The organism is Colwellia sp. 1_MG-2023 (genome assembly GCF_030546755.1).
GTDB lineage: Bacteria > Pseudomonadota > Gammaproteobacteria > Enterobacterales > Alteromonadaceae > Thalassotalea_H.
In genome coordinates this window covers 57,672-173,014 of record NZ_JAUOPE010000006.1, presented here as the reverse complement: position 1 = coordinate 173,014, position 115,343 = coordinate 57,672, and the positions used below count along the sequence as shown (strand labels likewise).

Genomic DNA, 115,343 nt, shown 5'->3' with positions numbered 1-115,343 from the left:
GAAACGTTACAAACCATGGTAAACATTTCAAATAAAGAAACAAATCAAGTAGCAAGCGGAAAGAATAAATAATGGCAAATGTATTAGAAAAAATAGTTGCTGATAAACGCATTGAAATAGCGCAATTAAAAATTGATAAACCTTTAGCGAGCTTTATTGATGAGTTAAAGCCAACCACAAAAGACATGTATGCGGCGCTTGATCGTAAACAAGGAAAAAGTCAGGCTGGTTTTATTCTAGAATGCAAAAAAGCCTCACCGTCAAAAGGTTTGATCAGAGCTGACTTTGATCCAAAAGCCATTTGTCAAATTTACGATAAATACGCGGCAGCCATTTCAGTGTTGACTGATGAAAAATATTTTCAAGGTAAATTTGAGTATTTAAAAATAGTCACCGATACCGTCAGCTGCCCAGTATTAAATAAAGATTTTTTTATTGAACCTTATCAAGTTCATCTTGCACGTTATTATGGCGCTGATGCAATATTACTTATGTTAAGTGTGCTTTCAGATGAGGAATATAGAACTCTAGCTGAAGTTGCCGAACACTATAATTTAGCGATTTTAACGGAAATATCTAACGATGAAGAACGCGATCGCGCCGTGCAATTAGGGGCAAAGTTAATCGGTATCAATAATCGCAATTTACGTGATCTTTCTACCGATATAGCCCGTACGTTTGATTATGCACCAAGCTTACCTGCCGATAGAATCGTTATTTCTGAGTCAGGTATTTATACTAACGCACAGGTACGAGAACTAGCTCCTGCTGTGGACGGGTTTTTAGTAGGCAGTTCGGTTATGGCGCAACAAGATATTGATCTTGCATGCCGCACGTTAATATACGGCAACAATAAAGTGTGCGGTTTAACAACGCCTGAACAAGCACAAATGGCCATTGAAGCTGGCGCGCAATATGGCGGGTTAATTTTTGCCGAAAAATCGCCACGCTGCATTACACCAGAACAAGCATTAACCATTACCCAAAAAGTTCCATCACTTAATTATGTCGGGGTTTTTGTCAACCATAAACGCCAAGACATTGCTGCATTAGCGCAACAATTAAACCTTTTTGCCGTACAATTACATGGCGATGAAGACCAAGAATACATTGACAAGTTACAACAGCAATTGCCTGAAAATTGTCAAATTTGGAAAGCAATCGCGGTTCAGCAGCATGTGCCAGCGTTTACTGTTAATGCGCAACAATATGTTTTAGATGGAAAAAATGCTGGCAGTGGTCAAGCATTTAACTGGCAAGCGTTAGCCGATAGTGAGCAAGACTTATCAAGCTGCTTTTTAGCTGGCGGCTTAAATAGCGATAATATTGACAACGCGCTTGAACAGCTAACCACACAAGAATTATTTGGTTTGGATATCAACTCAGGTGTTGAGCAAAGTCCAGGCATAAAGTGTCGTGAAAAACTTCAACAAGTATTCACGCAAATACGGAATTACTAACATGACAAACAAAACAATAGAAAATTCGTCAGCCAAGAAACAAACATTGCCCGCTTATTTTGGAGAGTTTGGTGGCATGTTCGTTGGTGAATTATTAGTACCAGCGCTTGAACAACTTGAACAGGCCTATATTGAATCACAGCAAGACCAAAGCTTTCTCGATGAATTTAATGATTTATTAACTAACTATGCGGGTCGTCCAACGCCCTTAACGTTAACAAGAAATTTATCCAAAAATCCGTTAGCAAAAATCTATTTAAAACGTGAAGATTTATTACATGGTGGCGCCCATAAAACCAACCAAGTGTTGGGACAAGCCTTGTTAGCAAAACGCATGGGGAAAACAGAAATCATCGCTGAAACAGGCGCTGGTCAACATGGTGTGGCAACCGCCATTGCCTGTTCACTTTTAGGGTTACAATGTAAGGTTTATATGGGCGCCGTTGATTGTCAGCGTCAACAACCAAATGTTTTTCGCATGAAGCTGATGGGCGCAACGGTCATCCCTGTAACCGCAGGCTCAGGCACATTAAAAGATGCCGTTAATGAAGCGCTGCGTGACTGGTCAGCAAACTATGACAATGCCCATTATTTATTAGGTACGGCGGCCGGCCCTCACCCATTCCCGACTATCGTTCGTGATTTTCAAAAAATGATAGGAGAAGAAGCCAAACAGCAAATTTTAACCCAAGAAGGTAAATTGCCTGACTACGTGATTGCTTGTGTCGGTGGTGGTTCAAATGCTATTGGCATGTTCAATGATTTTATCCATGAAGAATCAGTGAAATTAATTGGTGTAGAAGCGGGTGGTAAAGGTATTGATACCGACAAACACGGAGCAACCCTTGCTGCTGGCACTAAAGGGATGTTGCATGGTAATTACACTTATATTATGCAAGATCAATACGGCCAAATAGAAGAGTCATACTCGGTTTCTGCCGGCCTTGATTACCCCGCTGTTGGTCCACAACATGCCTTTTTAAAAGAAACTGGTCGTGCGCAATATGTGCCGATTAACGATGACGAAGCTTTAGCGGCGTTTCAAACCTTAGCAAGTACCGAAGGGATAATTCCGGCTTTAGAGTCTTCGCATGCTCTTGCACAAGCCTTAAAAATGGCAGAAGCCGCGACTGAAGAAACGGTAATTTTAGTCAACTTATCAGGTCGTGGTGATAAAGATTTAGCTCATGTTCATACGGTGTTGCATCCTGAAGAAACGTCAGCTGACAAGGAGAATAAATAATGACGCAACTACAAGCACAAAACCAAAAAGCAGGTCAGCGTTATATCGATTGTTTTCACGAACTCTCCGCGAAAAATGAAGGCGCTTTTATTCCTTTTGTCGCAATTGGTGATCCTAACCCTGAGCAATCTCTGGCAATCATCAAAACGTTAATTGATGCTGGCGCTGATGCGTTAGAATTAGGGATCCCTTTTTCAGATCCCAGTGCTGACGGCATTATCATTCAAGAAGCAGGAAAACGCGCCATAGCAACTGGCACAAACACTGACGTTTGTCTTGATATATTAAAGCAGATCAGAGAATACGCCCCGCAAATTCCTATCGGTTTATTACTTTACGGTAACTTAGTTTTTGCCAGAGGCATCAATAAGTTTTATCAAGATATGGCCAATGCTGGCGTCGATTCTATATTGATCGCAGACTTACCTATTCGGGAAAGCGAGCAATTTAGAAATGCAGCACTGGGAGCAAACATAGCGCCCATTTTTATTGCGCCTCCTAACGCCAGCGAAGAAACATTACAAAAAGTAGCGGCGTATAGTCATGGCTATACATACGTATTAAGCCGTGCAGGTGTTACCGGGGTTGATGCTATTGAAAATGAAACAAGTAAGCCAACCGCAAATGTTGCCGCGCATGAATTAATTGCTTCATTAAAAAATCATCAAGCAGCGCCCGCGGTAATAGGTTTTGGTATTTCGCAGCCACAACAAGTTAAAGATGCATTAAATGCTGGTGCTGCCGGCGCAATTAGTGGATCAGCGGTGGTAAAAATTATTGAAAATCACTTATCAGATAATACAGCCATGCTAAGTGCGTTACATGAGTTTGTCAGTTCTATGAAAGCAGCCACAAAACAATAAAGCTTGCTGCGCAACTATTTCAGGACGAAATAAGTAAAAAAAAGCCTGTTGACTTACAACAGGCTTTTTACCTTTTTGTGATAAATACGTTTATATACAGCTAAAGCTCTCAAGCTCTGATTACTTTACTAATTCTGCCGCTTTTAATAATAAATCAGAATGTAAACGAACTTTAAAATTTGGATTAACATAATTAAATTGTATTAATCCTTTACTATCAATCACGTAAATAGCTGGCACAGGTAAAACTAAGCGTTCATCGCCTGCTTGATTCTTTTGCAAAGGATTTTTTAAATTCATTTTAGCCACATAACGACTGGTAGTTTGCTCAGAGGTGAAAAATGATAAACCAAATGCTGAGCTAACTTTCGATTGATAGTCAGATAGTAGGTCATAAGACAGCTCACGTTTATCAATACTTTTCTTTAAATCATCAGGAGCATCGGTAGAAATACCAACCAGCTTAAAGCCTAAGTTTTTCAACTCACCTTCTATTGCTTGTAATTGTCCCATTTGAGTATTACAAAATGGACACCAACCACCGCGGTAAAAAAATAGGATGGTTTTTTGCCCGTTTAAATAATCTGCTAATTGAACACTTTTTCCTTCAACTGTGGTCACTGCGATTTCAGGGAGCATTTGACCATTTAATAAAGGCGATACTAGATCAGCCGTTTCAGCAATATCGCTTTTAACGACTTGCTCCATTTTTTGTGTTTTTGCATCTAATACAGATGATTGAAAAAATGACAATAAAATTAAGGCACTAGCAAAGATAGTTTTATTCATAAATCTCTTCTTTTGTTTATTTACGTTTAATGACAATAAAATGATAATTCATATGAATACCAATAGACCCGAACAAGTAAAATTTTCATTCAAATAAAATAAATTATTCGCCTTTAAATTTTTACAATATTTTGCTTTGGCTTATTCACCACATAAACACTGATAGCACATAATACCATGCCTAATACACTAGAAAGTGCCAATTGCTCATCAAACAATAGCCAGGCTTCAAGCGCAGTAGCAGGTGGTACTAAATAAAAATAAGCAGTAACCTTTGATGAATCTCCTTGTTCCACCATATACATCAGTAACAAAATAGCAGTAACAGAAAGCGCTAAAACAAGCCAAGTTAAACAAAGAATAAACTCAATATTCCAAGTAATAGGTTGAGAGTCACTAACAAAAACAATCGGCAGAAAAATAAGTAAACTAGCAATATATTGCCAGCAAACCGAAGGTAATAAAGGCTGCTTTTGACAAAATCTTTTTTGGTATAAGGTGCCGAAGGTAATGCCTATTAACGCAATAAAAGCTAGCAACAAAGCATTCATCGACACATGAGTGAACGCTAAACTCGCTGATACCACTAACATTAAACCACTTAATCCTAAAACTAAGGCCAACCATTGCCAGCGATTCACTTTTTCTTTAAAAATAAAGACCGCTAACATAGCCGTAAACAAAGGTTGTAATCCGACAATAATTGCCGTTAATCCGGCAGGAATACCGTATTCAATCGCGCCAAATACGCCACCTAAATAAGCACCATGAATAAGTAAACCTGTCACCATGGCGTGACCAATTTGTTTAGCGGTAAGTTTTGGCTGCTTTAATATCACAATCAATAAAACAAACACGACAATATTGGCCAAGGTTCTAATTGATAAAAAATCTCCGGTAGACGCGTAAGGTAATCCATATTTAGCACCAATAAAACCAGTGCTCCATAATAAAACGAAAAGAAAAGGGATCAGTTTTTTCAGCATAATTAAAGGTTTTAAAAAATTTTCATCGAGTGTAGAAAGATTTGCTCAATAAAAACAGCTACACATTTACACTAACTGATACTACACAGTTAGTTTATTTAGGGTTATTAGTGTTTGGAAAATGCTGAATTTAAGTCAGTTATTGGTTAGTTGCGATACCGTTTGGCATAATGCTCATTAACCACATCATGTTTTCTTTCATAAAAGCGATGTCTTCGTTGCTAGCACTTTTTGCCAATGTTGCCATACTGTCGATATTAGCTTTTTGCGCCGCCATTTCTTTTTCCATTTTGCTGATCATCTCAGCCGGCATACCACTTTTTTTCATACGCTCAACGGTACTGTTCAACATTTCACTCATCGACTCTACGCTATCAGGCATCTGTTGCATTTGCACTGCAAACATACTCGACATAATACGAAAAGATTGCTGATAAAACTGTTCAAAACTATCATAACCGGCAGCTTTCACTATCTTTTCTATGTCGCCATACGCTTGCATTCCTTTAATTTTATTAATCGCTGCATCTGGAGTCATCTGCAACAAATTTTCTAACTCAGCGTCCATTGCAGGGTATTTATCTTCAAGCCCTTGAAATTTTTCAATCGTTGAAACATATTTCTCTAATAATGCTTTTGATAACGATTGCTCTGCGAAACTTTGCCATGAAAGTATCAATAACCCGACGCCTAAAATAATATGTTTCATGTACTTCTCCTTAAGATGTTAAAAGTTTTTCTTCAAATGTTTGCTAAAAAATAGTGATAAAAAAGGTGTAAACTAATCACTGTTAGCTTACACCTTTATCAACAATTTGTTTAAAATTTTCTTTTATAAAACTGATAATTTAAACAATATTAACCGGATATTTTCGCCCAAGTATCACGCAAACCAACAGTACGATTAAACACTAATTTATCGGCTGTAGCATCTTTGTTATCTAAACAAAAATACCCTTGGCGTTCAAACTGAAATGCTTGTTCAGCTTTCGCATTTTTTAAAGACGGCTCAACTTTCGCATGTGCAATCGTAATCAAAGAGTCAGGATTAATCACTGATTGAAAATCGCTTTCAGCCGCAGGGTTTGCCACGGTAAATAAACGATCATATAAACGAATTTCCGCATCGACACTTTGTTCAGCAGCGACCCAATGAATAACCCCTTTTGGTTTCGTACCATCTTCAGGATTTTTACCTAGTGTATCTTCATTGTAAGTACAGTAAACGGTGGTGACTTTACCGTCAGCGTCTTTGTCACAACGAACAGCTGTGATCACGTAAGCACCGCGTAAACGAACCGCTTTATCAAGGACTAAACGTTTGTACTTTTTGTTCGCTTCTTCACGAAAATCTTCCGCTTCAATATAAAGTTCACGAGCAAAAGGGACAATACGCGTGCCTTGTGATTCATCGCTTGGATGATTTTTTACCGTTAACTCTTCCACTTGATCTTGTGGATAATTTTCAATCACTAATTTAATCGGATCAAGCACCGCCATAGCGCGTGGCGCATGATCATTTAAATCTTCACGAATACAGGCTTCTAATACGCCCATTTCAATGGTGTTATCCATTTTAGTAACGCCAATACGTTTACAAAATTCACGAATTGAATTTGGCGTATAACCACGACGACGAAACGCAGCAATGGTTGGCATACGTGGGTCGTCCCAACCACTTACTAAGTTTTCTTCTACTAAGGTATTAAGTTTACGTTTACTCATCACGGTATATTCAAGATTTAAACGTGAAGATTCATACTGATGAGGAGTAGTATCAATAGAAACATGTTCAAGTACCCAATCATATAAACGACGATTATCTTGAAATTCTAACGTACACAATGAATGTGTTATCCCTTCAATGGCATCTGATAAACAATGTGTAAAATCGTACATCGGATAAATACACCACTTATCACCTGTTTGATGATGATGAGCGAACCTGACACGATAAATGATTGGGTCACGCATACACATAAAGCTTGATGACATATCTATTTTTGCACGCAGTGAACATTCGCCTTCTTTAAATTCGCCATTTTTCATTTTTTCAAATAGGGCTAGGTTTTCTTCAACGGCGGTATCTCTGTATGGGCTATTTTTTCCTGGCGCTTTTAATGTTCCACGGTATTCTTTCGCTTCTTCACCATTAAGAAAACAAACATACGCTAAGCCTTTTTCAATTAATTCAACAGCAAAAGCATGCAAGCGATCAAAATAATCAGATGAATAATGAATATCGCCCGCCCATTGAAAGCCTAGCCACTTCACGTCTTCTTGAATAGACTTTACGTAATTGATGTCTTCTTTTTCAGGGTTAGTGTCGTCAAAACGTAAATTACACAAGCCGTTATAATCTTCGGCAATACCGAAATTTAAACAGATTGCTTTCGCATGACCAATATGCAGAAAACCATTAGGCTCAGGCGGAAAACGCGTCTGCACACTGGTGTGCTTACCACTTGCTAGATCAGCATCAATTATTTGGCGTATAAAATTAGTTGGACGGTTTTCAACTTCCGACATCCACAGAACCTCGATAAAATAGAATATTAATGGCCGGCATTATATCAAGTGTTTTTCACAGAGAATAGCTAGGATAAGCTTTATTGTTGAATATTATTTAATTAAGTGACAATGAGCCATTGTCACTTAATATTTACAGTTAAGTATTTAGTTAACTACATGAAAAAATTAATGAAAACTTAATAAAATTTAGAGGCTAGAATGCTTTAATAGCTTACCCGTATTTACTAACTTTGGCTTAGACCGAGCGATTTAAAAACCTCTTGGTTAGGAAATCCATCGGCGATCAGATTTTTTTCCAGCTGAAACGCTCGAATGGCTTTACGACTATTAGGCCCCCAAATACCATCAGGTTTGCCCGTTTCAAAACCTAATTCATTAAGTTTTGCTTGCAATTGCTGCATTTGAATACGACTAAATAGTAAAGGTTTAGCTGCTTTTACCGAACTAACCCCTTTGCCACCAACTAGCTTATCGGCAAGTATGCCAACCGATAGCGCATAGTTTTTTGATAAGTTCCAATTCATAATGACATCAAAATTTCGATAAACTAAAAACGCATGACCTTGATGGCCGTTTGGTAAGACTAATTCAGCATCAATATCATAATCAGGTAACGCCTTTCCGTTAGTTTGTTTAACGCCTAATGTCTTAAAAACCGATAACGGATAACGTTTATCATAAGCAATGGCACTAAAGTCAAAATCCGTTGGTAATTTTACTTCTCTTCCCCAGCGCTCTTGTTTAACCCAGCCAATTTTATTTAAGTAATTAGCTGCTGTAGTAATCGCATCTGCTTCACTTTGCCAAACATCAACTTTATCATCACCGTCGCCATCAATGGCATATTTGCGATAAGCAGAAGGCATAAACTGCATGTGCCCCATAGCGCCAGCCCATGAGCCTTGAAGTTGTGCTACAGAAACACGTTGTTCATCAATCATATTAAACAAATCAAAAAGCTCAGAGGTAAAATAATCACTGCGACGGTTATCACAGGCTAACGTCGCGATAGAGTTTAAAACCGACATTTTACCTTTGTGTTTGCCAAATACCGTTTCTAGCCCCCAAAAAGAGACAAGGTATTGCGGTGGAATACCATATTTTTCGTGTAGTTGATTAAATAATCCTGCATGTTTTTTTAGCAGTTTTTTCCCGTTGTTAATATGATAACTCGACACCCGCTTATTGACATATTGTGCAAAACTTTCGGCAAATTCTGGCTGATTTTTATCAAGTGTTAACACTCGTTTAATCGGGGTTAGCTGATGAATAATGCCATGAATATTTTCACTTAACCCTTGTTGCTTGGCTTGATGTAAAAAGCGAGCTTGGCATTGCTCAAATGTTGGCGTTTCTGTTAAGTCTGAAATTAACATTGGAGCTACAGCTTGCTCCTCAGCATACGTACAAGAGAGAAAGAAGGTACTAAACATACCTGCGAAGAAAACTTTATTTATGGCTGAAACCGACTTCATCATAGCTTTTATCCTAAAGAATACTATCGTGAGAAAAATGACTGCTAATTCTGACAAAAACTATAATAAACTGCGAACTAGATTTAAATTAATTTATGATAAATATTATAAACTATGCCATAGATATTGTTACATTTGTAAATTTCAAAAATGCGGTAAAACCTAATTATTCTAATTCAAAAGCACAAATGCTTTAAAAATACATTGATTATAATTTATTACTCGATTTAGCCAAGTTAACTAGCTTCATCAATTTATGTTCTCTTGGTAACTCAAGATCAGTAAATCCACTTTTGCCATAAAATCTGATAGTAACTTTTTCATAGTTCGCTTTTGCTATTGTAAAAGCAGTATCAATATCAATTACACCAGTGAGAGTTTCGATTTTTTCGTGTTCATTTACCGAATCATCAAAATATCCGAGAACTTGATCTGCTCGGCCTGAAACCTTAGCAACCATGTTTTTATCAATGAAAACTTCTGCATATTCAACATACGACCAATTACCATAAAGCGTAGTTAAAAAAACATCAATGGATATTTGATTGCTACCACTTATCCAAGTATATTGAATTGTTCTGGTTTCACTATCAGAAAATGATAAAAAAACACTCATATCATTCGCAATCACTTGGATTCGATCTTTTAAATTATCGTATCTACAAATTATGTCTTTACAGTTTTCAACTAATAGAGCTTCTGAAATACCACTTCCACGGCTCATTTTTCCATAATCATTCGCTGAACACCCAATTAATGTTCCAGCGATTAATATAAAAGTAACCAAATACTTACGTTTCATCTTAATTATCCTTTTGATCTTATTAGCTATTATCACGAAGGTATATTAGTTATATTTTTCGAACTAGCTAATAACCTATCTTGTGTTTAATTGATGAGGTTGAACTAATTTCAGAAAGGACATATCCAACAGGATTGTTCAAAATGGTATTTGAACAATCCACATAAAGTGTTCTATTCTGGGTTATAGAACAATTAATATCCGTCTTTGATACCAACAAAGTTTCTGTTTACAATATAAGCAGACTCACCGCCATCATGATGAGGTAAAAAGGTAACCATATCGACTCCATCATTAATCACAAAATAGAACGATTTGTCAGCTAGGGGTACAAGCTTAGGCTCATAAGGAACATTTTCAGCATCAAATTCAGGGATAGTAATGTATAATTCATTATCTTCTTCAGAAACAGAAACTATTAACTCACCTGTACTGTATGTACCTTCATGTTTATAGTACTCGTTAGGCTCTGTTGGAATAACGGGTGTTTCTTGTGGCGAAACTAACTCAGTAACAGACTCAAGAGCAGCTATCATGCTTGAACTGAAATCATCAAAACCGCCGCTGCTCATAATTGAAATAGCTATTTTCTTTTCAGGTAATATCCAGAGTAAATTTGTATAAGCGGTTGTATTTCCACCATGTTGCCAAATTTTTTCTTGATACCATTCCTCATTGTGCTCAAATCCCTCTTCAACAAACATACCATATCCGTAATATTTAGGTAGCCCTAAAAATTCTTGACTAATTTGAGCGGAAGTTATTTCTTTTCTCCAATCATCTGACAATATATCAGTATTACCTTCAAGTAAAAATTCAGCCATTTTTAACTGTTGTTTAGGGGTTGACCAGGTTTCAGCTCCCGCAGGAGAAGTGGCCGGCAACAAAGGAATTTGGTTTATATCAGTCATGAATATTCCGCCTTCATCACCCTCTTGATACCCAAGTGCATAATCACCGTCAGCAATAACCATGCTACGGTCGAGCCACGTACGTGACATACCTAAGGGCTCAAAAACACTCTGCTGCATATGCTCAACATAAGGAGTTTGTGTAAGATGTTCGACTATTGCTCCTAAGTACGAAAAGTTAGGATTACTATAATTGTAAAATATTCCAGGGGGGTTCATTTGACGATTATATTGAGGGTAACCTGTGGTCATATAATCAACTAATGAACTATTAGAGTCACTATCAATATAGCTATCAGAAAGACCACTTTGATTAGATAATAAATGATGGATACTAATATCCTGCCAAGTTTGCGCTTGTACACTTGGGTATTGAATGTTTGGAAGAGTATTTACAAGTTTATCATCTTTACTTAACACGCCTTGCTGTATTAATTGTAATGTTGCTAAACCTGTAAACATTTTAGTAGTTGAACCTAATTGAAAAAGGGTATCAGGTGTTATTGCCACGCCACTATCTTTTATTTTTTCGCCAAATGCTTCAGCAAATATAATTTCGCCTTCCTTATATATGGCAACAGAAGCGGCTACAGCATTATTTTGTTCAAGGTCATCTTCAATAGTTTCTCGAAGTGTTAAAAATTGATTGGGATCAGAAACTGTTGGGGTTTCACTTTTAGAGTCTGAATTACCACATGCTGACAGTCCGCCAATAAGCAAACCAATGATTAGTAAATTTTTCATCTTTTTTCTCGTCTTAAAAACAGATGATAATTATAAATAATCCCTCGAAACAAACTGTTTCAAAAAAGTTCTAAAGTGTATAAGAAGTGTAATCACTACTAAATATTCATTAAACGGTCATACATAGCTTTCACCTGTAGATCACCAAAACTATATATTGCCATTTGTTGATGAAATACACGAAACACTGTTTTAAAACTCGGCTGTTCTTGTGCGTTAATAATTTCAAGCAGCACGCGTTCTGGATAACCTAAACCACTTTCATCTGGCGTTCTCGCTATATGCGCATTTACCGCTGGTAATAAAAAAGGGAATTCACCTTTTAATGATTCAGCAATCTGGCTAAGTTTACTATGATTATTTTTTTGATAGTTAGGCCAAAGCTGCCCTAGCACTGCGAGATGCTCTGGCAGTATAAGCCTTCTATTTTGAAAGGCTGCTGTTAATTCTGGCAAAGACATATGCCCAAAGCTGTATTCATTACCTTTGTTAGGTCTTACTAAATATATACCCCGTTCACACTCATTACTTTGCTGCGATACTAAAAATAGTACATACCAGAAGTTAACCTGACAAAATAAATCATCTTCAAACCAACAGTTAATATGGCAATTGTGATTTAAAGCAATAATTTTCTTGAATTCAGTTACTGTTTTTACATAATAATCTTCAGCTGTACATTCAGGATACTGACCAATAAATTTCGATCTATTATTCATCAGGGACTCGAAATCATTTCCTTGCACATTGCCGTCAACCAAACATTCTCGGGCAACGATAATTTCTCCGTCGATAGATTGAGGAAATTGCTGCTTTAACGCATCACCATTTAAAATGTGATATTGAGGTTTATCATAAGAGTGGTGGTATTGAGAATCTGACATAGAAATTTAAAGGAAAAATAAAATGAGAATAATATTAAGATTAGCATGATTATTAACTAACTTCATAATCATGCTATCACGCTCATTTAAACGCTCAAATCAACATTTTTACCGCGCCTTGCATCGTCATTTCGCTTATTTTCTTCTAGTTGCTGTTGTTTTTGAGCATCTTGCTGCTCTTCAATCTTTCTTGATTGCGCTTGCTGGTTTTTCACTTGTTCTGAAAGCAATTTTTGCTGTTCAACGCTTTCCTGTTGCACCTTTAACTGCTGGCTAACCGATGAACTTGTACTGACTGACGTAACCATTATCATCTCCTTTACTTGGCATGAGACCAGATCAATAAGTTAAATATACACCTTGAGTATAGCACCAGTGGTTGTTTTTTATACAGGTGGTTTTTCATAACCATAAGTGTTTAATTTTTGTGAAAGGTGTAAAGCGATAACCGTTAACGTTACTGGAAAGCTTAGTAAAAACACATAATGAAAATATAATAACGACAATACCGTAGTTAAAGCGATCAACAGTGCTGACAAAAATACGGTTAATTTAAAACGTTTAAAAAAACTAAAGCTTGCGACAAAGTTTTTAACGACGCCTTGATTATCTATACGAGCAATTAAACAGGGAATAACGCCAATAATTAATGACAACCAAGCAAATAACCAAGCTAAAAAAATATTCATCCAATAAAAATGCGCAGATAGATCACTTTGGTTTTCACTTTTTATATTAAATGCTTTAGCGAGAAAAGAGTTTTGATCAACGTAAATACTGTAAAGCGCAACGGCATCTGTCATCCAGATCAAAAAGAACAGTATCTGAATCACTAAAACTAAACCGGCATTTGCAAATAGTACCGATAAGGAAGAGTTTTCATGATCATTCTCCCCGTTATAAATAACAGGGTGTAAAATTAAACTGACTAACGGTATGAATAAAATAAACCCTGCACAAAATGAAATGTACATAGCGCTTAATTCATATTGATTTAAATAGAAGTTTATCGATTGAGCGATGACAAAGATAATCAATGTTGCAAAAGCTAACAAACTAAAGCAGGTCAACTTAACTTTCAATGAAAGCGAATTGGGAGCATTTAACACTAAGTTTGGCCTAAAAAGAGCATTTATGACGTCAATGTAGCATTAAAAATCCCAACGTTTTTTGATTTAAATTAAGGGAGGCTTAAACAAACATCCCTTATAACAAAACGACTAACGAATAGGTTTATCATGAGAGGCTGTTGAACTTTCGCGGTTAAATTTTGTTCGAGATAACATTTTTTAACTCAAACAGCCGCTTGGCTATTGAACCTTTTTAATTGCATCCTCTAGGGCTGGTACCATCTGAGATAATCGCTCATTTTTGCTATTTTTTATTAATGCATAAAAAGCGAATAAAAAGTGTTGAGTGTTATGTAGCTTGCTTAATCCTTGTTGGCTTGAATATGCTTCACCCCATGATTTTAAAGGAGTAGGAAGGGTCAATTCATTTAGCCAAGTTTGCCAATTTTCTATCGTGAATTGATCATTTAGAAAAATATAAATAACCGGCATTACCAAACGTTTTGATTCGCCATAAATATAAAAGTGATTATTTTTTGCCACCACTTGGCTCGAAATGGCCGACAACATGTTATCTAAATGCTGCTTTGTTATTGCCGGGTTTAGTGACAATTGCAGCATTAAATCTGCTGTATGCGCAACACTATGTCGCCAACCTATCTTCGAATCATACCCTCGATAATCTTCTATAAATGTTAGAAAATCAGTTCCAACATCCACTAAATAATCACGTTGAACATCATTTAAAAAAGGCGATTTTCGATCAACTCTTGCCACTTCAGCCAGCATTAACATGGCAAAGGGTTGATATACACCATAATCATCAGTCACGTCAGCGCTAATAACCTCGGTTAAGGTTGTGAACATAGCAAGGTAAAAGTCGGCATTAAAGTCATTTGCTCTCAACCATTGACTTAAACCTGTATAAGCAACCTCATCTCTAAGCACAGGATCAGGGCTTGCTAAACAATGAATAAGTTGCCGAGCAACAGCGTTTTTTTCTTCTTTATTTTCAATTAAAAACTTTTGCTCTTTTAAGATTAACAGTTTTGACTTGCTCCAATTAGGAGATTCACAGTTACTGACAATAGTATCAGCATTTATGACGTTTTGACTCTTTGCACCTAAAGGAAAACTGACTAAAGCTACATTTATTAACAGACCAATCAACGTTGTTTTTAGCATCATAAAACCACTTTTAATAACTACATCCGCCAAATATTAACACTTTATTTACGAGCGGCAATCTAATTCCTCTAAAGTGGAAAATATTAGCCAATAAATAAAACTACTTAATCGAATTAAACCCTGAAAGCTTATAGAGCTGGTTAATAACATGCTTTAAGTTTGGTATGAAGTATGCTTTATCATTAATATTTAACTAAAACTCATCTAGTCAAAGGAATATCACTATGATGATAAATACAAATTATGCTGAAATTGTTGCTAACGCTAAAGCTCGAAACGCAACTTATGTAAGTTTTGATAAAGCCGTCGCACCAATAAATGCTATTACTGCAGAGAAAGACACGTTTACTTTATCAGATAGAGCAATTGCTAAAATGAATGGTTCAGACTTTGGAGAACCAGCTCCTACCTATATAAATCCTAAAACAGCTCGGGAATTTCTTACAGAAAACACTGCATCAACAAGAAATGATGAAGAGTCAACACAGAGCTCAAAATTTAATACTATGATGTTATCAATACTAGATAAAAGACTAGGAATTGATCGTGAAAAGCTTGAAGAATTAGATGCCATGATAAAAGCGATTGCAGATGATGAAAATATGAGTCCAGAAGAAAAACAAAAAACAATCGAGAAATTAGAAGAATTAAGAGAAAAGATAATTGAAGAAAGTATGGATATCCAAAAAGAAGCAACACAAACTTTTCATGACGAAGAGTAAAATATACGCTATTTATCATTGAATTAACTATGGAGTGTTGTTCTATATAATCACCCGTTATAAATGATTTTAACGGGTTCAATGAAAATATTAATAAACCTACCTTTGAATGATTATTTAGCGATCAAAGCGTTTCTTTCAAACGTAATGCCCGCCCAACCACTTTTCATAAAGTTTCGAATGTTGCCATGATCATTCCCTGTGGGATTTTTTAACACGTCATCACGATAATATTGCCCAAAGCAATATAACGTAGCTTGTTCAGATAGTTTATTTAATTGCGCGTAAGCAAATATTTTACAAGAACCTTCGTTTGTCCCGGCTTGATTGACCAATTCTCCATTATTAAACCTACTAGGTTGATATTGGTAATTTGCTGCAATGACAGCCATCACGTCTTCAAAGTTAATTTGTGCTGTTACCGCGGGATCTGTAGAGGTTAATGTAGAATTTAATGCTTCGATAGTTAAAGTCATGATATTACTTAAAGGTAAAATGATAGATATATTTTCTCGCAGTTAAAAATTTTCGTCCATTAACTGTTTTTACCTCAATATACTTTTTAGATCTATAACCACCAAAGCCGTTTACAAATGATTTATGCTGGATATGCTGCAAGCTTTCTATTCTTTCTATTATGCAGAAGACTAAAACCGGTATAACAGTTTTAAAATGACGTGGTATGATACTGTTTTACCATAATATTCACGATTTGAAGTAAACTTTTATGATCATTAATTTTGCAGATCACAGTGCAACTCAACGTTATCATTTGATGACACAAACTATTATTCCACGCCCTATCGCCTGGGCACTGACTAGTTCAGACCATTCAGGTTTACCAGAAAGTTTAAATTTAGCGCCATTTTCCTATTTTACCGCAATATCAAGTGACCCAGCTGTGTTAATGATTTCAGTGGGTAAAAAGCCGACTGGCGAGCCCAAAGATACTTTAACCAATATCTTAAAAACCAAAAAAATGGTGATACATATTGCCAGCGAAAATCAAGCAGACATAGTAACGCAAACAGCGGCAACCTTAGCTTATGGCGAATCTGAACTAGCATTAGTTGATAATGAAATACTGACAACGGTACCATTTGACAATTTTGATCTGCCTCGCCTAGCGCAATGTGATATTGCTTATGGCTGCGAACTTTATGAAATTAAAGAGCTTGGCGATATTCCACAAACACTTATTTTTGTTGAAGTTAAACAATTATATATCAGCTCAAATGTTTCCACAGAAACGGATGGTCGGGTAAAAATAAATGCCGATGTTGTAAAACCTTTAGCCAGATTAGGTGCAAACGAATATTCAGGGATCACAACGCCTTTTAAAAAAGCACGACCGAAATAAAGAAATAAAAAAATAAAGAAATAAAAATCACCTAAAAGCGGCTGAAAGTTATTTCATTTCAGCCGCTTTTCAATACGGAAATTTAAAAAAGAGTAAACTTTAAGAATAATATCTTAAAGTGGATACTAAAAACGATACGTTGCATATAAACCAGCACTACGTTCAAAGTTATTCTTTAATTTGTAACCATTTTCTTGAGCTTCAAAATCTGAATAACTGGCATACAAACCAACATCAATATCTTTACTAAAAGTATAATTTAGCCCAGAAGTAACACTATGAGAGTCTTCTTGAGAAAAGCCTTTCAAATCACGATAGGTGTAGTTATTAAAAGCCGTCCAATTTTTAGTAACTTTGCTTTGAACACCTATTGAAAATCGATTTTCACTTTTATTTGCTAAGTGTTCTTCATCCCAAATTACGTAACCTAGTGAAAAAGTCATGGCAATATCTTGATTAAAAACATATTTACCATTTAAATCAGCGCCATAACCAATAGCGTCACCATTACTCGTTGAATCTTGAAAACCTCTAATACCTGCGCCAACAGCTAGTTCGAGTCCTGTTTGATTATTATCTCGAGCCAGTATACGATAATTAAGTCCGCCGAAACCTATCGTTAAATTATCAGTTAAACCGTAAGCGACATTTAAGTTAAGCTCGCCTCTGCTTTTATTTTTTTCTTCCCCCCAAGAGACAGCACCGCTGACAGCAATGGTGCCATCACTTAATGTTAATGGTCTTAAAATGGGGTTTTTAGGGTAGCTAGTATTATCCGATTGATTGCCAGCGAAAACCGCAGTAGAAGCTAAAAGTAATGCCATGCTAATAAGTGATTTTTTCATAAGAGTATTCCCTGTGTTTGTTGTGTTAATCATTTATGTAGCTATGGTAAAGATAAGTCGTGTTCGATTCCTGCCGAACTTTGTCGATGAAATGTATGATGAATGTCAGATTTTGTAAGATTGTATTTTCCAATCCATTGTATTTAGCAATCAACCTCTGTGTTACCCACGCTTTAAGTATAAATATCTATCAACTTATCAAATCAAAAGAGGCAGTAAACACTGCCTCTTTATATATTTAAGATTATTTATTCCAAGCGAATTGTTCAAATAAGGGGTCTACACTTGTTTCAGCCACATGGTTTACATAATTACTGATCACTTTTTGAGACAAGCCTAAAATGACTTCCAACACTTGCTTTTGCGCATAACCAGCAGCAAAAAAATCGGCTAATTGTTCTTTAGTAACAAAACCACGTTGACGAACCACAGCCAAAGTAAATTCATGTAAAGCTTGTAACTTTTGAGTAGGCAATGCAGTGTTATTTCTTAATGCCTCAGTAATCTTAGGGTCAACTTGCATCATGTTGGCGATCGCTGTATGTGCTGGTACGCAATATTGGCATTCATGTTCAACATTAATCGTTTGCCAAACCACAGTTAATTCTTCTTTATTAAAAGAGGTCGCTGTAAATTGTTGATGCAATTGTTTATAGGCCGTTAATATTTCAGGCGATTCAGCCATTACTGCATATAACACCGGCACGCTTCCCATTTCTTTTTGAGACGCTTCTAAAAACCCTTTACTTTCTTGTGGGGCACTTTCTAATGTGTGTCGTGTAAATTCGTTCATGTACTTCTCCAATATAAAAATTCGTCAATAATTGATAAATTTCTTTATCAATGTGCTTTGATGGACATAATCATAAAGCAACATGAACGATCGTTCAAGATTAATTTGAACGATCGTTCATTTATTGAGTGGATTTATTAGGAGGATTTGTTTAGGAATTGACTCAATAGAGCTGAAATTGACTAGTGAACTCTCCCCCCTATTTCATAAAATAAAGTGGTGCGAAGTTATAAGTAACCGTTTTCTTTACCTTAGTAGCAATCCCTTTTATAATTGAACGATTGTTCAATCGCCTAGTTAGGTGTTTAAATTATCATGGCTAAAACAGCAAAATTTGATCGACAAGAAGTTGTCGACTTAGCGACTAACCTTTATTGGAAAAAAGGTTTTCATGCTACCTCAATGCGTAACTTGCAAGATGAAATTGATATGCGACCAGGAAGCATTTACGCTGCGTTCGGCAATAAAGATGGATTATTTAAAGAAACCCTTAGAAACTACACCAATTCAGGGATCGCTAAATTACATCAATTTCAACAAGAAAATGTCTCGCCTATTGAAGCATTGAAAGCTTTTGTGAAGTATCAAGTCATTGTCAGCAAAGACGACGCCCCTAACGGCATGTGCATGCTCACAAAAACCATGAATGAATTAACAAGTGAAAATCAAGATTTGATTGATCTTACCAAAGCACACATTGAAGAAGTGGGATGTGCACTCGCTAAGCTTATTGAAGAATCAAAAGCCTTAGGCGAAATAAACAGTGAGAAAAGCGCGTTAGCACTTGCTAAATATCTACAGATACAAATTGCAGGACTGAGAACATTTGCCAAAATTGACGGTGTTGAAAATAATTTAGAAGAGATGATCAATGAATTATTTGTTCACTATCCATTTAACCTTTAGCAAACAATTTCAGTAAAGATAAATATCCAAAGAAAATTAAATATTTATTGTAAGCAATTTAAAAGATAACAGACCATTCAAACCAAGGTAATCAACAATTATAAATTTAAACGTTATTAGTAGATACCTGACTGACTATCTACATGCGTTTCATTAATTATTAAGTTTCATCTTAGCCGTAAATCTTTTTAAAGTTTTTTACATTCCAGCCAATCATGATTTCATTGCCTATTTTAAGCACAGGTACAGTGCGAGCTCCAATAGCGTCTAATTCTTTTCGGCCTCGTTGCATTTTGGCATTGGTTAACCGGTATTTAATACCATTATCATCTAAGTATTTTTGAGCTTCGCGGCAGTGTGGACATTTATCTGAAATATATAAAACAACGCGTTTCATTATTAACCAACCAAGTATTATTAAGGTTGATTATTTTACCGAAATAGTAGGGTTAAAAAAAGTGAACGGGGGAGATTCTTTTGACTCTGGTTATTATTTCTAGACCAATGCGGTGGTGACCGCAGCAGCTTCCTTTGAGTGTAGTCGCCACCGCGACAAGCAAACTTTATAAGTTAGCAACAATAAAAAGGATTTTTTAAGCTTGGTTAACAGCTCTATTAAAATACTTTCTAGATTCGTTAATCATTCAAATTATATTGTCGGTGTGCCGACAGCACGCAAAGGGGAAAGAACACCCATTTCCCCCTTGCATCCCCCTCGGTGCCCGACTCAGTGAATGACTGAAGCATTAATTTTTCGTCATAATCGTAAACTGTCAAATGCTCGTTCCTGCGCTGGCTCCAGTTTAAAAACACGATTAATGACGGTAAAAATGAATCCTTCATCACTGAGATGGGAACAGGTTTCAACTGCACAGCTCGTTTCCATAGCTAATCAATCATTTACAATGAACCTGTAACGAGAACCAAACTTAGAGAAAAGAGAAACTTGAACGAAGAATAAACTCTGCTTGAACAAACGCTGAAATGAAAACCAAATAGTCACGTATTGTCATCAGGGATGATGACAAAGGCAAAGCCGCACATGGATGTGTGATCTTTGTCGTTACGTCGAACTATTGGTTTGAATGAAAGATCACGTTTGTTAGCAGCGCCGAGGGAGTCCAGAGGGAGGTCGGCGTCAGCCTCCCTTTGGGTGTAGTCGCCACCGCGACAATATAACCATCGGAGAAAACTAAACCCAATAGTATTTACGGCTTATTAAAGTGAGCAGGTAAAATTCTTTTGACTCTGGTTATTCTTTCTAGACCATTGCGGTGGTGATCGCAGCAGCTTCCTTTGGGTGGAGTCGCCACCGCGACAAGCAAACTTTATAAGTTAGCAACAATAAAAAGGATTTTTAAAGCTTGGTTAACAGCTCTATTAAAATACTTTCTAGATTCGTTAATTATTCAAATTATATTGTCGGTGTGCCGACAGCACGCAAAGGGGAAAGAACACCCATTTCCCCCTTGCATCCCCCTCGGTGCCCGACTCAGTGAACGACTGAAGCATTAATTTTTCGTCATAATCGTAAACTGTCAAATGCTCGTTCCTGCGCTGGCTCCAGTTTAAAAACACGATTAATGACGGTAAAAATGAATCCTTCATCACTGAGATGGGAACGGGTATCAACTGCACAGCTCGTTTCTATAGCGTCAATAGAACAAACTAAAACTCAACACTACATACAACGAAAGTAATCACAAAAATATAACGAAGTATAAAATTCTGCTTCTTCAAACGCCGTAATGAAAACCAATATTCACGTATTGTCATCATGGATGATGGCTAAGGCAAAGCCGCACATGGATGTGCGATCTTTGCCGTTACGTCGAGAATATTGATTTGAATGTAGGATCACGTTTGATGCAGCAGCGCCGAGGGTGTCCAGAGGGAGGTCGGCGTCAGCCTCCCTTTGGGTGGTGTCGCCACCGCGACAATATAACCATCGGAGAAAACTAACCCCATAAGTATTTACGGCTTATTAAAGTGAGCAAGGTAAAATTCTTTTGACTCTGGTTATTCTTTCCAGACCATTGCGGTGGTGACCGCAGCAGCTTCCTTTGGGTGTAGTCGCCACCGCAACAATATAACCATCGGAGAAAACTAAACCCAAAAGTATTTATGGCTTATTAAAGTGAGCAGGTAAAATTCTTTTGACTCTGGTTATTCTTTCCAGATCATTGCGGTGGTGAACGCAGCACGCAAAGGGGAAAGAACACCCATTTCCCCCTTGCATCCCCTTCGGTGCCCGACTCAGTGAACGACTGAAGCATTTATTTTTCGTCATAATCGTAAACTGTCAAATGCTCGTTCCTGCGCTGGCTCCAGTTTAAAAACACGATTAATGACGGTAAAAATGAATCCTTCATCACTGAGATGGGAACACGTATCAACTGCACGGCTCGCTTCTATAGCTCATCAATAATTAACTATGAACCTGTAACAGAGAACCAAACTTAGAGAAAAGAGAAACTTGAACGAAGAATAAACTCTGCTTGAACAAACGCTGAAATGAAAACCAAATAGTCACGTATTGTCATCAGGGATGATGACAAAGGCAAAGCCGCACATGGATGTGCGATCTTTGTCGTTACGTCGAACTATTGGTTTGAATGAAAGATCACGTTTGTTAGCAGCGCCGAGGGAGTCCAAAGGGAGGTCGGCGTCAGCCTCCCTTTGGGTGCCGTCGCCACCGCGACAATATAGCCAGAGAATAAAATGAAACCATAAAGTAATTAACTTTATTGTGCACCTGATCCCATTTACAATTACTCCACTTATCTAAAATAATTTTTATAAAACTTACTAATGGAATTAGCATGGAAAGCGATACAAATAAATTGGATATAGAGGGTTTACTTAATCTAAAAAAGAAAGAAATGAAAACGACAGACTCTGATGAGATTCACCGCCTTCATTTAGCTTTACAATCTATACAAAAAAGACTCGATTATTGTGAATACCATTTTTATGAATTTAAAGATTATTCTACAAAAGAATATTTACTAAAAGATATAATATCTAAGCCTGAACCCAACTGTATTAGCGCAAGAGTTATATTTGAGGCAAGTACTTATGCTTTTATACAAAATCTGCACGCAGTAATTGATTCATTGCCGTACGCATTGAATATAATTTTTACTGTTGAACCTGAGTTTGATGAACAATATATTGGTTGGAATAAAAGATTTATAAAAAAATATAAAGGCTACTCTTTCTACTGCCCATTAGATCAAATGTTTAAAAATGACTTATTATCTAAATTGAAAAGGTTATCTAATAATATAAAACATAAGCACCTTATTCGAATCAAAAATGGTGGCGATACTCTTTGCTTTGATGACTTTACATACAAGCATCAGAGTAATGACGTAGTAATAACAAATCAGAATGTTGAAAAATTTTTGGTTGAAAGTCATGATAAATTAATTCCACAACTACTAGGTTTATATACTCAAATCAAAAATGCAAAGAAGAAAGAATTATCGGCTCTATAATAAAAAAACCCGCTAGTTAGCGGGTTTTTATTAGAACAACAAATTATGAAGCGTTAGCTTACCAACCCGTTTTCTCTTTAAGTGCTACACCGATATCCGCTCAAGAACGAACCGTTTGAACACCAGCCGCTACTAAAGCCGAAAATTGACCATTAACACTACTTGTGAGTTATAAAAGTGACTCTCTTTTGTTTTCCATATCAACCAAATAGATGTCAGTTTATTTTACACTTCTTAGAAAAGTCGCAAGCACAAAATAATTAACCTGCTGATATACAATTAAATTAACGTAATGGAATGATTCGTGCTGTATGTTTCATGTACATAAATACAAGTTACTACACTAATTTAATAAGTAAAAATAATAAATAAGGAGATTACTTTGTTTAGTTTCAAAAAAACACTTATGACAACATTGGTATTTTGTTTCATTCAATCAGCTCAAGCCTCATTAGTTACTGTTTCAGAGTTATCAGCTTTTCAACCAACACTTATGGATACATGGCTATATGGCGATATGAGAGATGGTGGAACAGCTGATATAGTAAGTTTAAACGGATTAGGTGGCGATTTAGAAAATAATTCACCGCTAGGCAACGATGCGTTAAAACTCACAACGGGTTTAGCAAATAACGATAAAGCTGAAATAGTCATACAAAATGACTTTGGTATGGTTTCTGATATTCTTAATAGTACACTTTCTTTTTCATATGATTATTATCGAACAAATATCGACAACGGGAATGCTTTTGCAGCCCCGTCATTAAAGCTTGGCTTTTATAATTCAAACTGCCTACAAGGCGAAGACTGTTACTTTCAGTTGATCTACGAGCCATATTTTAACGCTATGTTAGCTGACTCACAATGGACCAATATCTCAATAAATTTAAATCTTGGAGATTTTTGGAATACTGGTGGCTTTGGCTTAGCTAGTGGCGGTGGTGGTTGTGGTGTAGTTGGTTGTATTACGTTAGATGAAACTAAAAATGTTGCAAATGCGAACTTTAGTTCTTCACATTTAGTCAATGTGGCATTAGGTATAGGCTCATACAACCAAGGCGTAGTTGGCTATGTTGACAATGTAAATATTAATGTTGGACAGTTTAGTCAAACATATGATTTTGAAAATGTAGAAGTACCAGAGCCTTCATCAATTGTTCTATTCGGGTTGAGTATTATCGGTTTAGTTGGTCGGAAATTTAGGAAGTAATATTGATAAAGTTTTATTATTAAACTAACAAAAAAACCCGCACTGTCTATTAGAAAATGCGGGTTTTTAAAAGAATCACAAGCTGTAAGCTACTCGCTTACCAACCCGTTTTCTCTTTAAGTGCTACACCGATATCCGCTAAAGAACGAACCGTTTTAACACCAGCCGCTTCTAAAGCAGCAAATTTCTCATCAGCTGTACCTTTACCACCGGCGATAATCGCACCAGCGTGACCCATACGCTTACCAGCAGGTGCAGTAACACCAGCAATGTAAGAAACAACAGGCTTAGTCACGTTAGCTTTGATGTATTCAGCAGCTTCTTCTTCAGCTGTTCCACCAATTTCACCAATCATTACGATTGCTTCTGTTTGTGGATCGTTTTGGAACATTTCTAAAACGTCGATGAAGTTAGTACCTGGAATTGGATCACCACCAATACCTACACAAGTAGATTGGCCGAAACCTGCATCAGTAGTTTGCTTAACCGCTTCATAAGTTAAAGTACCTGAACGAGATACGATACCTACTTTACCTGGTAAATGGATGTGACCTGGCATGATACCGATCTTAGTTTCGCCTGGAGTGATAACACCTGGACAGTTAGGACCAATCATGCGAACGCCAGTTTGCTCAAGCTTAACTTTAACGTCAACCATGTCTAAAGTTGGAATACCTTCAGTGATAGTAACGATAAGTTCGATGCCAGCATCGATAGCTTCTAAAATAGCATCTTTACAGAACGGAGCAGGAACGTAAATTACTGTAGCTGTTGCGCCAGTTGCTTCTACTGCTTCACGTACTGTGTTAAATACTGGAAGGCCTAAATGCGTTTGACCGCCTTTACCTGGGCTTACGCCACCAACCATTTGCGTACCGTACTCAAGTGCTTGCTCTGAGTGGAATGTACCTTGACCACCAGTGAAACCTTGACAGATTACTTTAGTATCTTTGTTAATTAATACAGACATTATTTGCCCTCCGCAGCTGCAACAACTTTTTGTGCTGCGTCAGTTAATGATTCAGCAGCAATGATGTTTACATCAGAGCTTGCTAATACTGCACGACCTGCTTCAGCGTTTGTACCTTCTAAACGTACAACTACTGGTACTTCAACGCCTACTTCTTTAACAGCAGCGATGATACCTTCAGCGATCATGTCACAACGAACAATACCACCAAAGATGTTTACTAGAACCGCGCTTACATTGTCATCAGAAAGGATGATTTTAAATGCTTCAGCAACACGTTCTTTAGTCGCTCCGCCACCAACATCTAAGAAGTTAGCTGGCTTACCACCGTGTAAGTTTACGATATCCATTGTACCCATTGCTAGGCCGGCACCGTTAACCATACAACCAACGTTTCCGTCTAAAGCAACGTAGTTTAATTCCCACTGTGCAGCATGTGCTTCACGCTCATCTTCTTGAGATGGATCGTGCATAGTGCGGATTTTAGGTTGACGGTATAAAGCATTACCATCGATACCAATCTTACCGTCTAAACAGTGAAGGTTACCTTCGTCAGTAATAACTAACGGGTTGATTTCTAATAATGCGAAATCAAAGTCGTTGAACATGTTTGCAAGACCCATAAAGATCTTAACAAATTGCTTCATTTGAGTAGGGTTTAAACCTAATTTGAAACCTAATTCACGTGCTTGGTAAGCTTGAGGACCCACTAATGGATCGATTTCAGCTTTGTGAATTAACTCAGGCGTTTCTTCAGCAACAGTTTCAATTTCAACACCACCTTCAGTAGATGCCATAAATACAACTTTACGCGTACCACGGTCTACAACAGCACCTAGGTATAATTCGTTAGCGATATCTGTACAGCTTTCTACTAAAATTTTAGAAACTGGTTGTCCGTTCTCATCTGTTTGATAAGTCACTAAGTTCTTACCTAACCAGTTTTGAGCGAAATCTTTAATTTCTTGTTTAGTTTTTACTAGCTTAACACCGCCAGCCTTACCGCGGCCACCAGCGTGAACTTGAGTTTTAACAACCCACATATCGCCGCCAATTTTATCAGCAGCTTCAGCAGCTTCTTGAGGAGTGTCGCAAGCGAACCCTTCAGAAACTGGTAAACCATATTCAGCGAATAATTGTTTCGCTTGGTACTCATGCAAATTCATGGTGTTTTATCCATTTATCTGTAGATGAAAATGGCAGACTTTTGCAAAAATTCATTTACAAAGAGACCACCATCGAAAAAAGTCGACCGATTATAGTACAAAAGCTCTAGAGAACAAAGCCCTTAGAGCTAATACTATAGTCTAGTTCGTGGTTTTTTTTATTTAATCTAGTAATAAAAGTTATAAGCGGTGAAATTATCAATTGTCTCGATACAAAAATGAGACTATTTAGTATCAAAATACTGTTCGTTAAGATTAGATTATTAAGTGAAATGATGCAGTTTTTCAAATATTTCAAAGCTTACTGGTTTAACTTAAACGTGAAAATTTTAAACGCTAAAATCTGATATGCTGTTTTATTTAAAGCATGCATACAAAAAAACCGCGCTAAATTAGCACGGTTTTTAATAAGATTACGTTATGTAAAAACGTTATTTCGACAACTTCGAAACTTAGATATCAAGTAATAAACGTGTTGGATCTTCAAGTAATTCTTTAATTGTTACTAAGAAACCAACCGATTCTTTACCATCAATTAAACGATGATCATAAGAAAGTGCTAAATACATCATAGGTAAAATTTCAACTTTTCCGTCAACAGCCATTGGTCTGTCTTGGATTTTGTGCATACCTAAAATACCCGCTTGCGGTAAGTTTAAGATAGGTGTTGAAATCAAAGAACCAAAAACACCACCGTTAGTGATAGTGAAGTTACCGCCTTGCATTTCGTCCATGGTTAATTTGCCATCACGACCTTTAATTGCCAAGTCACGAATACCATTTTCGATACCAGCCATGCTTAATTGATCCGCATCACGAAGTACCGGAGTAACTAAACCACGTGGCGTTGAAACCGCAATAGAAACATCAAAAAAGTTATGATAAACAATATCATCACCGTCAATTGACGCATTAACTGCTGGGTAACGTTTTAAAGCTTCAGTAACCGCTTTAACGTAGAAAGACATAAAGCCTAAACGAGTATCATGCGTTTTCTCAAAAACGTCTTTATATTGCTTACGTAAATCCATGATTGGCTTCATATTAACTTCGTTAAACGTGGTTAACATAGCCGTAGAATTTTTCGCTTCAAGTAAACGAGTGGCAATCGTTTTACGCAAACGCGTCATAGGTACACGTTTTTGTGTACGTTCACCTAAGTCTTGAGCAACTGGAGCTTTAGCCGCAGGCGCTTTTGCAGCAGGTGTAGAAGGTTTGTTAGCAGCAGCTTCAACGTCTTCTTTAGAAATACGTCCGCCTTTGCCTGTACCAATCACATCACTTGCCGATAAGCCTTTTTCTGTCATCAAACGACGTACAGATGGGCTTGCTAATTCGTCACTACTGATCGCTTCTTCTTTCGATTGAGTTGGAGCAGCTGCGGTTGCACCCGCGTTAAGTTCACCAATTTTTTGGTTACCTAAAACAGTGTCGCCTTCAGCATGGATAATTTTACCAATAACACCATTATCTTGTGCTACCACTTCTAACACAACTTTATCAGTTTCAATATCTACTAAATTTTGATCAACAGATACTGTATCACCTTCTGCAACATGCCATGCAGCAACCGTTGCATCAGCAACTGATTCAGGTAAAACAGGAACGACGATATCAATTACTTTGCCTGAAGAAGCAGGCGCTTCAGCAGCCGCTTCTTTTTTAGCAGGAGCAGCACTGTCAGTAGACGATGCGTCAGCTTCACCAAGGATAGCAATAACTTGCTCGCCTAAGACTGTTGCACCTTCTTCTTGAGTAATTTCAGTAATAACACCATCTGAAGTTGCTGGTACTTCTAATACTACTTTATCGGTTTCGATATCTACTAATACTTGATCACGAGATACTTTATCGCCTACTTGTACATGCCAAGTAGCTACTGTTGCATCAGCAACTGATTCAGGTAAAACGGGAACCTTAATTTCGGTTGTCATTTAATTTATTCCTTCACTTACAAAACTAGTCTATTCAACATTGAGCGCGTCATTGACTAGCGCTTGTTGCTCTTTAACATGAACTGACATATAACCAACAGCAGGTGCTGCAGAAGCCTTACGGCCAGCATATGTCAAATAAGTACCTTCTGGGATTGCCGCTCTAAAGTGATGCTGTGAACAATACCACGCACCTTGGTTTTGCGGTTCTTCCTGACACCAGACAAATTGCTTCACATGTTGATATTTAGCTAATTCAACTTGCAGCTCTTCTTCTGGGAATGGGTATAATTGTTCGATACGAATGATGGCAATATTATTTTGCTCATTCTTACGACGTTGCTCTAATAATTCGTAGTACACTTTACCACTACAAAATATCACGCGATCAACATTTTTCGGATCAATCTCATCAACTTCACCAATCACATTATGGAAAACGCCAGTTGATAGTTCTTCAAGTGAAGAAACTGCAAGCGGATGACGTAATAATGATTTAGGTGACATAACCACAAGCGGACGACGCATTGGACGAATCACTTGTCGACGCAACATATTAAATACTTGCGCAGGCGTTGAAGGCACACAAACTTGCATGTTGTGATCAGCACACAATTGTAAAAAGCGTTCCAGACGAGCTGATGAATGCTCAGGCCCTTGACCTTCGTAACCATGTGGCAACAACATAGTTAAGCCACATAAACGGCCCCACTTTTGTTCACCTGAGCTCACGAATTGATCAAATACCACTTGTGCACAGTTAGCAAAGTCACCAAATTGTGCTTCCCAAATTGTTAAGCCCGCAGGTTCAGCTGTTGTATAACCATATTCAAATGCCATCACTGAAACTTCAGATAATACTGAATCATGAACGTCAAATGGTCCTTGACCTTCACGAACATTTTTCAATGGCATATATTGCGTAGCATCTTCTTGGTTATGTAATACCGCATGACGATGGAAGAAAGTACCTCGTCCTGCATCTTGACCGGTAATACGTACGCGTTGACCTGAGTCAACCACTGACGCATACGCTAAATTTTCAGCCATACCCCAATCAAGTAATTTCTCACCAGATGCCATTTTCACACGGTCGTCATATATTTTCTTAACGCGTCCATGAACAGGATGTGATTCAGGATAAGTAGAAATACTTGCAGCAAGTTCTTTTAACTTATCGACAGAGATTTCTTTATCGTAGTCATCATCCCAGTTGTGTCCAATATAAGGTGTCCAATCAACAGAATGCTCTGTCATTGGGCGCCATTGTTCAACGGTACATTGGCCTTCATCAAGCAATTTACGATAATAAGCGGTTAATTCATTCGACTTATCCGTCTTAATTGAACCTTCCGAATTCAACTTATCCGCATATAATTGACGAGGGGTTGGGTGTTTTTTAACTTTTTTATACATTAACGGTTGAGTTGCACTAGGCTCATCAGCTTCGTTATGTCCGTGACGACGGTAACAAACTAAGTCGATAACAACATCACGTTTAAATTCATTTCGGTAATCAAGCGCAATTTGAGTTGCTAAAATAACCGCTTCAGGATCATCACCATTCACATGAAGAATAGGCGCAGATACCATTTTGGCAATTTCAGTACAGTATTCACCACTGCGAGTATCTTCTGAATTTGACGTAGTAAAACCAACTTGGTTATTTACTACTACTCGAATAGTACCGCCTACTTTAAATGCTCGCGCTTGCGACATATTAAAGGTTTCTTGCACTACGCCTTGACCTGCAATAGCTGAGTCACCGTGAATGGTTATAGGTAAAACAATATCACCTTGCTCACAACCACGTCTGTCTTGACGTGCTCGAACAGAACCAATAACAACAGGATTTACAATTTCAAGATGCGAAGGGTTAAACGCTAACGCTAAATGAACATTGCCGCCTGGCGTGACGAAATCTGAAGAGTAACCTTGATGATATTTAACATCACCTGATGATAAAATTTCATCATGCTTGCCGCCAAACTCATCAAATAGTTTTGATGGATTCTTACCCATAACGTTAACAAGTACGTTAAGACGGCCACGGTGAGCCATACCGATAACGACTTCTTTAGTGCCATGAGAACCAGCGCGCGTGATTAGCTCCTTCAACATAGGAATAAGCGAGTCACCACCTTCTAACGAGAAGCGTTTGGCACCTGGAAATTTAGCACCGAGGTATTTTTCAAGACCGTCTGCAGCAATTAAGCCTTTTAAGATTTCTTCTTTTTCAGCCGTACTGAGTTGAGCTTGAGACTGAACAGATTCTAGACGATTTTGTAACCAACGCTTTTCTTCGGTAGAAGTGATATGCATGTATTCTGCACCAATGGCACCACAATACGTAGCTTTAAGTGATTTATATAAATCACCTAATTTCATGGTCTCTTCTGCTACAGCAAAAGAACCTACGTTGAATTCTTTATCGAAATCATTTTCTGATAACTCATGATGCGATAATTGTAAATCGCGTACTTTATCACGTTGCCATAACCCTAATGGGTCAAGGTTAGCGTTTTGATGTCCGCGAAAACGAAAAGCATTTATTAATTGAAGTACTTTAACTTGTTTGGCATCTCCTCCTGCTGAAACGACAACCGTTTTTTGGTTTTGTTTAGCAAGCTCTTTAAATTCTTCACGAATTTCAGAGTGGCGATACTCTACGTCAGCACCTTCAATTTTAGGAAGTTGTTGAAATACTTCTCGCCATTCTGCAGATACAGATTGCGAGTTATCTAGATATGATTCGTACAATTCTTCAATATAAGTAGCGTTAGCGCCACTTAAATGGGAAGACTCTATCCAAGCCTTCATTACACCTTCTGGCATTGCCTGTTCCTTTGTGGGATAAAAGCAACAAAAAGTTTAATAATTATTATTAGTTTTTCAATTAGACTATAGGCTAACTTATTCAATTAACGATAATTATTCCGGTTATAAAACAGCAAAGTAAACAAGTACTTTGCTGTTAGAGTTTTTATACTGCGCGTGAAAGTAACATCGACTTAATATGGCCGATAGCTTTCGTTGGGTTTAATCCTTTTGGACAAACATCTACACAGTTCATAATGCTGTGACAACGAAATACGCTGTAGGCATCTTGTAAATCATCAAGTCTTTCTTCGGTAGCGGTATCACGGCTATCAATTAAGAAACGATAAGCATGTAATAGGCCTGCTGGCCCAACAAATTTATCAGGATTCCACCAGAAAGAAGGACAAGACGTTGAACAACACGCACATAAAATACATTCGTATAAACCGTCTAATTTTTCACGATCTTCAATCGACTGTAAATGTTCACGAGCGGGTACATCTTTACCATCGTTAATCAAGTACGGTTTGATTTTTTCATATTGATTATAGAACTGAGTCATATCAATAATTAAATCACGTACTACAGGTAAGCCTGGTAATGGGCGTAACACAATTGTTTTCGCTTTAAGCTCTGACAAAGGTGTAATACACGCTAAGCCATTTTTACCATTCATGTTTAAACCATCTGAACCACACACCCCTTCACGACATGAACGACGGAAAGATAACGTTGAATCTTGTTCTTTTAACAAAATTAACGCATCTAACACCATCATGTCAGAGCCTTCAGGAATTTCTAACTCATATTCCTTCATGTAAGGTTTATCGTCTACATCAGGATTATATCGGTAAATTGAAAATATCTGTTTCATCATTTATTCCTACAATAAATCCTTAGTAAACACGAGCTTTCGGAGGGAAAGCATCACGGTGAATAGGTTCCATATTCACACCACGTTTTGTCATATCTTCAGTATCTGGAGAATAGATTGAGTGGCATAACCAATTTTCATCATCACGTTCTGTGAAATCTTGACGAGCATGTGCGCCTCGAGATTCAGTACGGAAGTTAGCCGCTTTAGCAGAACAGAATGCTGTTTCCATTAAATTGTCTAATTCTAAACACTCAATACGTTGGGTGTTAAATTCAGAAGACTTATCATCTAACTTAGCATTTTGTAGACGTTCACGAATTTCAGTTAATTCTTTCATGCCTTGTGCCATTGCTTCACCTTCACGGAATACCGAGAAGTTAAGCTGCATACATTGCTGTAAGTCTTTACGAATTTGTACTGGATCTTCACCCGTTGTTGAAGACTCCCAACGATTCGTACGAGCAAGTGAAGCTTCTAAATCAGATGCTGACGCTTCTTTACCAAACTCAGTATCATTTAAGTAAGTGCCTAAGAAGTTACCAGCTGCACGGCCAAATACCACTAAATCAAGTAATGAGTTACCACCTAAACGGTTAGCACCATGTACAGATACACAAGCGATTTCACCAACCGCAAATAAACCTTCAACAATTGTCTCAGTACCATCAGCAGCTACATTGATTGCTTGACCATTAACATTACAAGGCACACCACCCATTTGGTAATGACAAGTAGGTATAACTGGAATTGGCTCTTCTGCAGGATCAACGTGAGCAAACGTTTTAGATAAGTCACAAACACCTGGTAAACGTTTTTCTAACGTTTCACGGCCTAAATGATCTAATTTAAGCTTAATGTGTGGACCCCAAGGACCATCACAACCACGACCTTCACGAATTTCTGTCATCATTGAACGAGCAACAACGTCACGACCCGCTAAGTCTTTGGCGTTAGGCGCATAACGTTCCATAAAACGTTCGCCATCTTTATTTAATAAGTAACCGCCCTCACCACGACAACCTTCAGTAACTAGTACACCTGCACCCGCAATACCTGTTGGATGGAACTGCCACATTTCCATGTCTTGCATTTGTACGCCAGCACGAAGTGACATACCAACACCGTCACCAGTGTTGATGTGAGCATTAGTAGTAGAAGCAAAGATACGCCCTGCACCACCGGTAGCTAATACCGTAGCACGAGCTTTAAAATAAACGATTTCACCCGTTTCAATACAAATAGCGGTTGTTCCAACTATTGCACCGTCACTGTTTTTAACTAAATCTAAGGCATACCATTCCGAATAAACGTTAGTTTTGTTTTTAACATTTTGTTGGTATAAACAATGAAGTAAAGCATGACCAGTACGGTCAGCCGCAGCTGCTGTACGAGCGGCTTGCTCACCACCAAAGTTTTTAGACTGACCACCAAATGGACGTTGGTAAACCTTACCGTTTTCAAATCGAGAAAATGGTAAACCCATTTTTTCTAATTCGATAATTGATTCTGGACCAGTTTTACACATGTACTCGATAGCGTCTTGGTCACCGATATAATCAGAACCTTTAACGGTATCGTACATATGTTGCTCCCAATGATCTTCATGTGCATTACCTAAAGCAACGGTAATACCACCTTGAGCAGATACTGTATGAGAACGAGTAGGGAAAACTTTAGAAATCAAAGCACAAGATTTGCCTGATTCTGAAATTGCTAATGCGGCGCGCATACCTGCACCACCTGCGCCAATTACGATGGCGTCAAATTCACGAACTGGAACGCTCACTTACACACCCCACACTGTTAATAGGCCCATTACTAAATAACCAAGTAATGTAACGGCAAAAATAAATTGTAAAGCACCACGTAAAAACGCAGGTTTAATATAATCAGACAATACTTGCCAAATACCAATCCACGCGTGAACGAGTAATGAAAAAAGCGCTAATATTGTGAAAACTTTGGTACAAAGACCAGAAAAGAATCCTTGCCAAACGTCATATGTAACTTCGTTTGTTGTGACAAAGAAACCTAGAATATAAAACGTATACAAAGCAAGAATGATTGCACTCGTTCTAATAAGAATAAAGTCATGTACGCCGCTACGGCCTACTGTTGCTGCATTGTTTACCATAAGTTAACTCCTACAACGATGGTTAAAATTAACCATAAGGCAATAACTAACTTGGCACTGGCGTTACCAGAAGCAAGTTCCTCAAAATGCCCTAAATCCATCAACAAATGACGGATACCGCCAAGAACATGATAAATTAGTGCTGAGATAATACCGATGATAATCAAAGTAAAGAACCAACCATCAAGTAATGATTTTACTTGAGCGAAGCCTTCAGCTGATGATAAAGATAAAGAAAGTGTCCACAACAAAATACCAATAGCAAATACCATTATCACACCAGAAATACGGTGCAAAATAGAAACGTTTGCTGCTGGATGCATTTTTATTGTAGTCAGGTCTAGGTTTACAGGACGTTGTTTTTTCACGATTGTGCCTAAGAGCTCTAAGAGCCTTCAACTTTTTTTTATTGTTACTCAATTAATCGTTTATATTAATTCGAGTAACCCCCCAACGATCTTAGTCAATATTTTCAAACTTACATAAAATTTGAATAAATGAAGTTAGATCATCTAGATTATATAGCCGATGATTTTTAATTACAATTTACTTAACCGACAAATTTACCGTTATTTATAAGGGGTTATGACTATTTTTTGACCTATAACAAATAAACTTATGACTTTAGTCTAATCTTATAAGAATTGGTTTGACTTTAGGGGGGGATCTTGACGTAGAATACTGCGCAGTTTTATATTCATAAAAACTGATTAACTTTTCATTTTTAAAAAACGTAAAGATTTTTCAGAAAACGAATTTGATAGAATTTGATAGGGGTAAAACATATGGCTGATTCAAAAGCCTCTCTTAGTATTGATGGAAAAGTAATTGCCGAGTTGCCGATTCTTTCTGGTACAGCGGGTAATGACGTAATAGATATTCGTACATTAGGTGGTGCAGGCTATTTCACATATGATCCGGGCTTTTTAGCTACGGCTTCTTGTGAATCAGCAATTACATTTATTGATGGTGGTAAAGGTGTTTTACAACATCGTGGTTACCCAATCGACAGCTTAGCAAAACAAGCTGACTATTTAGAAGTTTGTTACATCCTTCTAAATGGCGAAGCGCCAAGTAAATCGCAGTATGACGAGTTTTCAAAAATCATCACGAATCACACAATGGTTCATGAAAAACTAGCACATTTCTTCCATGGTTTCTTACCTGACGCTCACCCAATGGCAATGCTTTGTGGTGTCGTTGGTGCAATGTCTTCATTTTACCATAGTGATTTAGATATTAATGCTGCAGACCAACGTATGCGTAGTGCACATCGTTTAATTGCGAAAATGCCAACAATTGCGGCTATGGCCTATAAATACAGTATAGGTCAACCGTTTGTATATCCGCGTAATGACTTAACCTACGCTGAAAACTTCTTACATATGATGTTCTCAGTGCCGGCTGAAGAGTATAAGGTCAGCCCTACGGTTGCTCGCGCAATGGATAGAATTTTTACGCTTCATGCTGATCATGAACAAAATGCTTCAACGTCAACGGTACGTTTGGCCGGTTCTTCAGGTGCTAATCCGTACGCATGTATTGCTGCTGGTGTCGCATCATTATGGGGTCCTGCGCACGGTGGTGCTAACGAAGCTTGTTTAACAATGCTTGAAGAAATTGGTTCGTTAGATCGCGTTGATGAATTCGTTGCTAAAGCGAAAGATAAAGCGGATCCGTTCCGTTTAATGGGCTTTGGTCATCGTGTTTATAAAAACTTCGATCCACGTGCTACAGTGATGCGTGAAACATGTCATGAGGTTTTACAAGAGTTAGGTATTGAAGATCCGTTACTAGACGTAGCAATGGCTCTTGAAAAAGTAGCGCTTGAAGACCCTTACTTCATTGAGAAAAAACTTTATCCTAACGTAGATTTCTACTCAGGAATTATCTTGAAAGCGATTGGTATTCCTACCAATATGTTTACGGTAATTTTTGCGATGTCTCGTACCGTTGGTTGGATTTCTCATTGGGATGAAATGTTAGGTCAACCAGGTCAAAAGATTGGTCGTCCTCGTCAAAACTACGTAGGTGAAGTAAATCGCGAATTTACACCGCTTAAAGACAGAAAATAGGCAATATTTGCTATTTTAAAAGGCAGCTTTTAGCTGCCTTTTTTTATGACTAAAATGCCATTAACTCTATAAAATTCAGCATAATATAGAGACACTTTCAAACAAGCGATTGAACTAATTACTCAAATAATTATTCACTTTGTATACAGAATACAACTAGGTTTTATTGATAAAAATAAGGCTAAATTACGTAAAATTTACCTCAAGCATTATCACGAAAATTTACCCGCTAATTCGTCTAAAATTAATTTAAAATCTTCGAGTATAATAATTTAAAAGTGATTCTCGTAAAACACACGTTTCCCCAGTAAAATGACATACTTTTGCAGAAAAATTCTCACTTAAACTAAACGTTAACCTCTGCATTCTTTATAACGCAATAATGTGTAAGCTAATGCACATTAGCGAAAACAAGCCATTCAAGCCTACACTACTCATCCAATATATATAAATTAACGTGAATGATAGAGCAATAGCCAAATGAACGTACAATGTGGACGATAATTCCCTTTTGAAAGGGTATTCAAAACCGCCAGAAAGTCTGATGATTAATAATTAACGCCTAGTTCGACGATTAATATATGAATAGTTGTCCTAATCCATGTATTTACAATGAAATTTATGATTAAAAAAAGCACTATTATTATAGTACTTTAGTATTTCTTAGCTTTATTGGTAATAAAAGCCAGTTGCTTTGGTTGACAATCACAACCGATTTAATAACCAAATAGTAAAATACAGCATTACCAATCTAGATATATTGGTAATGAATAGTAATAAATTATAGTGAATAGGTCTTAAAATATGGTAAAAATCGCTCAAAAGTTAGTATATTTTTGCCAAAAAAACTTAGTTAAATGCTGTTTCTCTCTAAAAAATCTACATCTGCGCATCATAATTAACAAAGTTTTTGTAAAAAAGTGCGATTAATTACATAGATTATCAAAAAAACAGGCTTTATAATGCGCCATCGAAAACTTCCAACATATGTTTATGTCTGAATATCAATTAAGATTTGGCGGTATATCCCGCCTTTACGGTCAAACGGGTGCTAACATTATTCAACAGTCGCACTTTTGTGTCATTGGTATTGGCGGTGTGGGGTCATGGGCTGCTGAAGCATTAGCTCGTAGCGGTGTCGGTGAAATCACTTTAATAGATCTTGATGATATTTGCACTACGAATATTAACCGTCAAATTCATGCACTTACAGATACCGTTGGTGAAAGTAAAGTTGACGTTATGGCAGCTCGTATCAAACAAATTAACCCTGAATGCAAAATACACGTCATTGAGGATTTTGTTACTGCTGAAAACTTAAATGAATTAATGGCAAAAGGTTTTGATTATGTCATTGATGCAATCGATTCTGTGAAAATTAAAACCACTTTAATTGCTCATTGTAAACGAAATAAAATCCCCTTGATCACCATAGGTGGTGCTGGCGGACAAACAGATCCCAGCCAAATACAACTCACCGACTTAAGTCAAACGTATCAAGATCCGTTACTTTCAAAAGTAAGAAATCAATTACGAAAAGACTATAACTTTTCTAGAAATACCAAACGAAAATTTGGCATTGATGCAGTATTTTCATCTGAACAGCTAATGTATCCAGATAAAGCGGGTGAAGTTTGTCATGCTAAACAATCACAAGAAGGCGCGATGCGTTTAGATTGTAGTGGCGGTTTTGGTGCTGCAACGCATGTGACGGCGACTTTTGCTTTTTTTGCCGTTAGTAAAGCTATCCGTAAATTAATCCAAAAGAAAAGTAAAAGCTCTCATTAGTTCATTTTCAATTTATTACGTGATTAGTCTTAAAGACTAGCGTTATAAAGCTATGACACCGCTTGCTTAATTTTATTAACGATCGCCAGTAAACCATTCCCTCGGGAAGGACTTAAATGTTGAATAAGTCCTAATTCTTTAAAATATTGGTCAATATCAAAGGCGAATATTTGTTCTGCGGTTTTCTGGTTAAATACCGCTAATACGATCACTAATAAGCCACGAATTACTTTTGCATCACTGTCGGCAGAAAACGCAAAAACACCGGATGATGACCTATTAACCGATAACCATGCAGCACTTTCACAGCCATTGATTAATGACTCCTCTGATCTCAAATCTTTTGGCATTCGCGGTAACGTTTTACCGAGCAACATAATTTCCCGGTGTTTGCCATCCCAACTTTTTACTTTCGCAAATTTATCTAATAAGAATTGGCATTCACTCACCGAAGTCTCAAGCGGTTTAACTTCATTTACAGTGTCTAAATTTGACTCTATTCCAATAAAACGTTTTAACGATGCAATAAAGTAGTCTATTTCAGCCAAAGAATTATAAGGCGCTAATGATACGCGAACACATCCTGATATAGACAAATACTCCATTAATGGCATTGCACAATGGTGCCCTACTCGTACGGCAATACCTTCAGCATCTAAATAACTTCCAATGTCTTTTTGATGATGTCCGTCAATGATAAAAGAAAACAATGGTATATCGGGTTGCCCTTCCGCCAAAAACTGTAGTTCTTTGAGTAACGAAAGCTGTTTATAACAATAATTAGTGAGAGATTTTTTATGCTCATCAGCCTGGTTTAGTGTAAATTGATTGATAAAATCAATGGCTGCCGAAAAAGCAATAACTCCTGCAATATTAGGAGTTCCGGCTTCAAACTTAAATGGTAATTGATGAAAACTCGTACCTGAAAAACTGACATTTTTAATCATTTCACCGCCGGTTTGATAGACAGGCATAGCATTTAATTCATCAGCTTTTCCGTATAAAACACCCACCCCTGTTGGCCCATACATTTTGTGAGCAGAGAATACATAAAAATCACAATCTAGTTGTTGAACGTCCACAGGAATATTTGCAATGGCTTGCGCGCCATCAAGCAACGTTTTAGCGCCAACCGCTTTGGCACACGCGATGATTTTTTCAACCGGATTTATTTTGCCCATAACATTGGAGACATGAGAACAACACACTAATTTTGTGTTATTTGTGATAATGCTACTGAGTTTTTTCTCATCAATTTTGCCAGTTGCATCAAGCGGAAGAACCTTGATTTTTGCACCCGTTTGCTCAGCAACCATTTGCCAAGGCACTATATTAGCGTGGTGTTCGGCATAAGATAAAACAATTTCATCGCCGGAAGTAAGGTTGTTCATGCCCCAGGATTGAGCGACTAAATTTATGCTTTCAGTTGTCCCTTTAGTCCAAATGATCTCATGAGCATGTTTGGCTTGAAGCAATTGCTGAACTTTAGTGCGTGCTAATTCAAAAGCAGTCGTTGCTTGTGCACTTAAATGGTGAGCGGCTCGATGAACATTAGCATTGTATTGTTGATAATATTCTTTTTCTGTATTTATGACGATTTCTGGCTTTTGAGTAGTAGCTCCATTATCAAAATAAACCAATGCTTTATCGTTTACTTTTTCAGCGAGTATTGGAAATTTTGCTCTAAATTTTGTTAGCTCAACGGAATTCATAAATGATCAAAAAATATTAAAAAATAAATTGAATTATATCCTAATTAATTCAATAAGATCTGTTTAAAACGCCTTAAATGCCTACATTTGTATGGGTGTATTTATCTTTGATCGTCTATAATAGAGCTAACGTAATAACGAGGTGAGATGTATGGCCTTATTTTCATGGTTTAACGGCAGTAAAAAAGCCGAATCCTTAACAATAAAAAATGACCACATCGACGAAAAAATATCTTCATTCAATGCCAGTACTATGTGGCCAACTGCTAAGGTAAGAAGAAATATTATTGTTAAGCAGCAGCAAATGATAGATGCAATCAAAAATAAAGATTCAACTATTCCACTCTCTACCCATAAAAAACCAGAAGAAAACACTAATCGCTAGACTTTAATGCTAGTGATTTAGTGCTTTTTCAATATTAAGATGAAAACTTGGCATTAAAAATTTTCGTGTTTCTTTTGCTAACAATCGTTGATATAACGCAGGAAAACCAAGTTCAAAATAATTTAACGATGTTCTTTTACTAAGTGGCTTATATGCTTGAAGGTTAATGGCGGGATCAGCTGAAACCTTTTGACATGTCTCACTTTTAAAAACCCCTACTTCGCCTTTAAAATTCATTGGTGTTCCAAGTACCCAGTAATTACCTTGCTGAGTAAATATAGGTGTTTCATCTTTTATAAAGGAACGCCATGGCAACTGTTTTAGCACTTGTTTACGAATTTCCGTTTTATTACCTCGATATACTTTAGGCAGCACTGCAACATTATGAGAAAAGGCTTTATCTTGTGGTTTTGAACAACGACTATGATTTAGCGGTAAACTATATTCATCAATAAATCCCAGTAAATGAGCAAGCTCGTGAGCAAATACATCAACTGTGTCTTTATTATCTAAATACATAATGCCATTATGAACTTTGGCTCCTCCTTCAGGTACCATCACGCCAATATAGCGAGTAGTGATTTGACGTTTGTATGATTGCCAAATCGCTTCATTACAGGTGATAGCGTCTTCATTGTCATGGTTGCATTCAAGCACTTGCAAAGGGATATAACGAACAGGTTTAAAACAAGTGTAATTTGACAAAGGTCGTAAGTTTACTTGCTCAATTAATCCTGTGAGATAACGAAGATCATTAAGATTAGTGGCATAAAATTGTATGCTAGTCTCGCAAGTTTTTGTCATATTGCCGAGCCAATCTACGTCAGTTAAACGCTTTGTTGAGGTACTTGTTTGTTTAGAATTAACATGAGCAAAAAGCTGATACTGGTTTAATTCGTCAATTAACTCATGGTGCGGCTTTATTTTTTTCAGCTCAGCTGTTAACTGGGTAACTGTTGCTATATCGCCCTCAATCAAAGCGATCTCAATTAATAATTCCAAACTAGCTTCAATATGATCACTATTGCTAACCGTTAAAATAGGCGTTAGCACAGCTTTTGCTTGTTGGTATTTTTGTTGTTGATAATAAAGTGTAGCTAACGTGGCTCTTACCTTATCTATGCCATTTTTAACTGCTTGTTGATACCAAAAAATTGCTTTAGTAGTTTGTTTTTCATCAAGGTAATAGTCAGCGATTTCAACGGTAAATTGTGGATTTTCATCAAGCAAGGCGACAGTGTTTTTCAACCAAATGAAAGATCCTATTGGAGTATTTCGTCGCTGGTGGTGAAAATAAGCCGGTAAGTTTAATACTTTGCTAAATGACAAGACCGTTTCATTTTGCGTGTTTTGATTTAAAACATACGTTAACAATCGCGGTAAAAAAAATGAGCTTACTGTTATCGCTAACACTAAACTCATTATATAGAACCTTTTATTAGTCATGTTTTTTTGTAAACTCACTAATTGATTTCGGGCTCTTGTAGCATTTCTTGACGCATTAAATCTAATTCTAACTTTGCATAACGGTGTTCAACAAATTCATAAACGTTGGTACTTAAGGCCAATTTATAAAAATTTGCCGCTGCTCGTTTATTGCCTTTAAGTAAGCTTAATTTACCTAAATAAAAATATGCTTCACATAAACGTTCACTAAATTCTTTGTTTGAACGCACATTGACAGTGATATCTTGCAAAAATTTAGCTTGATCGATCTCACCACTATATAAATTTACAATACTTTTTGCCCAGATGTCGTCTGAAATATTTTTAGCGCGTTGTTGAAGTTTAGTTAAAGCATCAACACTATCAACATCTTGCTCAATTAAATAAAGCCATAATAAACGGTAAGGATCAGTAATTTTTTGCTGATAAAATAAAGCTAAATCATCTACGGCTAATAACGAACGTTCACCATAATAAAGTGCTATTCCGCGGTTTAAATGAGCATATTCATGATCAGGGGCAAGATCTAAAGCAGAGTCAAACGCTTCATAAGCTTCATCAAACTCTTGAAGTTGAGTGTAATGAATCCCTAAAAAGTTATAGGCGTCAACCATGTCCGGCTTTAAATGCAGTGCACGGTTGAAATCTAACCGTGCCAAAGAGCGTAAACCGACACTATCGTATATCACACCTCTATCATAAAATAACTGAGCACGTTGCTCGTCGGTCACTTCTGCTCGTTGAATAACTTCCGTTAAACGTGCCAGTGCAACTTCACTTTTATAATTGATGGGTAAAGGCTCAGCAATCACTAATTGATTGATCATCGATTGAGATTTTTCTTCGGTTAAAGCGCAACCTTGAACAATTAACACAGCGATAATAGCGAATGACTTAGATAATAATTTCACGAAAAAATATAAACCCTAAAATAAATAACTCATCGATTATACCTCAGCACTTTAAAATTGCGAGATACAACAAAGGATATATTTAAACATTTACTCGGCTTTTTAAAATTATTTCGAATAAGCTCTGATGATAAGTGATGATAAGTGATAATTAAAAATGATTCATAAAAAAACCAGTGACGAATCACTGGTTTTATAACGTTATTTTTAGCCTTAGCGATTAACGCTAACGTGATGCATGATTACTCAGCAGCAGGCGTTTCTTCACTTGCTTCTGGAGCAGCCGCTTCCGCTGGCTTTTCAATCGCTTCTTTAATACTTAAACGTACACGGCCTTGACGATCAACCTCTAAAACTTTAACCGTCACTTCTTGACCTTCAGATAATACGTCAGTCACTGCATTGACACGTTCTTCAGAAATTTGAGAAATGTGAACTAAACCGTCTTTACCAGGTAATACGTTAACAAACGCACCAAAATCAACAATACGTACTACTTTACCTTGGTAAACCGTACCAACTTCAATTTCAGCCGTTAATGCGGTAATACGAGCGATAGCATCTTTTGCTTGTTCGCCGTCAGTTGCCGCAATTTTAACTGTGCCGTCGTCTTCAATTTCAATCGTTGTACCCGTTTCTTCAGTAAGTTGACGAATAGTCGCGCCACCTTTACCAATGATGTCACGAATTTTATCTTGAGAAACTTTCATGGTGTGGATACGTGGTGCAAACTCAGAAATCTCTTCACGAGCACTGTTAATAGCAGAATCCATCACGCTTAAAATGTGAGTACGAGCAGCACGCGCTTGGTTTAATGCAATTTGCATAATCTCTTGCGTGATACCTTCAATTTTAATATCCATTTGAAGAGCAGTAATACCTTCAGTAGTACCCGCTACTTTAAAGTCCATATCACCTAAGTGATCTTCATCGCCTAAAATGTCAGAAAGAACAACAAAATCGTCGCCTTCTTTAACTAGACCCATTGCAATACCAGCAACAGAAGACTTAATTGGAACACCAGCATCCATTAACGCTAATGAAGTACCACAAACAGAAGCCATTGAAGACGAACCGTTTGATTCGGTAATTTCTGAAACAACACGCACTGCATACGGGAATTCTTCAGCAGAAGGCATAACCGCTAACATACCGCGTTTTGCTAAACGACCGTGACCAATTTCACGACGCTTTGGCGAACCGACAAAACCCGTTTCACCAACACAGTACGGAGGGAAGTTATAATGCAACATAAAGTTGTCTGTTTTCTCACCCATGATAGTGTCTAAACGTTGTGCATCACGTTGCGTACCTAAGGTAGCCGTTACTAATGCTTGTGTTTCGCCACGAGTAAATACCGCAGAGCCGTGAGTTCTTGGTAACACACCTGTCATCACGTCTAATGCACGGATCATTTCAGGATCACGACCATCAATACGCGGAGAACCTTGCGTGATACGGCCACGAACAACCGTTTTTTCTAGGTCGTGGAATAAATCTTTTGCTTCTTGAACGTTTAGTTCTTCGTCAGCAGCTAATAACTGCTCGATAACACCATTACGAATTTCAGCAATTTTCTCGTAACGAGAAGCTTTTTCAGTAATTTGATACGCTTCGTTTACTTGCGCTTCTGAAAGCTCAGCAATTTTAGCAATCAGTTCAGCATTTTTAACTGGCGCTTCCCAATTCCATTTTTCGTTGCCAACTTCTTCAGCCATTTCTTTAATTGCTGTGATAGCCGTTTGCATTTGCTCGTGACCATATACTACAGCACCAAGCATCACTTCTTCAGATAATACATCTGCTTCAGATTCAACCATTAATACCGCTGAATCAGTACCTGAAACCACTAAATCTAACTGAGACGTTTCTAATTCAGATTGTAATGGGTTAAGTAAGTATTTTCCGTCAGAATAACCAACGCGAGCTGCACCTACTGGACCACTAAAAGGCATACCAGAAATAGCTAACGCAGCTGAAGTACCTAATAAAGAGATAATGTCTGGAGAAATTTCAGGGTTAGCTGAAACAACAGTGATAATGACTTGAACTTCGTTCGTAAACCCTTCTGGGAATAACGGGCGAATTGGACGGTCAATTAAACGTGCAATTAATGTTTCTTCTTCAGAAGGACGACCTTCACGTTTGAAAAAACCACCAGGAATTTTACCTGCAGCGTAAGTACGCTCTTGATAGTTAACCGTTAAAGGGAAAAAGTCTTGCCCTTCTTTTGCTTCTTTTTTACCAACAACAGACACTAGTACTGATGTATCGTCCATGCTAGCCATAACAGCACATGTTGCTTGACGAGCGATTGCGCCTGTTTCTAAAGTTACGGTATGGTTACCGAACTCAAATGTTTTTGTAACAGTATTGAACATTTAATGTTCCTTATATTTTGATTTTTCTAAAAAATAATCAATCTGTACAATTATTTATTCACTAAAAGCCAACAAGGTGTAACGCTTAAAGTTGAACAAAAAATTATACAGTTTGATTGATTAGCTCAATTCTTATTCAGCCTATTGATTAAAAGTTAATTTTAATCAATTCACTTAACAAAATTTTGCACGCACATTATACGCACACCATAGGTTATTACTAGCATTTATCTGCAAGAAAATGGTTAATTTTATGAAATCTATCCGCTTCTTCTAGACGAACTCTTGTTAATTACTGACAGAACAAAGGCTAAGCGAAAATCACTTTAATTAAACCACCGACTAAGTTAATGTGCATTACCAAAATAAATTAACGTGTATTATTCGTTTTTCTTTACTTAGTGATTGAAACATCAACAGAAATTTATCTATGAAAAAAGACATTTACCTTGTAAATATGCCCTATTCATCGCTCACTCATCCTTCGTTAGCACTAGGATTAATTGAAAAGTATATCTTAGCTTACGGGCATCAATCTGAGGTAATTTATGGAAATTTAGCCTTTGCTCAAATTATTGGCTTAGCTCAATACGACGCAATTGATAATTCATATTTCGAGCAATTAATGGGGGAATGGACATTTTCTCGTGCAGCTTTTCCTGAAAAACAACAACAAGATAATGAATTTTTTGCTTTGTTTGCCGATATCACGCCACAGTTAATTGAACAGCTTAAACAAGTAAGAGACGAAGCAGAGATTTACATTAAAGAATTAAGTAAAAGCATTCTCAAAAATCAGCCTAAAATTGTCGCTTGTACTTCCACCTTCCAACAAAATTGCGCTTCGCTTGCTTTACTTCGCGAAATAAAAAAGCAATCACCCAATACAGTTACGATTATGGGAGGTGCAAATTGTGAAAGTATTATGGGGCAAACTATTAGCGATAATTTCAACTGGGTTGATTATGTTTTTTCTGGTGAATGTGACGCGGTAATTGGCGACTTTATTGACAAAATAATCAAAGGCGAAGTCATAAGCGTTCACAATCTTCCCCATGGTTTTATTGCACAAGGCCATAGCGAGTTATTAATTACTCAATCGGCAAAAAATAACACACCACCTCGCGGTTTTATCGAAGACATGAGTCAGGTAGGCGTACCTATTTATGATAGTTATTTTCAATCAATCTCCGATCTCAACTTAACAGATAAAATATCAGCAGGGTTATTAGTTGAAACCTCACGTGGTTGTTGGTGGGGAGCCAAAAAACATTGTACTTTTTGTGGTTTAAACGGCGTAAGTATGGAACATCGAGCCAAAAAACCAGCAGACGTTTTATCTGAATTATCAACACTTTCATCAACTTATAAAAACTATAAGTTTGAGGTAGTGGATAACATTCTTCCGATGGAATACATGAAAACGGTACTTCCGGAACTGAGTAAAAAGCAAGATTACAATATTTTTTATGAAACTAAATCTAACCTAAAAAAAGAACATATTGAGCAATTGGCAGATGCTGGCATAAAATGGATTCAACCCGGTTTTGAGAGTCTTAATGATGATTTTCTTAAATTAATTGATAAAGGCGTCACCGGCATTCAAAACATTTCAGCATTAAAATGGTGTCGAAATTCAGGGGTAGTAGTGGTGTGGAATTTACTCTTTTCAGCCCCTTTTGAACAAGCAGATTGGTATGATGAAATGGCGGATATTCTGCCATTAATCACTCATTTACAGCCACCGAATAAAGAGTTATGCCAAATACGTTTTCCCCGTTTTAGCCCATATTTTAAAACACCCGAAAAATATGGATTAGTATTAGAGCCTTTAAAAAGCTATCAATACATTTATCCATTAACAGGGGACGATTTATTTGATCTAGCGTACTTTTTTGATCATGTTTCAACGAAAACAACTAATGTATTTCACTTAACTACTAAACCAGATCATGTCATTCCTGCTCATCAACGATTACAAGAGCAGTTAAACGATTGGATCAATCAATGGCAGCAATCTTCAATGCCTTTGCTTTATATGAGTGATCAAGGTGAGAAAATAGTCGTTATTGATACCCGAAAAGTGGCGACTAATTTTACCCACCAATTAACGGGAATTAGTGCCAATATATATCGTTTATGCCAAGAGCCTATAACTAAAAATAGGCTGTTAAATAAGCTTGAGGCATTGGAAACCAATTATAGCCATAGTGAAATTGATAACAGCTTATCGTCATTAATTGACAATAAATTATTATTATCATTAAGTAACTGCTATTTATCGTTAGCCTTGATTGGCAATACTCCCGCATTACCTAATTATAAAGACAGGCCAGCAGGACATTTAAATACAGCAAGCCTCTCGTAATTTAGTACTAAATTTAGATAAATTAATGGCAAGGCCTGAACAGTGATTTATTCAACGTTTATTCGTGAGTTAAGCACCAATAACTAAAGGTATTCTCTTGGTTCTTGCCATTTGATATGTAACCACTGCTAAAAAATTCGTACGGCATATAACAATAACCTTTATCGCCAAATTCTTCTCCCCAAGAATTACGGACAATAAACACTTTTCTATCATCATCATAACCAACGGCTAATAAAGCATGACCACCTAACCTTGGTTCATCTGTATCCGGCATTGTCATTACCCCGTCGCTACCTATAGCATAAAAACTTTTAGGTACCATCATGCCAAATATCACTGGTAACCCTTTTGATAAAGCTAACCTTAATTCAGCTAAATCATCTTCTTCATTCAGTTTACAATAACGATTAATAATGTGCTTTTTTGCTTGTGTGACCGCTGCTTTGGAGGGTTTTTCTTTAATTGCCGCTTGAATCTCTGCTTGATGCTCTGTCATCACGCGAGTTAATTCTTGCTGCATTTCTTCCATCGTGCCATTCGCCACCACAGTTTTTAAACTTTCTGGCAACATCATTTCAGGGTATGGCCAAGACTTTTCAGAGCAAATACCATGTTTAAATAAAGACTTAATGCCATTACGAATATAAACGGGAGCATTAATATCTACTTTATCTTCCATTACTCGTTCATTGTAATAAACAAACATTTGTGAAGCGTCAATATTTGAAGCATTTTCGTCGATAAATGGTTGCTGATCTTTTATTAAATATAGCTCTGACGCAACGGCAATGGCGCATGCAGAACATGAATTGAGTAAACCTTGATTAATGATTTCTGAGGTTAATTGAGGTCTTAAATCAACTTGACTTAACGTATAAGAGGCTAATTTTTCTTGAATTTTTATACGACAAGTTAACTGACAAAACTCTGAAGCGTTTTCACCGTGAATGTCACAAAACTGATGATCTCTTTCATCATGAGGATCAGGTATTAAGGTTCGTTGATGAATAATTTCCATAAGTTAGCCTTTAAATCAAACATAAAAAAAGAGCATTAATATGCTCTTAATAAACCAATAAAAACCTTATATTGAAACAAGGGAGTCAACCGGTGCTGCCTTACAGACATCTTCCATCATCAAAGCAACATAACGTAATGAAAGAAAAGCACTTCGTTCAACAAGCTGATATTGTTTTTCTGTTAACGGTAGACTGTTTAACGTGTTAATAATATCTTGTTTATGATGAGGATCAATTTTGGCATGATGCATTAATCCGCTGAAAGCTGCTGCAGGAAGGCCTGATTTTTCAATTAATCCTTCAACATATTCAATCGTTGGTGGATGAGTTTCTAAACAAGCTAAATACCCCATAATTGCTACCGGATGTTGATGGCGTATCATATAGTATTGGCTTCCTATCAGTGCCATTATATTAGGCGATGGAATTTTTGAATGGATTTGTTCTTCTGTTACTCCTAAAACAGCCAGATCATCTATACACCATTGGTCATGACCGGTTTCTTCAGGAATATGCTGTTCCATATATTTGATTAATGGAGCAGAAACAGGATCATCAGGCATTAACTTAGCACAACGAATGACTTCCCTCATCATAGGAACAGCTGCATTTGAAGTTCTATAATTGGTCAAACATTGTTCAACAATAACTTCTGAATGAGTAGCTAACTCAAAAAAACGAGCATTTACATCACAAGCTTTTAATTCAAGTAAATGCAAGTTTTTACTTAATCGCTCATAAAATGATTGAGCAACTATATTGTTTACCATTAAACGAATATTCCGACCGGTTGATCCTTATCCTTATTTGCATTGTCATGTATTGATTTTAACTGCTCAACTTCTAATTTTGATAAACTGTCAATAGCTTCCACATGCTCTGTACTTAGGTCACTTTTATTTAGTACGCCTTCATCATGTAAATATTCAGTATTACTTTTGTTGGACATGTTCTTTCCTTAAAATAGTGTATAAACAAAAACTTGGTATCTTGTTGCTTTAAATAAGTTAATTAAAAACAACTGTATTTAGCGAACCGATACAGCATAGTTTTTATGTTAAAATAATGTCAAGTGTTTCTTAATTCTATGTAGATTAAATTATAGCTTGTCGAAATATTAGATTAACTTTAAGCTACCCCTTATATAACTATCTTCCTAATTAAATAAAAATCGAAAGGCAGTTCAATGCACCTAAAATTAATACTATTAGTCATTCTCTGTCTAAATATATTTGTAAAGCCTCTATTCGCAAAAGATTTTTATGTAGATCATTACGATAGAGAGGAAGGACTCTCTCAAGCGTCAGTGCAGACACTACTCTTAGATAAACAGGGATATTTATGGGTAGGAACCGGTGACGGTTTAAATCGGTTTGACGGCTATAATTTTACTGTTTATAAAAGTGATTTAGAAAATACAAATTCGCTTTCAAGTAGCAACATTAACTCTTTGATCGAAGATAAAAACAATAATATTTGGGTTGGAACGATATCGGGACTAAACCGTTTCAATAAAAAAAATAATGATTTTACGACCTTCACTCATATCCCTACTAACATAAATAGTTTAAGTAATAATGTGATCAACAGTATGGTATTAGACCCTACAGATACTATTTGGATTGGCACAGAAAAAGGTCTAAACCGCTTTGATGGCAGTAACTTTACACATTTATTACCAGATTCAACGATACAAGCATTACAAATTGATGATCAAAATAATTTATGGATAGCAACAAAAAAGAACGGACTTTTAAAGCTTAATGTTAACACTCAAAAGCTCACCCCTGTAATCAACAATAATAATATTACAACGCTTGCAGTTCATAAAAGTGAATTATGGATAGGAACAAAAAACGGAGTAATTTTATACGATATCCAGCAGAGTTTAATTAAAACAAACAGTGAATTTTCTCAATTATTTAACAATAAACAGATTAATAGTTTTCTATTTCATAATGATGAGTTGTGGGTAGGTACACAAACTAAAGGTATTATTAGATATAGTTTTATTACAAATGATGTGCAATTAATTCAAGCAAATGATGCTAACCCAAATAGCATAGGCCATAATCAAATAACAACCATTATTGCTGATAAATCGAGCAACATTTGGATTGGAAATTTTATATATGGGTTGGATAAATATGAATTAAATAATGAACAATTTAATCATATCAATCAAGTAAAAGGTAGCGAAAACACATTAAGCAGCAATACGGTAATGGGGTTTGCTTTACTACCTGATGACAAACTTTTACTGAGTACCTATGATGCGGGTTTAAACCAATACAACAAATCAAATGGCAAATACACTCACTTCAGACATCAACCACACAACCCGAAAAGTATCAGTTCTGACAGTCTTGCTAAACTCGTTTATGACGAAAACAATGGTGTTTGGATCGGAACAGTTAATGCTGGATTAGCGCTATTTGATAATAAAACTAATACTTTTACCCATTTTAACCATCAAAATAATAACAAAAAGAGTATCAGTCACCCTGCTGTATTAGATATTGTTCAACAAGATGATAACACTTTATGGGTAGGCACATGGGGAGGAGGTTTAAACCGCTTTAATATTCAAGAACAAACTTTTGAACACTACAAACATAACCCATCAAATAAAAACTCACTTTCTGGCAATAATATTTGGGCATTACATTTAGATAAAACAGGGAGTTTATGGATAGGTACTCAAAATAATGGTTTAAATAAATTTAACCTCAATACCAATCAATTTACTCATTATAAACACGATGAAAACAATAGAAATTCTATTTCTAGTAATTTTATTGCCTCTATTTATGAAGACAAAAACGGAATACTCTGGATAGGTACTTTTTCTGGTTTAAATAAACTTAACCCCAAAACCAATCAATTTACTAATTACACAGAAAAAGATGGCTTACCCAATGACGTTATATACACCATATTAGAAGATAACCAAGGTTTTTTATGGCTAAGTACTAATAATGGTTTATCAAAGTTCGATCCAATTAATGAAACATTTAAAAACTACGATGAAAGTGATGGTGTTCAGTCAAAAGAATTTGCTTCTCTATCCGCATTTAAAAATCAATCTGGAGAATTGTTTTTCGGTGGAACAAACGGTTATAACCATTTTTATCCTGAAAATATAGTTGATGATCTAACTCCTCCCAAAGTCGTATTAACTGATTTTCGTGTTCATAATGAACATGTCGTATTAACTCGAGAAAGTGCAGATAAAGACACCTTCACGATAGATTCTGTGATTAATGAACTAGAAGAATTAACCTTAACGTATAACGAAAAACTGATTTCCTTTGAATTTTCTGCTCTGCATTTTTCTGAACCGATGAACAATCAATATGCTTATATGTTGCAAGGTTTTGACGATGATTGGATTTACACCGACGCTAAAAATCGTCGAGCTACTTATACCAATTTGCCTGCAGGGCATTATACTTTGCGGGTTAAGGCCAGTAACGGTGACGGTTATTGGAATGAACAAGGTAAGTCATTAAAAGTGCATGTGTTACCCCCACTTTGGCAAACTTGGTGGGCTTATACGATATACCTTTGTTTATTTGTCGGTTTAATTGGTTATATTTTGTACCGCCAAAACTACCAACGATTAAAAGAACAAGCCATCAATATTCGTTTAACCCGTGCCGATAAATTAAAAGATGAATTTTTAGCGAATACTTCCCATGAACTTCGTACACCGCTTAATGGCATTATAGGTTTAGCAGAGTCATTAATTGATGGGGTTGCAGGCCAATTACCTGAAAATGCTAACAAAAACTTAGCTATGGTGGTAGCAAGCGGAAAAAGACTATCGCATCTAGTCAATGATATTCTTGATTTCTCTAAAATGAAAAATCAAAATCTTAAGTTACATACCAGCGGTGTAGAACTACATAGTTTAACGGATGTAGTACTAACAGTTTCAACCCCCTTGATTGGGGACAAGCCCATCACCTTAAAAAATAATGTGATTAACACCCTGCCCTTAGTTAACGCTGATGAAAATCGATTAGAGCAAATTCTCTATAACCTTATTGGTAACGCCATTAAATTTACCGAACAAGGTGAAGTTACCGTTGATGCCGCTTTAAGTGATAAGCATATAAAAATTTCGGTAACCGATACCGGCATAGGTATTGCCGAAAATAAGTTATCAGCAATATTCAATTCATTCGAACAACTACAAGGCCATAGTCAACGCCAACAAAGTGGTACTGGATTAGGTTTAGCGGTAACAAAGCAACTCGTTGAATTACATGGCGGTTCAATTTCAGTTACTTCTACCGAAAATAAAGGCAGTTGTTTCACTTTCACTTTACCGATTAATGCTGATCAAATTACCGATGTTACCAATGTAGCAAAATTAGCAAATCAACAAAAATTGAATCGCTTACAGCATTTAGATAGCGAAATTGAATACATCAGTGTCAGTGAACAAGAACTACACCAAAACAAAGAACTCACGATTGAACATCAAAAATTTCATATTTTAGTGGTTGATGACGACCCTATTAACCGACAAGTATTACTCAATCATTTAAACCTTTTAGGTTATCAACTTTCTGAAGCTTCTAGCGGCAGCCAAGCACTAGCAATGATTGAAAAAGCTAATGCTCAAATTAATCATGAAGGTAATTTAATTAAAGCTAGACCTTTCGATCTAATTTTACTTGATGTCATGATGCCACAAATGTCAGGTTACGAAGTATGTAAGTTTATACGAAAGTCGTTTTCAGTAAATGAACTCCCGGTTATATTTTTAACCGCCAAAAACCAAGTGATTGACTTAGTTGAAAGTTTTGCCGTTGGTGGTAATGACTATTTAAGTAAACCCATTTCGAAACATGAACTATTATCACGTGTAGAAAATCATTTAACCTTACTCGATATCAATCGAAACTTAGAATTTCAAGTAGCTAATCGTACTTCAGAGCTTGAAAAAGCAACACAAGCGAAAAGTGAATTTTTAGCAAAAATGAGCCATGAAATTCGTACTCCAATGAACGCCATTATAGGTTTAAGCCACCTAACGTTAAAAACAAAACTCGACAGCCATCAAACAGATTTAGTGCAAAAAACTCAAGATGCTTCGCAAGCTTTATTAGGGCTGATCAATGATATTTTAGATTTCTCTAAAATTGAAGCGGGTAAAATGACCATTGAATCTGTGATCATGAATATCGAAGGTTTATTGAAAAAAACCGCCAATATTTGCGCATTAAAAGCCCATAGTAAAGGCTTAGAACTGATTGTTAAAACAGCCCCAAATGTACCGAAACAAATAAAATCAGATCCAGTACGATTACAACAAATTTTAGTAAATTTAGTGACAAATGCCGTTAAATTTACCAATCAAGGTCATGTATTAATTGAAGTAAAACTAAGTGAAAAAAATACCAACCAAATAGAATTTAATGTTTCTGACACTGGGATTGGTTTAAGTGAAGACTCTATTGAGCATCTATTTCAATCTTTCAATCAAGCGGATAGCACCATCACACGTAAATTTGGAGGTACAGGTTTAGGACTGTCAATTTGTAAGCAATTAACCGAGTTAATGAATGGTGATATTTGGGTTCAAAGTGAATTAGACAAAGGCAGTACCTTTGGTTTTAGTGTTGGTTTTGAAGAAGTAGCACAAAGTGAATTAATAAAAGCTAACAGCGTAATGATTGAAGGGATTAACGTGCTAGTTGTGGACGACAACCCACTTTGTTTAAGTGTTATTGTTGATTTACTCGAGCAATTTGGTTGTAAAATTACCACCGCGGATAATGCAATGTCTGCGTTAACGCTAATAGATAAAGCCATGTTAGCAGAACAACCTTTTGACTTAGTAATAACAGATTGGCGTATGCCAAATATGGATGGTATTGAACTTGCGCATGCTATTAACGAAAACATACAACAGCAAAACTTACCGGCTGTACTTATGGTGACAGCATTTGATAAAAGTGATGCGATATCGCTTTCTCAAACGGCTGGAATTGATGGTTATTTAGAGAAACCTGTCGATGCTTCTATTTTATTAGATGCCATGATGGAAGCTTTAAAACTTGATAGCAATAATATGCACTATCAAAGTCTGCAAAAAGGTTTATTAGATTTATCACATGCGGATATTTTACTCGTAGAAGATAATGAGCTAAATCAACAAGTAGTTTTAGGATTTTTAGAAGAAACTCATGCAAATATTGACGTTGCAGAAAACGGCAAAATAGCCCTAGAAAAATTAGCAGAAAAAACATACGACATCGTTTTGATGGATTTACAAATGCCCGTAATGGATGGCATAACGGCTACACTAGAAATTCGTAGTCAAATAGAGTTTGCCGACTTACCCATAATTGCGATGACAGCACATGCCATGCAAGAAGAGTTACAAAAATGCCTTGATGTTGGCATGAATGATTATTTCACTAAGCCAATAGATCCAAATGCACTATTTGTTTTATTATCAAAATGGTTACCAAAAGATGGGGATAGTAAAACTCAAGCGAAGAAAGTCACAACGAAAGCAGAGATAAAACCAATAGAAACTTTGACAACTAGTCCTAGTTTAACTCAGCCAAACGATAATGAAGATAGCTTTTTAACCGAACTTTCAACGTTAACGATTTTAGATGTAGAAAAAGCGATTCAAGCAATGGGTGGACGTACTCATATTTACAAAAAGTTAGTCCAGGATTTTAGTCATAATTATGCAGATACTGTTGATGGTTTAAGAGAGATCTATCAAAATAAATGTTATGACGAAGCCTTTAGAATCTCACATTCTTTAAAATCAAACGCAAATTATATTGGTGCCGTGACATTAACAAAACGAGCAACCGATTTAGAAGCACAGTTAAAAACCAAACCTGAATCAGCTGACTTATTGGTAGCTTCAACGTGTATTGAATTAAATAATGTTTTAATGGCTATTAATTCGGTAATCAATAAAGACACGACTACTGATGATACAGCGCTAGAGATTAACAATGTGGAATATTTTACGACTCAGCTAAAATCATTACTTATTTCGATAAATAGACTTCTCAAACAAGAAAATGCTGAGGTGGAAGATTTATTACCAAGATTAATAACATTGACTAATAACTCTAAATATCAAACGATTGCTCGAAAAATAGCAGACTCTATTGAAGATATTGAATACGGGGATGCTAAAAAAAATGTCGAATTATTACTAAACGAGCTGTAACCTACTTCATGGTAAAAGTGAATTATTCAATAAACGCTAATTAAAGCAAATGGAAAATAAGCAAATCATGGGAAACCTAGCCCAAAAAGTATTAATTGTTGACGATGAAAAAGCCAACAGAAAAATACTCAAAGAGTTACTTCAAGATGAAGCGACTATTATTTTTGCTAAAAACGGGGCACAGGCCGTTGAACTAGCGCGTAAACATCTACCTGATTTAATGTTACTTGATGTGATTATGCCAGATCGCTCTGGCTTTGAAGTAATCGAAGAAATAAAAGGCGATAAAAAAACCATGAATATTTCAGTGATCTTTGTCACTGGATTAGCCAATAGTGATGACGAAGAACGAGGTTTTGATCTAGGCGGCTGTGATTATATTTATAAGCCATTTAAAGCCAATATAGTCATAGCACGTGTAATGATGCATTTAGAATTAATAAAACAACGAAAAATGCTCAATGAAGTTGCTCACTTAGACGCATTAACCGGTATCTCAAATCGTCGTAGAATGGATATTGTCCTTGCCGATGAACTTGCCGCCAATAAACGTGACAATAAAAAATTAGCGGTTGCTCTCATCGATGTCGATTATTTTAAACATTATAACGATAATTATGGTCACGGTGCTGGTGATGCTGCCCTAAAAAAAGTAGCAACAAGTTTTAGAGAAGTATTACATCGCCCTCGTGATTTTTTCGCACGATATGGCGGCGAAGAATTCTTGATCATATTGCCTGATAGCAGTATTGAAGGCACTCAATTAATTATAAACAATGTTATGAAAGCATTAGCAGAAAAAGCAATAAAACATGAATACTCTTTAGCTTCAGAATTTCTCACAATTAGTATTGGTGCCGTTATTGTTGAAAACAATCAAGCTATAACTCCAGCTGATGTTTTAGCGCAAGCAGATAAGTTACTTTACCAAGCTAAAGAAAACGGAAGAAATCAGCTAGTGATAGAAAGCTTATAAATCTTATATAGTTTACTGGTTATCACCAAATAGGAGGCCATTGGCCATATTTCTTAATATAGTTTTCAATTGGTTGGCTTTTATAATTCGATAAATAACGCGTTTGTACACTCGAGTGTACATAGGTTGGAATGTCGGTTTGAGCCGGTATTTCTCTGAGACGTTTACCCAATAATTTATATTTACCTTTATATTCATTATGTTGACTGGCATTAGCACAATGATGTGCTCTTAGTGCTCGTTGTTTAAGCTGATTATCAAAAGCCAAACCACTATTTTCTGCTTCAGTTAATAACCATTGCATAGGAATATCTGACAAGACTTTACCATCACTATCAGGTTTATAACTCCCGCCTATGTCAGCATGAACACCAGCAAACCATACTTGTGCTAAATCAACCTCATCTCTTGGTTGCCAAATGGTTGCTTCAAAGTCATCACGTGTTTCATCTAATGACAAAGCGTGACGGACGGTTTTCAGATTACTACCTAATTTTCTATCGTAGAAAAGGTGTTTATCTTTTATCAGCCCGAAAATACTAAAAGGCAAGCCCAACGCCCCTACTGTATCCCATACGCCAACAAAATGAATTTTCACTTGGTTAGCAACACAATGTTCGGCTCGCCAATCGTTGGCAAATTGACTTTTGGGTGTATGTTTTTTCGTTTTATAAATATCAAAGGCTTTTTCAACTAATCGCCCTTCAGCGCTTTTTAATACACTACAATTATTAAGCAAACCGCAAAGGCTTCGAATGGTATATGCGCCGCGACTAAAACCAAATAAATATATTTCATCGCCAATATCATAGTTGTGTACTAAAAAACGGTAACCATCCATTACATTTTTCTCTAAACCGGCACCAAAGGCACCACCAGACAATTGATCATGATATGAGCCTATGCCCCAATCATAAAAAACCACTTGTTTAGTACCGGCATCATCTTGCGGTAATACATGGCGAGCAAATGTTAGCACACTGGTTGGATATTGATCTTTGCCTAATTGTTCAGGACGATTCCAAGTACCATCGGCACAAATAATAATACGTTTCATCTTAACATCCTTGCTGACTGAACGAAGGAAGCGATGCCCTTCATCCTTTTTTACGAAAAAGATATTCACTAAAACAGTGTAGACAAAGGTGAAAAAATGACCATTAAATCAGCAATATTTCACAGATTATATATCGATGAATAAAAAACTTATTCAATGAACTTTCATGAATTTGTGACTTCAGCATAAAAAGGCTATATAAAGCATTGAATTCAGGCGTATAATAAAAGTTACTAACTATTTAGCTTATTATTACCAATCGTTATGGCGTTAAAATCAACTATTTATAAAGCAACCATCCATCTATCCGACATGGATAGAGATTATTACGACACATTAAACTTAACTGTCGCTCAACACCCTTCCGAAACCGACTTACGTTTAATAACGCGATTTTTAGCTTATATTTTAAATGCGCATGAACACTTAACATTTGGTAAAGGATTAAGTGATGAAGATGAAGCCGCCCTTTGGCAAATCAATTATTCTGAAGAAATAGAGTTATGGATTGAACTGGGCCAGCCAGATGAAAAACGTATCAAAAAAGCCTGTAACAAAGCGCAACATACTATTTTATATGGCTATACTTCGCCTTTTAATGTGTGGTGGCAGCAAAACCAAAGTAAACTTGCCCAATATAAAAACTTAACGGTGGCACGTTTTAATGATGAAACAGTGAAAAATTTAGCAACTTTGTTAAATCGCACGATGGAAATTCAAGCCAGTATTCAAGATGGTCAATTATGGCTAACCATTGGTGATGAAAGTTTATTGATTGAAAAAGAAACTTTACAGTCTGAACTTTAACCCTTCCTATATCTTCACGTTTAGTTATTGCAAAGTGATATTAAATCTTCAATAGTATTAACAACTTCCCTTACTGATAAAATAATCATGATAAAAACAAAAAAGAATACCATGGCAAAAAGAGTCGTTACGATGGCTTTAACTTTAGGCATTCCCTTTTGCACCTCGGTTCATGCCTTTGCCAATAATATTTCACTTGAATCAATGACCAAAGATATTACTTTTTTAGCAAGTGATGAACTCAACGGTCGCGCGAGTTTTACCAAAGACATTGATAAAGCCGCCAATTATATAAGTCAGCGTTTTCAAGAAATTGGTTTAGTGCCGATGAAGGGTGAAAAATCTTTTTTACAATCGTTCAACATAATAAATATTGCGCCTAAAAGCCTTAGCGCAACTATCAATGGTCAAGCAATAGAAGATAACAACATAGCCATAGCTAGCACCCTTGAGCAGTTCAATTGGACAACACAAAAAGATTTTTCTACTCATGTCATTGGCAAAGAAGACAATATGCGTGCAGTTATTGGCTCACTTAATCAAACAGGCGGCAAACATCTTGTATTAATTAATACGGCACATGCGAAGTTATTTGCCGGCTATCGAGGTTACTTTGCTCGAGGGCTTAATAAATTACAGCTTGAGCATCAAGGTGCCATTGTCATGGTATTAACAGATGAAACTAATTTAGTCTCAGTAGACGTATCTGCTACTACAAATATTACTAAACAAAAACTGACGAATGTAGTGGGTGTGTTACCCGGTGCAAAAAAACCGAAAGAAATTGTTCTATTCTCAGGACATTATGATCATTTAGGTGTTGCTCCTGGACGTGCAGGTAACGAAGAAGCAGATGTGATTTATAACGGCGCTGATGATGATGCTTCTGGCACAACAGCTGTGATAAACCTTGCGCAATATTATGCTAAAAAAGGCGATAATGCGCGTTCACTCATGTTTAGTGCGTTTACCGCTGAAGAAATTGGTGGCTTTGGCTCTCGTTATTTTTCACAACAATTAAATCCTGATAATGTTGTGGCGATGATAAATATTGAAATGATAGGCAAACCTTCTAAATTTGGCCCAGGAAAAATGTGGATGACAGGGATGGAACGTTCTAATTTGGGTGCTTTACTCAATGAAAGCTTAATATCCAAGGGCGCTAAAGTTCATCAAGACCCTTATCCAGAACAAAACTTATTTTATCGTTCAGATAACGCCACGCTTGCCCGTTTAGGCGTACCTGCGCATAGTTTTAGCAGCACACAGTTAGATAAAGACAAACATTACCATCACGTATCAGATGATTTAGCCAGTTTAGATTTATCTTCAATGCATCAAGTGATTGAAAGCTTATCTATAGCAACTCAAGGATTGGTGGATGGTGATATTACGCCAAGCCGCGTTGATGTTAGCCAAGTAAAAAAAACCGGAAAAATATATTAATCCTAAGATAAATTAACCTTACTTTAATTCGAAATACCTTTTCTTATTATGTATAAAATACTATGTAAAATACCGCAATAACTGAGTTACTGCGGTATTTTTACTTTTCAGCTGAACAAGTTTAGTGATGTTGTTGGCGACTTCGATTAGCAGTCGACTTGGTTCTTGTTGAACTGTTTTTTGCCACTCGAGACGACTTGTTACTTGAGTGACTTTCCCTTGCTTTATAGGCTTTTGGTTTACTTACTCTTTCTAACTTCTTGCTCTGTGTTTTATAAACAGGCTGGCTGGTTTTATATTGTTTTTTCGCTAGCTCGTTTTTAGTGTTTCTTTCCACCGGCTTAACTTTTGCCGGTTGATGCCATGTTTTTTTGTTAACCACTTTTGCCTGACGGTTAACTACATGGTGTTTATTAACTACACGCTGTTTATTGACAACATGCTGCTCTCTTTTTGAAACATTACGAGATGTTTTATGTTGTGGTTTAACCGTTTGCTTGTCCTTTAAACGTTGAGCAACTTGCTGGTGCTTTTTAGTGGCGTGTTTAGGCGATACCCTTTTAATACTGTGATGTTTAGCAGGTTTTGCTTTTTTATAAGTCGTGTTCACCACGACTTTATTGTGTTTATGACGGATCACACGTTCATGTTCAACACTTGGTCTATTACTGCTATAACGATGTTTCACTTTTTTACTGCGATACGCCACGCCACGACGATGTTGAGGTTCATGACTCCAACGTTTAGCATGATGACTCGTCGCTATGCGTCTATTAGAATGATGATAGCGCTTTTTATGATGGTGTCTCACCACATGATGATTACTCCAATGAAAGGCACTGAAGAAGAAATCAAAACCTATATGAACGGAAGGCTGCCAATAAAAAGGTCCGTGATAATACGCATAATGCACAGGACGGTGCCAATACACAGGCGGATAATGTGACCAGCGCCAATTACCGTACACCACACGAGTATCATAATAAGGCACATAAATGACTTCAGGCTCAGCCGGTTCAATAATGATAGTGCGTTTTTCTCGAACAATCTCCACATTATCCATTTGCGTTAAATTGCCCGCTTCATCAGCTTGGTGTCTTAAAGTTTGAATACTTGCTAAAACTTTTGCTTCATCTTGTAAAAAAGCATCGCCTAGTTTTCGCATCCAAGCAAGATCATTACTTAGGTTTTCTAGGATCCGCGGAAAAGCAACTAGCGCTTTAACACTTGGATCCCAATCTTTATCGGCTGCTTTTGTTATTAGTTTTTGCTCGGCTTCATTATCATTGTCTTTAATGAATCGATCTGCGTCTATTACTTCTATCGGATAAGTGGCCGCAATTAAAATATGGGTCAATAAAGTATCCGGATATAAGGCTATTGGCGCTAATAATTGTTCTAGTTGCGCTTGGCTAAACTGAACTGCCTCAGATTGGCTTTGTTGCTTGTTTTCATTTGCAATAACAGCTGTTGATGTCATTACTCCTGTAGATAACACTAAAGCAGAAATCATCAGTGCTGAAGAAAGCATACTCGACGAAAAATGTCTTGTTCGAGATAGTTGATTTATGTCTTTACGATTGATTGAGTTAATTAAGCTAATCATAGTTTTCACCTCTCTGTGAGCTATGATTATCAGTTTACCGGCAGTAAACTGAATGAAGACTGAACGAATGTTAATTTTCAAAAATCAATATTAATATTGAAGTATAAAACGAATGTATAAAACTAACTCACAAAAACCAATACAAAAGCTAAAACTATCGTATCAGAAAAAGTTGAACACTAAGCGGGAAACATCACAGTAAACTTTGCACCGGTTAACTCAAATGAACTAGCTATCACTAATGTTCCTTGATAACTTTCTACCAGATCACGCACAATCGCGAGCCCTATCCCATGACCTTGCGCATAAGTATCCGCTCGGGTGCCACGCTGTAAAATACTATCAATTTTATCGTCGGCAATTCCGCAACCATCATCTTCTACGGTAATGATTAACGACGAATCTTGTTTAGTGATCGTCAATAGCACTTGCTGTTTAGCGGCCTTACAAGCATTGTCCATTAGGTTACCGATAATTTCTAAAAAGTCAGCTTCATCTCCTTTGAATATCAAATCAGCTTGCATCTGTTTATTAATAAGCAATTGTTTATCTTGATATATTTTCTGCAAACTATTTAATAATTTATCAACACTCGGGGAAATTTTAACCCCTAAATGCCAAGATGACTGCCCTGCACTTTGCGCACGCTTTAATTGATGTTCGATCATGGCATTGATTTCATCAAGTTGACTTTGCTTTTCAGCTGGATTTATATCTTTTGCAGCTAACTGACCTTGCAGCACAGCTAAAGGTGTTTTTAAACTATGTGCGAGATCAGACAAAGCATTTCGGTAACGTTTTCGTTGGTTTTGCTCTGTGATTAACAGAGTATTTAATTGTTCGGTAACTTGTTTTAATTCTTGCGGATATTTTTCTTTCAGTAAGCTTTCTTTACCTTGTTCTATACCTAAAATTTCTTTTTTCAACATGGCGAGTGGTTTTAAACTCCAGTTCAACCAGATAAATTGCAACAGTAATAACACCGCCATTAGCACAAACAATCCTAACCAGAGCTGTTGGCGAAATTCGGTCATCAACATCTGATAATCAGCCTGTTGTTTAATAATATGCAAGGTCATGTTTTGCAGGCTATCTTCTTGATTTAGACTATCGGAAAAACTTACCGAAAAACTATAAACAAAGTGATTAATATCATCGACTGGGAGCGCATAAAATTGGCTTTCACCCACTTTAGGAGATTGCAACTCATAAGGTATCACCATGGCAAGTAACGAGGAGGAACGCCACAAGGTTCTTGGAATATTACCTTTTGAGGTCATTAACGCGTATAAGCCTGACTCACTTGTATTAAACTGATTTTCAGCTAACGCTTCAGGCATCAGCAATAAACCATCTTCAAGCTCAGCTACCGCTAATATCGAATAAGAATAAGCAACAAGTTCATTTTCAACACTTGCGTTCATGTGTTTTTGGTAAGCGCTTGAAATAAAAAAGGCTACAATGGGTAAAATCACCATGACCATGACTAATGCACTAACAATAATTCGAGATTTTAGTGAATTAAAATAACGATGAAAAAAATGGATGATCATTGCTGTTATTCAGACGGAAATTGACGAAGTTTATAGCCTTGGCCACGCAATGTTTCAATAAATTGATATTGGCTTTGTGGATCAAGCTTTTTGCGTAAACGTCTGATAAATACTTCTATTACATTGGAGTCTAGATCAAAGTCTTGGTCGTAAATATGTTCTGTTATTTGAGTTTTCGACTTTACCTGTCCTTGATGGTGCATCAAATATTCGAATACTTTATATTCATAACTACTTAAACTGACCTCACAATCGTCTACTTTAACCAACATACTTGCAGTATCTAAAACAAAAGGTCCATTGGTAATAATAGGGCTTGATTGACCAACACTACGTCTGATCAAAGCATTTAAGCGAGCGAGTAATTCTTCTTGATGAAAAGGTTTGGTTAGGTAATCATCTGCTCCAGCATCAAGACCATCTACCTTGTCTTGCCAACGGTCACGCGCTGTTAAAACTAAAATTGGAAAACTGATCCCTTGGCTTCTTAATGACTTAATTAATGTTTTGCCATCTAGCTTTGGTAAGCCTAAGTCAATAATTGCTGCATCATAGTTATATTCTTGTCCTTGAAATAAACCAATTTCGCCATCATCAGCAACATCAACACTATATTTTGCTGTTTCTAATTGGCTTTTTAATTGTTGTTGTAAATCAAGATCATCTTCAACTAATAATACACGCATTCTTTATCTTCCTGAAATTCGACCCGAAACAGCATCTACTGTAACTGTAATGACATGGCCATTATTTTTTAATACTTTGACTCTATATCCACTATTGCCATTTACTTTCGTTCGTTGCACTTTCAATATTTTACCGCCAAATTGAGATTTCACGATACGAGCAGCTTGTTGAGAACTATTAACGGCTAATGAACTTTTAGCACCTTGAAAAGCTGCGCCTTGCACATATTCACCATGGTAAACAGGCATCGCAGAGACAGACCAAGTACTAACAAAGCTACTTAAGACGATCATCATCAACAATTTAGAAACCTTAGACATAAAGCTCATTTCACCTACCAATACTGAGTTAATTTAAAACTAGGCTCAGTGTAAAAGTAAACCACCACCAATTCCATAAAATTATACTTTGTTACTGCCTGATATTGTAAAGATTCAAACTGAATCTATCCTGAACACTGTGTCGAACTATTGTATAAATTCATCAGCAAAACGACTTAGTTTTATTTTATTCATCGTTAATAATTTTTCTTCAACGATTTATTTGTTCAGCTAACATTCAGATTAACTAAGGTTTAATGCGCTTAACGATAAAAATATCAAGGACATTATTATGAACAAGACATTAACCACAGCAGCACTATTGGCCATATTTTCAACATCAACCGTTGCAAGTGAATCAGCAACTAATCATCAGACAACTTCAGTCGGAAGTGTTAAGCAAACATGGCAACAAACTCAAGCCATTGAGCAATTAAAAACCGTAGAAAGTACCTTAAAAAATAGTTTTCAAGGTAAAACGCGCGAGCAAATATTAAGCCTAAAACAACAGCAAGTATTTAAACAAACCAGACCAGCACAGTTAGCAAGTAATAATTCAGCTGGAAATGCTCAGGCCAACACTTCATCAGCTAATAACTGGTATAGAAGCTTTAATATATATGATGGTTTTAGCCAATTGATTGAAGATTATGATGAAGATGGCTTTTATCAAACCTTTAGTGTCACTTTCGATGCCGATGTGATTGATACTTATCATATTGATCAAGCAAACGTTTATGCAGAATTATATTTAAGTAAAAACGGCGGTGATTGGATTCATTACTACACCACCGATATTTTCACAATTTATGGTGAAAGTGAAAATGATCAATACGAAGTGTATACCACCTTAAACCAAGGCTATATTTCGGATAATTACGACGTTTTAATTGATTTATATGAAGTGGGTTATAGCGATATTGTTGCCTCTTATAGCTCAGACAATACTAATGCGTTGTATGCATTACCGTTAGAAAGCAGTAATTACGACCCTGACTATGTTGAATATCACAGTGAAAGTCATGGCCACGGCGGCTCAAATAGCTTATTTAGTTTAGGTTTTCTGATAAGTCTGTTACTGATTAGAAAGCAATTAACTTAGTTGTTTGTTATTGGCCTATCAATTGAAATGGAATGAATAAGTGATCAAATACGACGGTAAAACAAGCCATTATCATTCCATTTGGACATTTTTTTGTCTACACTCAAGTGATTAATTAAGGCGTGTGAATCTTTCGCGATGATTTTTGCAACAGTTTGTTTGGTATTCATACAAAGCATTGCGAATGATATGTGGTTATTCCACCTTAATGAGCAATAATGCAGTAGAAATGACAAACAAACGTTGCCCGAAGGGTTTAATTTAAAGCCATTTTATATTCGTTGTTCATTATTTACATGGAACAACCATGCTACATAACTCACGCCTTGAATAAATGGTTTTATTTTAAACAAAATTTAACCTCGAAAGATCAACACGCCCTGATAACAAAAAAGATAAAATTAAGGAATCACATGTCAGATAAAATTGAAATCCCTAAATGGTTTACAATCACCGCCATTATCGCGTTTGTTTGGAATTTACTCGGTTTAATGGCGTTTTTCAGTCATATAACAATGACCCCTGAAATGATCAGTGAGTTACCAGCTCAAGAACAAGCCTTATATAAAGATATTCCTTTGTGGGCAACCGCTGCTTTTGCTATCGCTGTTTTTGCGGGTGCATTAGGCAGTTTATTACTAGTACTGAAAAAAGCGATAGCCAAACTCGTATTAATTGCCTCAGTATTAGGTGTTGTTGTGCAAAACATACATTCATTTGTTGTCATTGACTCAATGGCGGTTTATGGCGTAGCAAGTATCATTATGCCAACCATGGTATTGATAATTGCCGTCGCGTTAGTGTTATTAGCGAGTAAAGCCGAAAAGCATGAATGGTTAAGTTAGCTACTTATTGAATACAGAATATTGGTTAAACTGTGTTGGTTAAACAATGTTGATAACGCCAGTAAAATGAAAAAGAGCCCTATTTGTGGCTCTTTTTTAGTTAAAGTAAACTGCGATTATTTACTCACTGTTAAATTTATTGAGCCAAGTTAATATCGCAGGAAAATGATCTTTGACCGCTAATTTATGCGTTAATATATTTATATGATCATAATCCACTAAGTTACCGGCATTAACAGATAGAACAGAGAATTTAGCCTGTGGATTTGACTCGGCAATAAAATGCCCAACATCTTCAGGATGGCCTAATAACGAATCGTTTATCCCGGTTAAATGCCATGACGCTGGCCACTTAACCGCTTTACTTGCCTCATTATAATTGAAATCATCAAGAGTATCTTTCCACAACCTTTCTTTTAGCCATGGGATGCTTTGCAGTAAAAAAAGATAACTTTCGTTATCAGAGCCAGCTTTTAATTTAACTAAATCAATGTATCTTTTCCGCTTGGCTAGTTTTGGTGCGAGCCATTGCCAAAACCAATCGATTTTCAGCTTCTTTTCAAAATGCGTTTGATGGATCACTCTTTTCGACCCAAAAAATACTAAGCGAGCTATATCCTTAACGTTATCAGGGTTTCTGGCTAAAAATGCTTTTAATAAAACACCGCCCCATGAATGACAAATAATATGCATTGGTTGTTTAGAACGCGCTTTAATAAAGTCGATAAAAAGAGGAATATCTTGATTGATCATTTCCCATTGACCGTGTTCAGCATCTATCTCAAGTGATGGTTTACTAAACCCTTTACCTCTAAAATCAGCTACATAAACATCAAAGCCATGTTCAGCGAGATAACAACCGAGTCCTCTTCCTGACTCAGTATAAAAGATTTTACCATTCTCCATGGTGCCATGAAGCATAAGCACAGGGATCCCCGGCTCTTTTTTAACGATATGGCGAAGATGTAATTGATGATCGCCATCATTAATGTATAAAGATTCTTGATGCATAACAGCTGTTATTTAATTGACCAGTAAAAATACTTTACACAACAAGAGGTCTGACCACAACTATAATTAAACGGTTTTCTGACGCTTAGTTGTCATCATCACGCCTAAGCCCGCTAATAACACCATCAAGAAAAGTCCAACGACACCAAGCACTTGATCAAGCGCTTTTATCCCAGTCCAACGCAAATAATGAATATTATAAATGGTATTAATAAAATCGGTATCTACACCTTGTTGTCGTAAGGTCATGCCTGGCCAATTTAGAGTGATCCTAACATCTGTGCTCGTCGTAATTAAAAAGTTATCTACCGACTTAATTTCACCATATCTCGCTTTATTACTTGCAATGGCATCATTAACTAATTTTTTGATTGCTTGCTGATCAGGTGGAGCAATTACATTCAGTGAAGTTGGTGAAATATGTTGCCAACCTTGTGTCGTTTTCACTAAAAGATGCTCACCTAAAATAGTCTTAAGTTGTCTGATCTCTAACCAATCTTCTTTTTTTTCAGGTAAATTACTAGCAGGTAAAACATGCTGATTTACCGGATAGGTTTTTATTGCTAACGGTTGATAAGCCGTTTTATAGCCGGGTTTAAAGAAGAAAAATACGCCAGTTACCGCCCAAGCAATGAAAGGTAATAGCATAAAAAAGCCTAAGTATTGATGTAATTTTTTCACTTTCCGTCCATGATGGTTAGGGGGAGATTGTCCATTCAGTTATTGTAACACATTGAAAAATTAAGATTTATATCTTTTAACCACATAATATACTTAAGCTGATCTCAGAGATTTAACGAGAGGTAAATCAAAGAAAATAAAAAACCTGCTAAAAAGCAGGTTTTTAAATTCATCAATCATTGATTAAGCCATATGCACTAACATATTACTCGGTTCTTCTAAGAAAGATTTCCATAAGTTACAGAAACGAGCAATAGTACCACCATCAATAATACGGTGATCACCAGACCAACTCACTTGCATAATTGAACGCGCTTCAACTTCGCCTTTGTCATTAAAACGAGGTAACTTTTGCAACTTACCTAAAGCAACAATGGCAGCTTCAGGTTTATTAATAATTGGCGTTGCTACAGTGCCGCCAATAGCGCCAATATTTGAAATAGTGATAGTGCCACCCTTCAAAAATTCACTCGCAACTCGTCCAGAACGTGCGGCATCGGTTAGTTGCATAATATCTTTTGCTAAATCAATAATAGTTTTATGTTGTACTTGTTTAACGTTTGGTACTAATAAACCCACTTTAGAATCAACTGCCATGCCAATATTATGATCATCAAAGTACGTTAGCTCAGTACAGTCTTCATTAGGCTGTGAGTTAACTACTGGGAATTGCTTTAATGCTAATGACATCGCTTTCATGAAAAATGGCATCATGGTTAATTTAATATCTTGCTTGGCATACACTTCTTTAAGTTCGCCGCGCAATTTAATTAAATTCGTCATATCAATCTCTTCACAATAGGTAAAGTGAGGAATGGTTGATACAGAATTGACCATGGCTTTGGCCATTGCAGCTTTCACACCACGAATAGGCTCAGTACGCTTGCCGCCTGCTGTTGCTTGATGCGTTGTTGCAATATCCGAGATAGACGTTTGATTTACTTGTCCATCATGACTGTTAAAAGCAACAACATCTTCTTTATAAACACGCCCTTTTTTACCGCTGCCTGGCACTTGATGAATATTAACATTCAATTCACGTGCAACACGTCGAACAGCAGGACTTGCCACGGCTTTTTCGTTGATCATTTTATGCGTTTGAATTGCTTGAGTTTTAGCCTCAAGCTGTTTTTCAACCGTTTTATTAACTGCGTTTGGCGCTATCGCTTGCTGATTGCTCTGTTCGGTTGGAGCAACAACGGTTGAAGCTGAACCCGCTCTTTCAATGGCGAATAACGGCTGATGTACTTTAGCAATTTCACCTTTCGCATAATGTAACTTCACCACTTTTCCGGCATACATAGCAGGAATTTGTACTAAAGCTTTATCTGTCATTACATCCGCAACAGGTTGATCTTCTTCAAGAATATCACCTTCATTAACAAGCCAATCAACCACTTCACATTCAACAATACCTTCACCAATATCTGGTAAAATAAAATCTTCAACAATTAACGCTGACGAGTTTTCTTGAGGGGTGATAACAGAAACGCTTGGCTCTGTTGTTGATGCACTAGCTGTAGCCGTATTATCGCTAGCTGCTGATTGTGTTGCATCATCTGGCGTCATTGAAAATAACGGCTGATGAACCTTGGCAATTTCACCTTTTTGATAAAATAATTTATCAACAACACCAGAGTGCATCGCTGGAATTTGTACTAACGCTTTATCTGTCATGACATCAGCAACAGGTTGATCTTCAGCAATAGTATCACCTTCATTTACTAGCCATTCAACCAGTTCACATTCAACGATACCTTCACCAATATCTGGCAATATAAAATCAATGCTCATGTTTAATAATCCTAGTAATTTAAGCTATTTTTAATGGCTTCGTATGTTTTTAAATGATCGCTAACATACTCTTTTTCTAATGCTAATGGATAAGGCGTGTCCATTCCGCAAACTCGTGCAATCGGCGATTCAAGGTGTAAAAAGCACTCGCTTTGAATCGTGGCAGCTATTTCACTAGCAAAACCAGCCGTTAATGGCGCTTCTTGCGAAATCACTAAACGTCCCGTTTTCATTACCGAGGCAGCAATGGTTTCTACGTCCCAAGGTAAAATTGAACGTAAGTCGATAATTTCACATGAAATGCCATCGTTATCTGCCATTTCAGCGGCTTTTTCAATAATTTCCATTTGTGCGCCCCAAGCAAGTAATGTGATGTCACTACCTTGCTTAACGACTTCAGCTTTACCTAGCGGTAATTGATAATCTTCTTCTGGCACTTCGCCTGTAGATGCGCGATATAAACGCTTAGGTTCGAAAAATATCACCGGATTATCATCACGGATTGAAGCAAGTAACAAACCTTTCGCTTGATAAGGATTACGTGGCACAACAATTTTTAAACCCGGTGTATGAGCAAAATAGGCTTCTGGTGATTGGCTATGATACAAACCACCTGCAATACCTCCACCATAAGGTGAACGGATAGTTAACTTACCAACATCAAACTCATTACCACTACGGTAGCGAAACTTTGCGGCTTCATTGACAATCTGATCGAAGGCAGGAAAAATATAATCCGCAAATTGGATCTCTGCAATTGGTGTACTACCTTGCGCGGCTAAACCGTTCGCAAAACCTATAATACCTTGCTCAACTAATGGCGTATTAAAACAGCGTGCTTTACCATACTTTTCTTGTAAACCACTGGTTGCACGAAAAACACCACCAAAATGCCCGACATCTTCACCAAAACACAAGGCACTGTCGTTTTCTGCCATAGCAATGTCTAACGCATTATTAATCGCTTGTAATAAATTCATTTGCGCCATTACTTAATTCTCCCTGCAGTAAACGGGTATGACTCTGGATACTTTTTAATATGTTGCTTTAATTCATTTAATTGCTTGTTAAGATGCTCAGGTACTTGATCGTAAACATCCGTCACTAAGTCTTCTACTGGCGGCTTATCTATTTTTTCTGCCACTTTTACGGCAGCTAAAACATCTTCACGTAAGCTTTCAAATAAGGCTGTTTCTTGTGCTTCATCCCACCATTCATTGGCTAACATCCAGTTTTTCATTCTTAAAATAGGATCATGTGCTTGCCACTTAGCCTCTTCTTCACGAGTACGATATCCAGAAGGATCATCTGACGTTGAATGAGCACCTAGGCGATAAGACATAGCTTCAATAATGACAGGTTTATTTTCTTTTAATGCATATTCACGGGCTAATTGTGTTGCTTTTAATACCGCTAAAATGTCGTTACCGTCGATGCGAATAGTTTTTATACCGTAACCAACACCACGTGATGCGATACCGTTTCCAACAAATTGCTCGTCAGCAGGTGTAGAAATAGCGTAACCATTATTACGACAGAAAAAGATCACTGGAGCTTGATGAACCGCAGCCATATTTAAGCCGGCATGAAAATCACCTTCAGATGCCGCTCCTTCGCCGAAGTAACACATAGTTACCGCATCTTTACCTTGCAGTTTTTGTCCGTAAGCATAACCGGCTGCTTGAGGAATTTGTGTACCTAATGGAGAAGATATCGTCATGTAATTTAATGCGTTGCTGCCGTAATGAATGGGCATTTGACGACCTTTACCTAAATCTTTTTCATTTGAGAACATTTGGTTCATGAAGTCTTCAAGTGAAAAGCCACGATACATTAGCGCACCTTGCTCTCGGTATTGCGCCATGATCATGTCTTGATCTTCTAAACCTGCAGCACCGCCAACACTTGCCGCTTCTTCACCTAAAGCCGCCATATAGAAACTAATACGACCTTGACGCTGAGCGCCCACCATTCTCTCATCTAGTACGCGATGAAAAGCCAATGCTTTGTATATTCTTGTTGCTAATGCTTGGTCAATTTTCGGTAATTCTGCACCTTGATAAACACTACCATCTTGTTGCAAAATTTTTAGGATAGGGATTTCTACAGAGTGACCATCAATAAAAGCGGGTTGATGGACAACCGGGCTTTCTTTATAAACTTCAGAGTTCATAGCATTCTCTTTATTATCAGCCTTGCGAGCAAGGGGGAACGAATAACCATCTTGAATCAAGTATAGGATCACTTTACTTGCCAAGCATTGATACCAAATAGAATTATTTATTCTGTCTTTTGATATTATTATTGTCTGGGTCTTTGCCCATAAGTTTAATACGTTGTTGTAACAACGCACGCACTTTACCTTTACGTCAACTGAAAGGCAAGCCTTGTAATTTTATTACAAAATTGCCAGCTAAAAATTGACTACTTTTGTTTACACATTTGAGTAAAATCAAGTCAAGCTTGTCGGGACAACCGTTAGTAAGGCGCGTTGCCCGACAGATACTTGCGCATTAGGAAAAATGATTGCTTCGCCGTGTTGTTTCACTTTTATTTCATTTTCGCCATCATAAGCGAGAACATAATCAACCGGAAAATCAGTGAAATTTTCAACATTGTCGCTGAAATTCAAACGAAAATTTTCTGCTGTGCGATTAATAATTTGAGAAATCACAAAGATATTAAAATCGTTTTCATCATAAGCAGAATAATTTAAAGGCTTGCCACTGATAAACTTTTCTAATGTGCTTTGTACTTGAGAAAACTGATTCATATCATTCTCACCAAAAGGTTTAACTTTTCCTAGCTCTACGGTAAAAGCATCGGCGTCAAATTGATGAGCTGAATAGTAACTAAAGGTCGTTGTTGGCGAGTTTGACAGTAAAATAGTATTCACACCGCAGGCTTTTAAAAACTGTAATTGTTCCGTTTTTCTTGCTTTGCCATGTGTATGCGGATAGACCGCAAATTTATCGTATTTAGCACCTCGAATAGCAGTGTGTAGATCATAATGATAACGCTGCCTTAACGTTGAAAATTCAGTACCAGCAAGATAAAAATCACGCACCGTATTTTCAAGGAGTAAGGCACGATGACGCTCTTTATTAATCAATCCCGTTCCTGCGCCTTGATCAATAGAATGGCCACCAGAAAATAACCGATTCATATTTTCTTCAACAAAACGTTCAGCAATATTCATCGCAGCTGGATTACCAAAAATAAATAACACCCGTTCAGCTAATTCAAGTTCACCTAAGATTAGCTGCTGAACAAGTGTTGCACATATTTCAATAGGCGCCGTTTCATTACCATGCACACCGCTTGATAAAATTATATCTTTGGTTGTGGCGCGCTCAACAGGTTCAAAGGTGATTAACCCTGTGTCTAAAACGGTTACTTTACTTTTAGTTTGGCTCGGGGAGTGCGTAACGGTGAATGAAAATGTCTCGGCGAGAGACCACTCGTGTTGACGAGTTAATGATAAAAAATCGCCCGTTTTCTGTAATTGCTGTTGAATGTTATCCACAAATATTTCTTAAAATACTTAATACGTGGCTATATTGTACGTAAATTTAGCGATGATTGTATGAATTAACAAAAAATAGTAAGGAAAATAAACGCCCATTTTGTCAACTTGATAAAACATTTCATCAAGACATTCACTTGATTGTACGCTCAGCTATGTACTGGCAATAACATAAAAATATTAGATTATGCGGCTTGAATATTACCAGCGCCTTTATGCTTAGCTTGGATTAAGGCATCTTCAATATTATGTAATAAGTGTTCAACAGAGTCGGCTTTTTGCCAAATAGCATATGCAATACTACAAGTTAACGACAAAGTTGCGGGCATTATTTTGCCATTTACGCATTCTTGTAATTGTAGCGCGAACTCATTAGGGCTAATAATGTCCTTAGCTGGAACTACTACTAAAAAGTTATCATCAAGCCAACGGAATATTTGTGCTGAATAAGGAATGACATTATTTAATCTTTGAGCGACATGTTGAATCACCGCATCACCAACAACTTGACCATAACCATCATTAATTTTTTTAAATTTGTCTAAATCAACCTGAAAAACCGTAAAGGGTTGATCTTTCTTTTGAGCCAATTCACACCAAGAAATCAAACTAATTTGGCCTGCTCTACGATTAGGTAAACCCGTTAATGGATCAACCAGCGACATTTTTTCTAATGTCCCGGCTAGCAAGCTTAATTCTTTAATTCTACGATAGGAAAAAATGAGCAAACTTAACGTAATACTAATACCTAACGGAATAATTTCATCTAATTGATAAGTTTCATATTCACGTGAATAAAAATAAATTTTTTCAAGTAAATCCACTTGCGTATAAATAATAAATAAAAAAAGATTTACCGCTGCAATGATCGATAAATCTTTTAAAACTGTTGGACGATGTAAATATCTTTTAGGAGCCATTCATTGTTATCTGTCTTAATTTCTCTCAGTAACTATTGCACAGTTTGCTGATATTGCAACATCGTAATTGGACACAAAAACAATAAAGTACTATCTAGATCAATAAACTTATAAACCAGCTTGCGTAAACGCTTCGTTAACTAAAGCTTGGGCATCAATAAATATTTCGTTTAAATGCTCTTGGCTAATAAAACTTTCCGCATAAATTTTGTAAATTTCTTCTGTCCCAGAAGGACGAGCAGCAAACCAACCATTTTCTGTCGTTACTTTTATACCGCCTATTGCCGCATTATTGCCAGGAGCATGAGATAACACTTGTTGGATCTTTTCGCCTGCCAATTGATCACTCGTGATATTTTCAGCGGATAATGACGTTAAGACCTTTTTTTGCTCAGTGGAGGCAACCGCCTCAATACGCCCATAACATGGTTCACCGAGTTCTTTTGCCAGCTCAAGATAATATTGATACGGATCTTTACCCGTTACCGCTAAAATTTCAGCCGCTAACAATGCCATAACAAAACCGTCTTTATCTGTTGTCCAGCAGCTACCATCTTTTGAAATAAAAGAGGCCCCTGCACTTTCTTCACCACCAAAGGCGTATTCAGAACTATGCAAACCATCAACAAACCATTTAAAACCAACAGGTACTTCTGATAGCGGCCTATCGATGAGCTTGGCAACGCGGTCAATTAATGAACTTGAGACTAACGTTTTGCCTATTTTACAGCTTTGCGGCCATTGACGATGAGTCATTAAATAATGAATAGCAACGGCAAGGTAATGATTAGGATTCATTAAACCGCCAGATTTTGTCACAATACCATGACGATCAAAGTCAGGATCATTGGCAACAGCTACATCATATTTATCTTTTAATGAAATAAGTCCCGACATGGCATAAGGAGATGAACAATCCATGCGAATTTTGCCATCTTTATCTAACGGCATAAATGAGAAACTCGCATCAACAACCGGGTTTACCACATCTAATTTAAGTTGATATTTATTGGCAATAACCGACCAATAATCAATTCCTGAACCACCTAATGGGTCTGCACCAATATGAACTGCCGCTTTGGCGATTGCTTCCATATCAATAACTTGACTTAGTTGCTCAGCGTAAAATTCGATAAAATCTTGTTTTGATAATAAGTTTGATTTTAATACTTGCTTATTAGTCGCTTGTTTTGCATCTAACATACCGCGGGCAATAATATCATTCGCACATTTTTCTATTAATTGAGTAATTTCACCTTCCGCTGGACCACCATGTGGTGGATTATATTTAATTCCGCCATCACAAGGTGGGTTATGAGATGGGGTTATGATCAAGCCATCAGCTTGTTCAGCATTGTTTTTATTATGATCAATAATTAAACGAGAAATAACAGGCGTTGGGGTGAAACCTTCATCTGACTGAATAACTACAGGGACGTGATTTGCGATAAGGACTGACAGCGCAGTAGCAAATGCCGGCTCAGATAACGCATGGGTATCTTTTCCTAAAAACAACGGGCCTTTGTAGCCTTGTTCATTTCTATATTCAGCAACAGCTTGGCAAATCGCGATAATATGATACTCATTAAAGCTAATATTTTTGGCATTACCTCGATGTCCAGACGTACCAAAACTGACACGTTGAGCCTCTATAGATACATCCGGTTGCTTGATATAATAATAAGTAACTAATTGAGCAATATTTTCTCTGTCTTCTGCTTGAGAAATTTGCCCTGCACGCGGATGAATTGACATAATATTTCCTTTTAATGATAAATGTATAGAGGTTTAAAGTAGATCTCGTATTTTCTCAATTTCGACTGATTGGTAACCTAGTGCTTTGGCAACTTCGGTGATCATCATTTTTTTACGGGTAGTATTAGAGTTGGTCATCACCCAATATGAACTCTCTGGGATTTGTCGCGGTTTAGTACTACTACCACTTTCAGCCAACTCACTTTCACTGCGAGCAAAATATAATCTGTCGCGACCACGTATTTCAATCACCGCAGAAAACTGTTCACCATGAACACGATGTAATGCCGACAAAATCAACAAAAATCGCCCTACAACACCTCGTTGAGTGGCTAATTCTTCTTTGTTTATATAATTAAAAACACTTTCAGCAGTACAAGATACATTGGCCACTTGTTTATTTTGAGTTAACGGCGTGCTTTTATCTGTTGAATTTTGCACCAATACTGATTCAATATTTTTGGGTGTTTGGGCTTTTTGCTCAGATAAATCAGCGGGTAAAGAGAGTAAACGACGAATAATTGAAGAAGCGCTTTCCCCGATATATTGTGTCTTGGAAGCTAAATGTTGGTAAAGTTCTTCATCTATTTCTATATGTTTCATTGAAAACCTAAGGGACGTTAATAGAATAATTAATACAAGATGATTATACTGAGCTTGCCACTAAGTCTCTAGAGGCAAAATAAAATATTCCGAATTATTTTCATTAACTCAAACGCTTAAATTTAACCTTAAACTTATAAAACGGTAAATAATTTCAATGGCATTACTAAATTATCAACAATCAGGAGAAGGCGAAAACCTCGTATTAATACATGGGCTTTTTGGCAGTTTAGAAAATCTTAATATGGTGGCTAAAACGCTAAGTCAACATTTCTGTGTAACCAACCTTGATGTGCGAAATCATGGCTTTTCATTTCATGAAAATAACATGGCATACCCTGATTTAGCTCAAGATGTTATCGACACTTTAGCCCACTTAAATATAGACTCAACCCATATTTTAGGCCATTCAATGGGCGGAAAAATAGCCATGCAAGTGGCCTTAGACTTTCCAGATAAAATTAACAAACTGATAGTCGCTGATATCTCCCCCGTAGAATATCCTCAACACCATAATCAAATTATTTCAGGTCTTCAGTCAATTGATTTAAGTACCATAACGAATCGAAAACAAGCAGATGAACAGCTTGCTCAATATGTTGAAGATATTGGCGTAAGACAGTTTTTATTAAGAAATCTACATAAGGTGGCAGATAAGTTAGCCTTTAAATGTAATCTGTCGTTTATTGCACAGTGCTATCCGCAAATTATCAAAGGCTATCAAGGCAGTCATGTTTTTCAAAAGCCAACGTTGTTTATTAAAGGTGGCGATTCTGATTATATAACCGAACAACATCGACCAATTATTCGTCAACTATTTCCGCATAGTAAAGCGAAAGTGATTCAAGGGACAGGGCATTGGCTACATGCTGAAAAAACGAGTGTATTTAATAATACCGTAATCCGTTTTTTAAATCAGTCAACGTAGGACAAAGTCAGCGATTTTTATCAAATCCTTGTTTTTTAAACTTTTCATGATCTAAATTAATTATTTATGCTGCCTATCCACTATAAACTAGGGTAAAAATAATGTGTTTAATCATCGCATTATGCTATAGTCCTGCGTGAAATTTTTAGGGTAGATTATGCTTGCAGAACACTTTGTACTGATTGAAACGATTGGGCTAAACTTATTTTTTGCTTTTATCTTTATTTTCATAGGGTTATCGATTCACGATATTATGAATAAAAATGATGTTCCTAAAATGGGCCAATATACGGTCTATTTTGTCTTATTTCTCGGCTGTGCAGGATTTATTGCAAAGGGTATTATTCAGTTTATCTGGGAAAGCCAAGGCGTAGGTTAACAATGGCAAAAGAAGCAACTGATTTAACAACGATCGACTTATTTAGTGACGATAAAAGGCCCGGACGTCCTAAAACAAACCCTCACTCTCGTAGTGTTCAGGTTAAAATTAATAAAAGAAATCAAGTTAAACGTGACAAAACCAATGGTTTAAAACGCGTTGAATTTAAAATTCATCAAAACTTGATTACTCAATTGGATCAATTAGCTAAAAATACGGGCACTAACCGTAGTGAGCTAATTGAATCACTGCTAGTGAAGGCACTAGCGTTAGATGAAAATTAAAGTATTAAAAAGGTTATAACTCAATGGCAATTGTAGGTTTATTTTTCGGTAGCGACACAGGCAATACCGAAGCTGTAAGTAAAATGATCCAAAAGAAATTGGGCAAGAAATTAGTTGATGTCAAAGATATTGCTAAAAGTACTAAGGAAGAGATCGCGGAATTTGATCTGATAATTTTAGGTATTCCAACCTGGTATTATGGTGAAAACCAGTGTGATTGGGATGATTTTTTACCTGAGCTAGAAGAAATTGATTTTACCGATAAGTTAGTTGCTATTTTTGGTTTAGGCGATCAAGAAGATTATGCCGAATATTTTTGTGACGCTATGGAGCCATTACGTGACATTTGTGAATCAAAAGGTGCAATTATGGTAGGTAGTTGGCCAAATGAAGGTTATGAATTTGAAGCGTCAAAAGCGTTGATAGATGAAAACACTTTCATTGGTTTATGTGTTGATGAAGACAGACAACCAGAATTGACCGAGCAACGTGTTGATAAATGGGTTAATCAAATTCATGATGAAATGTGTTTAGCTGAATTAGCTGATTAACAATTAAATAAACAGCTTTAAGACTTGATAAACCCACTTTTATTGTGGGTTTTTTATTACTTAAAAATATAAATCTTTATGATTTTTAAGAATAAATATTGCGAAGCTAATGCAGGTAAAAATCTAGATAAAAAAGCAAAAAAACAGCTATTTTCACAATTAAGTCTTTTAACCCACAGCAATACCCCCTATAATTTTATTCATATTTATAAAGTTGAGAATTAACTGCATGCCAGATCAAAATGAAGAGCTAAAAAGAGCAGGATTAAAAATTACGCTGCCAAGAATAAAAATTTTAGCCATCTTGCAAGATCCTCAAAATCAGCATATTAGCGCTGAAGATGTTTACAAAATTTTACTCGACCACAATGAAGAGATTGGTTTAGCAACGGTATATCGCGTTCTTAACCAATTTGATGATGCTGGTATTGTGTCGCGTCATCATTTTGAAGGTGGGAAATCCGTTTTCGAATTAAGCCATAAAAAACATCACGATCATTTAGTATGTTTAAAATGTGGTAAAGTGGTTGAATTTGAAGATGATGTTATTGAGCAACGACAAATTGATATTGCTAAGCACCATAAAATAAAACTCACTAATCATAGTTTATATTTATATGGTGAATGCGAAGATGAGCAAGCCTGCGAAGCTTATCGACAAGCAAATAACTAAAGTTTCCCCCTGTAAAGCACTCAATTGAGTGCTTTTTGCTCTTTAATTAGATAAGTTTATTGAGTAAATTTCCATTCGCTGCATCATGATCAAGTTTTTTCATTTCTCGGCTGCTTCAATTACTGCACAACGCCGCTCAAATGAGCAACATTAAATTAATTTTCCCCCTGCTTAACCTGATGACAAACTGAGTAATTCACTTACTTTTGGCTATCATCAACAAACGAGGGAAAATTTAGTTTAAGTTTTTTGTAAATTTGCACAAAAGGTTGAATATACATATTAATAATTGATTGATGCTTTACGCCTTCTTTTCCGATGCCAAATGACAAAGCGCCAACCTTAGATGCCGGAATAAAACAATGAAACAGCCTATCCCACACTGACAATGCCGTGCCAAAATTCTTATCAAAATGCTTAACATTGTCACTATGATGAATTTGATGCTGAGCAGGACTTAAAAATATCCCTTCAATTTTATCGCCCCAACTGAGCCAAATATGGCTATGGCGTAAATTAGATCCCATGACATTAAAGGCAAAGACAAACACGTTAGCGCCAATAATATCGATCATTTTTAACGTTGGACCAAAAAAGTAATAGCATAAACCGACCACAAAGCCTTGTGTCAGCGCCATGCGACAGGCATAAAGGTAGTTTTCTACCGGATGAGAGCGATAAACCGTGAATGGTGTAAGTACCGTTGCTGAATGATGAACCTTATGAAACTCCCATAAAAATGGCACTTTATGCAGTAAATAATGTAAAAAGAAACGGGTAAAATCATCAAAAACAAATAATAGCGTAGTAAAAATCACCATTATACTGATTGACGATAACGCGAATGGCTTAATTGCGCCAAACAACCACTCGAAACCAGAAGAAACGGATAAAGCAACAGGTACCATAGTGAGTACAATTAATGGAAACAATGCCGCTCTGAACAGTTTATTTAAAATAAACAATGCATAATCATTGATTGCTGAGCGAGCGAAATAAATACGTTTAGGAAATAAAAAGCTCACTAAATTTTCTTTATCTGAATATTTTATCTGATCATTAGCGGCTTCATTAGGCTGACCCTGAGCACGCTTTTGAACAAAGTATAAAATTATTGCCATGAACAACGCAGAAAGTAGATAGCCCCAAAATAGCCGCTGATTGGGATCAACAACATATAAAGCTATTTCTTTGAGAGTCGCGCTTAAAAAATCCATACTTAACTTAAATTAACTTATAACAGTACATTAATAATAAAAAACGCCAAGTATACACTTAGCGTTTCAATAGGTAGTTAATCATACTCACTAAATTAACTAAAAACTATATTGATAGCCTATCACAGCTGTTCTCGGTTTACTTGGGCGCGCGCCATAAGGACGATGACTAATAATTTCTTGATCATCAAAGACGTTATCTACTTTAAAGTAGACATTACCCATTTCACCCAGTTCATAACTTGCAGCAATATCTACAACCGTTAATGCTTCTGTCGTCACACCAGAAAGTAGCACGCCCTCACCAGAGGCTTCTTTCATTTCACTAATGTAACGAGTGATCAAGTTAACTTGCCACGCATTAGCGGCTAAACCAATATCAAGCGTTAATTGATTTTCAGGTAAATAAGGTAAAGCATCACCGGCTTCTACCGCCCCCCACATACTAAAATCTGAGGTAAAAGCGTTATCAAACTCACCGCTAGTGTAGGTATAACTCAAAGAAATCGGTAAATCAAAACCATCTGAAAGTGTATAGGTATGTTGAGCGCTTAACTCAAGACCAACAACACTGGCTTCACTACTGTTAAATTCTGCATCAATATTATTGGCACATTGTGAAGCCGTAGAAAAAGAACAACCTTCTTTTAAGTTATCTATATCGTTATAAAATAACACGGCTTCAAGTTGACTACCTTTATTATGGTAGCGAGCACCTAATTCATAATTAATGCTGCTTTCAACTTTAACACTGGTTAATTCTTTTGGACTCGTTGGTACAAAACCTTCATGAATACCAAAAAACAGCCCTGAGTGTTCAGATAAGGTGTAAAAACCACTAATACTGGGTAACCAAACATCAGTGTTTTTCTTTTGCCAATCGCCCTCTTTACCTGGCGTGTCATTTTGGTATTCACCTTCAATAAACTCACCACGTAATCCTAAGGTTAAGTCTAAATCGCCTAAGGTCATTGTATCTTTAAAAAATACAGCGACTGCCGTAGTTTGTTCAGTATTAGTACCATCAGCAGATGCAATAGTTGCACTACCATCACTCACTAGTTGACTAGACACCATTGAATAGGCATCCGTAGTATGACGACGTTGAATTTGGTCTTGATGATATCTAAAGCCAACATTAAAGCTATGTTTAACATCAAACAACTCTTGATATAAGTACAATTCAGACTGAATACCTTGCGAATAATATTCTCGCTGATTATCACCAAGAATAATTTTTTCATATTCTCTTTCGGTATCGCGCTGCCCTGTTAATACTTGATAAAATGGTAGGTTAACGTCTGTTTCTGGATTTGCTAAAATAGCTTGTAAATCACTAACAATGGCCCCGTCTTTAAAGCCATTAATTTTATACCAAGAGCGTTCAAAATCATTACGGTACAAACGAGTAGTCACATCAAAATTATCATTACCAATAAAGTGCGTGAACTGTACTTGTTGATGATCCCAATCCATTAAATCATTTTGACTTGCAACATAACGACGATTAGCATTTTGTTTAAAGTCTGCATCGGTTAAACCTAAATAGGTTTCATCGGAAATTTCATCAGCATGCGATAATTTAAGTTCAACCAATTGATTATAATTGTTATCAGAAAGGTCGTATTGGAATTTAGCCATGATATCGTTTTTATCAAACCCCGTATCACCACCGCTATCTAATTCTTTAAAACCATCCGCTTGAATATGTACCGCTTCAACTAAATAACCAAAGTTGCCGCTAGTTGAACCAAAATAAGCTTTCGCTTTCGCGTAACCATCGCTACCGGCAGCAACATCAAGCGCACCTTCTTGGCTAGAAGGGATTTGACGTGTCGTCATATTCAACGCACCCGCAACGGTATTTGGACCATATTTTATCGCAGCAGGGCCTTTAAAAACTTCCACTGCTGTCATTTTACTCATCATTGGAAAGTAATAGGCAGCAGGAGCGGAATACGGTGCTGGGCCAATTAACACGCCATCTTCCATAACCGTTATTTTTTTGCTGCGCTCAGGCGTTGCACCACGAAAGCCAATATTTGGTCGTAGGCCATAACCATCTTCTTCGCGAATATTGACACCTGGCACGCTGTAAAGCACACGGTTTATATCGTCAAATTTAAACTTTTCTAATTCAACTTCACCAATCAAGGTTGCTGCACCTGCTTCAGTACGTAATTTATCATCGTGACCAATGATTTGTATTCTTTCAACGTACTCGGTTGGCAAGTTATTAATATCATCATTGGCATTCACATAAGGATGTAAAACTGCCGCAACAGCAAGTGCACTCAGTGTTAATTTGTTGGTATTCATTAATCATTATCTCCAGCTGACGTTACCGGTAATTCGAGTGATAAACTGGTAATAAAATCGATTTTCAACTTATCTGTTACTGCTTTAACATCAGTGTGAGTTTGAGTCACTTGTGCTTCATTATTCACGAGTGTTTCAGCCAAGGTATTTTGATAGCTTTGTACGCCGTCAATGGCAAGCTGAACACCACTAGACATTGCGTCAGCGGTGTCTTGATCGCCAACATCAATTAAATAATCAATAAAGCCAATCCCTTCATCACCGGTTAACAGCTTTTGAAACGCCTGCAAGTTATTTTCAATATTGTTTATAGAATGTTGCGAATATTCAGACTCTACATCTTCAGGGCAAGCTTGTGCGCCACAGCTATTGGCTTGCAAGCCTAATGGCGTCGCTAATTTAGCGTCTTTTGTGAAGGTATCTAAATAGAACATGCCGTCACTAATACGATTGATCGCTTCTAGTTCTGTACTAAATTGATTACCGTTACTACCTGCAGCTTTGAGTTTATTGGCAAAACCATCGCTACCAGACCATACGGCAATTAACTCTTGCGCGCTATTGTTAACATCATGAGCTGCTTCAACAGCAAATTCACAACGGGCAATTTTTCGGTATTCGTCGGTTTGATTATTCCAATTTTCAGGTTGAGTACTGGTAGTACAACTATGGTTAAGTTGTTCATTAAACAATAAATACTCAATCGCCGCTAAACCACGACGTGAAGGTGTACGATTAGCAATATTATACGGTTGCCCATTAACCACTCCAGCTTTAAAGTTCACAACTTCAAAATCTACAGAGCAAGAATTCACTACCGGCCAAGAATAAATTTTATCTCGCAATAAACCATTATTGTCAGCTAATGGACCAACCTTCATCACCTCAGCTTGTTGCCAAACGTTCATGGCATTTTTCCATGCCACTTTTGCCGTATCACGCGAAGCGCTAACCTGCTCACTTGTTGCATTTCCTGTAGCAGCAGCTGTTTCCATTTGACAATATGCTGTTAATGCTGGCACTTGCTCAGCAGCTAGGATAGAAAATTGTTCAAAAACTGGTGTAATGACATTATCAGTAATATTTTCAAGTAACGCCTGTTGATTAAAGTTGGTATCGGGATTTGGTGTAGGCGTAGGTACTGGCGTTGTACCGAAATCTGGACCGCTACTGCTGCTAGTACTCTCGCCACAAGCACTCACAAGTAACGCTGTGCCAACTGCAATTGAAAGAACTGTACGGTTAATGTTCACTGACATTTCTAAAACCTATAATTTAAATAAATGGAAAATTGTTCATTATTCGTAATTTTTATTAGTCAATAATTAGTAGTAAAGAATTGCTAGCAATTACTGGCTAATAAAAACTAAACAAGCCTTGGGCTGAAACAACCCAAGGCTTATAAGATAAACTTAACTTAAAACATTACCAGTTAGCAACATTCTCTGCATCAAAGTCTAATGCTTCTTCAAGAATATCACGTGCTTTTGCTAAATCAGCAATGTAAGCCGTTACATCAGTTTTATCATTAGAGCCAAATGCCATTACAACCGGCTTTTGTCCCATGTAGTTATGAATATCAGCAAATTGTTGATCTGTGATCGGTGAATGAGGATTAAACTGTAACCCTAACGCAAAACCTTTCATTTCAGACCAATGTTTTGCCACGTCTTCATAGTTATATTCTTCAGTACCGGCTTTATCTAAATCAGCACTGACATCATTAATATAATGAATAACGGTTGCTGCAACGGCTTTTTCCCATGCTTCAACAGCGATATCACGTTGTTCTGCTAGCGCTGCTGTTTGATCAGCAGTAAATGCAGCACCTACGTTGTCATTTATAATTTTACGACCAGCTAAAAAGGCTTCCATCGCCATTTTAGTAAAGTCAGTTGGGTTTGTATTACCAACCGTACCAAGGTCACGTTTAGCCGCGTTAACAGAATTACCTAAGTTAACTTCTGTTATTAAGTCAAACTTTCCATTTCCATCGGTATCATGCATACCATTCCAATCAATACGGCCAGTAGATGCATCATCAGCAACAACTTTGCTAGCAATTTCGCTATCGCTATATTCTAAGAAATTACGCGCGGCACCAAAATAACCAAACCCTTCATCATAGCCATGCTCTAACGCAGTATCAGCGCTATCCGTACCACGTGGGTCAATATTGTCAGCACCAAGACCTTCGTCTAAGTAATCATCAGTCCCTTGTGAGTAAGTGACACTCATCAGTAAGAACTTCTGAATTAATTGTTTTAAGTCAGTACCGTCTGTATTTAAATAAACCTTAGTGATTTCGCTGTCGGTCGCTTCATCACGACGAATATTAGCATTTACTGCGTTATCAGCTAATTGGTCAAAGTAGGCATCTACTAATGTTTCTGGCGTCATACCCGCACCCGCACCAACAAAGCTAGTTCCGTCGGTCCACACTTTATGCATGCGACTGGCATCATTACCGGCCATTTTACCCACTAAGTTTTTATGACTACCAGAAATGTCAGTAATAAAACCTTCTTTTGCGTCAGTTAAAAAAGTAAGTGCAAAGTTATTGTTATATTGATCGTCAGTTGTACGGAAATAACTATTTAACTTATCAAGTACCGCTTGTTTATCAGCAAATTCATTGGCATCAATATCTGCTTGTAAGCCGCTACCTATGTAATGAGTTAACTCTGCAATTAACGCATGACGAGCTGTTTGACCGGTATAACCAACGCTTGACTCACCAGCAATTATTTTACTTTCAAATTTATAAGTATCTAATAAGTCATTGACAGTAATTGTAAATTCTTTTGAAAACGTAAGGCCACCATTATCAGTAACAGTAACATTAGCCGTTAAAGACTCTGCACTTTCAAAGTTTGCCATAGTGTCAGCTTTTAAACTTAACTCAGTACCTGAAATTGCAAACATTTCGCTATCAGTAGAAAAAGTAAATGTGTCACCTGAGTTAGCATCAGAAGCAGAAAGAGTACCAATTACGGCACCTGCAGTATTTTCATCTACCGTCATTGTCGATAAAGCAATATCTGTTGGAGCTGTGTTAGTTGGAGTTACAGGATCAGGTGTTGTTGAACCACCACTTGAGCCGCCACAAGCTGACAAAGTTAAAGATGCGATAATTGCCAACGCCAAAGCTTTCTTATTCGTTTTCATGAGACCTCTAAGGTTTAAAAAATATTGTAAATAAAATGTTATTTAACTTTAATGCGGCGACTTTAACACAACCACAAATGCGAATCAATATCATTTATGGTTGTGTTAAGTTTTAGGTTATAAAAAAGCGAGCAATACATTTCTGCATTGCTCGCTTAATTAAATAACTTTGTAAGCTTTTAGGTCATGATCATAATCAGAACACGACAATACAACCAATTAGTCTTTATACGTATCAACACTTGGGCAAGAACAGATTAAGTTTCTGTCGCCAAATACGTCATCGATACGGTTAACCGTTGGCCAAAATTTATTCGCAGCCGCGGCAGGAACTGGGAATACCGCCTCTGCAATTGAATAACCTCTGTCCCATTCACTCGTAATGTCAGCTAGGGTATGTGGTGCATTATGAAGCGGATTATCATCGCTGCTCCATTCTCCTGATTCAACTTTACGCACTTCATCCCGAATACAAACCATGGCTTCTATGAAGCGGTCTAATTCAACTTTTGATTCAGACTCGGTTGGTTCGATCATAAAGGTGCCTGCTACTGGGAACGACATAGTTGGCGCATGAAAACCGTAGTCCATTAAGCGTTTTGCCATATCAACTTCGGTAATTCCTGATTCTGCCTTAATTTGGCGTAAATCAATAATACATTCGTGGGCAACGCGGCCATTTTTACCTGTGTATAAAATAGGGTAATGTTGGCTTAACTTTTTCGCTAAATAGTTTGCGTTGGTAATTGCATATTTTGTCGCATCGGTTACACCTTTTTTACCTAACAAGGCAACATAAAGGTATGAGATACATAAAATACCTGCACTACCATAAGGAGCAGCAGAAACCGCACCATTACCTTTTGTACTTTCATTAACGTTAATTAATGTGTGATCTGGTAAGAATGGGGCAAGGTGAGATTTAACACCAATAGGTCCCATACCTGGACCACCGCCGCCGTGCGGAATAGCAAAGGTTTTATGTAAGTTTAAGTGAGAAACGTCTGCACCAATGTGCCCTGGTGAAGTCACCCCTACTTGTGCGTTCATGTTTGCGCCATCAAGGTAAACTTGACCGCCATGTTCGTGCACAATATTACAAATTTCAGCAATTGTTGTTTCATATACCCCATGAGTTGATGGGTATGTGATCATAATACATGAAAGGTTATCGGCCATTTCACTTGCTTTAGCGCGCAAGTCGTTCATGTCGACGTTACCTTCTTTATCACAATCAACCACGACTACTTTCATACCAACCATTTGCGCCGAAGCTGGGTTAGTACCATGTGCTGATGAAGGAATTAAACAAATGTTACGATGCGCATCACCACGACTTTCGTGGTATTTGTGAATAGCAATTAAACCTGCATATTCACCTTGTGCACCTGAGTTTGGCTGCATTGAAATATTGTCGTAACCGGTTAATTCAACTAACCAGTCGCCTAACTCGTCGATCATTTGCTTGTAACCTTGCGCTTGGTCAATGGGTGCAAATGGATGCATATTGGCAAATTCAGGCCAAGAAACAGGGATCATTTGCGCAGTCGCATTCAATTTCATGGTACAAGAGCCTAATGAAATCATGGAATGGTTTAGCGCTAAATCTTTGTTTTCTAATCTTTTAATATAACGAAGCATTTCAGTTTCGCTATGGTACGAATTAAATACAGGGTGCGTTAATATCGCAGATTCACGTACTAATGACGCTGGAATAGATGAATGACCACAAGCGATAATTTTTTCATCAAGTTCAGCGACATTTAATCCGTGCCCTTCGCCTAATAAAATATCGAATAACCCTGCCACGTTTTCACGCGTGGTGGTTTCATCTAAAGAAATACTAATTTGACCGTCAACATCAGTACGGAAGTTAACGCCAGCAGCTAATGCGCGGCTAACAATTTCATCTTTGTTTGAAACGTTAAACGTTAACGTGTCAAAGTAATGTTGATGAATAGCAGTTAACCCTTTTGTTGCCGTACCTAAACATAAAATATCGGTTAAACGATGAATGCGTTCAGCAATCACTTTTAAGCCTTTAGGGCCGTGATAAACCGCGTAAAACGCGGCCATGTTGGCTAATAGAACTTGGGCAGTACAAATATTTGAATTCGCTTTTTCTCGACGAATATGTTGCTCACGCGTTTGCATGGCCATTCTTAACGCTGGGTTATCACGCGTATCTTTTGATACACCAATAATACGCCCCGGTAATGAACGTTTATATTTATCCGAAGTAGTAAAAAATGCCGCGTGTGGACCACCGTAACCCATTGGCACACCAAAGCGTTGCGTTGAACCAATTACTGCGTCAGCACCTAATTCACCTGGTGCTTTTAACATCACTAAACTCATGATGTCGGCAGCAACAGCGACAATGCCTTTTTTATCGTGTACTTGACTGATTAATTCACTAATATCAGTAACTTCACCTGTCGCACTTGGGTATTGTAATAAAGCGCCAAATACATCATGGTCAACTACTTCATTGGCTGGCGCCACGATAATGTCAAAACCAAACATTTCAGCACGCTGCTTAACAACGTCAATAGTTTGTGGGTAAACATCTGATGAAATAAAGAAAAGGTTAGACTTTTTATTTTTAGACACACGTTTAGCTAACGCCATTGCTTCAGCAGCAGCCGTACCTTCATCTAATAACGAGGCAGAAGCTAAATCTAAACCGGTTAGATCTAAACACATTTGTTGGTAGTTTAATAAAGACTCTAAACGACCTTGAGCAATTTCAGGTTGATATGGCGTATAAGCGGTATACCATCCAGGGTTTTCTAACACGTTACGTAAAATAACGTTTGGCGTTAAAGTGCCGTAATAACCTAAACCAATGTAGGTATCGTTCACTTTATTTAAGCTAGCCACTGCTTTTAAGTCAGCTAACGCTTTAACTTCTGTTTTACTTTCTTCAATCGCAGGTAAATTAGCTAAACGAATATCGCTTGGCACGATTTCATTAATAAGTGCATCGACAGATTCTGCACCAATGTCATTTAACATTGCTTGCGTTTGCTCGGCATTTGGCCCGATGTGACGACGGATAAAGTCTTGTGTTTGCTCTAATTCAGAAAGTGATTGAGTAGTCATAATACAGCTTCTTTAGTGAGTATTTATCATCAATAAATACAGTATAATAAAAGAAAGCCTCGAACAGTTTTAGTTTGAGGCTTTAGTTTTAGCGAAAGCAATCGAGTTTTATACGAAGTGCGATGACAATAAAGTATAAAGCTTGAGTGCGAACGATAAATTAATCTTCGTCGATAGAATTAGCATAGCCTTCCGCATCTAATAATGCTTCAACTTCACTAGCGTCATCTAATTTAATTTTGAACATCCAACCATCGCCAAACGCGTCAGAGTTAACAAGCTCAGGCGAGTCTTCAAGGTCTTCGTTTACTTCAATAACTTCACCAGAAACAGGAGCATAAATATCAGACGCCGCTTTTACTGACTCAGCAACCGCAACATCGTCACCTGTGCTAACGCTTTCACCTACTTCAGGTAATTCAACAAAAACCATATCACCTAAAAGTTCTTGTGCATGTTCGGTAATACCGACAGTAACCGTACCGTCACCTTCATTACGTACCCATTCATGTGATGTAGCGTATCTTAATTCTGAAGGAATATTGCTCATTTTTATTGTTCCTAATATTTTATTAAATTATGTATTAAATTTAGCTTAATTTAGCTTGTTTAACTATGACATGCTCTACTCAAATACAGAATATAGAGCATCTTTAAAATTAATCCAACTGGCTTTTACCGTTACGAACAAAGCTTGGTTTAACAACCTCTACTTTTACCAATTTTTTACGCATTTCTACTTCAACAATATCGCCAACTTTTACACTGCGCGGCACTCGAGCCATAGCAATTGAATGACCTAAGGTTGGAGAAAATGTACCTGAAGTAATAACACCTTCGCCTGTTTCACCATTTTCATCCGTTGAAATAACTTTTAAACCGGTACGAAGTACGCCTTTTTCTTTTAGTACTAAACCAGTTAATTTTAATTGGTCGCCAGCCGCGCGTTGCTTAGCTAATACTTCACGACCATTAAAGTTTCTGTCTTCGTCATCCCAAGCAATAGTCCACGCCATATTGGCCGCTAATGGTGAAACGCTTTCGTCCATGTCTAAACCGTAAAGGTTCATACCGGCTTCTAAACGGAGTGTGTCACGAGCGCCTAAACCACAAGGTTTAACACCGGCGTCTAATAATTGTTGCCATAAATCTTCAGCTTCATTTTGTGGCACAACAATTTCGTAACCATTTTCACCCGTGTAACCCGTTGTCGCAATAAATAAGCTTTCAGCTTGAACACCAAAGAAAGGTTTCATACCTTCAACCGCTTGATTTTGTTCTGCAGATAAAATAGTAGCCACTTTAGCTTTTGCTTGTGGTCCTTGCACCGCGATCATCGCAAATTCAGGACGTTCAATAATCGAAATATCAAAACCTGTTGCTTGTTGGTGCATCCACTCTAAATCTTTTTCGCGCGTCGCTGAGTTCACCACTAAACGATAATCAGTGTCTGAAAAATAATAAATAATTAAGTCATCAATAACACCGCCGTTGGTATTACACATTCCGGTATATAAAGCTTTACCTGCAACTTCTAACTTGGCGACATCGTTAATCACTAAACGACGTAAATAGGCTTTTGCGTCATTACCGTGTAAATCAACAATGGTCATATGTGAAACATCAAACATGCCAGCGTCTTGGCGAACGGCGTGATGTTCTTCTATTTGAGAGCCATAATTAATTGGCATTTCCCAACCGTGAAAATCAACCATTTTTGCGCCAGCTTCAATATGCTTGGCATGTAATACGGTTTTATTTGTCATCGTAACATTCCACTTTTAATTATTTGTCTAAACTTTTCGCCCTTTAGTTAAGGGTAAAAGTCGATTCTTTGCAAAATTCTGCCGCAATTATAACGAGCATCACCCGCTGATTCAACAGTTAAACCGCAACAATCAAAATATAAAACCACATAAATTAAATTAACAAAATTTTATTTTTTCAAATACTAGTTCTGAAAATTATATTCAATTTACATAATTGTTGTAGCATAGCAACGGTAATATATTCGCCAAGTGCTTTACAAAAAATAAACGTTATTAGTATTAAAGTTATTTCAATGGAGAATTATCACGATAAGTCAGATAGTAAAGCATACAAGGTAATTAATTTATTCACTGCTAAAATAGTAAAGTAGAACAAAAGAAGCTGACTAATTGCCGTTGTTTAACAATAATGACTAAGGAAATATAAATGAGTGCTTTTGGCTTACAGAGCTTGATTCAATCAGCAACGATTGGAGACACGGTTGATCTTAAAAGCATTTGCCAAACCCTGGAATTAAAAATAAGAATGGAAGAAAACTCACAGGACTTATGTAAAATCTGTGAGAATGACGATAAACAAATTATAATTTGGCTTAACAAAACGTTAGATCAAAAAACAAAATTTACTTTCGTAGCTATCGCCGTAGCTGATTATATTCTTGATCCTGAAAGAGTCAGCAGACATGGCGTAATCTATGATATGTTTTTTTTACGAGATTTAAGCGCGAACAAAGCTACCAAATTAATCATGTTGGCCACTCGTTTAGCTATCCCTGAGCATATTATTGAAAAACTATCTAATGCCTTAGAAGCTCAATTTTCAAAAGCGGAAGACATTGAGCCCTTCGATGCTGACGCTTATGTAAGAAATGCTAAATACTTACCTGAATTTGTACGGTGTGCCATTAAAGAAAGCACGAGCATGTTTTTAATTGATAATTTAAAAAATAAATTTGAACATTAACAATCTGTTTATCCGTAACCTCTGTTAATTTCTTTACAGGTCAACACAAAAAATAACCCCCCTATTAATCTATTAATCAATGACTTTAGATAAATGAGGCAAGTGATTTTTAAAACCTAGTGCTTGTTTAATCATCACATTTTTCGCTGGCTTTATTTGATTCACAATACTCATGCCAATGCCTCGCAAAAATTTAATTGGTGCTTGTTGTGGTGTAAAAGTTTGTTTAATCGCTTCCATCGCCCCAATCATTTCAGCCGCTTCAGTTTTTCGCCAGCGTTCGTACTGTTTTAAGGTTATCGGCGATAACCACTGAGCACTATTGCTTGATACACTCCCCTGCTCGTTATTTAAAGACTCCGTTAATATTTGAGCTATTGCGGCTGCATCGAGTAAACCTAAGTTCACTCCTTGTCCGGCAAGCGGATGAATAGTATGGGCAGCATCGCCTACTAATACCACTCTGTCTTTAATAAAGTTTTGTGCAAAACGCATAGTTAATGGGTAACTAAAACGCTCGCTTGCTAACGAAATATTACCTAACTTACCGTCTGAGGCTGCAGTTAATGCTTTTGAAAATTCACTTTCTGAAAGAGCGAGCAGTCTTTTAGCTTCTTCAGGAGAAGTAGACCAGACAATCGAACATAAATGGTCTTGATCGCTTGTGTCTTTGCCGCTTTTGTATTTGCCAATATTGGTATCAGCACTATGGTTATCAGCTAACGGCAATAACGCTAAAGGACCTGTTTCTAAAAATACTTGCCAAGCAGTTTGTTGATGCCCTTGTGGGCATTTAACCGTCGCAACAATGGCATGATGATCATAATCACGAAAGGTTAATGCCATTTTCATTTGTTGTCGCACCCACGAATTTGCGCCATCTGCACCGATGACAAGTTTTGCTGTAATAGGTGGTTGTGTAGAGAAACTCGCAAAAACCTCGCTGTCTCCCATGGCAATATTGGTTAATTTCTCTTGCGTAAAAAAACAAATATTTTCATCTTGTTCGGCTTTTTTCCATAACGCTTGACGAATAATACTATTTTCGATGATCCACCCTAACTGACCGTTATGCTCACGTTTTGATAGATCCGACAAGTCAAAATCAATATGACCATAGCCTGCTTTATCCCAAATATGCATATGTTGATAGGGTTGAACGCGACTGTTATTAATATCTTGCCAGACATCAAGATTAACGAATAATTGCTGACTAACGCGATTAATCGCACTTACCCGCACATCGTGATGCGCTGTTATTTCAGCTAAGGGTTGCGTATCAACAATAGCGATACGTAAATCACTGTTTTTACTAATTGCTAAAGCGGTTGTTAAACCTACCATACCGCCGCCAACAATGAGCACATCAAATTTTTGCATTAGGTATCACATTCATTTTAATTAAGTTAATGGCTGATAAAGCTAACATCACCTAGTACCCCATAGTTTTATTAACTAAGCAATTTTTTAAAGGCGTACAATAATTTAACACCTTTAAACCAATATTTCTTCCGGCAACTAATGGCGGCAAATCATTAGAAAAAAGCGTTACCAATGAATCGGTTAGCTTAATAACTTGCTGATGATCAGCTTTGCGAGCATTGGCATAACGCATTAATGCACTAAAGTCAGCAATATCTAAATTTTGCCTAATATTAAAAGCAATACAGTCGCATAATTGCTGCACATCACGTAATCCCAGATTAAAGCCTTGGCCTGCAATAGGATGAATAGTATGAGAAGCGTTACCGATTAATGCCATGCGATGGTAAACCTGTTCGTTTGCTTGCACTAAATTAAGTGGATACATTACCCTTTCACCGACTTTTTCAACTTTCCCTAACCAACTGCCAAACGCGAGCTCTAATTCTAGTTTAAATTGAGTCTCATCTAACGCGACCAATTTAGCCGCTTGCTCGGGAGTTAAAGTCCAAACGAGAGAACATTTATGACTCTCTTTGCCGCTATCAGTTAAAGGTAAAACAGCAATTGGTCCTGATTCAGTAAAACGTTCAAAGGCAATATCTTGATGGGCTTTTGCCATGCTGACGTTAGCAATAAGAGCACATTGCTCATAAGACTTAGTGGTAGAAGCAATATTGGCAAATTGACGACAAGTAGATTGTCCGCCATCACACGCTAATAAAAGCTTTGCGCTTAATTGCTGCGAAGAATTTAAGTTCACTTTAACCGAGTCTTGTTGCCAGTTAATACCAGTAATATGATCCGGACAAAACCACGTAATGTTTGCTGTAACACTTTTCAACGGCTTTGTTGATGTTATCTCTGATGCTTTTTGCAAAGATTGAAGTTGAGTGAGTTTTGATAAAAACGCCTGACCTAAAACAGACATTTCTACTACATAACCAAGGGCGCTCACTTGATGGTCTTTAGCAGTAAGTCTCGCTTTACCATAATAGCCACGGTCAGAAATATGAATATTTTTAATCGTTGCCGCATGAGGTGCTATATCTTGCCAAACGTTTAATGATTTTAAATACTCAACACTACCATGAGAAAGCGCCAGCACTCTTGAGTCAAAGGTTAGTTTAGGTGTTTGCTGTATATCATTAGCTTCAATAATGGCAATAGATAACGGCGAGCCATCAGCTTTAGTTTGCGATGCTAAACCTAATGCCGATAAAGTGCCCGATAAACCACCACCTGCGATGATGACGTCGTATTGATTTTGATCAGTTTGAGTTGTGTTATTCACTTTTATTCTGCTTTTAGCGCGTCAATTATCGCTAATAAGGTACTGTTACGTTTTATCATCAAGATTTCGCACTCAGCCATATTCATTATTATTTCGCCATCAATTGTTCTATTGCTTCAATGGATTTTGGCGCATTTACCGTTAAGTTTTCATGACCTTGATCAGTAACCGCAATATTATCTTCAATTCTTATTCCGATTCCGCGCCATTTTTCATCGACCTCGTTATCCTCTAACGGGATATAAAGGCCTGGTTCAATAGTCATCACCATACCGGCTTCAAAAGCTCTGGTTTGAGCACGATTGACCATATGATAATCGCCAACATCATGAACATCTAAACCAAGCCAATGACCTAGGCCATGAATAAAATACTTTTTACAGGCTTTTTCAGATAAAAGCGTTTGATAATCACCCGATAATATACCTAACTCCAGTAAACCTTTAGTTAGGACTTCACAACACAGTTCATTTAAATGCCCTAACGTTTGACCGGGTTTTATTGCTTGTATACATTGCTGTTGAGCATCAAGTACCAGTTGATATAGCGCTTTTTGCGGTGCTGAAAAAACACCATTTACTGGAAAAGTACGAGTGATATCGGCAGCATAACCGGCGAGCTCGCCACCAGCGTCAATTAACAATAAATCACCATCATTTAATTGTTGGTCGTTATTGGTATAGTGCAAAATATTCGCGTTATCACCGCCTGCCACAATTGAATTGTAGGCGGGAAACCTCGCACCATAACGTGCAAATTCATGTAATATTTCGGCTTCAATTTGATATTCAAATTTGCCAGCGGTTGTTTTTTCCATGGCTCTTTGATGCGCTTTACCACTAATGACATTGACTTGTCGCATGATAGTCAGTTCATCTTCGCTCTTTATTAAACGCAATTCTTCAACCATATTCTGACAATCGATAAGCTGTTTAGGCGAGCTAAATCCTTGGCGTGATTTTGCTTTATTTGAATCTAACCATTGATAAATTTGTTGATCAAAACTTTCATTTTGACCACGACAAAAATATAAGGTATTTGCCTCGTTTAAATAATCAGAAATTTGTTCTGTTAGTTGCAACAAAGTAAAGCATTGATCAAAACCATAATCTTGTTTGGCTTTCACCTCTCCTATTCTACGACCATGCCATACCTCAGCTAACGGATCTTTTGGTTGGCAAAATAATATCGCTTGCGGCGTTGCCGATTTTATTAACACTAAAATAGCTTCAGGTTCATTAAAACCGGTTAAATAATAAAAGTTTTTATTCTGACAAAAAGGATACTCAGTGTCATTACTACGAGTCACTTCTTTATTGGCTGAAAAGATAGCGATACTGTCATCCAGCATTTGCTCAAAAAAACGCTGACGACGTTGAATGAATTCAGACAAAGGTAATTGGGTGTGTTTCATAAAATGGCCAATATCAATTAGAAAAACAAAGTTTCCTTGATGTTAAAAATAAAAACTAGTGAACCGTTTCAGAGGCTTCTTTACTTTCTGGCGGGGTACCTAATTCGGTAAAACACAATAATGCAGAAATGCGCACATATTCAGATATTTCAAAATACGCTTGCTCAGTTGTTTCATCTTCTTCAATTTCATCCGATAAATTGGCAATGTCAGCAAAATCGGTCAACACTTCTTTTACTTCTTCTGAATAAACCGCATTATTTTTTTGTTGCAAACCAAAACCTAAATTAAAACCTTGTACCCAAGCGCCAAGTGCATGCGCTCGTTCTACCAGTGAGTCGTCGTCATCGGGTAATAACAAAGTAAAACTATATGAGTCATCTAAAATGTTTTGCCAAACCTGACTAAACAATAACTTAACCGTTACTTGTAATTTATTCGGCAAGGTTTCACCATTATTGAACAGATCATTTATCATGCTGAGATAGTCTTGATCTTCAAAACTATAGCCGGCACAAATTAAACCGGTTAAAACACCGTGTAATTCTGAACCGTGAATTTTCACATCTTCTGTGGTGATTAACGCTTGAACCGTGGCAAAATCTACTTCGTTATTATCTGACATTTAGCTAACATTTATTAAGGATAAGAATATAGTGATATCGTAACATTGCACTAAAAGTGATGCTAGCGCCTGATAAGGAAAATTCTCGCTTGCATCTGAGATCTTGCACCGTTATAGTTCGTTTTTACATATTGAGTTAAATTTGTTTATTTAACAAACAACTAGCTTTGTTTTTATTATTTTAGCGTGTTCAGATTTTCCTGAGCATAAAGAAAAGAGCCTATATTTTTATGAGCCAGCACAACGTTACAATTGAAGTGGCAAATCGCCGACTTAAAATTGCTTGCCCGAAAGGGAAAGAATCAGCGTTGCTGCAATCGGCCAATGAAGTAAATAGTCGTCTAGAAAAAGATAAAAAATCTACTAAAACTCCTGAACAAGCGATGCTAATGGTTGCTTTAAATTTAGCGAATGATTTATTAGAATCTCAAAACGCTGCAAAACAACAACTGCAAGAAATGCAAAATAAAATAGATTTATTGCAAGAAACCATTGAACAAGCGGTAAACCCGAAAAAGAAAGCCTAGTTTGTATTGCTCTACACAGTTTCCATTTTCGCAAAAGCAAAGCATGTCATTTAACAAACAATTTTAACGTTAAATCGTTACCGCAAGTTAAAAAGCAATCCTCTTCCCTTTTTCCAGCAAAAAATTGTTTAAAGTTAAATCAGTTAGCTTAAAACATCAGCGGTTAGTACATTTCATTATAAAAAACAGTTAATCCTTTGCGGTAGATTCGCTATAATAAGTTTAAGTCTTCTGGGATGTTTGTGTGTTAACTATGTCCCTGAGCCGATAAGTTTTACCTTTGGAAATTGACAATTAACTATTGTGCAAACCCGGCTCGTATCGGGAAGCCTACGGTTGAAAAGATATTTCCGCCCTGAACACACGGTGTTCAGGACTAAAGTCGACTGCGGCATTCTGGAAGTCTTACCTTTCCTTTTTTAATCTCAACACTTTATGCTATATATATTTTCTATCATATTAATTAGAAAATATTCCCGTACAACGCTAAAAACACTCGGTGTTCAGGACTAAAGTCGTTAAGATTTATAAGCGACCAAGGCATTCTGGAAGTCTTACCTTCCCCTTTTTAATATCAAAAATTCACCTTGTTTATATTCTCTAAACGTTTTAGTAAATAGATATTTCCGCGCAACGCTAAAAACCCACACGGTGTTCAGGACTAAAGTCGTTAAGACTTATAAGCGACCAAGGCATTCTACAATTGATATCGACGACTGAAATGTAGATCATCTTTAAAAAACTTATTTTCATCTCATCAAATTTTGCTAAGCAACAAATATGTATTAATGTAATTGATAATTACAGGGATAATAATCATTTCAATAATAAAATTAAAAAGAAGAAGGAAATAAAATGAAAAAATTAGCATTATCACTATTGTGTATTTCTAGTTCACTTGCCTATGCCAATGATGATTTAGATATGGCAAATAAAATACGCGCCGAAGGTTTCTACAATTCTGAAGTTATGCACACCTTAGAGCAATTAACAGATTCAATAGGCCCTCGCTTATCGGGTTCGCCACAGATGAAAAAAGCCAATGACTGGACGCTGGAAAAATTAAAAAGCTGGGGCTTAGAAAATGCTCATTTAGACCCTTTTGAATTTGGTCGCGGTTGGTCGCATGATTCAGCAACCATTAACTTATTAAGTCCGCGTGAAGTTTCTTTACATGGTATTCCTGTTGCTTGGACGCCGGGTACATCGGGTGAAGTAACTGGTGAAGTTATTATTTTTGATGCCGAATCAGCAGCAGATTTAGCTCAATATAAAGGGAAACTTAAAGGTAAAATCATTATGATGGGGCAAGGTAAGAATATCGAAGCGCCAGAAAATAGTGTCTTTAAACGTTATGATTCGGGCGAATTATCAAAGTTAAAAGATTTTGATGTCTCTAAAGGCCCTAGTCACTCCCCTTGGATAAGTGCAGATCGTCGAGACAGCGCAATGCAACGTTATAACTTTCGTCAAACACTTAACCGCTTTTTAAAAGAAGAAAAAGTTGCTGGTGTTGTTTATAGAAGCTGGCGTCAGGGTGGTTTAATTAATGTCTTTGGCAGAGATCATCGTGTAGGAAAAACCTTTCCGGTACCTGCCATAATCATCGAAGCAGAGCATTATAATTCACTTTCACGCATGATCGACAATGGTCATACACCAAAACTTTCTTTAAACATTGAAGCTCGTTTTCATGATGAAGACCGTAATGCTTATAATACCATTGCCGAAATAACAGGCTCAGATGAGAACCCTGAAATTGTCATGGTGGGAGGTCATTTAGATTCATGGCATGCGAGTGATGGCGCGGTTGATAATGGCGCAGGTGTTGCTGTATCAATGGAAGCAATGCGCATATTAAAGGCATTAGATTTCAAGCCTAAACGTACCATTAGAATTGCTTTGTGGTCTGGTGAGGAACAAGGATTATTTGGCTCTGCATCATATGTAGAAGAAAATTTTGCTACCCGACCAAAACCTAGTGATAAAAATGAACGGGCATTACCTTATTACTTATGGAAAAACCAAGGTTGGCCTATTGAAACAAAAGCAGATTATGAAAAATTCTCCGTATATTTTAATATGGACAATGGAAGTGGTCGATTTAGAGGTATTTATACCGAAGGTAATGTCGCCGCTAAATCTGTATTCAGTAGCTGGTTCGGCCCATATTCAGATTTAAGTACCGGTACTGTAACCAATAAATCAACAGGTGGTACCGATCATGAATCATTCGACGATGTTGGTTTACCGGGCTTTCAATTTATTCAAGATAAGTTAGATTACGGTTCACGTTTACATCACACACATATCGACTCAATTGATCATGTGGTTGAAGATGATTTAAAGCAAGCTTCGGTAATCATGGCAGGCTTCTTATACAAAGCGGCAATGGCCGAAGAACGTATGCCACGTAAGCCTATGCCGAAAGATATTTCTGCGTTGCAAAAGAAAAAATTAGCTTTGAAGTCTGATAAAGCACGTATAAAACGTGATAAAGAGGCCAATAAAGCAAAAGCAATTAATGCTGTAAAAAATTAATCTTAAGTTTAGCCTAGGGCGTGTTGATCTTTCGCGATGATATTTGCAACTGTTTGTTTGGTTTTTATACAAAGCATTGCGAATGATATGTGGTTATTCCACCTCAATGAGCAAAAATGCAGTAGAAAAGACAAACAAACGTTGCCCGAAGGGTTCAATTAAAAGCCATTTTTTATTCGTTGTTCGCTATTTACATGGAACAACCATGCTACTTAACTCACGCCTTGAATAAATGACTTTTATTTTGAACAAAATTTAGCCTCGAAAGGTCAACACGCCCTAGTTATATAGCGATTAATTAAGCAATAAATTAAGTCTCGATGAAACCAAAATGGTGTGTTTTGTCGGGACTATTATTGATAGCAATTGTTAATTATTCTTTGATTCTCCCTTCATGTAAGTTATTTCCCTTTTACTAATCCAATTTGCGCTACATACTTTCCACTCCTTCAGATAAAAATTTAATATCAGTAAACAGATAACTTCATCTTTACTTTTAAAGTTTAACTCCCTATAACATCACCATTAGTCATTAAATATTATTTCTTTGGTTATAAAAACTTTGCCTTCAGATATACTTACTCAAAAATGTAGCGACCCTATTGGTATTTTCGACTCTGGCGTTGGCGGCTTGTCTATTGCAAAACGCATCACTGAACATTTACCTAATGAACAAATCATTTATTTTGCCGACTCAGCATTCGCCCCTTATGGTGATATTTCTAATCAGCAAATAATTGAACGAGTAAATTTTATTGCTAATTCGTTAATCAACAAACAATGTAAAGCAATAGTGATTGCCTGTAATACGGCAACGGTGAACGCCATTGACCAATTGAGAAAACGTGTAACTCTGCCAATTATTGGTGTTGAACCGGCGATAAAACCCGCCGCAGCGATTAGTACAAGTAAAAAAATAGGCATTTTAGTCACGCAAGCTACGGCAAATAACGCGCGATTTTTAGCTTTAGTCGAGCAATACAAAAATGGTGCACAAGTATTTATTCAACCTTGTTTGGGCTTAGTTGAATTAATCGAACAAGGCCTGCAGTCTTCAGAAAAGTTTATTTGTTTACTAAAGCAGTATCTGACGCCTTTGATTGCTCAAGGAGTTGATACGCTAGTATTGGGTTGTACCCATTATCCTTTTATGAGTGATGAGATTCAAAAAATAGTGCCAAATGAAATTAACCTCATTGAAACCGCGACACCTGTAAGTGAACAATTAAAAAGGCAGTTAATAAAACATCATTTACTTGCTGAAAATCCAGCGACTTTAGCGCATCAATTTTATAGTTCATCTGAAAATCCAACACAAAATGAAATTTTTTCCCAATTATGGGGAACCAATACCAATATAAAAATACTAAAATAAAACAATTACTTACTAACAAATCTCAACACTGAATTGTTAGTTATATCATTTAAGATTAAGCCATTTAGACGTCTAGGCGTAAAAAACTAGAAATATTCTAAAAGTCAGGTTACAATTCTCTCATTGAATAAAGTACCAGTTTAATTTCCGAGGATTTATGTCTAAACATTATTTTACTTCAGAGTCAGTTTCTGAAGGTCATCCAGATAAAATTGCCGATCAGATCTCTGATGCTGTTTTAGACGCGATTATCGCAAAAGATAAACATGCCCGTGTTGCGTGTGAAACTATGGTGAAAACCGGTGTCGCAATTATTTCTGGTGAAGTTTCAACTACCGCTTGGGTTGATTTAGAAGACTTAACCCGTAAAGTGATCACAGATATAGGTTATACCTCATCTGATGTCGGTTTTGACGGCGATACGTGTGGCATCATGAATTTGATCGGCCAACAATCACCTGAAATCGCTCAAGGTGTCGACCGCGTAAAACCTGAAGATCAGGGCGCTGGTGATCAAGGGTTAATGTTTGGTTACGCCACTAACGAAACAGAAACGTTAATGCCTGCCCCTTTATACTACTCTCATCGTTTAGTTGAAAGACAAGCTGAAATGCGTAAATCAGGGGTATTACCTTGGTTACGTCCCGATGCTAAATCACAAGTAACCTTTATTTACGAAAACAATAAACCGGTGGCCATTGATGCTGTTGTTTTATCAACACAGCACAATCCTGAGATCTCACAAGAAGACTTACATGAAGCGGTGATGGAAAACATCATTAAAGCCGTGTTACCGGCTGAAATGTTAACAGCTGAAACTAAATACTTTATTAACCCAACCGGTCGATTTGTTATTGGTGGTCCAGTAGGTGATTGTGGTTTAACCGGTCGTAAAATTATTGTAGATACTTACGGCGGAATGGCTCGTCATGGCGGCGGAGCTTTTTCAGGTAAAGATCCATCGAAAGTTGATCGCAGCGCTGCATACGCGGGTCGTTATGTGGCAAAAAACATTGTTGCTTCAGGCTTAGCCGATCGTTGTGAAATTCAAGTATCTTATGCTATTGGTGTTGCTGAGCCGACATCAATTTCAATTGAAACTTTTGGTACCGGTAAAGTATCCGAAGAAAAACTAATTGAGTTAGTACGTGAACATTTTGATCTTCGCCCATACGGCATCACTAAAATGTTAGACTTATTACACCCTATGTATCGCCAAACAGCGGCATACGGACATTTTGGTCGTGAACCTTTTGAAATGACTGTAGGTGATGACACATTTACAGCGTTTTCATGGGAAAAAACAGATAAAGCACAGGCACTGAAAAAATCTGCTGGATTGTAAAGCCTCGCCTTGCACTCGCTGAAAAAAACCGACATTAACGTCGGTTTTTTTATGTGTGATCCATTATTAATAATAAGTAAACTATTTATTCATACCGAAGTGATTTTATTGGATTTTTTCTAGCGACATTAATGGCGTTACTTCCTACGGTAAACCAAGCAATTAACATTGAAATTATCCCAACAACAAAGCATAAAGGGATTAACCACCAAGACTCTAGTCTATATGGAAACGCTTCAAGCCAATCAAGCATCACATAGGCCGCAATTGGCCATGCAATCAAATTGCCGATAACAACTGGTTTTGAAAATTGCCAGATAAGTAAAGTAACAATTTGAGAAGCATTCGCCCCCATCACTTTTCTGATCCCTATTTCTTTCGTTCTGCGTTCGACAGTGAAAGCAGATAGACCAAAAAGCCCCAAACACGCCACTAAAATGGCTAACACTGAAAAAGCTAAAAACAACTGTGCTGTCGTTTTTTCATCTTGATATTGAGCAGCCATCATTTCGCTTAAAAATTCCATTTCGACAGGCTGCATTGGCACATTACGTTTCCAAATCTTGGTGATATCTTCCATCACCTTGCCAGGGTTTTGACTATTAAAACTAATACTTGCGACGCTAAATCTACGAGGATTTAACGTATAAACTGTTGCTCGAATACCAAATTTAATCGATCTGAAATGTAAATCAGGGATCACACCAATAATCGTTAACTGACGTTGACCTGAGATTAATGTTTTACCAATTGCCTCTTCAGCCTTGTTAAAGCCTAAATTTTTAGCCGCACTTAAATTTAATATCGCACTTGCTCTATTGGCTTCATTGTTATTAGTAGAATTCTCAGTAATAGGCTTAAATGCATCACTACCATATGCTTCATTAAATAACCGTCCTGCAAGGGGTTTTACCTGATACGCCTCGAAAAAACCAAAGCCCATATTATGATAATTAATAAATCGCTGTTCATTAGCAGTTTGACTGCCTTGCGTGTCTAGTAATTTAAAATCAGTATTGTTTTCATTATCTTGAGTAGGAGCTTCTGATGAAAACACCACAGAGCTAACTCCAGGTAAATTAAGCAACTCTTGCTTCAAACTCGATAAGTTATCTCGTGCAGAACGAATATTAAGCACTATTTTATTATCGCTTTGATAGCCTACATCAACACTATTAGAATAAAGTGTTTGTCCGTACACAACAATGGTTGAAATCACTAAAATAATAGAAGTGGCAAACTGAAAGACAACTAACACAGTACGAAATTTTGCTGAATTGCCCGATTCAGAACTTTTACTCGATTTTAAGATATGCCCCGGTAAAAAACGCGATAAATAAAGTGCCGGATACAAACCTGCCCCTAAGCCAACTAATGAAGTAATTGCCAATAAACTTCCTAACATTAATGGATCATTTAACAAATGAAAGCTTAACTCTTTTCCGATGATTTGATTATAGAAAGGTAAGACTAATTCAACTGCTACTAGGGCAAATATTAAAGCGATTAATGAAATTGCGACGGCTTCACTTAAAAACTGAACAGCTACTTGACCTCGAGATGCCCCTAACACTTTACGCATAGCAACTTCACGAGCACGTTTACTGGCTTTCGCCGTAGACAAATTCATAAAGTTTATACAAGCAATCAACAACACTAAGCCGGTTACGATAATAAAAGTGTTGATCATTTTAGCATCGCCCATTGGGCTTAAGTCTCCCATATTGCCCGCATCATTTTTGGCATGTAAATGCAATTTTGTTAACGCCATCAATTTAAGTTCCATAACGTTAGACACTTGCAATGAATTTTCTAAACCAGACATCTTATCTTTAAACATTTCGATAAATGGGCTTTCATTATCTAACCAATACACCACTCTTTCTTGTAATTGTTCAATAGAACTAGTTTTAGTCAGTTTAAAATAGGTATAAACATTAACACTAGTCCAGGTATGTAAGGTTCCTGTATCGTTAACAAATAATGCCGGATTTAAACGTATTATAAAGTTCATGTTTAAGTGCGTTGCATTAGGTAAGTTTTTAATTACACCAGCGATAGGAACCGTTGAAGGACCTTCTGATAGGCAACAAAATGTTAATGTTTCGCCAATTACAGCTGTTTTGCCAAAATACTTTATTGCCATTTCTTCAGTTATAACTAAATCCATTGGCTTTGAAAACGAGCTAGCTTTATCACCATGAACAAAAGGTAAATCGAAAACATCAAAAAAACTACCATCTACCATAGTACCTTGTTCAGCAAAACCTTCGCCATTTTGCTGAATAGTCGTACCAAACTGTATAAACCGAACACCGGCCTCAACTTCGTTTTTAGCATAATCGCGTATCGCTTCCATCATACGACCTGCAGAACGAACCGTTAAAAAGTCAGGTTGATCACCCATTTTATAAGCCGTATGTAATCGAACGATTCGATCACTATCTTTAATCCACTGATCAAAACCCATTTCTTCTCGGACGAAAAGCATAATCAAAATGCAACTCATTAAACCGATCGATAATCCAAATATATTGATGGCAGAAAACATACGATTTTTTAGCATATTGCGCCATGCTGTTACTAAATAATTTTTAAACATAATTACCTCGACTTATGCCGCTTTAACGTTCTCTGTAACAACCTTGCCATCAAATAAATTAATAGTGCGGCGGGCATAATCTGCATGTGACGGACTATGAGTCACCATTACAATCGTGGTGCCCTCATCATTTAACGCTTGGAGCATTTCCATCACTTCTTGACCATTCGCACTATCTAAGTTACCGGTAGGTTCATCCGCCAGAATCATTGCTTGGTTCCCAACGACAGCGCGAGCCACTGCGACACGTTGTTGTTGTCCACCCGATAACTGACTCGGCATATGTTTTGCGCGATGTGCAATGCCAACCTTATCCATAACTCTAAGGATACGTTCTTTTCGTTCTGCTGCGGGAATATTATGATAAAGCAACGCTAACTCGATATTTTCTTCTACGGTCAGTTCATCAATTAAATTGAAATTTTGAAAAATAAAACCAATATTCTTTTTTCGAATGACTGACAATTGAGCTTCGCTGTATGTTGAAATTTCTTCATCATTGAAAAAGTATTCTCCACCAGAAGGAGAATCAAGCATGCCGATGGTATTTAATAACGTGGATTTACCGCAACCCGATGGACCCATAATAGCGACAAACTCTCCTTTTTCGATTTCGATATTGATATTATTCAACGCAGTTGTCTCAACATTGTCAGTTTGAAAAACTCTTGATAAATTATGTAATTTCAACATATTAAATTCCTGCTTAGTTCGTTATATTTTTCATTATTGGCTAAAGTTAACCCGTAAAGTAAACGCCCTCTCTAGAGTGCTAGCCGTTGCATGTCTTGGTAACTGGTATAAGGGCTTGTCACGATTTGTTCGCCAATTTCTAAACCGTCAACCACTTCGATAAATTGATTATTTCTTCGTCCTAAGCGAATTGTACGTTTCACCGCTTCGCTGCCATCTTCAGCAACGACAAACACCCATTTTCCGCCCGTATCTTGATAAAAAGCACCGTTGGGGATCAAAGTAGCTGAGCTTGCATCACCTAAAGTCAGTTTTGTTTGTAAAGTTTGCCCTCGTCTAATACCGGGCGGTTGTTGACCTTCAAACTTAAAATCAATTTCAAATTGCCCGTTTTGAACCTGAGGATAAATCTTAGCAATGGTTAGAGGGTAGGATTCGCCATTATTTTCATATTGAGCTAATTGACCAATGTCTACTCGACCTAGGTAAAATTCGTCGATAAAAGCCGTTACTTTATAGTCATTTGGCGTATCAATTTGTCCAAGACGTTCACCTCGGCCAATACTTTGCCCTACTTCAACATTAAAGCCTGACAAGGTGCCATTAACCGGTGCTCGAACATTCATGTTGTCTAAGTTTTGACGAGAAATAGCTAAGTTACTTTCAAGGCGGTGGCTTGTGTCTTTTAAGAAGGCAAGCTGCTCTTCTTGCATTTTGGTATCAGATGCTTGGCTTTCTAGCGTTAGCGCTAATCGGCTTTTATACCACTGTAAGGTGTCAAAAGTATCATCATATTTTGATTGCATAATAGCGCCATTGCTCACGAGTGAAGCTTCGCGATTAAGTTGGCGCGTTAGCATTTTTATTTGGTAATTGATATCCACTAAATTGCGTTTATGCTGCAATCTATTTTGCTCTAAACTAAGTTCAATTGAACGCATGTTATTAAGTTGTTCTGCAACTCTAGCTTCATTGCCTAATACGTTTAATTGCAATGAAGCATTTGAGAGTTCAACAATAAGAGAACCCGCAGTTAATTTTGCGCCATCTTCAACTAGAATTCTTTCAACACGACCTCCTTCCACTGCATCTAAAAAGACTGTTTTAGCCGGAATAACCCTCCCCCTAACAGGAATAAAATCTTCAAAGATACCCTCACTTACTGTGGAGATAACAATACGTTGGCTATCTACTTTTAGCGTTTTACCTGATGGAGAGGAAAAAAGGTTATAACCAAGGTAAAGCACGATAATCATGACAATGACAAGCAGCACTCGTTTTGAATTACTTTTTTTATGCTGAACCACCTTGTCCATACTTGCACCGGAGACAGTGGGTTTAGTGGTAACAGAGCTAAATGGCGTTTCTTTACTTGTCATAACAATTATCGACTCCTTCGTGTTGATGACTAATAGACTACAATAATCATTCCAAAACCTAAGTCATTGATAAATAGAAAATTATATTAAGATGCTTATTTATAAACGAAAAATACTGTACGTTATCGAACACTAGCTGTACGATAATGAACACTTTGAACTTTTTAAATGACCGGTATTTGTGAAAGAAAACGGCAGAATTTTAATTGTTGACGACGACGACGATATACTAACGGCAGGAAAGTTATTACTAAAACGCAAGTTTTCGCATATCAGTACCTGTAACTTACCAGAACATATTCCTGCATTTATCAGCGACCAAGATTTTGATGTCATTTTATTAGATATGAATTTTGGTCCAGGAGAAAGTACCGGTAAACAAGGGTTTTATTGGTTAAAAAGAATTTTAGAGATCAAACCAGACAGTATTATCATCATGATCACAGCCCATGGTGGTATTGATGTTGCTGTTGAAGCAATGAAACTAGGTGCAACTGATTTTATTGCTAAGCCTTGGCAAAATGAAAAAGTAATCGCTACCTTATCTACCGCTATTCAATTAGGGCAAACTCGCACTGAAGCCCAAGCATTAAGACAAAAAAACACTCTGTTGATAGAAGCCAACAATCAGGTCAATCAACCGCTTCTTATCGGTAATTCAACGGCGCTAGCAAATGTTAAAAGCTTAATCGAACGTAGTGCCCCAACTGATGCAAATATTTTAATTCTCGGAGAAAATGGCACTGGAAAAGAACTTGTCGCTAGAGAAATTCACCAACAAAGTTTGCGGGCAAATCACATTTTTATGTCGGTTGATTTAGGCGCTATTTCTGAAAACTTATTTGAAAGTGAGTTATTTGGGCATAAAAAAGGCGCATTTACTGGCGCCCAACATGACCGAATCGGGCGATTAAAAGCCGCAGATGGTGGCACCTTGTTTTTAGACGAAATAGGCAATTTACCCTTACACCTTCAAGCAAAATTATTAACCGTTTTAGAGCAAAGAGAAGTCACGCCTTTAGGAGAAAATAAAGCCATCGCCTTTGATGTTAGAGTTGTTTGTGCCACCAATCTTGCCAAAGATAAGCTGCAAAATGACAGCATTTTTCGACAAGATTTACTGTTTCGTTTAAATACGGTTGAAATTAATTTACCACCATTACGCGACAGAATTGATGATATTAAACCGATTAGCGAGTATTTTATTCAGTTATATGGCAAAAAATATCATAAACCTAACTTAGTCATTTCAGAGGCAACGATTAAACGTTTACAACAAGAGCAATGGTTAGGCAACATAAGAGCACTAAGGCACGCTATTGAACGTGCGGTTATTTTAACGGATGGTCTGACTTTGACGTTAAATGACTTTCAGTTAAGTAACACCAGTCATACATCAAGCAATCACACAGAATCGTTAACTATTGAGAAAGTTGAAAAAAATCAGCCAGCACAAGGTGAGTTAAATTTAGAACACATTGAAAAGCAAACCATACATCAAGCGTTAAAAAAACATCGATACAATATTTCACATTCAGCCAAAGAGCTAGGTCTAACACGGGCAGCACTTTATAGAAGGATGGAAAAACATGGGCTTTAAACGTTTTTCATTAATGATCATAACTCGAACACTTTTGGTTATTTTTAGCGCGTTACTTTTAGCCTATTTTATTTACTCGCCTGGTTATCATGCCGCAAGTTTTGTGATTTTATTGATAATTGGCTTTCAATTTAGTGAAATGATCCGCTTCATTACTAAAACCAATGCAGAATTAACCCGTTTTTTAAATGCCGCCCGATATGCCGATTTTTCTCAACGCTTTGAATTAACTGAATTAGGTATGGGTTTTGATGAGCTCGGCAAGTCATTCACTGAAATCTTAAATCGTTTGCAACAAGCTAGAGTTGAACAAGAAAAAGATCTCAAGTATTTCAAGGCGGTGATTGAACAAGTTCCAGTACCTTTACTGACTGTTCATCATAATCAAAACATCACCTTATGGAATAACGCGGCACGTCGTTTGTTTGGAAGTAATCATGTGACTAAATTGTCTGATTTACAGCAATTTTCTAAGGATTTCGAACAAGCGTTAACTAACCTTAATCATAGTGGTAATTTACTTATTGATATTATGATCGATGGGATGGAACATAGACTAAGCGTTTCTGCGACACAAATTACCATTTGTCAGCAAAAAGAAATCTTAGTCAGTATGCAAGATATACAAAACGAATTAAATATTGCTCAATTACAAGCCTGGCAAGACTTAGTAAGTGTGTTAACTCATGAGATAATGAATAGTATCACCCCGATTGCTTCGTTAACAAAAACAGCCGCAGATCTCGTCGATGATGTAAGAGAAAATCATCACTTTAACCAAGGAGCGCTTGATGATTTATCTGATGTTGCTGATGCGGTGCAAACGGTTGCCAAAAGAAGTGATGGTTTGATGAATTTTGTCAGTAGTTATCGAAAATTAACTCGCCTGCCTACCCCGAATAAAAAATCTATTAACATTGAACAGTTTTTATCGAATGTTAGCACTATGATGACGCAAACGGGCTTGAGTCACGACATCATGTTATCGATTGTGGTTGAACCAAAAATGCTAGAATTTGAGATTGATGTTGCCATGATGGAACAAGTATTTATTAACCTATTGAAAAATGCGCAACAAGCACTAATAAATAATGCAGCACCCAAGATAAGTATCCATGCAAAACTTAATAAACGAGGTAGAGTCATCATTGCCATTGCCGATAATGGTAACGGTGTACCAAGTGAAATTATCGAGCAAATATTTGTCCCCTTCTTTACCACGAAACGGGAAGGCTCAGGCGTTGGTTTAGCATTAACTCGACAAATAATGATTGCTCATGGTGGTCATATCAAAGTAGAAAATATCAATCAAGGAGCCTGCTTTACTCTAACATTTTAATAAAGCAGTCTCGCTATTAATCCTCAATACTGACGTAAAGTTAACCCTAACCTAGGTTATTTACTTTACATTCTCAGTGCTTATATAACGCTCAGCTTACTTAGAAGCCTGCTCTTTTTTCGCCGCGAGTTTTTCTTCACGACGCTGTTTTATAACACTTTCAATTTCGCCACCTATGTGTTTTTCACCACGGGCTTTGGCTAAATTGATCTGTTTTTCTCGTTCCGCAAAGCGGCTGCGTTGTTCTTCATTGTATTTGTCAATACATTTAGGACAACTCACGCCTTTAACATAGTGCTCACTTTGTTTTTCTTCTTCAGTGATGGGATAACGACAAGCAAAGCATTGGTCATATTGTCCTTGCTCTAAGCCGTGGCCAACAGCAACTCTACCATCAAAAACAAAACATTCACCTTGCCACATAGATTCATCTTGTTTTACTTCTTCTAAATATTTCAGTACACCGCCTTCTAAGTGATATACGTCTTCAAAGCCTTGTTCTTTTAGGTAAGCGGTTGATTTTTCACAACGGATACCACCCGTGCAAAACATAGCTACTTTTTTGTGTTTGGTTTTATCGAGATTTTTCGCAACATATTCAGGAAATTCGCGGAAAGTTTCTGTGTTAGGATTGACGGCATTTTCAAACGTGCCTATTTCCACTTCATAATCATTACGGGTATCGACTAATAACACTTCAGGATCAGATATTAACGCATTCCAATCTTTAGGTTTAACATAGGTACCAACGGTTAAAGTTGGATCAATACCTTCAACCCCCATAGTAACAATTTCTTTTTTCAGTTTGACTTTGCTGCGTTGAAAAGGATTTTCATCTGCATAAGAATATTTATGAGAAACTAGGCCTAAACGTTCATCTTTACTGATATGCGCAAGAACGGCATCAATACCACTTTGTGGACCAGCAATTGTGCCGTTGATCCCTTCATTAGCAAGCAGTAAAGTGCCCTTTACTTCATTTTCTAGCATTACATTTAGTAACGGCGTTTTTAATTGTTCAAAGTTTTCTAAACGGACAAATTTATAGAGTGCACAAACTGTAATATTATTCATATCATACCCATTGAGCCAGCCAGAGCGTAAATCTGGAGCTGTAGATTAAAAAATTAACCGTGCAAAATAACAGACTAGTTTCATCGCACGATTGCCTAAAGCCGCGCAGTTTACCAAAAAATCAATAAAATGAAAAAATAAATCCCATTGAAATAATTTAGTCATTGAAAATCTCACCTTTTGTCCCTATCTTCAAAGACATAACTGTTTACTAATTAATGACTATGCGTAACCCTCGAATTTATCAAAATACTCAATGGACTATTGGCGATACGATCACATTAAGTGATGACGCTTTTGGTCATACGGTGCGCGTTTTACGATTAAACAACGGTGATAACGTCACCTTATTTAACGGGATAAAATATCAAGAGGCATGGGGTGAGTTTCAAGCTGAATTAGTTAATGTCAGCAAAAAAAGTGCTCAAGCGGTGATTAAAAGTTTTAAAGCCATTGATAATGAATCTCCTGTAAATATTCATTTAGGTCAGGCAATATCACGTGGCGACAGAATGGATTTTACCCTACAAAAATCTGTAGAATTAGGCGTAAACACCATAACGCCTTTATTTACTGAGCGTTGTGGTGTGAAAATCTCCGGTGAACGATTAGCCAAGAAAATAGATCAATGGCAAAAAATTGTTATTAGTGCTTGTGAGCAAAGTGGCCGTTGCACAGTACCTGTTGTTCATCCTGCGCAATCTTTGGAAAACTGGCTTGCACAAGAAAGCTCCGCATTAAAATTAAACCTTCATCCAAAAGCTGAACATTCTATAATGAATTTACCTAGTGAAAATTCTCGTATACGTTTATTGATAGGTCCCGAAGGTGGACTCAGTGACGATGAAATATCGCAAGCAAATGTTCAGCAATTTATTGATGTATTACTCGGTCCTAGAGTATTACGTACAGAAACAGCAGCGTTAACTGCTATAACGGCCTTACAATGTCGCTATGGTGATATAAAATAGCCAATTCGTAGTAAACTATAAACGCAACATCAACCAATTAGGAAAAGCATTACAATGACAATTAAACTCGGTATCGTCATGGATCCCATTTCGCAAGTTAAGGTGAAAAAAGACTCTTCTATGGCAATGATGTTAGAAGCACAAAAACGTGGCTACGAAATTCATTACATGGAAATGCAAGACTTATATTTGTATCAAGGACAATGTCGAGCAAACAGCCAAAAAATAACTGTATTTGATGACACTGAGCATTGGTATGAGTTAGCTGAGCCAGAAGATATCGCTGTAGAATCGTTAGATGCCGTATTAATGCGAAAAGATCCTCCTTTTGATACTGAATATATCTACGCCACATACATGCTAGAAAGAGCGGAAGTTGCCGGTACATTAATTGTCAATAAACCGCAAAGTTTACGCGATTGTAATGAAAAGTTATTTACCGCCTGGTTTCCTGAATTAACGGCAAAAACGTTAGTGACACGAAAAAGCGAACAAATTCGCGCTTTTCATCAAGAAGAAAAAGACGTCATTATCAAACCACTTGATGGCATGGGTGGCTCGTCAATTTTTCGTATTAAAGAGCAAGATCCTAACGTTGGCGTGATCATTGAAACCTTGACTAACCATGGCAACCAATACGCTATGGTGCAAGAATTTATGCCTGAAATTAAAGACGGTGATAAACGCATATTAATTGTGAATGGCGAACCAATGCCTTATTGCCTAGCACGAATTCCTGCCCAAGGAGAAACCCGAGGCAACTTAGCCGCAGGTGGCACAGGTAGAGCACAACCTTTATCTGCCAGCGATAAAATGATTGCTGAAACCATTGCTCCAGAATTAAAGAAACGTGGTCTATACTTTGTAGGGTTAGACGTTATTGGTGACAAAGTAACTGAAATAAATGTAACAAGCCCTACTTGTATTAGAGAAATTGAAGCAGCCTATCCTATTAATATCAGTGGTAAATTAATGGACGCTATTGAGCAAAACATACAATAATAATTGTTGAGGTGTTGATATGGAAAGCTTAGAAAATCATTTATTAATTGCGATGCCTACGTTAAAAGATTCTTATTTTGACAAAACGGTTACCTATATTTGTGAACATAATGAAGAAGGTGCGATGGGATTAATCATTAATGTGCCTGTGAATGTCACTATTAATGAGTTACTTGCACAATTAGAAGATGATATTCCTTCGCGATCACATTTAACGCAACGAGTTTTAACTGGCGGACCTGTGTCAACCGACCGTGGTTTTGTTTTACATAGTCCACAAGCCGGTTGGAGTAGTTCACTCGCCTTAAGTGACGATGTGATGATCACCACGTCAAAAGATATTTTAATTGCTCTAGGCAGCGATCAAGAGCCTGAGAAATATATGGTTACTTTAGGTTATGCCGGTTGGGGACCAGGTCAATTAGAAGAAGAGATTCAAGCTAATTCTTGGTTAACCACCCCTTCAGACAATGATATTTTATTTAACACGCCAATTGAGAAACGTTGGCAAAAAGCCGCAGAAAAAATAGGGATCAACATCGCTCATTTATCTTCAGAAGTAGGTCATGCTTAATGGCAAAAAAAATAGGTGAACGCACTGTATTAGGCTTTGATTTTGGTACAAAATTTATTGGCGTAGCTGTTGGCCAAGAGTTAACCGGCACGGCTACACCATTAGGCTTTATCAAAGCGAAAGACGGTATTCCTAACCAAGAACAACTCAATAAGTTTTTTACTGAATGGCAACCCAATTTAATTGTTGTCGGCTTGCCTTTAAATATGGATGGGACAAATCAAAATGTCACGTTTTCAGCAAAGAAATTTGGCAACCGTTTAGCCAATCAATTTAAGTTACCTGTTGAATTTGTTGATGAGCGCTTAACCACTGCCGATGCTAAAGAGCAGCTTTTTGCTCAAGGCGGTTATCGTAATTTAAAGAAAGATAATATTGATGCTGAGTCAGCTAGGCTGATCATCGAAAGTTTTTTTGAAAGCCAATATTCCTAATACCCTAGCCATTTTATTCTCTACAAAAACAAAACAGATATAGCGCTAAGTTATCTCCCACAATAGCAACCATAAAAAAGGGCGATAACACTATCGCCCTGTTTACTTTGTTTTAAAAATCACTGTTATTCTGTTGGCTCTAAACCATCAATAGTAACGCCTGACAGTGAACCTGAGCCACCTTGATCATTACTTCTAAGTTTGATCATTAAGCGTAAATCATTTGGCGAATCAGCATGATGAATTGCATCAGCGTAATTAATCAACCCTCTTTGATACAAATTAAATAACGCCTGATCAAAGGTTTGCATGCCTTGATCGGTTGATTTTTGCATGACCTCTTTAATACTACCTACTTCACCTTTTTTAATTAATTCAGCGACAAAAGGAGAATTGAGTAAAATTTCAATTGCCGCTACTCGACCATTACCATCACGAGTTGGAATTAATTGCTGGGCGATCACACCTCGTAAGTTCAATGCAAGATCGAATAACAATTTACCATGTTGCTCAGCTGGCACTAAATGCATGATCCGATCTATGGCTTGGTTAGCGTTGTTAGCATGCAATGTAGCAATACATAAATGCCCTGTTTCAGCAAAACTTAACGCATGTTCCATGATCTCTTGACTACGGATTTCACCAATAAGAATTACATCAGGCGCTTGTCGTAAAGAACTTTTTAGCGCGGCATCAAAACTTTCAGTATCCAAACCTACTTCACGTTGTGTGATCATCGATTTGCCATGTTCATGAACAAATTCAACAGGATCTTCAATCGTTAAGATATGACCTTTAGAATTACGATTTCGGTAACCAATTAACGACGCCATCGACGTTGACTTACCTGTACCTGTACCACCGACAAAAAGTACTAAACCGCGTTTCGACATCACTACATCTTTTAACACTGAGGGTAAGCCTAAATCATCAGCGTCAGGAATTTCAGTTACGATACGACGAACAACCATACCCGCCATGTCTCGTTGCCAAAACGCCGAGACACGGAAACGACCTATACCATCAATTGATATTGCAAAGTTACATTCTTTTTCGTCATCAAATTGTGCTTTTTGTTTTTCATTCATCGCACTATGAACAAGCGCTAAAGCCTCATCACCCGATAATGAATGCTCATCAATCGGTGTTAACTCACCATTAATTTTGGCACTCACCGGCAATTTTGCCGTAACAAACATATCAGATGCGCTTTCTTGCACCATTTTTTCTAAATAATTATGAAATCTCATCAATGAAAACCTTTAGTAGCACGCATTAATAACTTTGGAATTGTGTTTTATCTGATGCTTTTTCCATTGCATCTTGTTTCGTGATCATGCCGCGATTAACTAAATTTTGTAGACACTGATCCATGGTTTGCATCCCATGTTGCATACCCGTTTGAATGGCAGAATACATTTGAGCAACTTTTGCTTCACGAATTAAGTTTCGAATTGCAGGTACACCAATCATAATTTCATGGGCTGCAACACGACCACCACCAACTTTTTTCACTAAGGTTTGTGAGATAACCGCTTGTAATGATTCAGATAACATTGAACGAACCATAGATTTTTCTTCAGCAGGGAACACATCAA

96 protein-coding genes and 1 other RNA gene (2 of these 97 cut by a window edge) are annotated in these 115,343 nt (G+C 37.1%); 36 read left to right on the top strand and 61 right to left on the bottom strand.

Annotated elements, in window-relative coordinates:
- The 4 genes in view from trpD to trpA are tightly spaced (at most 1 nt apart) and all read left to right on the top strand, a layout consistent with a single transcriptional unit that may run on beyond the window.
- Positions 1-72, top strand: partial view of an anthranilate phosphoribosyltransferase gene (trpD, locus tag Q4493_RS09240; RefSeq protein ID WP_303451825.1) — the end only. 969 nt of this gene lie to the left of the window's left edge; only the last 72 of its 1,041 coding nucleotides appear in the window; the start codon falls outside the window, past its left edge; the stop codon is at positions 70-72.
- Positions 72-1,460: a bifunctional indole-3-glycerol-phosphate synthase TrpC/phosphoribosylanthranilate isomerase TrpF gene (gene trpCF, locus Q4493_RS09235; protein WP_303451823.1), complete on the top strand. Its 1,389-nt coding sequence runs from the start codon at positions 72-74 to the stop codon at positions 1,458-1,460. The genes trpD and trpCF overlap by 1 nt, the downstream gene beginning before the upstream one ends.
- 1 nt (position 1,461) lies before the next feature.
- Entirely contained in the window at positions 1,462-2,703 is a 1,242-nt protein-coding gene (gene trpB / locus Q4493_RS09230) for a tryptophan synthase subunit beta (protein ID WP_303451822.1), read from the top strand.
- Positions 2,703-3,566, top strand: coding sequence for a tryptophan synthase subunit alpha (trpA, locus tag Q4493_RS09225; RefSeq protein WP_303451820.1), 864 nt, complete (start codon positions 2,703-2,705; stop codon positions 3,564-3,566). Before trpB ends, trpA begins: the two co-directional genes overlap by 1 nt.
- A gap of 120 nt (positions 3,567-3,686) precedes the next feature.
- Here the strand turns inward: trpA and Q4493_RS09220 are convergent, their stop codons facing one another.
- The 11 genes from Q4493_RS09220 to Q4493_RS09170 all read right to left on the bottom strand — a co-directional run bounded on the left by Q4493_RS09220 (position 3,687) and on the right by Q4493_RS09170 (position 14,947).
- On the bottom strand, positions 3,687-4,355 hold the full coding sequence (locus tag Q4493_RS09220) for a peroxiredoxin-like family protein (RefSeq protein WP_303451818.1): 669 nt from the start codon (positions 4,353-4,355) through the stop codon (positions 3,687-3,689).
- Between the two features lie 113 nt (positions 4,356-4,468).
- The gene (locus Q4493_RS09215; RefSeq protein WP_303451816.1) at positions 4,469-5,341 is read right to left on the bottom strand and encodes a DMT family transporter; all 873 of its coding nucleotides are present in this window, start codon (positions 5,339-5,341) and stop codon (positions 4,469-4,471) included.
- Between the two features lie 139 nt (positions 5,342-5,480).
- Complete coding sequence (locus tag Q4493_RS09210; protein WP_303451814.1) at positions 5,481-6,050, bottom strand: hypothetical protein; 570 nt, start codon at positions 6,048-6,050, stop codon at positions 5,481-5,483.
- Positions 6,051-6,199: 149 nt separating this feature from the next.
- Positions 6,200-7,870, bottom strand: coding sequence for a glutamine--tRNA ligase (glnS, locus tag Q4493_RS09205; protein WP_303451812.1), 1,671 nt, complete (start codon positions 7,868-7,870; stop codon positions 6,200-6,202).
- Between the two features lie 227 nt (positions 7,871-8,097).
- Positions 8,098-9,351, bottom strand: a complete 1,254-nt coding sequence (locus tag Q4493_RS09200; protein ID WP_303451810.1) for a lytic murein transglycosylase — start codon at positions 9,349-9,351, stop codon at positions 8,098-8,100.
- A 205-nt stretch (positions 9,352-9,556) separates the two neighbouring features.
- Entirely contained in the window at positions 9,557-10,150 is a 594-nt protein-coding gene (locus Q4493_RS09195; protein WP_303451808.1) for a hypothetical protein, read from the bottom strand.
- Positions 10,151-10,344: 194 nt separating this feature from the next.
- Positions 10,345-11,805: a serine hydrolase gene (locus Q4493_RS09190; RefSeq protein WP_303451806.1), complete on the bottom strand. Its 1,461-nt coding sequence runs from the start codon at positions 11,803-11,805 to the stop codon at positions 10,345-10,347.
- A 98-nt stretch (positions 11,806-11,903) separates the two neighbouring features.
- Complete coding sequence (locus tag Q4493_RS09185) at positions 11,904-12,689, bottom strand: hypothetical protein (RefSeq protein ID WP_303451804.1); 786 nt, start codon at positions 12,687-12,689, stop codon at positions 11,904-11,906.
- Positions 12,690-12,775: 86 nt separating this feature from the next.
- On the bottom strand, positions 12,776-12,997 hold the full coding sequence (locus tag Q4493_RS09180; RefSeq protein ID WP_303451802.1) for a hypothetical protein: 222 nt from the start codon (positions 12,995-12,997) through the stop codon (positions 12,776-12,778).
- Between the two features lie 78 nt (positions 12,998-13,075).
- Complete coding sequence (locus Q4493_RS09175) at positions 13,076-13,663, bottom strand: hypothetical protein (protein WP_303451800.1); 588 nt, start codon at positions 13,661-13,663, stop codon at positions 13,076-13,078.
- 336 nt (positions 13,664-13,999) lie between these two features.
- The gene (locus tag Q4493_RS09170; protein ID WP_303451798.1) at positions 14,000-14,947 is read right to left on the bottom strand and encodes a DUF2785 domain-containing protein; all 948 of its coding nucleotides are present in this window, start codon (positions 14,945-14,947) and stop codon (positions 14,000-14,002) included.
- 224 nt (positions 14,948-15,171) lie between these two features.
- Here Q4493_RS09170 and Q4493_RS09165 point away from each other — a divergent pair, with 224 nt between their 5' ends.
- Positions 15,172-15,669 (top strand): hypothetical protein, encoded by a 498-nt coding sequence (locus Q4493_RS09165; protein ID WP_303451796.1) that lies wholly within the window; start codon positions 15,172-15,174, stop codon positions 15,667-15,669.
- Between the two features lie 113 nt (positions 15,670-15,782).
- Here Q4493_RS09165 and Q4493_RS09160 read toward each other — a convergent pair whose 3' ends face one another.
- Positions 15,783-16,145 carry a HopJ type III effector protein gene (locus Q4493_RS09160; protein ID WP_303451795.1) on the bottom strand — a complete coding sequence of 121 codons (363 nt, stop codon included), beginning with the start codon at positions 16,143-16,145 and terminating at the stop codon, positions 15,783-15,785.
- A gap of 251 nt (positions 16,146-16,396) precedes the next feature.
- Between Q4493_RS09160 and Q4493_RS09155 the strand changes: the two genes are divergently transcribed.
- Positions 16,397-17,029 carry a flavin reductase family protein gene (locus Q4493_RS09155; RefSeq protein WP_303451793.1) on the top strand — a complete coding sequence of 211 codons (633 nt, stop codon included), beginning with the start codon at positions 16,397-16,399 and terminating at the stop codon, positions 17,027-17,029.
- Positions 17,030-17,154: 125 nt separating this feature from the next.
- Here the strand turns inward: Q4493_RS09155 and Q4493_RS09150 are convergent, their stop codons facing one another.
- Positions 17,155-17,874 carry a porin gene (locus Q4493_RS09150; protein WP_303451790.1) on the bottom strand — a complete coding sequence of 240 codons (720 nt, stop codon included), beginning with the start codon at positions 17,872-17,874 and terminating at the stop codon, positions 17,155-17,157.
- Between the two features lie 244 nt (positions 17,875-18,118).
- Entirely contained in the window at positions 18,119-18,667 is a 549-nt protein-coding gene (locus tag Q4493_RS09145; RefSeq protein ID WP_303451788.1) for a carboxymuconolactone decarboxylase family protein, read from the bottom strand.
- A 315-nt stretch (positions 18,668-18,982) separates the two neighbouring features.
- Between Q4493_RS09145 and Q4493_RS09140 the strand changes: the two genes are divergently transcribed.
- Positions 18,983-19,573: a TetR/AcrR family transcriptional regulator gene (locus Q4493_RS09140; RefSeq protein WP_303451787.1), complete on the top strand. Its 591-nt coding sequence runs from the start codon at positions 18,983-18,985 to the stop codon at positions 19,571-19,573.
- Positions 19,574-19,745: 172 nt separating this feature from the next.
- Here Q4493_RS09140 and Q4493_RS09135 read toward each other — a convergent pair whose 3' ends face one another.
- Positions 19,746-19,970: a glutaredoxin family protein gene (locus Q4493_RS09135; protein ID WP_303451785.1), complete on the bottom strand. Its 225-nt coding sequence runs from the start codon at positions 19,968-19,970 to the stop codon at positions 19,746-19,748.
- A gap of 2,425 nt (positions 19,971-22,395) precedes the next feature.
- Here Q4493_RS09135 and Q4493_RS09130 point away from each other — a divergent pair.
- Positions 22,396-23,073: a hypothetical protein gene (locus tag Q4493_RS09130; protein WP_303451783.1), complete on the top strand. Its 678-nt coding sequence runs from the start codon at positions 22,396-22,398 to the stop codon at positions 23,071-23,073.
- A 382-nt stretch (positions 23,074-23,455) separates the two neighbouring features.
- Positions 23,456-24,283, top strand: a complete 828-nt coding sequence (locus Q4493_RS09125) for a PEP-CTERM sorting domain-containing protein (protein WP_303451781.1) — start codon at positions 23,456-23,458, stop codon at positions 24,281-24,283.
- Positions 24,284-24,380: 97 nt separating this feature from the next.
- On the opposite strand, the gene sucD is transcribed toward Q4493_RS09125, so the two are convergent.
- The 8 genes from sucD to sdhC all read right to left on the bottom strand — a co-directional run bounded on the left by sucD (position 24,381) and on the right by sdhC (position 34,552).
- Positions 24,381-25,253, bottom strand: a complete 873-nt coding sequence (sucD, locus tag Q4493_RS09120; protein ID WP_303451779.1) for a succinate--CoA ligase subunit alpha — start codon at positions 25,251-25,253, stop codon at positions 24,381-24,383.
- Positions 25,253-26,419, bottom strand: coding sequence for an ADP-forming succinate--CoA ligase subunit beta (sucC, locus tag Q4493_RS09115; RefSeq protein WP_303451778.1), 1,167 nt, complete (start codon positions 26,417-26,419; stop codon positions 25,253-25,255). Before sucC ends, sucD begins: the two co-directional genes overlap by 1 nt.
- Before the next feature lie 452 nt (positions 26,420-26,871).
- Entirely contained in the window at positions 26,872-28,353 is a 1,482-nt protein-coding gene (gene odhB, locus Q4493_RS09110; RefSeq protein ID WP_303451776.1) for a 2-oxoglutarate dehydrogenase complex dihydrolipoyllysine-residue succinyltransferase, read from the bottom strand.
- Between the two features lie 30 nt (positions 28,354-28,383).
- The gene (locus Q4493_RS09105; protein ID WP_303451774.1) at positions 28,384-31,188 is read right to left on the bottom strand and encodes a 2-oxoglutarate dehydrogenase E1 component; all 2,805 of its coding nucleotides are present in this window, start codon (positions 31,186-31,188) and stop codon (positions 28,384-28,386) included.
- A 148-nt stretch (positions 31,189-31,336) separates the two neighbouring features.
- A complete protein-coding gene (locus Q4493_RS09100) occupies positions 31,337-32,047 on the bottom strand; it encodes a succinate dehydrogenase iron-sulfur subunit (protein WP_303451772.1) in 711 nt (236 codons plus the stop codon).
- A gap of 22 nt (positions 32,048-32,069) precedes the next feature.
- A complete protein-coding gene (gene sdhA, locus Q4493_RS09095) occupies positions 32,070-33,836 on the bottom strand; it encodes a succinate dehydrogenase flavoprotein subunit (RefSeq protein WP_303451770.1) in 1,767 nt (588 codons plus the stop codon).
- Entirely contained in the window at positions 33,837-34,184 is a 348-nt protein-coding gene (gene sdhD, locus Q4493_RS09090; protein ID WP_303451769.1) for a succinate dehydrogenase, hydrophobic membrane anchor protein, read from the bottom strand.
- Complete coding sequence (gene sdhC, locus Q4493_RS09085) at positions 34,178-34,552, bottom strand: succinate dehydrogenase, cytochrome b556 subunit (protein ID WP_303451768.1); 375 nt, start codon at positions 34,550-34,552, stop codon at positions 34,178-34,180. Before sdhC ends, sdhD begins: the two co-directional genes overlap by 7 nt.
- A 417-nt stretch (positions 34,553-34,969) precedes the next feature.
- On the opposite strand from sdhC, the gene Q4493_RS09080 reads away from it, so the two are divergent.
- Positions 34,970-36,259, top strand: a complete 1,290-nt coding sequence (locus Q4493_RS09080; protein ID WP_303451767.1) for a citrate synthase — start codon at positions 34,970-34,972, stop codon at positions 36,257-36,259.
- 993 nt (positions 36,260-37,252) lie between these two features.
- Positions 37,253-38,047: a tRNA cyclic N6-threonylcarbamoyladenosine(37) synthase TcdA gene (tcdA, locus tag Q4493_RS09075; RefSeq protein ID WP_303451766.1), complete on the top strand. Its 795-nt coding sequence runs from the start codon at positions 37,253-37,255 to the stop codon at positions 38,045-38,047.
- Positions 38,048-38,097: 50 nt separating this feature from the next.
- On the opposite strand, the gene Q4493_RS09070 is transcribed toward tcdA, so the two are convergent.
- The gene (locus Q4493_RS09070) at positions 38,098-39,759 is read right to left on the bottom strand and encodes a SufS family cysteine desulfurase (protein WP_303451764.1); all 1,662 of its coding nucleotides are present in this window, start codon (positions 39,757-39,759) and stop codon (positions 38,098-38,100) included.
- 151 nt (positions 39,760-39,910) lie between these two features.
- Here Q4493_RS09070 and Q4493_RS09065 point away from each other — a divergent pair, with 151 nt between their 5' ends.
- Complete coding sequence (locus Q4493_RS09065; RefSeq protein ID WP_303451762.1) at positions 39,911-40,144, top strand: hypothetical protein; 234 nt, start codon at positions 39,911-39,913, stop codon at positions 40,142-40,144.
- A 9-nt stretch (positions 40,145-40,153) separates the two neighbouring features.
- On the opposite strand, the gene Q4493_RS09060 is transcribed toward Q4493_RS09065, so the two are convergent.
- The 3 genes from Q4493_RS09060 to pnp form a co-directional block, all read right to left on the bottom strand.
- Positions 40,154-41,566 carry a hypothetical protein gene (locus Q4493_RS09060; protein WP_303451760.1) on the bottom strand — a complete coding sequence of 471 codons (1,413 nt, stop codon included), beginning with the start codon at positions 41,564-41,566 and terminating at the stop codon, positions 40,154-40,156.
- A gap of 41 nt (positions 41,567-41,607) precedes the next feature.
- Positions 41,608-42,501: a lipoprotein NlpI gene (nlpI, locus tag Q4493_RS09055; protein WP_303451758.1), complete on the bottom strand. Its 894-nt coding sequence runs from the start codon at positions 42,499-42,501 to the stop codon at positions 41,608-41,610.
- Positions 42,502-42,743: 242 nt separating this feature from the next.
- Entirely contained in the window at positions 42,744-44,882 is a 2,139-nt protein-coding gene (gene pnp, locus Q4493_RS09050; RefSeq protein ID WP_303451756.1) for a polyribonucleotide nucleotidyltransferase, read from the bottom strand.
- A gap of 430 nt (positions 44,883-45,312) precedes the next feature.
- Here pnp and Q4493_RS09045 point away from each other — a divergent pair, with 430 nt between their 5' ends.
- Complete coding sequence (locus tag Q4493_RS09045) at positions 45,313-47,250, top strand: RiPP maturation radical SAM C-methyltransferase (protein WP_303451754.1); 1,938 nt, start codon at positions 45,313-45,315, stop codon at positions 47,248-47,250.
- A gap of 58 nt (positions 47,251-47,308) precedes the next feature.
- Here the strand turns inward: Q4493_RS09045 and Q4493_RS09040 are convergent, their stop codons facing one another.
- The 3 genes from Q4493_RS09040 to Q4493_RS09030 form a co-directional block, all read right to left on the bottom strand.
- On the bottom strand, positions 47,309-48,271 hold the full coding sequence (locus Q4493_RS09040; protein ID WP_303451752.1) for a C1 family peptidase: 963 nt from the start codon (positions 48,269-48,271) through the stop codon (positions 47,309-47,311).
- A gap of 66 nt (positions 48,272-48,337) precedes the next feature.
- The gene (locus Q4493_RS09035) at positions 48,338-49,042 is read right to left on the bottom strand and encodes an iron-containing redox enzyme family protein (RefSeq protein ID WP_303451750.1); all 705 of its coding nucleotides are present in this window, start codon (positions 49,040-49,042) and stop codon (positions 48,338-48,340) included.
- Positions 49,042-49,221, bottom strand: a complete 180-nt coding sequence (locus Q4493_RS09030; RefSeq protein ID WP_303451748.1) for a hypothetical protein — start codon at positions 49,219-49,221, stop codon at positions 49,042-49,044. Before Q4493_RS09030 ends, Q4493_RS09035 begins: the two co-directional genes overlap by 1 nt.
- Before the next feature lie 237 nt (positions 49,222-49,458).
- Here Q4493_RS09030 and Q4493_RS09025 point away from each other — a divergent pair, with 237 nt between their 5' ends.
- Both Q4493_RS09025 and Q4493_RS09020 read left to right on the top strand, forming a co-directional pair.
- Positions 49,459-55,488 (top strand): response regulator, encoded by a 6,030-nt coding sequence (locus Q4493_RS09025; RefSeq protein ID WP_303451746.1) that lies wholly within the window; start codon positions 49,459-49,461, stop codon positions 55,486-55,488.
- Between the two features lie 49 nt (positions 55,489-55,537).
- Entirely contained in the window at positions 55,538-56,464 is a 927-nt protein-coding gene (locus Q4493_RS09020) for a diguanylate cyclase (RefSeq protein ID WP_303451744.1), read from the top strand.
- Between the two features lie 22 nt (positions 56,465-56,486).
- On the opposite strand, the gene Q4493_RS09015 is transcribed toward Q4493_RS09020, so the two are convergent.
- Entirely contained in the window at positions 56,487-57,521 is a 1,035-nt protein-coding gene (locus Q4493_RS09015) for a DUF2235 domain-containing protein (RefSeq protein WP_303451742.1), read from the bottom strand.
- A gap of 264 nt (positions 57,522-57,785) precedes the next feature.
- Between Q4493_RS09015 and Q4493_RS09010 the strand changes: the two genes are divergently transcribed.
- A complete protein-coding gene (locus Q4493_RS09010; protein WP_303451741.1) occupies positions 57,786-58,328 on the top strand; it encodes a YaeQ family protein in 543 nt (180 codons plus the stop codon).
- 111 nt (positions 58,329-58,439) lie between these two features.
- A complete protein-coding gene (locus Q4493_RS09005; RefSeq protein ID WP_303451739.1) occupies positions 58,440-59,774 on the top strand; it encodes a M20/M25/M40 family metallo-hydrolase in 1,335 nt (444 codons plus the stop codon).
- A gap of 121 nt (positions 59,775-59,895) precedes the next feature.
- On the opposite strand, the gene Q4493_RS09000 is transcribed toward Q4493_RS09005, so the two are convergent.
- The 4 genes from Q4493_RS09000 to Q4493_RS08985 form a co-directional block, all read right to left on the bottom strand.
- A complete protein-coding gene (locus tag Q4493_RS09000) occupies positions 59,896-61,380 on the bottom strand; it encodes a DUF3300 domain-containing protein (RefSeq protein WP_303451737.1) in 1,485 nt (494 codons plus the stop codon).
- A gap of 179 nt (positions 61,381-61,559) precedes the next feature.
- Entirely contained in the window at positions 61,560-62,933 is a 1,374-nt protein-coding gene (locus Q4493_RS08995; RefSeq protein ID WP_303451735.1) for an ATP-binding protein, read from the bottom strand.
- A 5-nt stretch (positions 62,934-62,938) separates the two neighbouring features.
- Positions 62,939-63,619, bottom strand: coding sequence for a response regulator transcription factor (locus tag Q4493_RS08990; RefSeq protein WP_303451733.1), 681 nt, complete (start codon positions 63,617-63,619; stop codon positions 62,939-62,941).
- Between the two features lie 3 nt (positions 63,620-63,622).
- Positions 63,623-63,940, bottom strand: coding sequence for a PepSY domain-containing protein (locus tag Q4493_RS08985; RefSeq protein WP_303451731.1), 318 nt, complete (start codon positions 63,938-63,940; stop codon positions 63,623-63,625).
- A 292-nt stretch (positions 63,941-64,232) separates the two neighbouring features.
- On the opposite strand from Q4493_RS08985, the gene Q4493_RS08980 reads away from it, so the two are divergent.
- Positions 64,233-65,042: a choice-of-anchor H family protein gene (locus Q4493_RS08980; RefSeq protein ID WP_303451729.1), complete on the top strand. Its 810-nt coding sequence runs from the start codon at positions 64,233-64,235 to the stop codon at positions 65,040-65,042.
- 413 nt (positions 65,043-65,455) lie between these two features.
- Complete coding sequence (locus tag Q4493_RS08975; RefSeq protein WP_303451727.1) at positions 65,456-65,887, top strand: hypothetical protein; 432 nt, start codon at positions 65,456-65,458, stop codon at positions 65,885-65,887.
- A 120-nt stretch (positions 65,888-66,007) separates the two neighbouring features.
- Here the strand turns inward: Q4493_RS08975 and Q4493_RS08970 are convergent, their stop codons facing one another.
- The 9 genes from Q4493_RS08970 to seqA form a co-directional block, all read right to left on the bottom strand.
- Positions 66,008-66,898, bottom strand: coding sequence for an alpha/beta fold hydrolase (locus tag Q4493_RS08970; protein ID WP_303451725.1), 891 nt, complete (start codon positions 66,896-66,898; stop codon positions 66,008-66,010).
- A 66-nt stretch (positions 66,899-66,964) separates the two neighbouring features.
- Complete coding sequence (locus Q4493_RS08965) at positions 66,965-67,579, bottom strand: PepSY domain-containing protein (protein WP_303451724.1); 615 nt, start codon at positions 67,577-67,579, stop codon at positions 66,965-66,967.
- Between the two features lie 183 nt (positions 67,580-67,762).
- The gene (locus Q4493_RS08960; protein ID WP_303451721.1) at positions 67,763-69,373 is read right to left on the bottom strand and encodes a dihydrolipoyllysine-residue acetyltransferase; all 1,611 of its coding nucleotides are present in this window, start codon (positions 69,371-69,373) and stop codon (positions 67,763-67,765) included.
- An 11-nt stretch (positions 69,374-69,384) separates the two neighbouring features.
- Positions 69,385-70,362 (bottom strand): alpha-ketoacid dehydrogenase subunit beta, encoded by a 978-nt coding sequence (locus Q4493_RS08955; RefSeq protein ID WP_303451719.1) that lies wholly within the window; start codon positions 70,360-70,362, stop codon positions 69,385-69,387.
- The gene (locus tag Q4493_RS08950) at positions 70,362-71,546 is read right to left on the bottom strand and encodes a thiamine pyrophosphate-dependent dehydrogenase E1 component subunit alpha (RefSeq protein ID WP_303451717.1); all 1,185 of its coding nucleotides are present in this window, start codon (positions 71,544-71,546) and stop codon (positions 70,362-70,364) included. Before Q4493_RS08950 ends, Q4493_RS08955 begins: the two co-directional genes overlap by 1 nt.
- A 279-nt stretch (positions 71,547-71,825) precedes the next feature.
- On the bottom strand, positions 71,826-72,899 hold the full coding sequence (astE, locus tag Q4493_RS08945; protein WP_303451715.1) for a succinylglutamate desuccinylase: 1,074 nt from the start codon (positions 72,897-72,899) through the stop codon (positions 71,826-71,828).
- Between the two features lie 185 nt (positions 72,900-73,084).
- Positions 73,085-73,819, bottom strand: a complete 735-nt coding sequence (locus Q4493_RS08940; RefSeq protein ID WP_303451713.1) for a GGDEF domain-containing protein — start codon at positions 73,817-73,819, stop codon at positions 73,085-73,087.
- A 108-nt stretch (positions 73,820-73,927) separates the two neighbouring features.
- Entirely contained in the window at positions 73,928-75,574 is a 1,647-nt protein-coding gene (gene pgm / locus Q4493_RS08935) for a phosphoglucomutase (alpha-D-glucose-1,6-bisphosphate-dependent) (protein WP_303451711.1), read from the bottom strand.
- 33 nt (positions 75,575-75,607) lie between these two features.
- Entirely contained in the window at positions 75,608-76,177 is a 570-nt protein-coding gene (gene seqA / locus Q4493_RS08930) for a replication initiation negative regulator SeqA (RefSeq protein ID WP_303451709.1), read from the bottom strand.
- Between the two features lie 157 nt (positions 76,178-76,334).
- Here seqA and Q4493_RS08925 point away from each other — a divergent pair, with 157 nt between their 5' ends.
- The 5 genes from Q4493_RS08925 (at position 76,335) to fur (ending at position 78,992) form a co-directional block, all read left to right on the top strand.
- Positions 76,335-77,105: an alpha/beta fold hydrolase gene (locus tag Q4493_RS08925; protein WP_303451707.1), complete on the top strand. Its 771-nt coding sequence runs from the start codon at positions 76,335-76,337 to the stop codon at positions 77,103-77,105.
- A 157-nt stretch (positions 77,106-77,262) separates the two neighbouring features.
- Positions 77,263-77,484 carry a DUF2788 domain-containing protein gene (locus Q4493_RS08920; protein WP_303451705.1) on the top strand — a complete coding sequence of 74 codons (222 nt, stop codon included), beginning with the start codon at positions 77,263-77,265 and terminating at the stop codon, positions 77,482-77,484.
- A 2-nt stretch (positions 77,485-77,486) separates the two neighbouring features.
- A complete protein-coding gene (gene ybfE, locus Q4493_RS08915) occupies positions 77,487-77,768 on the top strand; it encodes a LexA regulated protein (RefSeq protein WP_303451703.1) in 282 nt (93 codons plus the stop codon).
- A gap of 23 nt (positions 77,769-77,791) precedes the next feature.
- Positions 77,792-78,319, top strand: a complete 528-nt coding sequence (fldA, locus tag Q4493_RS08910; RefSeq protein WP_303451701.1) for a flavodoxin FldA — start codon at positions 77,792-77,794, stop codon at positions 78,317-78,319.
- 229 nt (positions 78,320-78,548) lie between these two features.
- Positions 78,549-78,992 carry a ferric iron uptake transcriptional regulator gene (fur, locus tag Q4493_RS08905; protein WP_303451699.1) on the top strand — a complete coding sequence of 148 codons (444 nt, stop codon included), beginning with the start codon at positions 78,549-78,551 and terminating at the stop codon, positions 78,990-78,992.
- Between the two features lie 200 nt (positions 78,993-79,192).
- Here fur and Q4493_RS08900 read toward each other — a convergent pair whose 3' ends face one another.
- The 7 genes from Q4493_RS08900 to gcvT all read right to left on the bottom strand — a co-directional run bounded on the left by Q4493_RS08900 (position 79,193) and on the right by gcvT (position 90,567).
- Entirely contained in the window at positions 79,193-80,209 is a 1,017-nt protein-coding gene (locus Q4493_RS08900; RefSeq protein WP_303451696.1) for a sterol desaturase family protein, read from the bottom strand.
- A 99-nt stretch (positions 80,210-80,308) separates the two neighbouring features.
- Positions 80,309-82,528 (bottom strand): TonB-dependent receptor, encoded by a 2,220-nt coding sequence (locus Q4493_RS08895; protein ID WP_303451695.1) that lies wholly within the window; start codon positions 82,526-82,528, stop codon positions 80,309-80,311.
- A complete protein-coding gene (locus Q4493_RS08890) occupies positions 82,528-83,787 on the bottom strand; it encodes an imelysin family protein (protein ID WP_303451693.1) in 1,260 nt (419 codons plus the stop codon). Before Q4493_RS08890 ends, Q4493_RS08895 begins: the two co-directional genes overlap by 1 nt.
- A 166-nt stretch (positions 83,788-83,953) precedes the next feature.
- Positions 83,954-85,696 (bottom strand): DUF4856 domain-containing protein, encoded by a 1,743-nt coding sequence (locus Q4493_RS08885; protein WP_303451691.1) that lies wholly within the window; start codon positions 85,694-85,696, stop codon positions 83,954-83,956.
- A 219-nt stretch (positions 85,697-85,915) separates the two neighbouring features.
- Positions 85,916-88,804: an aminomethyl-transferring glycine dehydrogenase gene (gene gcvP / locus Q4493_RS08880; RefSeq protein ID WP_303451929.1), complete on the bottom strand. Its 2,889-nt coding sequence runs from the start codon at positions 88,802-88,804 to the stop codon at positions 85,916-85,918.
- 157 nt (positions 88,805-88,961) lie between these two features.
- Positions 88,962-89,351: a glycine cleavage system protein GcvH gene (gene gcvH, locus Q4493_RS08875; RefSeq protein ID WP_303451689.1), complete on the bottom strand. Its 390-nt coding sequence runs from the start codon at positions 89,349-89,351 to the stop codon at positions 88,962-88,964.
- A 109-nt stretch (positions 89,352-89,460) separates the two neighbouring features.
- The gene (gene gcvT / locus Q4493_RS08870) at positions 89,461-90,567 is read right to left on the bottom strand and encodes a glycine cleavage system aminomethyltransferase GcvT (RefSeq protein WP_303451686.1); all 1,107 of its coding nucleotides are present in this window, start codon (positions 90,565-90,567) and stop codon (positions 89,461-89,463) included.
- Between the two features lie 430 nt (positions 90,568-90,997).
- Between gcvT and Q4493_RS08865 the strand changes: the two genes are divergently transcribed.
- Positions 90,998-91,534: a hypothetical protein gene (locus Q4493_RS08865; RefSeq protein ID WP_303451684.1), complete on the top strand. Its 537-nt coding sequence runs from the start codon at positions 90,998-91,000 to the stop codon at positions 91,532-91,534.
- Positions 91,535-91,606: 72 nt separating this feature from the next.
- On the opposite strand, the gene Q4493_RS08860 is transcribed toward Q4493_RS08865, so the two are convergent.
- From Q4493_RS08860 to Q4493_RS08845, 4 genes are all read right to left on the bottom strand, one after another.
- Complete coding sequence (locus Q4493_RS08860) at positions 91,607-92,914, bottom strand: FAD-dependent monooxygenase (protein ID WP_303451682.1); 1,308 nt, start codon at positions 92,912-92,914, stop codon at positions 91,607-91,609.
- 52 nt (positions 92,915-92,966) lie between these two features.
- Positions 92,967-94,250, bottom strand: coding sequence for a 2-octaprenyl-6-methoxyphenyl hydroxylase (gene ubiH / locus Q4493_RS08855; protein WP_303451680.1), 1,284 nt, complete (start codon positions 94,248-94,250; stop codon positions 92,967-92,969).
- A gap of 88 nt (positions 94,251-94,338) precedes the next feature.
- Positions 94,339-95,664 (bottom strand): Xaa-Pro aminopeptidase, encoded by a 1,326-nt coding sequence (gene pepP, locus Q4493_RS08850; RefSeq protein ID WP_303451678.1) that lies wholly within the window; start codon positions 95,662-95,664, stop codon positions 94,339-94,341.
- Between the two features lie 55 nt (positions 95,665-95,719).
- Positions 95,720-96,289: a UPF0149 family protein gene (locus tag Q4493_RS08845; RefSeq protein ID WP_303451676.1), complete on the bottom strand. Its 570-nt coding sequence runs from the start codon at positions 96,287-96,289 to the stop codon at positions 95,720-95,722.
- Positions 96,290-96,519: 230 nt separating this feature from the next.
- On the opposite strand from Q4493_RS08845, the gene Q4493_RS08840 reads away from it, so the two are divergent.
- From Q4493_RS08840 to metK, 5 genes are all read left to right on the top strand, one after another.
- Positions 96,520-96,816, top strand: coding sequence for a cell division protein ZapA (locus tag Q4493_RS08840; RefSeq protein ID WP_303451674.1), 297 nt, complete (start codon positions 96,520-96,522; stop codon positions 96,814-96,816).
- 225 nt (positions 96,817-97,041) lie between these two features.
- Positions 97,042-97,223, top strand: a non-coding RNA gene (ssrS, locus tag Q4493_RS08835) — 6S RNA.
- A gap of 448 nt (positions 97,224-97,671) precedes the next feature.
- On the top strand, positions 97,672-99,357 hold the full coding sequence (locus Q4493_RS08830; protein WP_303451672.1) for a M20/M25/M40 family metallo-hydrolase: 1,686 nt from the start codon (positions 97,672-97,674) through the stop codon (positions 99,355-99,357).
- A gap of 562 nt (positions 99,358-99,919) precedes the next feature.
- The gene (gene murI, locus Q4493_RS08825; RefSeq protein ID WP_303451670.1) at positions 99,920-100,732 is read left to right on the top strand and encodes a glutamate racemase; all 813 of its coding nucleotides are present in this window, start codon (positions 99,920-99,922) and stop codon (positions 100,730-100,732) included.
- A gap of 157 nt (positions 100,733-100,889) precedes the next feature.
- Entirely contained in the window at positions 100,890-102,077 is a 1,188-nt protein-coding gene (gene metK, locus Q4493_RS08820) for a methionine adenosyltransferase (RefSeq protein ID WP_303451668.1), read from the top strand.
- Between the two features lie 85 nt (positions 102,078-102,162).
- Here the strand turns inward: metK and Q4493_RS08815 are convergent, their stop codons facing one another.
- The 3 genes from Q4493_RS08815 to Q4493_RS08805 form a co-directional block, all read right to left on the bottom strand.
- Positions 102,163-104,679, bottom strand: coding sequence for an ABC transporter permease (locus Q4493_RS08815; RefSeq protein ID WP_303451666.1), 2,517 nt, complete (start codon positions 104,677-104,679; stop codon positions 102,163-102,165).
- A gap of 12 nt (positions 104,680-104,691) precedes the next feature.
- Positions 104,692-105,372 carry an ABC transporter ATP-binding protein gene (locus tag Q4493_RS08810; RefSeq protein ID WP_303451664.1) on the bottom strand — a complete coding sequence of 227 codons (681 nt, stop codon included), beginning with the start codon at positions 105,370-105,372 and terminating at the stop codon, positions 104,692-104,694.
- A gap of 71 nt (positions 105,373-105,443) precedes the next feature.
- On the bottom strand, positions 105,444-106,751 hold the full coding sequence (locus Q4493_RS08805) for an efflux RND transporter periplasmic adaptor subunit (protein ID WP_303451662.1): 1,308 nt from the start codon (positions 106,749-106,751) through the stop codon (positions 105,444-105,446).
- A gap of 181 nt (positions 106,752-106,932) precedes the next feature.
- Between Q4493_RS08805 and Q4493_RS08800 the strand changes: the two genes are divergently transcribed.
- Both Q4493_RS08800 and Q4493_RS08795 read left to right on the top strand, forming a co-directional pair.
- Positions 106,933-108,351, top strand: a complete 1,419-nt coding sequence (locus Q4493_RS08800; protein ID WP_303451660.1) for a sigma-54 dependent transcriptional regulator — start codon at positions 106,933-106,935, stop codon at positions 108,349-108,351.
- A complete protein-coding gene (locus Q4493_RS08795; RefSeq protein WP_303451658.1) occupies positions 108,341-109,690 on the top strand; it encodes a PAS domain-containing sensor histidine kinase in 1,350 nt (449 codons plus the stop codon). Before Q4493_RS08800 ends, Q4493_RS08795 begins: the two co-directional genes overlap by 11 nt.
- 96 nt (positions 109,691-109,786) lie before the next feature.
- Here the strand turns inward: Q4493_RS08795 and Q4493_RS08790 are convergent, their stop codons facing one another.
- Complete coding sequence (locus Q4493_RS08790; RefSeq protein WP_303451657.1) at positions 109,787-110,764, bottom strand: rhodanese-related sulfurtransferase; 978 nt, start codon at positions 110,762-110,764, stop codon at positions 109,787-109,789.
- A 224-nt stretch (positions 110,765-110,988) separates the two neighbouring features.
- On the opposite strand from Q4493_RS08790, the gene rsmE reads away from it, so the two are divergent.
- The 4 genes from rsmE to ruvX are packed head-to-tail and all read left to right on the top strand — an operon-like array spanning position 110,989 to position 113,745.
- Positions 110,989-111,735, top strand: a complete 747-nt coding sequence (gene rsmE, locus Q4493_RS08785) for a 16S rRNA (uracil(1498)-N(3))-methyltransferase (RefSeq protein WP_303451655.1) — start codon at positions 110,989-110,991, stop codon at positions 111,733-111,735.
- 54 nt (positions 111,736-111,789) lie between these two features.
- Positions 111,790-112,737 (top strand): glutathione synthase, encoded by a 948-nt coding sequence (gene gshB, locus Q4493_RS08780; protein ID WP_303451653.1) that lies wholly within the window; start codon positions 111,790-111,792, stop codon positions 112,735-112,737.
- A gap of 19 nt (positions 112,738-112,756) precedes the next feature.
- Positions 112,757-113,311: a YqgE/AlgH family protein gene (locus Q4493_RS08775; protein ID WP_303451651.1), complete on the top strand. Its 555-nt coding sequence runs from the start codon at positions 112,757-112,759 to the stop codon at positions 113,309-113,311.
- Positions 113,311-113,745, top strand: a complete 435-nt coding sequence (gene ruvX, locus Q4493_RS08770) for a Holliday junction resolvase RuvX (protein WP_303451649.1) — start codon at positions 113,311-113,313, stop codon at positions 113,743-113,745. Before Q4493_RS08775 ends, ruvX begins: the two co-directional genes overlap by 1 nt.
- 125 nt (positions 113,746-113,870) lie before the next feature.
- On the opposite strand, the gene Q4493_RS08765 is transcribed toward ruvX, so the two are convergent.
- Both Q4493_RS08765 and Q4493_RS08760 read right to left on the bottom strand, forming a co-directional pair.
- Positions 113,871-114,995, bottom strand: coding sequence for a PilT/PilU family type 4a pilus ATPase (locus Q4493_RS08765; RefSeq protein ID WP_303451647.1), 1,125 nt, complete (start codon positions 114,993-114,995; stop codon positions 113,871-113,873).
- Between the two features lie 25 nt (positions 114,996-115,020).
- Positions 115,021-115,343, bottom strand: the end of a protein-coding gene (locus Q4493_RS08760) for a type IV pilus twitching motility protein PilT (protein ID WP_303451645.1). The gene runs 721 nt beyond the window's last position; only the last 323 of its 1,044 coding nucleotides appear in the window; the start codon falls outside the window, past its right edge — the gene reads right to left on this strand; the stop codon is at positions 115,021-115,023.

Bases quoted from the DNA above. Each gene is read 5' to 3' on its own strand.
- ruvX (WP_303451649.1), top strand. From the start codon at position 113,311: ATGGCAAAAAAAATAGGTGAACGCACTGTATTAGGCTTTGATTTTGGT.
- Q4493_RS09200 (WP_303451810.1), bottom strand. From the start codon at position 9,351: ATGATGAAGTCGGTTTCAGCCATAAATAAAGTTTTCTTCGCAGGTATG.
- Q4493_RS08815 (WP_303451666.1), bottom strand. From the start codon at position 104,679: ATGTTTAAAAATTATTTAGTAACAGCATGGCGCAATATGCTAAAAAAT.
- Q4493_RS08805 (WP_303451662.1), bottom strand. From the start codon at position 106,751: ATGACAAGTAAAGAAACGCCATTTAGCTCTGTTACCACTAAACCCACT.
- Q4493_RS09005 (WP_303451739.1), top strand. From the start codon at position 58,440: ATGGCAAAAAGAGTCGTTACGATGGCTTTAACTTTAGGCATTCCCTTT.
- Q4493_RS09180 (WP_303451802.1), bottom strand. From the start codon at position 12,997: ATGGTTACGTCAGTCAGTACAAGTTCATCGGTTAGCCAGCAGTTAAAG.
- Q4493_RS08900 (WP_303451696.1), bottom strand. From the start codon at position 80,209: ATGGATTTTTTAAGCGCGACTCTCAAAGAAATAGCTTTATATGTTGTT.
- Q4493_RS09170 (WP_303451798.1), bottom strand. From the start codon at position 14,947: ATGATGCTAAAAACAACGTTGATTGGTCTGTTAATAAATGTAGCTTTA.
- Q4493_RS09215 (WP_303451816.1), bottom strand. From the start codon at position 5,341: ATGCTGAAAAAACTGATCCCTTTTCTTTTCGTTTTATTATGGAGCACT.
- Q4493_RS09025 (WP_303451746.1), top strand. From the start codon at position 49,459: ATGCACCTAAAATTAATACTATTAGTCATTCTCTGTCTAAATATATTT.
- Q4493_RS09150 (WP_303451790.1), bottom strand. From the start codon at position 17,874: ATGAAAAAATCACTTATTAGCATGGCATTACTTTTAGCTTCTACTGCG.
- Q4493_RS08990 (WP_303451733.1), bottom strand. From the start codon at position 63,619: ATGCGTGTATTATTAGTTGAAGATGATCTTGATTTACAACAACAATTA.
- Q4493_RS09130 (WP_303451783.1), top strand. From the start codon at position 22,396: ATGGAAAGCGATACAAATAAATTGGATATAGAGGGTTTACTTAATCTA.
- Q4493_RS09040 (WP_303451752.1), bottom strand. From the start codon at position 48,271: ATGGAAATTATTCATCAACGAACCTTAATACCTGATCCTCATGATGAA.
- tcdA (WP_303451766.1), top strand. From the start codon at position 37,253: ATGTCTGAATATCAATTAAGATTTGGCGGTATATCCCGCCTTTACGGT.
- Q4493_RS08920 (WP_303451705.1), top strand. From the start codon at position 77,263: ATGCTTGCAGAACACTTTGTACTGATTGAAACGATTGGGCTAAACTTA.
- Q4493_RS09165 (WP_303451796.1), top strand. From the start codon at position 15,172: ATGATGATAAATACAAATTATGCTGAAATTGTTGCTAACGCTAAAGCT.
- Q4493_RS08775 (WP_303451651.1), top strand. From the start codon at position 112,757: ATGGAAAGCTTAGAAAATCATTTATTAATTGCGATGCCTACGTTAAAA.
- sucD (WP_303451779.1), bottom strand. From the start codon at position 25,253: ATGTCTGTATTAATTAACAAAGATACTAAAGTAATCTGTCAAGGTTTC.
- trpCF (WP_303451823.1), top strand. From the start codon at position 72: ATGGCAAATGTATTAGAAAAAATAGTTGCTGATAAACGCATTGAAATA.
- Q4493_RS08980 (WP_303451729.1), top strand. From the start codon at position 64,233: ATGAACAAGACATTAACCACAGCAGCACTATTGGCCATATTTTCAACA.
- Q4493_RS09010 (WP_303451741.1), top strand. From the start codon at position 57,786: ATGGCGTTAAAATCAACTATTTATAAAGCAACCATCCATCTATCCGAC.
- fldA (WP_303451701.1), top strand. From the start codon at position 77,792: ATGGCAATTGTAGGTTTATTTTTCGGTAGCGACACAGGCAATACCGAA.
- trpA (WP_303451820.1), top strand. From the start codon at position 2,703: ATGACGCAACTACAAGCACAAAACCAAAAAGCAGGTCAGCGTTATATC.
- Q4493_RS09155 (WP_303451793.1), top strand. From the start codon at position 16,397: ATGATCATTAATTTTGCAGATCACAGTGCAACTCAACGTTATCATTTG.
- gshB (WP_303451653.1), top strand. From the start codon at position 111,790: ATGACAATTAAACTCGGTATCGTCATGGATCCCATTTCGCAAGTTAAG.
- Q4493_RS09195 (WP_303451808.1), bottom strand. From the start codon at position 10,150: ATGAAACGTAAGTATTTGGTTACTTTTATATTAATCGCTGGAACATTA.
- trpB (WP_303451822.1), top strand. From the start codon at position 1,462: ATGACAAACAAAACAATAGAAAATTCGTCAGCCAAGAAACAAACATTG.
- Q4493_RS08830 (WP_303451672.1), top strand. From the start codon at position 97,672: ATGAAAAAATTAGCATTATCACTATTGTGTATTTCTAGTTCACTTGCC.
- Q4493_RS09045 (WP_303451754.1), top strand. From the start codon at position 45,313: ATGAAAAAAGACATTTACCTTGTAAATATGCCCTATTCATCGCTCACT.
- pgm (WP_303451711.1), bottom strand. From the start codon at position 75,574: ATGTCAATTCATCCGCGTGCAGGGCAAATTTCTCAAGCAGAAGACAGA.
- fur (WP_303451699.1), top strand. From the start codon at position 78,549: ATGCCAGATCAAAATGAAGAGCTAAAAAGAGCAGGATTAAAAATTACG.
- glnS (WP_303451812.1), bottom strand. From the start codon at position 7,870: ATGTCGGAAGTTGAAAACCGTCCAACTAATTTTATACGCCAAATAATT.
- Q4493_RS08890 (WP_303451693.1), bottom strand. From the start codon at position 83,787: ATGTCAGTGAACATTAACCGTACAGTTCTTTCAATTGCAGTTGGCACA.
- Q4493_RS09135 (WP_303451785.1), bottom strand. From the start codon at position 19,970: ATGAAACGCGTTGTTTTATATATTTCAGATAAATGTCCACACTGCCGC.
- Q4493_RS08940 (WP_303451713.1), bottom strand. From the start codon at position 73,819: ATGGCTCCTAAAAGATATTTACATCGTCCAACAGTTTTAAAAGATTTA.
- Q4493_RS08985 (WP_303451731.1), bottom strand. From the start codon at position 63,940: ATGTCTAAGGTTTCTAAATTGTTGATGATGATCGTCTTAAGTAGCTTT.
- Q4493_RS08845 (WP_303451676.1), bottom strand. From the start codon at position 96,289: ATGTCAGATAATAACGAAGTAGATTTTGCCACGGTTCAAGCGTTAATC.
- sucC (WP_303451778.1), bottom strand. From the start codon at position 26,419: ATGAATTTGCATGAGTACCAAGCGAAACAATTATTCGCTGAATATGGT.
- Q4493_RS08955 (WP_303451719.1), bottom strand. From the start codon at position 70,362: ATGGCGCAAATGAATTTATTACAAGCGATTAATAATGCGTTAGACATT.
- Q4493_RS08795 (WP_303451658.1), top strand. From the start codon at position 108,341: ATGGGCTTTAAACGTTTTTCATTAATGATCATAACTCGAACACTTTTG.
- Q4493_RS08765 (WP_303451647.1), bottom strand. From the start codon at position 114,995: ATGAGATTTCATAATTATTTAGAAAAAATGGTGCAAGAAAGCGCATCT.
- metK (WP_303451668.1), top strand. From the start codon at position 100,890: ATGTCTAAACATTATTTTACTTCAGAGTCAGTTTCTGAAGGTCATCCA.
- Q4493_RS09160 (WP_303451795.1), bottom strand. From the start codon at position 16,145: ATGACTTTAACTATCGAAGCATTAAATTCTACATTAACCTCTACAGAT.
- Q4493_RS08975 (WP_303451727.1), top strand. From the start codon at position 65,456: ATGTCAGATAAAATTGAAATCCCTAAATGGTTTACAATCACCGCCATT.
- Q4493_RS08865 (WP_303451684.1), top strand. From the start codon at position 90,998: ATGAGTGCTTTTGGCTTACAGAGCTTGATTCAATCAGCAACGATTGGA.
- pepP (WP_303451678.1), bottom strand. From the start codon at position 95,664: ATGAAACACACCCAATTACCTTTGTCTGAATTCATTCAACGTCGTCAG.
- Q4493_RS08925 (WP_303451707.1), top strand. From the start codon at position 76,335: ATGGCATTACTAAATTATCAACAATCAGGAGAAGGCGAAAACCTCGTA.
- Q4493_RS08885 (WP_303451691.1), bottom strand. From the start codon at position 85,696: ATGAAAACGAATAAGAAAGCTTTGGCGTTGGCAATTATCGCATCTTTA.
- Q4493_RS09035 (WP_303451750.1), bottom strand. From the start codon at position 49,042: ATGGTAAACAATATAGTTGCTCAATCATTTTATGAGCGATTAAGTAAA.
- Q4493_RS09190 (WP_303451806.1), bottom strand. From the start codon at position 11,805: ATGAAAAATTTACTAATCATTGGTTTGCTTATTGGCGGACTGTCAGCA.
- Q4493_RS08960 (WP_303451721.1), bottom strand. From the start codon at position 69,373: ATGAGCATTGATTTTATATTGCCAGATATTGGTGAAGGTATCGTTGAA.
- Q4493_RS09210 (WP_303451814.1), bottom strand. From the start codon at position 6,050: ATGAAACATATTATTTTAGGCGTCGGGTTATTGATACTTTCATGGCAA.
- Q4493_RS09020 (WP_303451744.1), top strand. From the start codon at position 55,538: ATGGAAAATAAGCAAATCATGGGAAACCTAGCCCAAAAAGTATTAATT.
- Q4493_RS08840 (WP_303451674.1), top strand. From the start codon at position 96,520: ATGAGCCAGCACAACGTTACAATTGAAGTGGCAAATCGCCGACTTAAA.
- odhB (WP_303451776.1), bottom strand. From the start codon at position 28,353: ATGACAACCGAAATTAAGGTTCCCGTTTTACCTGAATCAGTTGCTGAT.
- Q4493_RS09060 (WP_303451760.1), bottom strand. From the start codon at position 41,566: ATGAGTTTAGTGTTAGCGATAACAGTAAGCTCATTTTTTTTACCGCGA.
- rsmE (WP_303451655.1), top strand. From the start codon at position 110,989: ATGCGTAACCCTCGAATTTATCAAAATACTCAATGGACTATTGGCGAT.
- Q4493_RS09015 (WP_303451742.1), bottom strand. From the start codon at position 57,521: ATGAAACGTATTATTATTTGTGCCGATGGTACTTGGAATCGTCCTGAA.
- Q4493_RS08995 (WP_303451735.1), bottom strand. From the start codon at position 62,933: ATGATCATCCATTTTTTTCATCGTTATTTTAATTCACTAAAATCTCGA.
- pnp (WP_303451756.1), bottom strand. From the start codon at position 44,882: ATGTTCAATACTGTTACAAAAACATTTGAGTTCGGTAACCATACCGTA.
- Q4493_RS08810 (WP_303451664.1), bottom strand. From the start codon at position 105,372: ATGTTGAAATTACATAATTTATCAAGAGTTTTTCAAACTGACAATGTT.
- Q4493_RS09070 (WP_303451764.1), bottom strand. From the start codon at position 39,759: ATGAATTCCGTTGAGCTAACAAAATTTAGAGCAAAATTTCCAATACTC.
- Q4493_RS09145 (WP_303451788.1), bottom strand. From the start codon at position 18,667: ATGAACGAATTTACACGACACACATTAGAAAGTGCCCCACAAGAAAGT.
- ybfE (WP_303451703.1), top strand. From the start codon at position 77,487: ATGGCAAAAGAAGCAACTGATTTAACAACGATCGACTTATTTAGTGAC.
- Q4493_RS08950 (WP_303451717.1), bottom strand. From the start codon at position 71,546: ATGAACTCTGAAGTTTATAAAGAAAGCCCGGTTGTCCATCAACCCGCT.
- gcvH (WP_303451689.1), bottom strand. From the start codon at position 89,351: ATGAGCAATATTCCTTCAGAATTAAGATACGCTACATCACATGAATGG.
- Q4493_RS09175 (WP_303451800.1), bottom strand. From the start codon at position 13,663: ATGTACATTTCATTTTGTGCAGGGTTTATTTTATTCATACCGTTAGTC.
- Q4493_RS08790 (WP_303451657.1), bottom strand. From the start codon at position 110,764: ATGAATAATATTACAGTTTGTGCACTCTATAAATTTGTCCGTTTAGAA.
- Q4493_RS09140 (WP_303451787.1), top strand. From the start codon at position 18,983: ATGGCTAAAACAGCAAAATTTGATCGACAAGAAGTTGTCGACTTAGCG.
- seqA (WP_303451709.1), bottom strand. From the start codon at position 76,177: ATGAAACATATAGAAATAGATGAAGAACTTTACCAACATTTAGCTTCC.
- Q4493_RS09105 (WP_303451774.1), bottom strand. From the start codon at position 31,188: ATGCCAGAAGGTGTAATGAAGGCTTGGATAGAGTCTTCCCATTTAAGT.
- Q4493_RS09080 (WP_303451767.1), top strand. From the start codon at position 34,970: ATGGCTGATTCAAAAGCCTCTCTTAGTATTGATGGAAAAGTAATTGCC.
- Q4493_RS08970 (WP_303451725.1), bottom strand. From the start codon at position 66,898: ATGCATCAAGAATCTTTATACATTAATGATGGCGATCATCAATTACAT.
- Q4493_RS09000 (WP_303451737.1), bottom strand. From the start codon at position 61,380: ATGATTAGCTTAATTAACTCAATCAATCGTAAAGACATAAATCAACTA.
- Q4493_RS09065 (WP_303451762.1), top strand. From the start codon at position 39,911: ATGGCCTTATTTTCATGGTTTAACGGCAGTAAAAAAGCCGAATCCTTA.
- Q4493_RS08895 (WP_303451695.1), bottom strand. From the start codon at position 82,528: ATGAATACCAACAAATTAACACTGAGTGCACTTGCTGTTGCGGCAGTT.
- sdhD (WP_303451769.1), bottom strand. From the start codon at position 34,184: ATGGTAAACAATGCAGCAACAGTAGGCCGTAGCGGCGTACATGACTTT.
- gcvT (WP_303451686.1), bottom strand. From the start codon at position 90,567: ATGACAAATAAAACCGTATTACATGCCAAGCATATTGAAGCTGGCGCA.
- Q4493_RS09030 (WP_303451748.1), bottom strand. From the start codon at position 49,221: ATGTCCAACAAAAGTAATACTGAATATTTACATGATGAAGGCGTACTA.
- Q4493_RS09100 (WP_303451772.1), bottom strand. From the start codon at position 32,047: ATGAAACAGATATTTTCAATTTACCGATATAATCCTGATGTAGACGAT.
- Q4493_RS09220 (WP_303451818.1), bottom strand. From the start codon at position 4,355: ATGAATAAAACTATCTTTGCTAGTGCCTTAATTTTATTGTCATTTTTT.
- Q4493_RS09185 (WP_303451804.1), bottom strand. From the start codon at position 12,689: ATGTCAGATTCTCAATACCACCACTCTTATGATAAACCTCAATATCAC.
- Q4493_RS08860 (WP_303451682.1), bottom strand. From the start codon at position 92,914: ATGCAAAAATTTGATGTGCTCATTGTTGGCGGCGGTATGGTAGGTTTA.